109 protein-coding genes and 1 other RNA gene (2 of these 110 running past the window's edge) are annotated in these 112222 nt (G+C 63.3%); 38 read left to right on the top strand and 72 right to left on the bottom strand.

What is annotated here, in order from left to right; all coding sequences use genetic code 11:
- A protein-coding gene (locus FAZ11_RS09650; RefSeq protein WP_058773107.1) for an alkaline phosphatase D family protein crosses the window boundary here: on the bottom strand, positions 1-422 show its 5' portion. It extends 1153 nt beyond the left edge of the window; 422 of the gene's 1575 nt are visible here — the first part of the coding sequence; the start codon lies at positions 420-422; the stop codon falls past the left edge of the window.
- Positions 423-628: 206 nt separating this feature from the next.
- Between FAZ11_RS09650 and FAZ11_RS09655 the strand changes: the two genes are divergently transcribed.
- Both FAZ11_RS09655 and FAZ11_RS09660 read left to right on the top strand, forming a co-directional pair.
- Positions 629-1897: a 3-phosphoshikimate 1-carboxyvinyltransferase gene (locus tag FAZ11_RS09655; RefSeq protein ID WP_058773108.1), complete on the top strand. Its 1269-nt coding sequence runs from the start codon at positions 629-631 to the stop codon at positions 1895-1897.
- Positions 1898-1935: 38 nt separating this feature from the next.
- Positions 1936-5007 (top strand): PAS domain S-box protein, encoded by a 3072-nt coding sequence (locus tag FAZ11_RS09660; protein ID WP_137279203.1) that lies wholly within the window; start codon positions 1936-1938, stop codon positions 5005-5007.
- On the opposite strand, the gene FAZ11_RS09665 is transcribed toward FAZ11_RS09660, so the two are convergent.
- On the bottom strand, positions 4973-5851 hold the full coding sequence (locus FAZ11_RS09665; RefSeq protein ID WP_193557143.1) for a helix-turn-helix domain-containing protein: 879 nt from the start codon (positions 5849-5851) through the stop codon (positions 4973-4975). The two genes, FAZ11_RS09660 and FAZ11_RS09665, sit on opposite strands and share 35 nt — an antisense overlap.
- A gap of 146 nt (positions 5852-5997) precedes the next feature.
- Between FAZ11_RS09665 and pobA the strand changes: the two genes are divergently transcribed.
- Positions 5998-7182, top strand: coding sequence for a 4-hydroxybenzoate 3-monooxygenase (gene pobA, locus FAZ11_RS09670; RefSeq protein WP_058773110.1), 1185 nt, complete (start codon positions 5998-6000; stop codon positions 7180-7182).
- A 78-nt stretch (positions 7183-7260) separates the two neighbouring features.
- Positions 7261-8037 carry a TSUP family transporter gene (locus FAZ11_RS09675; protein ID WP_058768882.1) on the top strand — a complete coding sequence of 259 codons (777 nt, stop codon included), beginning with the start codon at positions 7261-7263 and terminating at the stop codon, positions 8035-8037.
- On the opposite strand, the gene nudC is transcribed toward FAZ11_RS09675, so the two are convergent.
- Both nudC and FAZ11_RS09685 read right to left on the bottom strand, forming a co-directional pair.
- Positions 8005-8832 carry an NAD(+) diphosphatase gene (gene nudC, locus FAZ11_RS09680; protein ID WP_058773111.1) on the bottom strand — a complete coding sequence of 276 codons (828 nt, stop codon included), beginning with the start codon at positions 8830-8832 and terminating at the stop codon, positions 8005-8007. The two genes, FAZ11_RS09675 and nudC, sit on opposite strands and share 33 nt — an antisense overlap.
- Positions 8829-10268 (bottom strand): FimL-related protein, encoded by a 1440-nt coding sequence (locus tag FAZ11_RS09685; RefSeq protein WP_240043568.1) that lies wholly within the window; start codon positions 10266-10268, stop codon positions 8829-8831. The genes nudC and FAZ11_RS09685 overlap by 4 nt, the downstream gene beginning before the upstream one ends.
- A 3-nt stretch (positions 10269-10271) precedes the next feature.
- Here FAZ11_RS09685 and FAZ11_RS24975 point away from each other — a divergent pair, with 3 nt between their 5' ends.
- The gene (locus FAZ11_RS24975) at positions 10272-10589 is read left to right on the top strand and encodes a hypothetical protein (protein WP_240043569.1); all 318 of its coding nucleotides are present in this window, start codon (positions 10272-10274) and stop codon (positions 10587-10589) included.
- Between the two features lie 345 nt (positions 10590-10934).
- On the opposite strand, the gene dnaQ is transcribed toward FAZ11_RS24975, so the two are convergent.
- Genes dnaQ through FAZ11_RS09700 form a run of 3 tightly spaced genes read right to left on the bottom strand, consistent with a single transcriptional unit; the run spans position 10935 to position 12936 of the window.
- Positions 10935-11669 (bottom strand): DNA polymerase III subunit epsilon, encoded by a 735-nt coding sequence (gene dnaQ, locus FAZ11_RS09690; protein WP_058773113.1) that lies wholly within the window; start codon positions 11667-11669, stop codon positions 10935-10937.
- Between the two features lie 33 nt (positions 11670-11702).
- Positions 11703-12167: a ribonuclease HI gene (gene rnhA, locus FAZ11_RS09695; protein WP_058773114.1), complete on the bottom strand. Its 465-nt coding sequence runs from the start codon at positions 12165-12167 to the stop codon at positions 11703-11705.
- Complete coding sequence (locus tag FAZ11_RS09700) at positions 12160-12936, bottom strand: methyltransferase domain-containing protein (protein WP_058761868.1); 777 nt, start codon at positions 12934-12936, stop codon at positions 12160-12162. The genes rnhA and FAZ11_RS09700 overlap by 8 nt, the downstream gene beginning before the upstream one ends.
- A 90-nt stretch (positions 12937-13026) precedes the next feature.
- Between FAZ11_RS09700 and gloB the strand changes: the two genes are divergently transcribed.
- From gloB to fabI, 3 genes are all read left to right on the top strand, one after another.
- On the top strand, positions 13027-13806 hold the full coding sequence (gene gloB / locus FAZ11_RS09705; protein ID WP_058773115.1) for a hydroxyacylglutathione hydrolase: 780 nt from the start codon (positions 13027-13029) through the stop codon (positions 13804-13806).
- Positions 13807-13951: 145 nt separating this feature from the next.
- The gene (locus FAZ11_RS09710) at positions 13952-15583 is read left to right on the top strand and encodes a lytic transglycosylase domain-containing protein (RefSeq protein ID WP_137279204.1); all 1632 of its coding nucleotides are present in this window, start codon (positions 13952-13954) and stop codon (positions 15581-15583) included.
- 195 nt (positions 15584-15778) lie between these two features.
- The gene (gene fabI / locus FAZ11_RS09715; RefSeq protein ID WP_058765313.1) at positions 15779-16579 is read left to right on the top strand and encodes an enoyl-ACP reductase FabI; all 801 of its coding nucleotides are present in this window, start codon (positions 15779-15781) and stop codon (positions 16577-16579) included.
- A 41-nt stretch (positions 16580-16620) separates the two neighbouring features.
- On the opposite strand, the gene FAZ11_RS09720 is transcribed toward fabI, so the two are convergent.
- The 12 genes from FAZ11_RS09720 to FAZ11_RS09775 form a co-directional block, all read right to left on the bottom strand.
- Positions 16621-17484: a formate/nitrite transporter family protein gene (locus FAZ11_RS09720; protein ID WP_058766948.1), complete on the bottom strand. Its 864-nt coding sequence runs from the start codon at positions 17482-17484 to the stop codon at positions 16621-16623.
- Positions 17484-17729 (bottom strand): hypothetical protein, encoded by a 246-nt coding sequence (locus FAZ11_RS09725; protein WP_058765317.1) that lies wholly within the window; start codon positions 17727-17729, stop codon positions 17484-17486. The genes FAZ11_RS09720 and FAZ11_RS09725 overlap by 1 nt, the downstream gene beginning before the upstream one ends.
- 96 nt (positions 17730-17825) lie before the next feature.
- The gene (locus FAZ11_RS09730; protein ID WP_058765319.1) at positions 17826-18209 is read right to left on the bottom strand and encodes a response regulator; all 384 of its coding nucleotides are present in this window, start codon (positions 18207-18209) and stop codon (positions 17826-17828) included.
- 107 nt (positions 18210-18316) lie between these two features.
- Entirely contained in the window at positions 18317-18529 is a 213-nt protein-coding gene (locus FAZ11_RS09735; protein ID WP_058765321.1) for a hypothetical protein, read from the bottom strand.
- 233 nt (positions 18530-18762) lie between these two features.
- The gene (locus FAZ11_RS09740; RefSeq protein ID WP_058765323.1) at positions 18763-19524 is read right to left on the bottom strand and encodes a 1,6-dihydroxycyclohexa-2,4-diene-1-carboxylate dehydrogenase; all 762 of its coding nucleotides are present in this window, start codon (positions 19522-19524) and stop codon (positions 18763-18765) included.
- Between the two features lie 9 nt (positions 19525-19533).
- Positions 19534-20556 carry a benzoate 1,2-dioxygenase electron transfer component BenC gene (benC, locus tag FAZ11_RS09745; protein ID WP_058773117.1) on the bottom strand — a complete coding sequence of 341 codons (1023 nt, stop codon included), beginning with the start codon at positions 20554-20556 and terminating at the stop codon, positions 19534-19536.
- A gap of 12 nt (positions 20557-20568) precedes the next feature.
- Positions 20569-21057: a benzoate 1,2-dioxygenase small subunit gene (benB, locus tag FAZ11_RS09750; protein ID WP_058773118.1), complete on the bottom strand. Its 489-nt coding sequence runs from the start codon at positions 21055-21057 to the stop codon at positions 20569-20571.
- Positions 21054-22430, bottom strand: a complete 1377-nt coding sequence (locus tag FAZ11_RS09755; protein ID WP_058773119.1) for an SRPBCC family protein — start codon at positions 22428-22430, stop codon at positions 21054-21056. Before FAZ11_RS09755 ends, benB begins: the two co-directional genes overlap by 4 nt.
- An 85-nt stretch (positions 22431-22515) precedes the next feature.
- Complete coding sequence (locus FAZ11_RS09760; protein ID WP_137279280.1) at positions 22516-23487, bottom strand: AraC family transcriptional regulator; 972 nt, start codon at positions 23485-23487, stop codon at positions 22516-22518.
- Between the two features lie 91 nt (positions 23488-23578).
- Positions 23579-24508 (bottom strand): catechol 1,2-dioxygenase, encoded by a 930-nt coding sequence (gene catA, locus FAZ11_RS09765; RefSeq protein ID WP_058773121.1) that lies wholly within the window; start codon positions 24506-24508, stop codon positions 23579-23581.
- A gap of 53 nt (positions 24509-24561) precedes the next feature.
- Positions 24562-24852 (bottom strand): muconolactone Delta-isomerase, encoded by a 291-nt coding sequence (gene catC, locus FAZ11_RS09770; protein WP_058765335.1) that lies wholly within the window; start codon positions 24850-24852, stop codon positions 24562-24564.
- Between the two features lie 25 nt (positions 24853-24877).
- Positions 24878-25999 (bottom strand): muconate cycloisomerase family protein, encoded by a 1122-nt coding sequence (locus tag FAZ11_RS09775; protein WP_058773122.1) that lies wholly within the window; start codon positions 25997-25999, stop codon positions 24878-24880.
- Between the two features lie 102 nt (positions 26000-26101).
- Between FAZ11_RS09775 and FAZ11_RS09780 the strand changes: the two genes are divergently transcribed.
- Positions 26102-26983, top strand: a complete 882-nt coding sequence (locus FAZ11_RS09780) for a LysR family transcriptional regulator (protein ID WP_058765339.1) — start codon at positions 26102-26104, stop codon at positions 26981-26983.
- 37 nt (positions 26984-27020) lie between these two features.
- Here the strand turns inward: FAZ11_RS09780 and FAZ11_RS09785 are convergent, their stop codons facing one another.
- The 5 genes from FAZ11_RS09785 to FAZ11_RS09805 form a co-directional block, all read right to left on the bottom strand.
- Positions 27021-28373 carry an OprD family porin gene (locus FAZ11_RS09785; protein WP_081320012.1) on the bottom strand — a complete coding sequence of 451 codons (1353 nt, stop codon included), beginning with the start codon at positions 28371-28373 and terminating at the stop codon, positions 27021-27023.
- Between the two features lie 905 nt (positions 28374-29278).
- On the bottom strand, positions 29279-30703 hold the full coding sequence (locus FAZ11_RS09790; protein WP_058773123.1) for an ABC transporter ATP-binding protein: 1425 nt from the start codon (positions 30701-30703) through the stop codon (positions 29279-29281).
- A complete protein-coding gene (locus FAZ11_RS09795; RefSeq protein ID WP_058773124.1) occupies positions 30700-31521 on the bottom strand; it encodes an ABC transporter permease in 822 nt (273 codons plus the stop codon). Before FAZ11_RS09795 ends, FAZ11_RS09790 begins: the two co-directional genes overlap by 4 nt.
- Positions 31518-32453 carry an ABC transporter permease gene (locus FAZ11_RS09800; RefSeq protein WP_058765347.1) on the bottom strand — a complete coding sequence of 312 codons (936 nt, stop codon included), beginning with the start codon at positions 32451-32453 and terminating at the stop codon, positions 31518-31520. Before FAZ11_RS09800 ends, FAZ11_RS09795 begins: the two co-directional genes overlap by 4 nt.
- The gene (locus tag FAZ11_RS09805) at positions 32450-33823 is read right to left on the bottom strand and encodes an ABC transporter substrate-binding protein (protein WP_240043570.1); all 1374 of its coding nucleotides are present in this window, start codon (positions 33821-33823) and stop codon (positions 32450-32452) included. The genes FAZ11_RS09800 and FAZ11_RS09805 overlap by 4 nt, the downstream gene beginning before the upstream one ends.
- 1050 nt (positions 33824-34873) lie before the next feature.
- Between FAZ11_RS09805 and FAZ11_RS09810 the strand changes: the two genes are divergently transcribed.
- The 4 genes from FAZ11_RS09810 to tal all read left to right on the top strand — a co-directional run bounded on the left by FAZ11_RS09810 (position 34874) and on the right by tal (position 39870).
- On the top strand, positions 34874-36421 hold the full coding sequence (locus FAZ11_RS09810; protein ID WP_058778184.1) for a GGDEF domain-containing protein: 1548 nt from the start codon (positions 34874-34876) through the stop codon (positions 36419-36421).
- A 475-nt stretch (positions 36422-36896) separates the two neighbouring features.
- A complete protein-coding gene (locus tag FAZ11_RS09815; protein WP_058765355.1) occupies positions 36897-37490 on the top strand; it encodes an NYN domain-containing protein in 594 nt (197 codons plus the stop codon).
- 395 nt (positions 37491-37885) lie between these two features.
- Positions 37886-38896 (top strand): tRNA dihydrouridine(20/20a) synthase DusA, encoded by a 1011-nt coding sequence (gene dusA / locus FAZ11_RS09820; protein WP_081320013.1) that lies wholly within the window; start codon positions 37886-37888, stop codon positions 38894-38896.
- Positions 38897-38943: 47 nt separating this feature from the next.
- Positions 38944-39870 (top strand): transaldolase, encoded by a 927-nt coding sequence (gene tal, locus FAZ11_RS09825; protein ID WP_058765365.1) that lies wholly within the window; start codon positions 38944-38946, stop codon positions 39868-39870.
- A 12-nt stretch (positions 39871-39882) separates the two neighbouring features.
- Here the strand turns inward: tal and rssC are convergent, their stop codons facing one another.
- On the bottom strand, positions 39883-40365 hold the full coding sequence (gene rssC, locus FAZ11_RS09830; RefSeq protein WP_058765367.1) for an anti-sigma factor antagonist RssC: 483 nt from the start codon (positions 40363-40365) through the stop codon (positions 39883-39885).
- Entirely contained in the window at positions 40362-41546 is a 1185-nt protein-coding gene (gene rssB, locus FAZ11_RS09835; protein WP_058765369.1) for a two-component system response regulator RssB, read from the bottom strand. The genes rssC and rssB overlap by 4 nt, the downstream gene beginning before the upstream one ends.
- 204 nt (positions 41547-41750) lie before the next feature.
- On the opposite strand from rssB, the gene FAZ11_RS09840 reads away from it, so the two are divergent.
- Complete coding sequence (locus FAZ11_RS09840; protein ID WP_058766961.1) at positions 41751-42050, top strand: PilZ domain-containing protein; 300 nt, start codon at positions 41751-41753, stop codon at positions 42048-42050.
- 58 nt (positions 42051-42108) lie between these two features.
- Here the strand turns inward: FAZ11_RS09840 and FAZ11_RS09845 are convergent, their stop codons facing one another.
- The gene (locus tag FAZ11_RS09845; RefSeq protein WP_081049689.1) at positions 42109-42810 is read right to left on the bottom strand and encodes an MlaA family lipoprotein; all 702 of its coding nucleotides are present in this window, start codon (positions 42808-42810) and stop codon (positions 42109-42111) included.
- Between the two features lie 143 nt (positions 42811-42953).
- On the opposite strand from FAZ11_RS09845, the gene FAZ11_RS09850 reads away from it, so the two are divergent.
- Positions 42954-43223 carry a DUF4404 family protein gene (locus FAZ11_RS09850; protein ID WP_058765374.1) on the top strand — a complete coding sequence of 90 codons (270 nt, stop codon included), beginning with the start codon at positions 42954-42956 and terminating at the stop codon, positions 43221-43223.
- Here FAZ11_RS09850 and queF read toward each other — a convergent pair whose 3' ends face one another.
- From queF to FAZ11_RS09865, 3 genes are read right to left on the bottom strand one after another with little or no spacing between them, the layout of a single operon-like run.
- Positions 43224-44051 (bottom strand): NADPH-dependent 7-cyano-7-deazaguanine reductase QueF, encoded by an 828-nt coding sequence (gene queF / locus FAZ11_RS09855; protein ID WP_058773128.1) that lies wholly within the window; start codon positions 44049-44051, stop codon positions 43224-43226.
- A gap of 14 nt (positions 44052-44065) precedes the next feature.
- Positions 44066-44845: an ABC transporter permease gene (locus FAZ11_RS09860; RefSeq protein WP_058765378.1), complete on the bottom strand. Its 780-nt coding sequence runs from the start codon at positions 44843-44845 to the stop codon at positions 44066-44068.
- Complete coding sequence (locus FAZ11_RS09865; protein ID WP_058765381.1) at positions 44842-45774, bottom strand: ABC transporter ATP-binding protein; 933 nt, start codon at positions 45772-45774, stop codon at positions 44842-44844. The genes FAZ11_RS09860 and FAZ11_RS09865 overlap by 4 nt, the downstream gene beginning before the upstream one ends.
- Positions 45775-45914: 140 nt before the next feature.
- Between FAZ11_RS09865 and FAZ11_RS09870 the strand changes: the two genes are divergently transcribed.
- Positions 45915-46325, top strand: a complete 411-nt coding sequence (locus tag FAZ11_RS09870) for a PA2817 family protein (protein ID WP_058765383.1) — start codon at positions 45915-45917, stop codon at positions 46323-46325.
- Between the two features lie 58 nt (positions 46326-46383).
- Here FAZ11_RS09870 and nfuA read toward each other — a convergent pair whose 3' ends face one another.
- From nfuA to FAZ11_RS09885, 3 genes are all read right to left on the bottom strand, one after another.
- Positions 46384-46968: a Fe-S biogenesis protein NfuA gene (nfuA, locus tag FAZ11_RS09875; RefSeq protein ID WP_058765386.1), complete on the bottom strand. Its 585-nt coding sequence runs from the start codon at positions 46966-46968 to the stop codon at positions 46384-46386.
- 224 nt (positions 46969-47192) lie between these two features.
- On the bottom strand, positions 47193-48158 hold the full coding sequence (locus FAZ11_RS09880) for a sensor domain-containing diguanylate cyclase (RefSeq protein ID WP_058765388.1): 966 nt from the start codon (positions 48156-48158) through the stop codon (positions 47193-47195).
- Between the two features lie 2 nt (positions 48159-48160).
- Positions 48161-49162: a response regulator gene (locus FAZ11_RS09885; RefSeq protein WP_099049407.1), complete on the bottom strand. Its 1002-nt coding sequence runs from the start codon at positions 49160-49162 to the stop codon at positions 48161-48163.
- 218 nt (positions 49163-49380) lie between these two features.
- On the opposite strand from FAZ11_RS09885, the gene metH reads away from it, so the two are divergent.
- On the top strand, positions 49381-53097 hold the full coding sequence (gene metH, locus FAZ11_RS09890; protein ID WP_193557149.1) for a methionine synthase: 3717 nt from the start codon (positions 49381-49383) through the stop codon (positions 53095-53097).
- A gap of 565 nt (positions 53098-53662) precedes the next feature.
- Positions 53663-54790: a PQQ-dependent sugar dehydrogenase gene (locus tag FAZ11_RS09895; protein WP_058773131.1), complete on the top strand. Its 1128-nt coding sequence runs from the start codon at positions 53663-53665 to the stop codon at positions 54788-54790.
- A gap of 35 nt (positions 54791-54825) precedes the next feature.
- Here FAZ11_RS09895 and FAZ11_RS09900 read toward each other — a convergent pair whose 3' ends face one another.
- Complete coding sequence (locus tag FAZ11_RS09900; protein ID WP_058765397.1) at positions 54826-55128, bottom strand: DUF1883 domain-containing protein; 303 nt, start codon at positions 55126-55128, stop codon at positions 54826-54828.
- Positions 55129-55214: 86 nt separating this feature from the next.
- On the opposite strand from FAZ11_RS09900, the gene FAZ11_RS09905 reads away from it, so the two are divergent.
- The 10 genes from FAZ11_RS09905 to FAZ11_RS09950 all read left to right on the top strand — a co-directional run bounded on the left by FAZ11_RS09905 (position 55215) and on the right by FAZ11_RS09950 (position 64660).
- Positions 55215-56243, top strand: coding sequence for an RNA methyltransferase (locus FAZ11_RS09905; protein WP_058784540.1), 1029 nt, complete (start codon positions 55215-55217; stop codon positions 56241-56243).
- Positions 56244-56344: 101 nt separating this feature from the next.
- On the top strand, positions 56345-56749 hold the full coding sequence (locus FAZ11_RS09910; RefSeq protein WP_058765400.1) for a hypothetical protein: 405 nt from the start codon (positions 56345-56347) through the stop codon (positions 56747-56749).
- A gap of 51 nt (positions 56750-56800) precedes the next feature.
- Positions 56801-57823 carry a YncE family protein gene (locus FAZ11_RS09915; RefSeq protein WP_058782775.1) on the top strand — a complete coding sequence of 341 codons (1023 nt, stop codon included), beginning with the start codon at positions 56801-56803 and terminating at the stop codon, positions 57821-57823.
- Between the two features lie 157 nt (positions 57824-57980).
- The gene (gene efeU, locus FAZ11_RS09920) at positions 57981-58838 is read left to right on the top strand and encodes an iron uptake transporter permease EfeU (protein ID WP_137279205.1); all 858 of its coding nucleotides are present in this window, start codon (positions 57981-57983) and stop codon (positions 58836-58838) included.
- Positions 58835-60037, top strand: coding sequence for an iron uptake system protein EfeO (efeO, locus tag FAZ11_RS09925; protein ID WP_058782812.1), 1203 nt, complete (start codon positions 58835-58837; stop codon positions 60035-60037). The genes efeU and efeO (FAZ11_RS09925) overlap by 4 nt, the downstream gene beginning before the upstream one ends.
- Positions 60034-61326, top strand: coding sequence for an iron uptake transporter deferrochelatase/peroxidase subunit (gene efeB, locus FAZ11_RS09930; RefSeq protein ID WP_058778175.1), 1293 nt, complete (start codon positions 60034-60036; stop codon positions 61324-61326). The genes efeO (FAZ11_RS09925) and efeB overlap by 4 nt, the downstream gene beginning before the upstream one ends.
- A 21-nt stretch (positions 61327-61347) precedes the next feature.
- A complete protein-coding gene (gene efeO, locus FAZ11_RS09935; RefSeq protein WP_058765461.1) occupies positions 61348-62163 on the top strand; it encodes an iron uptake system protein EfeO in 816 nt (271 codons plus the stop codon).
- Positions 62164-62224: 61 nt separating this feature from the next.
- A non-coding RNA gene (locus FAZ11_RS09940) (sX9 sRNA) lies at positions 62225-62316 on the top strand.
- A gap of 201 nt (positions 62317-62517) precedes the next feature.
- Positions 62518-64176: a nitrite/sulfite reductase gene (locus FAZ11_RS09945; RefSeq protein WP_058765459.1), complete on the top strand. Its 1659-nt coding sequence runs from the start codon at positions 62518-62520 to the stop codon at positions 64174-64176.
- On the top strand, positions 64160-64660 hold the full coding sequence (locus FAZ11_RS09950) for a DUF934 domain-containing protein (protein WP_058768470.1): 501 nt from the start codon (positions 64160-64162) through the stop codon (positions 64658-64660). The genes FAZ11_RS09945 and FAZ11_RS09950 overlap by 17 nt, the downstream gene beginning before the upstream one ends.
- Positions 64661-64722: 62 nt before the next feature.
- Here the strand turns inward: FAZ11_RS09950 and FAZ11_RS09955 are convergent, their stop codons facing one another.
- Together FAZ11_RS09955 and sohB are read right to left on the bottom strand one after the other, a co-directional pair.
- On the bottom strand, positions 64723-65715 hold the full coding sequence (locus FAZ11_RS09955) for a YhdH/YhfP family quinone oxidoreductase (RefSeq protein WP_058765119.1): 993 nt from the start codon (positions 65713-65715) through the stop codon (positions 64723-64725).
- 52 nt (positions 65716-65767) lie between these two features.
- Positions 65768-66793, bottom strand: a complete 1026-nt coding sequence (sohB, locus tag FAZ11_RS09960; protein WP_058765121.1) for a protease SohB — start codon at positions 66791-66793, stop codon at positions 65768-65770.
- Positions 66794-67043: 250 nt separating this feature from the next.
- Between sohB and FAZ11_RS09965 the strand changes: the two genes are divergently transcribed.
- Positions 67044-67355 (top strand): SCP2 sterol-binding domain-containing protein, encoded by a 312-nt coding sequence (locus FAZ11_RS09965; protein WP_058765123.1) that lies wholly within the window; start codon positions 67044-67046, stop codon positions 67353-67355.
- 385 nt (positions 67356-67740) lie between these two features.
- Here FAZ11_RS09965 and FAZ11_RS09970 read toward each other — a convergent pair whose 3' ends face one another.
- From FAZ11_RS09970 to FAZ11_RS10000, 7 genes are all read right to left on the bottom strand, one after another.
- Positions 67741-69222, bottom strand: coding sequence for an efflux transporter outer membrane subunit (locus tag FAZ11_RS09970; protein WP_137279206.1), 1482 nt, complete (start codon positions 69220-69222; stop codon positions 67741-67743).
- The gene (locus FAZ11_RS09975) at positions 69219-72329 is read right to left on the bottom strand and encodes an efflux RND transporter permease subunit (protein ID WP_137279207.1); all 3111 of its coding nucleotides are present in this window, start codon (positions 72327-72329) and stop codon (positions 69219-69221) included. Before FAZ11_RS09975 ends, FAZ11_RS09970 begins: the two co-directional genes overlap by 4 nt.
- Before the next feature lies 1 nt (position 72330).
- A complete protein-coding gene (locus FAZ11_RS09980) occupies positions 72331-75462 on the bottom strand; it encodes a multidrug efflux RND transporter permease subunit (RefSeq protein WP_058789533.1) in 3132 nt (1043 codons plus the stop codon).
- Between the two features lie 9 nt (positions 75463-75471).
- The gene (locus FAZ11_RS09985; RefSeq protein WP_058782795.1) at positions 75472-76707 is read right to left on the bottom strand and encodes an MdtA/MuxA family multidrug efflux RND transporter periplasmic adaptor subunit; all 1236 of its coding nucleotides are present in this window, start codon (positions 76705-76707) and stop codon (positions 75472-75474) included.
- A 286-nt stretch (positions 76708-76993) separates the two neighbouring features.
- Positions 76994-77494: a thiol peroxidase gene (gene tpx, locus FAZ11_RS09990; RefSeq protein WP_058778167.1), complete on the bottom strand. Its 501-nt coding sequence runs from the start codon at positions 77492-77494 to the stop codon at positions 76994-76996.
- Positions 77495-77574: 80 nt separating this feature from the next.
- Positions 77575-81264: a translocation/assembly module TamB domain-containing protein gene (locus FAZ11_RS09995; RefSeq protein WP_058789531.1), complete on the bottom strand. Its 3690-nt coding sequence runs from the start codon at positions 81262-81264 to the stop codon at positions 77575-77577.
- Complete coding sequence (locus tag FAZ11_RS10000) at positions 81261-82937, bottom strand: autotransporter assembly complex protein TamA (protein WP_058784288.1); 1677 nt, start codon at positions 82935-82937, stop codon at positions 81261-81263. Before FAZ11_RS10000 ends, FAZ11_RS09995 begins: the two co-directional genes overlap by 4 nt.
- A 178-nt stretch (positions 82938-83115) precedes the next feature.
- Here FAZ11_RS10000 and xthA point away from each other — a divergent pair, with 178 nt between their 5' ends.
- The 3 genes from xthA to FAZ11_RS10015 all read left to right on the top strand — a co-directional run bounded on the left by xthA (position 83116) and on the right by FAZ11_RS10015 (position 86493).
- On the top strand, positions 83116-83928 hold the full coding sequence (gene xthA, locus FAZ11_RS10005) for an exodeoxyribonuclease III (RefSeq protein ID WP_058784289.1): 813 nt from the start codon (positions 83116-83118) through the stop codon (positions 83926-83928).
- 70 nt (positions 83929-83998) lie between these two features.
- A complete protein-coding gene (locus FAZ11_RS10010; protein WP_081322081.1) occupies positions 83999-85351 on the top strand; it encodes a substrate-binding domain-containing protein in 1353 nt (450 codons plus the stop codon).
- Positions 85352-85740: 389 nt separating this feature from the next.
- Positions 85741-86493 (top strand): class I SAM-dependent methyltransferase, encoded by a 753-nt coding sequence (locus FAZ11_RS10015; protein WP_058771935.1) that lies wholly within the window; start codon positions 85741-85743, stop codon positions 86491-86493.
- Here the strand turns inward: FAZ11_RS10015 and FAZ11_RS10020 are convergent.
- Positions 86486-86971, bottom strand: coding sequence for a DUF192 domain-containing protein (locus FAZ11_RS10020; RefSeq protein ID WP_058771936.1), 486 nt, complete (start codon positions 86969-86971; stop codon positions 86486-86488). The genes FAZ11_RS10015 and FAZ11_RS10020 overlap by 8 nt on opposite strands.
- 64 nt (positions 86972-87035) lie before the next feature.
- Between FAZ11_RS10020 and FAZ11_RS10025 the strand changes: the two genes are divergently transcribed.
- Both FAZ11_RS10025 and FAZ11_RS10030 read left to right on the top strand, forming a co-directional pair.
- Entirely contained in the window at positions 87036-88244 is a 1209-nt protein-coding gene (locus tag FAZ11_RS10025) for an MFS transporter (protein WP_058765141.1), read from the top strand.
- Entirely contained in the window at positions 88241-89452 is a 1212-nt protein-coding gene (locus tag FAZ11_RS10030; protein WP_058771937.1) for an MFS transporter, read from the top strand. The genes FAZ11_RS10025 and FAZ11_RS10030 overlap by 4 nt, the downstream gene beginning before the upstream one ends.
- Here FAZ11_RS10030 and cfaB read toward each other — a convergent pair.
- The 4 genes from cfaB to FAZ11_RS10050 form a co-directional block, all read right to left on the bottom strand.
- Positions 89443-90627 carry a C17 cyclopropane fatty acid synthase CfaB gene (cfaB, locus tag FAZ11_RS10035; RefSeq protein ID WP_058771938.1) on the bottom strand — a complete coding sequence of 395 codons (1185 nt, stop codon included), beginning with the start codon at positions 90625-90627 and terminating at the stop codon, positions 89443-89445. The genes FAZ11_RS10030 and cfaB overlap by 10 nt on opposite strands.
- 194 nt (positions 90628-90821) lie before the next feature.
- Entirely contained in the window at positions 90822-91016 is a 195-nt protein-coding gene (locus FAZ11_RS10040; protein WP_058765148.1) for a hypothetical protein, read from the bottom strand.
- 120 nt (positions 91017-91136) lie between these two features.
- Complete coding sequence (locus FAZ11_RS10045; RefSeq protein ID WP_058771939.1) at positions 91137-91505, bottom strand: hypothetical protein; 369 nt, start codon at positions 91503-91505, stop codon at positions 91137-91139.
- A 186-nt stretch (positions 91506-91691) separates the two neighbouring features.
- Complete coding sequence (locus tag FAZ11_RS10050) at positions 91692-91979, bottom strand: hypothetical protein (RefSeq protein WP_058771940.1); 288 nt, start codon at positions 91977-91979, stop codon at positions 91692-91694.
- 228 nt (positions 91980-92207) lie between these two features.
- Here FAZ11_RS10050 and FAZ11_RS10055 point away from each other — a divergent pair, with 228 nt between their 5' ends.
- Together FAZ11_RS10055 and FAZ11_RS10060 are read left to right on the top strand one after the other, a co-directional pair.
- Positions 92208-92624 (top strand): response regulator, encoded by a 417-nt coding sequence (locus tag FAZ11_RS10055; protein WP_058771941.1) that lies wholly within the window; start codon positions 92208-92210, stop codon positions 92622-92624.
- 614 nt (positions 92625-93238) lie between these two features.
- Positions 93239-93772 carry a hypothetical protein gene (locus FAZ11_RS10060; protein ID WP_137279208.1) on the top strand — a complete coding sequence of 178 codons (534 nt, stop codon included), beginning with the start codon at positions 93239-93241 and terminating at the stop codon, positions 93770-93772.
- On the opposite strand, the gene FAZ11_RS24980 is transcribed toward FAZ11_RS10060, so the two are convergent.
- From FAZ11_RS24980 to FAZ11_RS10120, 12 genes are all read right to left on the bottom strand, one after another.
- Complete coding sequence (locus tag FAZ11_RS24980; RefSeq protein WP_137279209.1) at positions 93735-94001, bottom strand: hypothetical protein; 267 nt, start codon at positions 93999-94001, stop codon at positions 93735-93737. The two genes, FAZ11_RS10060 and FAZ11_RS24980, sit on opposite strands and share 38 nt — an antisense overlap.
- Positions 93998-94408, bottom strand: a complete 411-nt coding sequence (locus FAZ11_RS10070; protein ID WP_420849643.1) for a hypothetical protein — start codon at positions 94406-94408, stop codon at positions 93998-94000. The genes FAZ11_RS24980 and FAZ11_RS10070 overlap by 4 nt, the downstream gene beginning before the upstream one ends.
- Complete coding sequence (locus FAZ11_RS10075; RefSeq protein WP_137279211.1) at positions 94408-95709, bottom strand: SGNH/GDSL hydrolase family protein; 1302 nt, start codon at positions 95707-95709, stop codon at positions 94408-94410. The genes FAZ11_RS10070 and FAZ11_RS10075 overlap by 1 nt, the downstream gene beginning before the upstream one ends.
- Positions 95710-95748: 39 nt before the next feature.
- On the bottom strand, positions 95749-96240 hold the full coding sequence (locus tag FAZ11_RS10080; protein ID WP_137279212.1) for a lysozyme: 492 nt from the start codon (positions 96238-96240) through the stop codon (positions 95749-95751).
- Between the two features lie 72 nt (positions 96241-96312).
- A complete protein-coding gene (locus tag FAZ11_RS10085; protein WP_137279213.1) occupies positions 96313-96789 on the bottom strand; it encodes a DUF1353 domain-containing protein in 477 nt (158 codons plus the stop codon).
- Positions 96786-97340 (bottom strand): DUF4376 domain-containing protein, encoded by a 555-nt coding sequence (locus FAZ11_RS10090; RefSeq protein WP_137279214.1) that lies wholly within the window; start codon positions 97338-97340, stop codon positions 96786-96788. The genes FAZ11_RS10085 and FAZ11_RS10090 overlap by 4 nt, the downstream gene beginning before the upstream one ends.
- On the bottom strand, positions 97337-98170 hold the full coding sequence (locus FAZ11_RS10095) for a hypothetical protein (protein WP_137279215.1): 834 nt from the start codon (positions 98168-98170) through the stop codon (positions 97337-97339). Before FAZ11_RS10095 ends, FAZ11_RS10090 begins: the two co-directional genes overlap by 4 nt.
- A 47-nt stretch (positions 98171-98217) precedes the next feature.
- Entirely contained in the window at positions 98218-99162 is a 945-nt protein-coding gene (locus FAZ11_RS10100) for a hypothetical protein (RefSeq protein WP_137279216.1), read from the bottom strand.
- Positions 99159-104321, bottom strand: coding sequence for a phage tail length tape measure family protein (locus FAZ11_RS10105; RefSeq protein ID WP_158295277.1), 5163 nt, complete (start codon positions 104319-104321; stop codon positions 99159-99161). Before FAZ11_RS10105 ends, FAZ11_RS10100 begins: the two co-directional genes overlap by 4 nt.
- 50 nt (positions 104322-104371) lie before the next feature.
- Positions 104372-104821 carry a hypothetical protein gene (locus tag FAZ11_RS10110; RefSeq protein WP_137279218.1) on the bottom strand — a complete coding sequence of 150 codons (450 nt, stop codon included), beginning with the start codon at positions 104819-104821 and terminating at the stop codon, positions 104372-104374.
- 93 nt (positions 104822-104914) lie between these two features.
- On the bottom strand, positions 104915-105862 hold the full coding sequence (locus FAZ11_RS24845; protein WP_240043571.1) for an antA/AntB antirepressor family protein: 948 nt from the start codon (positions 105860-105862) through the stop codon (positions 104915-104917).
- A 44-nt stretch (positions 105863-105906) separates the two neighbouring features.
- Entirely contained in the window at positions 105907-106062 is a 156-nt protein-coding gene (locus tag FAZ11_RS10120; RefSeq protein ID WP_137279219.1) for an Arc family DNA-binding protein, read from the bottom strand.
- 89 nt (positions 106063-106151) lie between these two features.
- On the opposite strand from FAZ11_RS10120, the gene FAZ11_RS10125 reads away from it, so the two are divergent.
- Together FAZ11_RS10125 and FAZ11_RS10130 are read left to right on the top strand one after the other, a co-directional pair.
- A complete protein-coding gene (locus FAZ11_RS10125; RefSeq protein WP_137279220.1) occupies positions 106152-106418 on the top strand; it encodes an Arc family DNA-binding protein in 267 nt (88 codons plus the stop codon).
- Between the two features lie 10 nt (positions 106419-106428).
- On the top strand, positions 106429-106713 hold the full coding sequence (locus FAZ11_RS10130; RefSeq protein WP_137279221.1) for a helix-turn-helix domain-containing protein: 285 nt from the start codon (positions 106429-106431) through the stop codon (positions 106711-106713).
- Here the strand turns inward: FAZ11_RS10130 and FAZ11_RS10135 are convergent.
- The 12 genes from FAZ11_RS10135 to FAZ11_RS10190 all read right to left on the bottom strand — a co-directional run.
- Positions 106710-107033, bottom strand: a complete 324-nt coding sequence (locus tag FAZ11_RS10135) for a DUF1799 domain-containing protein (protein ID WP_338052961.1) — start codon at positions 107031-107033, stop codon at positions 106710-106712. The two genes, FAZ11_RS10130 and FAZ11_RS10135, sit on opposite strands and share 4 nt — an antisense overlap.
- The gene (locus FAZ11_RS10140) at positions 107030-107413 is read right to left on the bottom strand and encodes a phage tail assembly chaperone (RefSeq protein WP_137279223.1); all 384 of its coding nucleotides are present in this window, start codon (positions 107411-107413) and stop codon (positions 107030-107032) included. The genes FAZ11_RS10135 and FAZ11_RS10140 overlap by 4 nt, the downstream gene beginning before the upstream one ends.
- A 41-nt stretch (positions 107414-107454) precedes the next feature.
- The gene (locus FAZ11_RS10145; RefSeq protein WP_137279224.1) at positions 107455-108108 is read right to left on the bottom strand and encodes a phage tail protein; all 654 of its coding nucleotides are present in this window, start codon (positions 108106-108108) and stop codon (positions 107455-107457) included.
- Between the two features lie 82 nt (positions 108109-108190).
- Entirely contained in the window at positions 108191-108649 is a 459-nt protein-coding gene (locus tag FAZ11_RS10150) for a phage tail tube protein (protein ID WP_137279225.1), read from the bottom strand.
- Positions 108650-108656: 7 nt separating this feature from the next.
- Complete coding sequence (locus tag FAZ11_RS10155) at positions 108657-109070, bottom strand: phage tail terminator-like protein (RefSeq protein WP_137279226.1); 414 nt, start codon at positions 109068-109070, stop codon at positions 108657-108659.
- Complete coding sequence (locus FAZ11_RS10160; RefSeq protein WP_193557144.1) at positions 109067-109492, bottom strand: HK97 gp10 family phage protein; 426 nt, start codon at positions 109490-109492, stop codon at positions 109067-109069. The genes FAZ11_RS10155 and FAZ11_RS10160 overlap by 4 nt, the downstream gene beginning before the upstream one ends.
- A gap of 21 nt (positions 109493-109513) precedes the next feature.
- Positions 109514-109903 carry a hypothetical protein gene (locus FAZ11_RS10165; RefSeq protein WP_137279228.1) on the bottom strand — a complete coding sequence of 130 codons (390 nt, stop codon included), beginning with the start codon at positions 109901-109903 and terminating at the stop codon, positions 109514-109516.
- A complete protein-coding gene (locus FAZ11_RS10170) occupies positions 109900-110160 on the bottom strand; it encodes a hypothetical protein (protein ID WP_137279229.1) in 261 nt (86 codons plus the stop codon). The genes FAZ11_RS10165 and FAZ11_RS10170 overlap by 4 nt, the downstream gene beginning before the upstream one ends.
- Before the next feature lie 2 nt (positions 110161-110162).
- On the bottom strand, positions 110163-111149 hold the full coding sequence (locus tag FAZ11_RS10175; RefSeq protein WP_137279230.1) for a structural protein: 987 nt from the start codon (positions 111147-111149) through the stop codon (positions 110163-110165).
- Positions 111146-111670 (bottom strand): DnaT-like ssDNA-binding protein, encoded by a 525-nt coding sequence (locus FAZ11_RS10180; RefSeq protein WP_137279231.1) that lies wholly within the window; start codon positions 111668-111670, stop codon positions 111146-111148. The genes FAZ11_RS10175 and FAZ11_RS10180 overlap by 4 nt, the downstream gene beginning before the upstream one ends.
- Positions 111671-111712: 42 nt before the next feature.
- Complete coding sequence (locus FAZ11_RS10185; protein ID WP_137279232.1) at positions 111713-112117, bottom strand: hypothetical protein; 405 nt, start codon at positions 112115-112117, stop codon at positions 111713-111715.
- Between the two features lie 10 nt (positions 112118-112127).
- Positions 112128-112222, bottom strand: partial view of a DUF2184 domain-containing protein gene (locus FAZ11_RS10190; protein WP_137279233.1) — the 3' portion only. It continues 835 nt past the right edge of the window; only the last 95 of its 930 coding nucleotides appear in the window; its start codon lies beyond the right edge, outside the window — the gene reads right to left on this strand; it ends in the stop codon at positions 112128-112130.

Below are 112222 nucleotides of genomic sequence, written 5' to 3' on the forward strand. Positions count from 1 at the left end.
ACGAATCTGATGTCGCCACGCTGCGTCGGTGCCGAGCGCAGGTGCCCGGCGACCGGCTCACTGAGCGCGCCGGTATCCACGTCCTCGAAGCGGACCCGGTAGAAGATGTGCTGATCGGCGGGCAGCCCGGCGAGATCGAGACGGGCCGTATAGTCCTGCGCCGCCGTGGTTACCGGCCCCAGCACCTTGCGCGGCGAGCGGAAACTCGCCTGGGTATCCCACTCCACCAGCAGGCGTGCCGGACGATCCGTCCGGCTCCAGATCAGGGCCCGATCCTGGGTCACATCCCCGGCCTGGACGCCGTCGGTCACGACAGGCCGGCCGGAGGGCGCCGCCCAGGTACGGGAGCCCAGGGCCGGTAACAACAGCGTCGCGCCCAGGCCTTGCAGGACACGGCGGCGATCAGGACGAATCAGGGACATGGCAAGCTCCTCAGGTAGAAAACAGCTAGCACTACCCCGACCTGATGACTCGTTCGTGACAGCAGAGGGTGGACGACGATCCGATCACAACTATAGGGGTGGTATTACCCAACAAGCCGCCTGGGCCTGAGCCGCGTGAAATGGCATCATGGCGCCCTTGTTGCGATCCGCCGCCATGGCCTGTCGCGAAGTTGCTTGGAGCCCTCATGTCTGCCAGACCCTACATCACCGTTACCCCCCCCAACGCTGCGCTGAAGGGGCGGATCGCCCCGCCCGGCTCCAAGTCCATCACCAACCGCGCCCTGCTCCTGGCAGCCCTGGCGAAGGGCACGAGTCGGCTGACCGGCGCACTGAAGAGCGATGACACCCGCCATATGTCCGAGGCCCTGCGGCTGATGGGGGTCACCATCGAGGAACCGGATGCCACCACCTTCGTGGTGACCAGCTCCGGTCGCCTGCAGCAGCCCTCCCAACCGCTGTTCCTCGGCAACGCTGGCACCGCGGTGCGCTTCCTCACCGCGGCGGTGGCGACCGTCGATGGCGCCGTCACCCTGACCGGCGACGCCTATATGCAGAAGCGCCCCATCGCCCCCCTGCTCGACACCCTGAACGCCAATGGCATCCAGGTCGCAGCCCCGACGGGCTGCCCGCCGGTGACGGTACAGGGGCAGGGGCGCCTCACCGCCCGGCGTTTCGAGGTCGATGCCGGGCTGTCCAGCCAGTACGTCTCGGCATTGTTGATGCTGGCCGCCCTGGGCAGCGAGCCCGTGGACGTCGCCTTGCGCGGTAGCGAGATCGGCGCTCGTGGCTATGTCGATCTGACCGTGGCCGCCATGCGCGCCTTCGGTGCCGAGGTGGAGCAACTCGATGCCGCGACCTGGCGGGTCGCCCCGACCGGCTACGTCGCCCGCGACTATTTCATCGAGCCGGATGCCTCGGCCGCCACCTACCTCTGGGCCGCTCAGGCACTGACCGGCGGCGCCATCGACCTGGGGGTCGCCGACGATGGCTTCACCCAGCCCGATGCCAAGGCCCGCGAATACATCGCCGCCTTCCCGCAACTGCCGGCCGTGATCGATGGCTCCCAGATGCAGGACGCCATTCCCACGCTGGCCGTGGTGGCGGCCTTCAACGAAACGCCGGTGCGTTTCGTGGGGCTGGCCAACCTGCGCGTGAAAGAGTGCGACCGGGTAGCCGCGCTGCACGATGGTCTGAATGCCATCCGCCCCGGCCTGGCCAGCGTGGAAGGTGACGACCTGCTGGTGGCGGCCGATCCGGCCTTGGCGGGCAGCCAGGTCGACGCAGTAATCGAAACCCACGCCGATCACCGCATCGCCATGTGCTTCGCCCTGGCCGGACTCAAAATCGCGGGCATCCGCATTCTCGATCCGGAATGTGTCGGCAAGACCTATCCTGAGTACTGGAATGCCCTGCGCAGTTTGAATGTCCAACTGCACGAGGGTGTCGAGGCCTAACCGCCACTTGCCGCAGGCCAGTCCAAGGGAATCCCTGAATGTCGATCTCTTCGCTCGAACACCTGGCGCTTCTGCAATTGACCTCCCATGCCCTGGTCATCACCGACCGGCACGGGCGCATCGAGCGTTGGAATCGCGGAGCGGAGTTGCTGTGTGGCTGGAGCGCCGCGGACGCTGAAGGACAGCCTTTCACCGAGCTGCTGACAGCCGGCCGCGATGCGGCCTTTCTCGCAACCGCCGAGCACCAGGCACTGATCGACGAGCATGGGCAGGGAGCGGGCTGGATCGGGCTTCGCAAGGGCCAGTCCCGCTGGGTGGAAGTGGCGACGACCGCCTTGAAGCAAGCCACCGAGGTGCTCGGCTTTGTCCATGTCCTGCAGGACCGGACCGAACAGCTGGTGTCCGAGGAACGGGTACGCCTCGCCCAGCAGGTCGGCCGGGTCGGTACCTTCGAACTCCTGCCGGGCGAGGCGCGCCTGCTGGTGTCGTCGGGCTTCTGCCACCTTTGGGGATTGCCGGAACGGCGCAGCTATCCTCTGGACGAATTGACCAGGCAACTGCACCCCGACGACGTGGCCAGCCTGAGAACGCTCACGGCGGAGCCCGACGACGATGCGTTGGATTATCTTGAATACCGCATCCGGCGCGCCGACACCGGCGAGGAACGCTGGCTCGGACGCCGCGGCCAACTGATGTCCAGCCAGGGCGCGGGGCGCTACCTGGGGGTGTGCTACGACATTACCGAACGCAAGCGCAACGAGGCGGCCATCACCGAACGGGATGTCTGGCTGCAGGAGCTGTACCACGGCATGCGCGAGGGCTTCTACATGGCCCAGGCGATCCGTGATGACGCTGGCCGGATGCAGGATTTCCGTTTTCTCGAGGTCAACCCGATCTTCGCCACGCTGACGGGCATTCCGCTGGATCAAGTACTGGGCAAGACGCTGCGCCAAGCCCTCCCGCAATTGGAAGCGGATCTGCTGCCCGCCTACGCCGACTTCATGAACTCCGACGCGGAATTCACCCAGTTCGATATCCTGCTGCATCTGCAGCATGAGCACTGGTACGAAGTACGCGCGCACAAACTGCCGGCGGATCGCTTCGCCGTGCTGTTCATCGACATCAGCGGCCATCGCCGCCAGGCGCAAGAGCTAGCCCGCAACGAGGCCCAGTTGCGCGCCATCATCAACTCCATCGACCAGATGGTGTGGGCCACGCGCCCGGATGGCCACCATTTCTACTTCAATGATCGCTGGTACGAATTCACCGGTGCCCCGGAGGGCTCCACGGAAGGCGATGGCTGGGCCAATATCTTCCATCCGGAGGACCAGGAGCGTACCTGGAAAGTCTGGCACCACAGCCTCAGTACCGGTGAGCCCTACCATATCGAGTATCGCCTGCGACATCGCTCGGGTCGGTACCGCTGGGTGCTCGGCCGCGCCCAACCCGTGCATGACGCCAAAGGACGCATCGAGCAGTGGTTCGGCACCTGCACCGATATCCAGAGCATCGTCGATGCCCGCGAAGTCCTTACCCGCTCGCGCCAGGAACTCGAACACCAGATCGAACTGCGCACCCGCGAGCGCGACCGGATGTGGCGCATCAGCCACGACCTGATGGTGATCTGCCGGGCCGATGGCGAGGTGAAGACGGTGAACAGCGCCGCCACCCGGCTGCTGGGCCGTCGCGAAACCGACCTGGCCAGTCTCCAACTGACCGAACTGCTGCATCCGGAGGACCAACGCCGGGTGTACGACACCTTACGCAGCCTGGGCACCCATCAGGGCGCGGCGAGCCTCAGGGCGCGGGTGCAGGCGCGGGATGGCAGCTATCGCATCCTCGACTGGACGGCCAGCGCCGAGGACGATCTCATCTATGCGGTCGGCCGCGACGTCACCGAACAGGAAGAACTGCAGGAGCAGTTACGCCAGGCGCAGAAGATGGAAGCGGTGGGCCAACTCACCGGTGGGATCGCCCATGACTTCAATAACCTCCTCACCGGGATCATGGGCAGCCTCGATATGCTGCAACGCCATCAGAAGGCCGGGCGACAAGAAAAATTCGAGCAATATCTGGGGAGTGCCCTCACCTCGGCCCAGCGTGCCGCCGCCCTCACCCAGCGCCTGTTGGCCTTTTCCCGCCGCCAGGCGCTGGACCTCCAGCCGGTTCAGGTCAATGCCAGCGCGCGCTCCATGGAGGACCTGCTATTGCGCAGCCTGCGTGGCGACATCGCGCTCATCCTGGATCTGGATAGCGCTCTCTGGCAGGCGCTCACGGATCCCCATCAACTGGAAAGCGCCCTGCTCAATCTGGTCATCAATGCGCGCGACGCCCTACCCCATGGCGGCCAGATCCGCATCGAGACGCACAACGTCTACCTGGCTGAAAGCGGTAACGGCCTGGATGCGGTGAGCGCCGGTGACTACGTCGCCCTGCTGGTAACCGACGATGGGATCGGGATGCCGCCAGAAGTCATGGCCCGCGCCTTCGATCCCTTCTTCACCACCAAGCCCATCGGCCAAGGTACCGGCCTGGGGCTGTCGATGATCTATGGCTATGCCAAGCAATCCAAGGGGCATGTGCGCCTGGAGTCCAAGCCCGGCAAGGGGACGACCGTCGGTCTCTACCTGCCCCGCTACCTGGGTGCCGACGTGGAGCCAACCCCGGTCGCCCCACCGGCCATTACGCCACGGGGCGGTGGCAAGATCATTCTGGTGGTCGAAGACGAGCCCGTGGTCCGGCAGATGGTGGTGGAGCTGCTCAAGGAGCTGGGCTACGCGACGCTACAAGCCGAGGATGCCCGAGGCGCCCTGCCCATCCTGGAAAGCAGCCAGCCCATCGATCTGCTGCTATCGGATGTAGGCCTACCCGGCATGAACGGGCGTCAATTGGCGGAAATCGCGCGCCAGCGCCGCACCGCACTCAAGGTGCTCTTCGCCACCGGCTATGCGGAAGGGGCGCACCTGGAAGGCTACCTGGAGCCAGGGATGACGCTGATCACCAAGCCTTTCAATCTGGACGTCCTGGCCAGCCGGGTGGCGGAAACCCTGGATGCCCTCGTTGAAAACTCCAGCCCTACCCCGGTACCGCTGTCTGACGGCGATAACTGAGCGGGCTCTGGCCGGTGCCACGACGAAAGAAGCGCGCGAAGTAGGCGGGATCGGTGAAGCCAAGGACATCGGCGATCTCCGCCACCGAGGCTTGGGTGAAACTCAAGTTGCGCCGCGCCTCCAATAGCAGTCTTTGATGGACGATCTCCAGAGCCGAGGTGCCGGCCAGCTGACGGCACACGGCATTCAAATGCACCCCCGAGATACCCAGGGCGCCGGCGTAGCGGCCGAGATTCCAATGGTCGCGATAATGCTGCTCCACCAGGGCGAGATAGCGCCCCAGATGCTGCTCGGCACGCCTTGGCAGCGCGGTCGCCACCTTTTGCGTCTGCTGCCGTACCAGCCAGACGGCCAGGCTGTCCAGCAAGGCCTCGAGCATCACCTCCCGTCCAGGCCGATGTCCCTCGTATTCGGCGACCAGTTGGCCAATCAGCCGTTCGATCCCTAACGCATCCTCACCCGCGAGTGCGAAGCGAGCCACGCTGAGAAACAAGCCCTGCCCACTGCCCTGGCAGCGCTGCTTCAAACGCTCTACCTGGGGCAACGGCAAGGTGATCACGAAGCCTTCGACGGCGGGATCAAATTCGAAGGCATGTACGCAGAGCATCGGCAGCACCACCAGTAGCGGACCGGACAGCGCGCCGTGCCAGTCCTCCAGTTGCAGACGCAACGAACCCGTTCGGACATAGAGCATTTGCACCAGATCAGCGTGCCTATGGGTGTCGATGCACCAGGCGTGCAAACGACTCCGGCTCTCGATCGTCTCGCAATGCAGCAGGTCGGGGGCAGGCCAGGCCTGCGCCTCGCCATACAGCTTGAAAATAGGTGGATAGCCGTCGTTCATCGTCAGACCTCGGGCGATAGCCGCACGAACCATCGAAAAGTACCAGAAAATGATCAATACCAGCCTGACCATCTCGCCTGGAGTCGTCCAAAAATACCGAAACCATACAAGAACGCGGCGTTCACGCCCGACAAGAGGAATTCCCCATGCGCACCCAAGTCGTGATCATCGGCGCCGGGCCGTCCGGCCTGCTCCTAGGCCAATTGCTCAGCCGCTCCGGCATCGACAACGTCATCCTCGAGCGCCAGAGCGCAGAGCATGTCCTCAGCCGCATTCGTGCCGGCGTGCTCGAACAGGGTACCGTCGACCTGCTCCGCCAGGCCGGCGTGAGCGAGCGCTTGGAACACGAAGGTCAGGTGCATCACGGCGTGGAATTCGCCATCGATGGCAAACGCGAGCGGCTGGATCTGCATGAACTGCTCGATGGACGCTGTGTCACCGTCTACGGCCAGACCGAAGTGACCCGTGACCTGATGGCCGCGCGCAAGGCCAGTGGCGGGATCACGCTGTACCACGCCAGTGCTGTCCAGCCCCACGAGATCGCAGGTGAGAGCCCCTATGTCACCTGCCAGATCGCCGGCGAGTCGGTGCGCATCGACTGCGACTACATCGCGGGTTGCGACGGCTTCCATGGGGTGTCCCGCCAGGCCATTCCAGCGGGGGTACTGACCGAGTACGAGCGCGTCTACCCCTTCGGTTGGCTGGGCCTGCTGAGCGACACGCCACCGGCCAGCGAAGAACTCATCTACGCAAGCCACGCGCGCGGCTTCGCCCTGTGCAGCATGCGCTCCGCGACCCGCAGTCGCTACTACCTGCAGGTGGATGCGGGCGATGCGGTCGAGAACTGGTCGGATGAGCGCTTCTGGGAAGAGCTCAAGGCCCGCTTGCCCGAGGAAACCGCTGCGCAGCTGGTCACCGGGCCCTCGCTGGAAAAGAGCATCGCCCCACTACGCAGCTATGTCGTGGAGCCCATGCAATACGGTCGGCTGTTCCTGGTCGGGGACGCCGCCCACATCGTGCCGCCAACGGGCGCCAAGGGGCTCAACCTGGCTCTGGGTGACGTCCGCAACCTGCATCTGCTGCTGGAGCGGGCGTACCGCACGGGCAATCCCTCCTGCCTGGAGCGCTATTCGGAGCTGTGCCTGAAGCGCATCTGGGCGGCGGTGCGATTTTCCTGGTGGATGACCACCGCGCTGCACCGTTTTCCCGACACCGATGCCTTCACCCAGCGTGTGCAAGACGCCGAGTGGCGCGCCCTCCTCGATTCCAGAGCGGGTCGCACCACCATTGCGGAAAACTACGTCGGCCTGCCCTTTCCGGCCCTGGATTGAACCTACGGGGAGACAGGTGGTGACCGGGGCGCGACTGGTGCATGATGGCGCCCCCGTTTTATCTGGCCCGCCGCTCCCATGCTCGAATTCGCTCTGGACCCCACGACCCTGGTACTGCTCGCCGGGGTCGCCTTTCTCGCCGGTTACATCGATGCCATCGCCGGTGGCGGGGGGTTGCTGACGGTACCCGCACTGCTCATGGCCGGTGTTCCCCCACACCTGGCCATCGGCACCAACAAGCTCAGCTCCACCTTCGGCAGCGCCACGGCGGCCTACACCTTCTATAGACGCAAGCTCTTCCAACCGCGGCAATGGCGCCATGCCCTACTCGCGACCGCCATCGGTGCCGGCGTGGGTGCCCTGGTCGCGCATCATCTGCCCGCGGACTTCCTCAACCAGCTGCTGCCCGTGGTGGTCTTCAGCTGTGCGCTGTACCTGCTGTTCGGCGGCACGCCCAAGGCGCCCCTGCTCAGCGATGCCCCCATCCCGCAACGTCGCCAATGGCCACAGGGCGTGACTCTGGGGATGTACGACGGAGTCTTCGGTCCGGGCACCGGGGCCTTCTGGACGGTCAGCAGCCTGCTGCTTTACCCGCTGGATCTGCTCAAGGCCAGCGGTGTCGCCCGCACCATGAATTTCGTCAGCAACGGCGTCGCCCTGGCGATGTTCATCGCGCTCGGCCAGGTCCTCTGGGTACTGGGTCTCACCATGGGCCTGTCGCTGACCCTTGGCGCCTATCTAGGCGCCCGCAGCGCCATCGCCGGCGGAGCCAAGTTCATCCGCCCGGTGTTCATCTGCGTCGTGCTGGCGCTGACGATCAAGCTAATCTGGCAGCACTGGTTTGGCGCCGCCTAAGCGTTCGGCGCGATAGAGGTCGATCAGGTAGCGGGAGATGGAAAAAGCGGGTGGCAGCGTCGGCAGATCCCGCAACTCGAACCAGCGAGCATCCTCGATCTCATCGGGCTGGCAGCGAATCTCACCCGCCACGTAATCGACGTGATAACCCAGCATCAAGGAATGCGGATACGGCCAGTTCTGGCTACCCTGGTAGCGCAGGTTGGTCACCGAGACCCCCACCTCTTCCATGATTTCGCGGTGCACACAGGCCTCGGCCGACTCCCCCGGTTCGACGAAGCCCGCCAGGGTGCTGTAGACGCCTGGGGCGAAACGGGGCGAGCGGGCCAGCAAGACCTCATCGCCCCGGGTGATCAGCGCGATCATGCTGGGTGACAGCCGTGGATACTGGGTAAGCTGGCAGTTCGGGCATTGCAATCCACGCTGGCCAGCGAGGGCGAAGGTACGGGTTCCACACTGACCGCAGAAGCGATGTTGCCGCGCCCAGGTACCGATCTGGTTGGCGTAGCCCAACAGCTTGAACAGCGCATGGGGCGATTGCAGCATCAGCGGCCGCAAGGGCTGCCAACTACAGCCTTCGAGGTCTTTCTGGCTATCGAGCTCGATCAGGGTGACGGCCTGTCCCTGCCACTGGCCGAGTCCATGCAGATCCCCCTCGAGCCCCTGGAGGCGCGGATCGTCACCGGTGAAGAGCACCTCCGCACCACAGGTAAGAAAGGCCTGGCCACTGTGGACGACCAGCCAACCGGGCGACGTTGGCAGCGCCTGGAACCAGCCCGGCTGCCATGGCGTCATGCGGCAGCCGACGTCCAGCCCAGGGCGCGAATGCTCTGCGCCGCGATATCGAGAATTTCCGGCGTACCGCCATGGCCCTCGGTACCGCCGCTCTCGACGAAGAACTCGATGCTACTCAGGGCATCCGCCAAGACTTCAAGGGTAGCCGGCTCGCACACCTGACCATCGTCGATCAAGCACCGCTGGATATAGCCGGTGCAGGCCCGCACCAGCTCGGCGGCGCGGGGATTACCCAAGAAGAACAAGGCTCCCCGTACGGTATCGAGCAAAGCAGGGACCGTGGTGAGATGAAGGGTATCGCCACGCGAATCGAGGAAGGCGCCAATGGCGCGCTTGGCGTCGGTGAGCCCTTTGTAGGCCTCCTTGTGCAACAGCGCCTGGGCTTCACCCAACTGGTAATTGGCCACGCTGAGCTGGACGTCCTTGGCGTCGAGGGAGGTGTCGAGCAAGTTGCCCTGCCCCTCGGGTTGACCGAGCAGGCTTTCCACGAGCAGCAAGGCATCCGCCAGAGGTGCCAAATCCTCGAGCATCAGCGTCTTGTCTTTCCATTCGGAGATACTCGGTAGGCACTGCTGCAGCACCCGGCCAGCGTTGTCCTGGCCCACCATCTCCAAGGTCTTGCCCAGCAGGCCGACCTGGACATACAGCCGCGAGAAATTATCGGAGACCGCGGAGTGACCTTGCTCGCCGCCGTGGCTCACCTCGGCCTCGATGAGGTCGATCAGATCCTTGACCGTTTCCAGTTCTTCGCGGATGGCGGCGGAGAGCGAATGCATGACCGCATGCCCGGGACCGGCGAGACGCTTCTTGCCGGCCTCCAGCTGTGCATCGGTGAAGCCCAGGCGCTCGATGCCATAGGCGTTCATCACCTGCTGCGGATGGGCCGCGTCGACACCGGCGAGCGCCAGTAGATAGAGGAGTTCCTTGAGCGTACTACGCGCCGGCTCATGCAACTCGTTACCCAGCATCTGGCGCAGTTCGCGATCGACGCGGGCGAACAGTTGCTTACGCTCCCGAGTGGGGGTCAAACGGCCCTGGGCGAAGCCCTCGGCGGTCGCCGCAGCGACCCAGGGCAGGTAGCCGCCGACATGGTCGTGCAACAAGGCAGCCGAACGTTCCAGTGCCCGCGCCATGAGCTTCAGGCTAGCCAGACTATTGACGTCGCGCAAAAAGCCGAGCAGGCCAATCTGATACATCTGACGCATTCTGCGTGCCTGAGCGGATCGTTCACGGGCAGCCAAGCGCGTGGGCTCGGTGATCTGCGGCCGCTGATCCAGACGCACACTGAAGAAATAACTTTCCGGCAACTCCGGCTCGCCACCTGCCATGCGCAGGGCATTGATGGCGGGCAGCAGCAATTCAGGCATCTCATCCTGCCCGCTGCGGAGTTGTTCGAGATAGCGGCGCAGCATATGCAGGCCGCGACAAATCGACATGAGATGCTCGTCGTGTTCGGGACCAGCACCTGCGGGGATATCATTGGCAATCTGCAGGGTTTCATGCGCGAGCAGCTGGGCCCCTGTCAGCTCGATGAGTGTCAGGGCACCACGAATCTGGCCGATACTTTCTACGGCGCGCTGCAACAGGCTGCTGCAATGCCGCTCGACGATGAATCGCTCAAGATAGGACTCAGCTTCTTCAATGGTCGCGAACAGCTGTTCGCGGACCAAGCTCAAAGCTCTCGCTCCAGTCACCATGGTGCCTTACGCCTCCTGCGCCAATACAACTTCGCAAACGCCACCCTAGACGGGGGATAAGGCTTGCTATTCCCAATGAATCTTAGGTACCGCGTCATCCTAACGGGGCTACACTAAAAATCCGGTAATGCCTGGCGCTTAGCGTGCCGGACAATCACCGCAACCTACCACAGCCAACCGCTCCGCCTTGCATCCACCACAACGAAGCGACAACTCCAATTCGTCGTATGAATATTTGGGACTACAAAAAGTTCCGGAGAAATTCAAATTCGGCGATTCATTCAGGTCCAAATGACCAGTCTGCATCGTTCTAGTTGAACAATAGCTGAAAATTGTGAGGTCTTTCGGTTTATTCGGACGAGCGCGAATTTGCCAGTGCCGAATCAGCCACTGGCCCCAGGCAGCTTATTCGGCACCAATGCCCGCCAGCCAGAGCGGAACCTTGCCGCAGCTCTTCTCGATGGCGGCCATACGCGCGGTATGAGCCTCGATATCCGCAGCAGAGGCACTAATCACCCGGGTGCGTGGACGATCGGCCGGCAGCCGCTTGATCGGCATGACATAGTTGCCATCACCATTGCCTTCCTGGCCATGGGCCGCTAGGGAAAGGCTGGTCTGGCCACCAGTCATGGCCAGATAGACGTCCGCGAGGATCTCGGCGTCGAGCAGTGCGCCGTGCAGCTCGCGGTTGGAGTTGTCTACCCCATAACGCTTGCACAGGGCGTCCAGGCTATTGCGTTGCCCGGGATGGCGCCCACGGGCCATGACCAGGGTATCGAGTACCGAGCAGTGCTGGGTGATGTCGGCGCGCTCGGGATGGACGCCCAGGCGCGCGAATTCGCTGTTGATGAAGCCCACGTCGAAGGGCGCGTTGTGGATGACGAGCTCGGCGCCTTCGATGAACTCGAAGAAACTGTCGGCGATCTCGGCGAAGCGCGGCTTGTCGGCGACGAACTCATCGGTGATGCCGTGTACCGCGATGGCGCCTTCGTCGATCTCTCGATCCGGATTGAGATAGACGTGGAAATGACGCCCGGTCAGTCGGCGCCCGATCACCTCGACCCCACCGATCTCGATGACCCGGTGGCCGTCGGTTACCGGCATGCCGGTGGTTTCGGTATCCAGAACTACGTATCTCATCGCTACCTCTTGGCCTGTCTCGCTCGGCCGGTGTTAGGCCTTGGCGGCCTGTTTGACTTGTCTTACCTCATCCACGCCACGGTTGGCCAACTGGTCGGCCCGCTCGTTTTCGGGATGACCGGTATGCCCTCTTACCCAGCGCCATTCCACGTCGTGCCGCTGTACCTGGGCATCGAGTGCCTGCCACAGCTCGGCGTTCTTCACCGGCTGCTTGGCGGCGGTCTGCCAACCACGCTTCTTCCAGTTCGCCAGCCACTGGGTGATTCCCTTCATCACGTACTCGGAGTCGGTGGTCAGCCGGATACGACAGGGACGCTTGAGCGCCGCCAGCGACTGAATGGCCGCCATCAGTTCCATGCGGTTGTTGGTGGTGTTGGCTTCGCCGCCCCAGAGCTCACGCTCCGCACCGCGGTACTTCAGCAGGGCGCCCCAGCCGCCGGGACCCGGATTGCCCTTGCAGGCGCCGTCGGTAAAGACCTCGACGATGTCGTCACTCATTGGATTCACTCGATTCGCGCCGGGCGATCTTGGCCACCGGCATGGGCACCAGCTTGCCGCGCGGTTCCTTGCGGACCTGGGGCACCGGGCGCAACCCGAACATCAGCTTGCGTGCCGACAGCAGGTAGAAGCCGGCACCTGCGGCCTGCTCGCTGCTGGGATCGATGTCCCCCTGCTCCATCCAGGCCAGGCGCTGCTGCCACTTGTGGGATGAAAGCGGCGGACGATAACACCCGAAGCGCCGTTTCTCCAGCGCGAAGCCCAGCAGCGACAGCCAGTCCGCGACCCGGCTGGCCCCGAAGCAGCGGGCCTTGCGCAAGGCGTCGCGGGCCAGATAGTGCCGCACGCCCCACAGGCTCCAGGGATTGATGCCCACCACCACCAGGTGGCCACCGGGCCTCACGCTCAGCGCCGCTTCGCGCAGCAGACGATGGGGCGACAGGGAAAAATCCAGGCCATGCTGCAACAAAACGACATCCGCGGCGTGCTCACCCAACGGCCAGGCGCCTTCCTCGCAGATGATGTCGACATCGCCCAGCGGTGGCCCGATCCGCACCGTATGCCGGAGCTGACCGCAGTTGGCCAGAGATTCCGGATGCGGCCCGTAGTGGACGAGGTAGCTGCCGAAATGCCGCTTGAGCTCTTCGTCGATCAGCACCCGCTCCTGTTCGAGCAACAGCTGCCCCAGCGGGCCGGACATCCACTCCCGCGCCGAACTCATGAGCTTGAGCCAGCGCGGATCGACCTGGGCCGAAAATTCGTCGTGCATCGTCTGGTCCTCTCCTGAAGAAGCCTGAACTGTTGCCGTACCACCTGCTGCTACCCTAGAGACTCGCAGTCCGACCAGAGAGCTCACCCCATGTTCGATATCGTTCCTCTACCCGCTTTCAACGATAACTATATCTGGCTCATCAAGGACGCCGGGACGAGACGGGCGGTCGTCGTCGACCCGGGCGATGCCGCACCGGTACTGACCTGGCTCGACAGCCACCCCGACTGGCGGCTGACCGACATCCTCATCACCCATCATCATCACGATCACACCGGCGGTATTGCCTCGCTCAAGCAGCGTACCGGCGCCCGGGTCGCAGCGCCTGCCGACGAAGCTATCGCCGACGTCGACCTGCCGCTGGCGGATGCGGACCGTCTCGAGGTGTTGGATGCCACCTTCGAGGTCATCCGGGTACCCGGCCATACCGCCGGCCATATCGCCTACTACCTGCCTGGCGAACGACCTCTCCTGTTCAGTGGCGATACGCTGTTCTCGGCCGGTTGCGGCCGGCTGTTCGAAGGTACGCCTACGCAGATGCTGGAATCCCTGCGTCGGTTGTCCAGCCTGCCGGATGCCACCGAAATCTATTGCGGCCACGAGTACACCCAGAGCAATCTGCGCTTCGCCCGCGTGGTCGAGCCGCAAAGCGCGGCGGTGCAAGACGCGCAGGAGCAAACGCGACGCCTGCGTGAAGCCAACCGCCCCACCCTACCCACCACCCTGGGGCGTGAACGTGACATCAACCCCTTCTTGCGTACCGCCGAACCCGAGGTTAGACAGCAGTTGCAGCAACAACGCGGAGTGGCAGCGGATGCGCCGGAGGATACCTTCTTCGCCGCCCTGCGCGCCTGGAAGGACACGTTCTGACACGCATTGAAAACACCCGGCAAGGACGCCGCAGAGCCTTGTTTTACGTCGTCGTACAGGTCACAGGCTAACGGGTTGTTCCTTGACCCTCCGGGAGACGGTTCCTAGAATCGCCCATCCTCCAAATCCCGGAATGCCCAAACCAATGCCGCCAGCGACGCCGAAAACCCGCGAAATAGACGTGCTGGCTACGTCCTTCAAAGTCTCCGCGCTGTGTCTTGCCGTCTTTCTCGCCGGCTGTCAGAGCAACAGTCAGCCGACCGATAATGGCTATCAAGCCGATCTGGAGATGACGCCGCACAAGATGCAGCGTCCGCCGGAATGGCTGCGGAAGGCCCCTGCGGTGGCGGCCACCAGTGGCGATATCTGGGACCGGGTTCGGGATGGCTACCAGCTACAGGACCAGGGCGAAAACGGGACCAATCCGCGCATCGATCGACAACGTCTCTGGTACGCCAGTCACGAGGCCGCCCTTTCCCAGTCCTGCAGCCGTGGTGCCCCCTATCTGCACTACATCGTGGAGCGGCTGGAAGAGCGCAAGATGCCCCTAGAACTGGCCCTGCTGCCGGTCGTGGAAAGCTCCTTCAACCCCAACGCCCTCTCCCGCAGTGCCGCCGCCGGTCTCTGGCAATTCATTCCGACCACCGGCAAATACTTCAATCTGCGTCAGACCCGCTTCTATGACGGTCGCCGCGACATCACCGCCTCGACCAATGCTGCGCTGGACTACCTGAGCAAGCTGCACGACATGTTCGGCGGTGACTGGCTGCTCGCCCTGGCCGCCTACAATGCCGGCGAAGGCACCGTCAGCCGCGCCATCGAGCGCAACCAGTCGCTGGGCCTGCCGACCGATTACTGGAATCTCTCCTCGCTGCCGCAAGAAACCCAGGATTACGTACCCAAGCTGCTGGCGGTCTCGCAGATCGTGCGCAATCCGGGCGCCTATGGCCTCGCCCTGGAATCCATTCCGGACGAGCCCTATTTCGAAGTGGTGGACATCAAGCAGCACCTGGACCTGAACCGCGTTGCGGAGCTGGCCGACCTGGACGCCAAGGAACTCTACCGGCTGAATCCGGCGTACACCCAAGGGGTGACCATGGACGGTCCCAAGCATCTGCTGGTGCCGGCAGAGAAAGCCAAGCGTCTCGCTGCGGCTCTGCCCTCCATCGCCTCCGATGCGGTCGTTCAGTGGCAGGAATACCGCGTTCGCCGTGGCGACACCCTGCGCAGCATCGCCAAACGTAACCACGTGAGCGTCGAGCAACTCACCGCACTCAACAAACTCAGCAGCCATACCCGTTTGTCCGCCGGACGGGAGCTGATGCTTCCGCGGCGCGAGACCGGCAATACCACGACGCCATTGGAGACCATCGCCGTCGCCGAGGAACCGGTGGTACGTACCTACAAGGTCCGCACCGGCGACAGCCTCTGGTCCATCGCCCGTGCCAACGACGTGGAACTGGCCGATCTCAAGCGCTGGAACGATCTGGGCAAGCGTGGCCTGAAGGTAGGCGAGACCCTGAAGCTACACGATACGGGCAGTGCGACGACCACCGCGACAGCGGCTTTGCCCGCCGCCTACACGGTCAAGGTCAAGAGCGCCAAAGCCACCAAGAACGCCAAGGGCGCGCCAACCTATTATCGGGTCAAGGCCGGCGATTCGCTGTACCAGATCGCCAAGCGCTACAACATCGGACTGCAGGCTCTGCAGGACTGGAATCCGCGGGTCGCCTCCGCGCTGACGCCCGGCCAGACCCTGACGCTCTTCCTCAACTGAGCCGCGACCGCTCACCGCAGCGATCATCCAGCGCTTTTGTCGAAGGTATCGACCTGCTACCTTACCGCCCCACCCGTGCCCGCCCCCACCAGGGATCGGGACAAGATCTCGCTCTGCCCTGCGCGGAGCCCTGCCCAACCCGACCGTCGGCCCTGCGGCTGAGGCGTCGGACTTAACACAGAAGAGGAAAACACCATGGGATTTCTCGCCGGTAAGCGCGTTCTCATCGTCGGCGTCGCCAGTAAGCTGTCCATCGCCTCCGGCATCGCCGCCGCCATGCACCGCGAGGGCGCGGAACTGGCCTTCACCTACCAGAACGAGAAGCTCAAGGGTCGCGTAGAAGAGTTCGCCGCCGGCTGGGGCTCCAATCCCGAGCTGTGCTTCCCCTGCGACGTTGCCGACGACGCCCAGATCGAAGCCGTCTTCGCCGAACTGGCGAAGAAGTGGGACGGCCTGGACTGCATCGTCCACTCGGTCGGCTTCGCTCCCGGCGATCAACTGGACGGTGATTTCACCAGCGTGACCACCCGCGACGGCTTCAAGATCGCCCACGACATCAGCGCCTACAGCTTCGTCGCCCTGGCCAAGGCTGGTCGCGAGATGATGCGCGGCCGCAACGGCAGCCTGCTGACACTGTCCTATCTGGGCGCCGAGCGCACCATGCCCAACTACAACGTCATGGGTATGGCCAAGGCCAGTCTCGAAGCCGGCGTGCGTTACCTGGCCGGTAGCCTCGGCCCGGAAGGCACTCGCGTAAATGCCGTGTCCGCCGGTCCCATCCGCACCCTGGCGGCGTCGGGTATCAAGAGCTTCCGCAAGATGCTGGCCGCCAACGAGCGTCAGACGCCCCTGCGCCGCAACGTGACCATTGACGAAGTCGGTAACGCTGGTGCCTTCCTGTGTTCCGATCTGGCCTCGGGCATCAGTGGCGAGATCCTCTACGTCGACGGCGGCTTCAACACCACCGCGATGGGCCAGCTCAACGACGACGAGTGATGGCAGACAGAAGGGCCGGCAAATGCCGGCCCTTCTGCTTTTCAGTTCTCGCTACGCACCTGAGCATGACTGATCAGCGCGAAGATCAGACTACCTCCGACGATATTGCCCGCCAGCGTCGGCCCAGCGAAGGTCAGCCAGAACTCTCCCCAGGTCGCCTCCCCGGCGAACACCAGATAGGCCACCTCCAGGCTGCCCACGACGATATGGGTGAAGTCGCCCAACGCCATGAGATAGGTGATCAGCACGATGATCCAGATCTTGGCGCTTTCCGCTGCCGGCAGCATCCAGACCATGGTGGCGATCATCCAGCCGGACACTATGCCCTTGGCGAACATACCGGTGGCGTCGTTCTCCATGACCTTGGTACCGATCGCGAGAAATTTCGCATCGGCCTTGGCATCGAACAGCGGCAGATGCAGGATCACGTAGGCGACCAGGATGGTACCCAGCAGATTGCCGATGAGCACCACGCCCCACAGTCGCCCAAGTCGGCCGAAATTATGCAGCGTGGGTTCGCTCATCACCGGCAGGACAGCCGTCAGAGTGTTCTCGGTAAACAACTGCTGGCGCGCCAGGATCACCCCGAGAAACCCGGCTGAATAGCCAAAGCTGGCGATGATCTTGCTGTAACCGCCTTCGGGCAGGTTGGCATTGAGCAAACCCATGGCCATCAGCGAAAGCCCCATGGTCAGCCCTGCTGCCAGCGCTGACCAGAACAACGCGGCGATGGTGCGTTCCAGCTCGTGATCACCCTGGGAACGAATGATCTCGTGCAGAACCACGGCACGTGGCAGTTGGCTCTCGTCGACGTTTTGTTCTTCCTCGCGCGTCAGTTCTGGATCGTCCGGACCGGACTCTTGACGCTGTCGTGGCTCTTCGGCCTTTCCCTGGTCTCGACTCATCAGACGGCCTGCTCATCCCAAAGGAGTTCATCATCGTCACCGATTTCCGTGACTCGGTTGAGTGCGGCGTCGGCAGCTTCTTCCGCTTCGGATGCCAGATCGAAATGACGCTCGGTGGCCACCTTGTGGAAGGTTGGCTGGGCATCGTCCCGCCGTGCCTTGACGGCGATGACCGCCTCGAATCCCTGTTCGGCGGGAACCGCGGATGAGATCGCTTCGTGATGAGTGAAATGCTTGATGGCCATGGATGCCGATGTCTCCCGAACCTGGGGCGACCGGAGTGATCGCGCCTGTTCTAATAGACTGTCTCGGCGAAAAAACGATCTGTGCAACGAAGCGGATCAGCTACCGAGTAGTTTCTGAACCTGTAGATGTAGGCGTTCTAGAGAGAAAGGCTTGGTCAGCAGGGGGACCTTGCCCAGCAGCGCGGAGCCGGTGTCTATGATCTCGGCAGGATAGCCACTGATGAACAGCACCTTGAGATCGGGACGCAGCTTGAGTGCCGGCTCGGCGATCATGACACCGGAAACGCCGTCGGGCAGCCGAAAATCAGTGATGAGCAGGTCGAGGCGAGGCCTACCCGCGAGAATGCGAAAGGCTTCCAGGGAAGAGGGTGCCTGGAGAACGGTGTAGCCCAGTTCAGAGAGATAGTCCGCCAGAATCATCAGTATCTGCGGCTCATCCTCGACGACCAGCACTACCTTGTTCGTTTCCACGCTCACCATCAAACCCCTGTACGCACACATTCGGCTCCCTTGGACCCAGGGGAGCCGTAAAGTTCCAACTTATAGCAGCGGTTACAGGCCGTTGGTGGTGCCAACGGCCTGTGCCATTACTGCTGTTTCTTCTGGCCTTGCTCATTGATGGTGGTCTTGCCAGCACCGGTCGCGGCGCCTGCGCCTTCGCCAGTCTTCTGGCCGGCCGGGGTACCCATGCCAGCGCTATTGGCCTTCGGCGGGTTACCTGCGCTGTCGGCGGCGAAGGCAGCGCCACTGACGGCGATCAGACCAGCAAACATCAGAGCAGCGGTTTTCTTTGCGTTCATGGTGAGACTCCGGGTTGATTGACCACTGTTTAGGCAGGCCAAGCGCCGATTCGTTCTCTCACCTTGTATCTGCGGGCTGTAACCGAATGCGAACCGCCGCAAGCCTGTAACGTTAACATGAAAAGACCGCTCCAGAGCGGTTGGTGAACAGCGGATAGCGGCACCCGCCGTTCTCTTGCTCGTCAGGCTTTGTCCGGCAAGAGACGGCAGGCATCGCCTCACTCGCGATGGGATCACCCCTGATCCCCGCCACCGACCGGCAGGACGGTGCCGGTAATGTAGGAGGCTTCGTCCGAGGCCAGGAAGAGAATGGCGCCCACCTGCTCGTCGAGGGTGCCGTAGCGCTTCATCAGGCTGCTGTCGCAGGTCTGGTCGACGATCTGCTGATACCACTGGCGGTCCTGCGCCGATTCCACCTGAGCGTTACGCGGGATACGCCGCGGCGGCGCCTGGGTGCCGCCGGGGGCCGTGGCGTTGACCCGAATGCCACGACCAGCGGTTTCGAAGGCCAGGCAGGCGGTCAGGGCGTTCACGCCGCCTTTGGCGGCCCCATAGGGCACCCGGTTGATGCCGCGGGTGGCGATGGACGACACATTGACGATGGCGCCCTGCCCTTGCGCCAACATGTACGGCAGCACCGCATGGCAGCACCAAAGCGTGGGAAACAGCGAGCGCCGGATTTCCGCTTCGATCTCGTCGACCCGATAGTGCTCGAAGGGCTTGGCCCAGATCGTGCCCCCAACATTGTTGATCAGGATGTCGAGCCTGCCCTGCCAGGCGTGCGCCTGGCGCAAGGCACTCTGGCAGTCGGCGGCCTCTTCGAGGTCGGCCGTCAGCGTCAGGCTGAGATCGCCCTGCAGCTCATGAACCAGCGCCGAGCGATCGATGGCCACCAGCAGCGCCCCTTCCGCGCGCAGCCGCTCGGCCACTGCCCGCCCGATGCCTTGCGCAGCCCCCGTCACCACCGCCACCTTGTTGGAAAATCGGCCGTTCATGGGTCCTCCTCAGGCAGCATCGCCAGTAGCCACGACCGTGGCCGTGAATTTCTCGTAGTGGAAGCTGGCCGGCTCGACACCTTGCTCGCCCAGGTACTGGCGGACCGCATCCACCATGGGTGGCGGTCCGCAAAGGTAGATGTCGACGTCGCCACCGTTCAGCGCCTCCGTAGGGAGATGCTGGGTGACATAGCCCTGGCGCGGGTGCTGGGTCCGGGGATCCGCGACACAGGTCAGGACGCTCAGGCCCGGCAATAGGCGTTTATAGGCTTCCAACGCCTCGACCAGCACCAGATCCTCGTCACGGGTCACGCCGTACAGCAGTTGGATCGGCTGTTGGCAGCCCTGCTCGGCCAGTACCGCCAGCATCGACAGAAAGGGCGCAAGCCCGGTGCCGCCAGCCAGGAACAGCAGCGGTCGGCAGACTTCGCGGAGAAAGAAGCTACCCAGCGGGCCACTGAGACGCAGTGAATCCCCCAGGCGCGCCCGGGCGAGCCAGCCGCTCATGAGTCCGCCCGGCACCTGTTTGATGAGGAAGCTGGCGGCGGCCTCACCGGGACGGCTGCTGAAGGAATAGGCCCGCGTCTGGCCGCTGCCGGGTACCTCCAGATTCATGTACTGCCCCGGCAGAAAGTCCGGTGCGCGATCCAGGGTCAGGCTGAGAACGACGGCGGCGTCGCCAAGATGTTCGAGTCCGGCGACGGTGGCCTGGTAGGTGGCTACGCCTGTCTTGCAGCGGGCCGCGGGTACGGGTACCCGCAGGACACAATCCGAGCTCACCGTCATCTGGCAGGTCAGCACCTGCCCGGCGGCGGCTTCGCTGGGGCTCAGGGCGTCTTCGAGGTAGTCCTCGCCCAGGGCGTAGTCGCCCTTTTCGCAGTGGCATTTGCAGGTGCCACAGACCCCATCGGAGCAGTCCATCGGCAGGTTGATGCGCTGGCGGTAGGCGGCATCGAGCACCGTCTCGCCGGGGTTGCAATCGATGAAGCGGGTGACGCCGTCTTCGAACGTCAACGCCAGGGTATAGCTCATGGCGGCGCTCTCCTAGCAGTGATAGATGTCGATGACCTGGTGGATGTAGTCGTTCTTCAGCACCACCTTCTTGCGGGTGATCAGCGGCTGCTCGCCGCGCAGGTCGAGCCCGTAGAAGGAGGTACCGAAGAAGACGTCGGTAGTGCGATAGCGGTGGCTCAAGGTCTGCCAGTTGAAGCGCAGCTCGGCCGTCTCGGCATCCGCGGCCAGGACTTCCAGATTGGCGATGAAGTGGGCCGTGCGTGGCTCCGGGGTACTGGCGCTGGAGCGCTCGGTCTTGATGCGGAAGATGCGATCTTCCAGACCCTCGCGATTGGGGTAGTAGATCAACGAGATGTGCGCCTGGGGATCCTCCACGAGTTGGTCGTGGTCGTCCCAGGCGGGCATCCAGAATTGCACCTGGGGGCTGTAGCAGGCGAGCCAGGCGTCCCACTGGCGATCATCCAGCAGCCGGGCTTCACGGTAGACGAACTCGAGGAGCTGACTAGGGGCGATGTTCATGCGGCGTTCTCCCCGTCGGTGGCGACCAGCGTGGCGCGTTCCCGCTCGATGGCTTGGCCGAGGGCCTGGGCCCAGTAGGCATGCTGGCGCACGAACAGGCCTTCGTCCTCGGTGCGGGGGCCGGATAGCAGCGGCGCCATGCCCAGCGCCCGGGCATTGTCGTCGGCACCCGCTTGCCAGTGCAGCGCCCCGCGGGACAGGTCGTTCCACAGCTCGGTATTGCCTTGGTAGCCACTCTGGCAGGCGCGGAATTCCTCCAGGTCGTCCGGCGTCCCCATCCCGCTGACGTTGAAAAAATCCTCGTACTGGCGGATGCGCAGGGCGCGGTCGGCGGCGCTCTCGCCCTTGGGCGCGAAGCAGTAGATGGTCACCTCGGTCTTGTCGACCGCCAGGGGCCGTACCACGCGGATCTGGGTGGAGAACTGATCCATCAGGTAGACGTTGGGATACAGGCAGAGATTGCGCGTCTGGCCGACGATGAGCTCGGCCCGTTCGGCGCCGAGTCGCTCCCGGAGCGCTTCCCGATGACCGTATACCGGTCGCACCTCGGGATTGAGCAACTGGGTCCAGAGCAGGATGTGGCCGTGCTCGAAGCCGTAGACGCCGCCGACGCTCTTGGACCAGCCGTTGGCGTCCACGGTACGGGTACCTTCCGCCGCGTAGTTGCGCCGCTGCATGGTGGCGGAGTAGTTCCAGTGCACGGAGCTGACGTGGTAGCCGTCCGCACCATTCTCCATCTGCAGCTTCCAATTGCCGTCATAGGTGTAGGTGGAATTGCCACGCAGCACCTCCAGACCCTCGGGTGCCTGGTCGACGATCTGGTCGATGATGACGCGGGTCTCGCCAAGATAGTCGGACAGCTCGGGGACCGCGGCACTGAGCGAGCCGAACAGGAAGCCGCGATAGGTCTCGAAGCGGGCCAGGCGGGTCAGGTCGTGGGAGCCGTCGCAGTCGAACTGCTCCGGGTAGGCACCGTGCTTGCCGTCCTTCACCTTGAGCAACTTGCCGCCATTGCTGAAGGTCCAGCCATGGAAGGGACAGGTGAAGGAACTCTTGTTGCCCTGCTTGCGGCGGCAGAGCATGGCACCACGGTGGGCGCAGGCGTTGACCAGGCCGTGCAGATCGCCCTGCTTGTCGCGGGTGATCATCACTGGCTGGCGACCGATCCAGGTGGTGAAGTAGTCGTTGATGGCGGGAATCTGGCTCTCGTGCGCCAGGTAGACCCAGCCGCCTTCGAAGAGGTGCTTGAGCTCCAATTCGAACAGGGCGGGATCGGTGAAGACGCTGCGGCGGCAGCGGAAGACGCCACGGGCAGGGTCGTCTTCGACGGCATCGGCAACCTGCCGAGCGAGGCGGTCGAACATGCTGATCATGGGGATGGCCCTCGGTTGTTGTTGTATCAGGCCAACCCAGGGTAGGAGCGGCGGCGCCTGGCCAATAGCCGCTCCTTGCGAATCGCTATCCGCCCTGTGCGCCCTCCTCGCGCCCACGCTTCCAGGTGGCCGAAGGCAATTCGCCGAATCTCTTGCGATAGACTTCGGCGAAGCGCCCCAGGTGGACGAAGCCGAGATCCAGAGCGACGGCGGTGACACTGGTGGCGCGTGGCTCCAGCAGGCGTTGGCGGACTTGGTCCAGCTTGCACTGCCGGATGTAGTCCCCCGGGGCGACGCCGACGTGACGCTCGAACAGGCTGTAGAGGGTGCGGCGGCTGACATTGGCCACCTGCATCAGGCGCTCGACGCTGATATCTTCACCAAGGTGCTGGTCGATGAAGGCCTGCAACCGGTCGAAGCGTTGGCTGACGGCGGCGAGCGGGATGGACGCCGACCAGGTGCTGTTCTCCACCAGCGCCAGCAGCTTGCTGGCCACCAGCCGCTCGTACAGCGCCGAAGTACCCGGCGTGGCCGCCTCCTCCGCCTCCCGGCAGAGCAACTCCAGCAGCGCCAGGAAGGTGCCCGCCACGCCATCGCCGCCGGCCTGGGGCTCGAAGCGAACGCCCGTGGCGGGTAGTGGGCAGCCCTGGGTCAGGCAGGCGGTCTCCAGCACCCGTACCGGCAGGGTGAGGATGAACTTCTCGCAGTCTTCCGAGTAGGTGAGGTCGACCGGTTCGTCGGGATTGATCAGCAGCATCTGCCCCGGCGCATAGACCCGCTCCCGCCCTGCCGCGCGCGCCCGGCAGCGGCCCTGCAGCAGCACCTGCAGGTGAAAGACGCTTTCCAGCGCCGGGCTGGTGACCTGCACCTGGCCGCCGTAGCTCAGCCGACAGAGATCGAGGCTGGAGAATGTTCGGTGCAGGACGCTCGCCCGCGGGCGGCCCCGCACCGGCAGGCGGATGCGGTGCTGGCCCACGTGCTCGTTGACGTAGGCGGAGACGGTAGCCGCATCGGCCTGGGCGAACACCAGGCTGCGCTCGCTGAGCAAGGTCATGATCGGCAATCCTCTTGTTGTTCTATTTGGACGAGGCGAACGGTAAAGCCCGGGACGCAGGACGCCCCGGGCTTGCGGTGGATCAGGCGAGCCTTCAGGCCTCCAGAGCGCGGACCCGCTCGCGGCGCTCTTCAGCGGCCGGCTCATCGGCGGACTGGAGTTCGAAGTCGAACTCGATCTCGGCGAAGCGCCCGGCCACGCCCAGCGCCTTGGCCCGGACCGGGTCTTCGCTGAAGGTGATCTCGGCGATCAGCTCGTCACGGGTGGCATAGGCGAAGTCGTCGTGCAGGTACTGGTCGCCGGCCAGGTTGATCTGGGTGGTCAGGTGCCGATGCCGGGGTGCGGAGATGAAGAAGTGCACGTGGGCCGGGCGTTGACCGTGGCGACCCAGTTGGTCCAGCAGTTGCTGGGTAGGGCCATCCGGCGGGCAGCCGTAGCCGGAGGGCACGATGCTCTGGAAGCGATAGCACCCTTCGCTGTCGGTGACGATCCGGCGGCGCAGGTTGAATTCGGACTGGCTCGGGTCGAAGTAGGAATAGGTGCCGCCGGTGTTGGCATGCCAGACATCGACGATGGCGCCCGCCAGCGGTTGGCCGTTCACGTCGCGCACCACGCCCTGCATGAACAGCGGCGTGCCGGCATCGCTGCCGTCGTCCAGGCGCGCACTGCCCTGGCACAGAGGCGCGCCGGCCACGTAGAGCGGGCCTTCGATGGTGCGCGGAGTCCCCCCGACCAGGCCACGCGCGGCGTCCTCGGCATCCAGGCGCAGGTCCAGGTAGTGCTCCAGGCCCAGGCCGGCGACCACCAGCCCCGCTTCTTGGCGAGCGCCCAGCACATTGAGGTAATGCACGGCGGCCCAGAACTCCTCGGTGGTGATGTCCAGGTCGTCGATGATCTTGATGGTGTCGGTCAACACCCGGTGCACGATGGCCTTCATGCGCGGATTGCCGCCGGCTTGCTCGAAGCCACTCACGGTTTCGAAGAATTTCTGCACGTCGGCGGTCTGGGCGATGCGTACGGTCATGATGGTGGTCCTCGTCTTGTTCTTGTCAGGCAGTCAGGCGAACTACAGCGTGATCAGCGATCGTCGGCGTGGATCGACGACGGATGTCGGCACAGGGCGGAGACCTCGATCTCCATGTAGGGATACAGCGGCAACTGCATCAGGGTGTCGTGCAGCGCCTGGGCATCGGGCACGTCGAAGATGCTCACGTTGGCGTAGAGCCCGGCGATACGCCAGAGGTGACGCCAGGTGCCCTCGCGTTGCAGGCGCTGGGCCAACTCCTTCTCATCGGCCTTGAGCCGGGCGGCCTGGTCGGCGGGCATGTCGGTGGGCAGCTTCACGGTCATACGAACATGGAACAGCATGGTAGAGACTCCTGGTGAAAAGGGGTCAACGGCGGGCGAAGCGCGCCAGACGCTCTTCGTCGAGCTGGACGCCGAGCCCGGGCGTGGTCGGGAGCAGCAATTGGAAGTCGCGATACTGCGGCGGCTCGATAAGGATGTCTTCGGTCAGCAGCAAGGGCCCGAACAGCTCCGTGTGCCACTCCAGGCGATCCAGGGTGGCGAAGGCATGGGCGCTGGCCAGCGTACCGATGCTGCCTTCGAGCATGGTGCCGCCGTAGAGGCCGATACCGGCGGCTTCGGCGATGGCCGCCGCGCGTAGCACGGCCTTGGGGCCACCGGTCTTGGCGATCTTCAAGGCGAAGATGGGGGCGACACCCACATGGGCCAGGGCGAAGGCGTCCGGGACCGACTCGATGGCTTCGTCAGCCATCAGCGGAATGGGGCTATGGGCGTTGAGCCGCGCCATGCCCAGCCGATCATGGCGCGGCAACGGCTGCTCGATCAGCTCGACGCCCACCTCTGCCAACTCACGCACTGCCTTGATCGCTACCGCCTCGCTCCAGGCCTGGTTGACGTCGACTCGCACGGATGCGCGGTCGCCGAGGGCGCGTTTGATCGCCCCGACGTGGGCAACATCCTGCGCCGGGGCGCGGCTACCGATCTTGAGTTTGAAGTGACGGTGGCGACGCAGATCGAGCATGCGCTCGGCCTCGTCGATATCCTTGCCAGTATCGCCACTGGCCAGGGTCCAAGCGCATTCCACGCCATCGCGCACGCGGCCGCCGAGCAATTCGGCTACCGGCAGGCCCAGGCGCTTGCCCTGGGCATCGAGGATGGCGGTTTCGACAGCGCTACGGGCGAAGGTATTGCCGCGCACGCTGCGGTCGATACGCTGCATGGCGGCGTTGAGGTTGGTGGCGTCCTGGCCCACCAGCAAGGGCGCGATCCAGGTATCGAGATTGGTCTTGATGCTCTCCGGGCTCTCGCCGGCATAGCTCAGACCGCCGATGGTGGTCGCCTCGCCCAGGCCGACGATACCGTCGCTGCAATGCAGCTTCAGGATCACCAGGGTCTGACCGTGCATGGTGTGCATGGCGAGCTTGTGTGGGCGGATGGTCGGCAGGTCGACGATCAAGGTCTCCAGCCGTTCGAAGGTAGGACGGGCCATGGGCTCTGTACCGATGCGCGTTGTTGTTTGAGCCGAGATTGACGCGCGGAGAGGCCTGGCGTCCAATATGGATTAGGTCTGGCTCCATACCCTGGAGGTATTGTGGAACTGCGGCAACTGCGCTACTTCTGTGTGCTGGCAAAGACGCTCAACTTCACCCGCGCCGCGGAGCTGCTGCACATCGCCCAGCCACCGCTGAGCCGGCAGATCCAGCAGATGGAAGACGAACTCGGCGTGGTGCTGATCGAGCGGGGGCGTCCGTTGAAACTGACCGAGGCGGGCCGCTTCTTCAACGAACAGGCGGCACAACTGCTCGAACAATTCGAGCGCAGCTGTGCCGATACCCGCCGCATGAGCGAGGCCAGCAAGAGATTCCTCAGCATCGGCTTCGCGCCCTCTACGCTCTACGGTCAACTACCCGACCTGATCCGCCGTCTGCGCAGCCATGGCGACATAGAGCTCAACCTCGCGGAGTTGATCACCCTGCAGCAGGTTGAGGCGCTCAAACGTGGACGGATCGATATCGGTTTCGGGCGCATCCTCATCGAGGATGCCGCCATCGTCCAGGTCGTGCTGCGCGAAGACCCTCTGGTGGCGGTACTGCCTGAGGGACATCCACTGCTGGCGACACCGGTTAGCCTGGCTCAGTTGGCTCAGGAACCCTTTATCCTCTATCCGGGCTCGCCGCGGCCCAGCTACGCGGACCATATACTCAAGCTATTCGCCAACCAGGGCCTGACCATCCATGTGGCTCAGACACCTAACGAACTGCAGACGGCCATCGGCCTGGTAGCGGCCGGCGTTGGGGTGACCTTGGTACCGGCGTCGGTACAGCGCCTGCACCGGGACGACATCGGCTACACGCCCCTGCTGGATTCCCGGGCCACCTCACCCATCGTCGTCAGCTACCGCGCCGGCGATCGTTCCGCCATGTTGCTGGAGGTGTTGGCGGAGCTGGAAGAGTTGGCGCCCAAGGTCGTGTGAAAACCCGGCGACCGCTAGGAGCCGCCGGGTCTGCGACTTAAAGCAGCCGCAACGGATAGTCCACGATCAGCCGCAACTGGTCGATCGAGCCGCCAGTGGAAAGCGATCCGCGGTGCCAAGCCTGCCGCACCCGGATCGATAGGCCTTTGGCAGCGCCCGATTGCAGAACGTAGCGACCCTCGAGGTCGAGTTCATGCTCCCGGTCGTCTGCGCCATAGACCCCGCGATAGGCGCTGCTGGCCGGAAGACCAGTGCCATCGATATCGGTACCCTTGATGTAGCGGGTCATCAAGCTGAGACCGGGCACGCCGAGCGTCTTGAAGTTGAGGTCATAGCGCGCCTGCCAGGAGCGTTCGCCGGGTGCATTGAAGTCAGAGATCATCACGGCGTTAGCCAGGAGAATCCCGGCACCGAGACGGTCGTTGTCACCCATGCCAACGTAGTCGAACGGCGTATCTCCATCGATCCGCTGCCAGCCCAGGGTAAACGTCTGGGGGCCCTGAGTGTAGGCAGCGGCCAGGCTATAGGAGGTGTTGTCGATGGGGCCAGCCTTGGCCGCCCCCGTATCCAGCGTGCGATAGAGATTCGCGTCGAAAGTCAGCGCTTGGGTGCTGGACAGCGCCTTCACCAGATTCAGGTTGCCGTAGTACTGATTCCAGATGTCATCCAACTGCGCCGCATAGAGCGATAGGCTAACGCCCTTGACCGGGCTGTACTTGCCGCCAGCGAAATCTATGCGGTCGGCGCGCCGCTTCGCGTACCCGGCCCAGAGATCACCGTCCCTGTTGGTACTGACCTGATCGGTGGAAGAGGTGAAATGCCCTGCTTCCATGAACAGATCGGTCACGTCGGTACTCAGCACACTCCAACCGGTGGCCGTCTGAGGAAACAGGCGGCTGGTACTGATGGCGAAGACCGGCGACGAGGGCGCCTGCTGACCATAGCGAACCACCGTCTTGCCTAGGCGTGCCTTAACCACTGCACCGGCACGGGAGTATTCGTCCGCCGGCTCATTGCCGGCATGGACAGGCAGATTACCCGTCCCACGACGTCCCGGACCACCGTCTAGCTTGATCCCGAGATAACCGAAGGCATCGACCCCAAACCCTACGGTGCCCTGGGTGAATCCCGACTGATAATCCATCAGGAAGCCCTGGGTCCAATCCACCTGATTCAATCGGCGGTTGCCACGGTCACTGTTAAAGTAATAGTTACGCGCCGTCAGCGTGAGTTTGCTGTCGTCGACGAAGCCTTCGGCGAGAGCCGATCCGCTGACCGACAGTAGCGTACAGCCTCCTACCACTCCCAGCGCCAAGGAGCCGAAAAATCGGCTGAGACCGGGTCGATGGGTATCAGGTAGTGTTCCATTCGGATAGTGCAAGCGCTCCATAGAATCCTCTGTTCGTTATTGGCAATTACGGTTGGCAACGGCGCGCAGCCAGGAGCACGCCGGAAAGAGAAACCGTCCCGGCGGGTCTTGTCATACGCGTTAAAGAGGGCCCGCACTCGTTGGCGCAGGCCCGGATATCAGGTCAGAGCGCTGGCGCGTCGACTGCTGGAAAAGAAAAGACCGAGGCTGAAGGCCTTGAAGTCTTCCTTCACGTTTAATACGACTGTCCTGTAGTCCCGCACAGTAAGACTTTCTCTATCGTTCAGCTTTTCACCCGAAACTCGCCGGGCCAAAACTGCTGTAGCCGTGATGCTCAGGACGAGGGATGCAAAAATCAGTCGTCGCATAAATTTGCCTTTATGGATTCCGCTTGCGTATAGCCGTCACGTCGCAATCAAGAAGAAACAATAAGTATCAAATCGGATGCAGCATCCTGCTGTTAGCCCTTGTCTAGTGTCAAGTCGCGAAAAAAATATTAAGCCCAAAATACAGACGAAAAATCTTAGTCACTTAAAAGCCATCAGTTGCCGCAGATCGCGATGCCAAGCGCGGATGAACACCCGAGCCAAACAAAGCAGACATATTATGAGCTTAGCTTGGACGGGCTCGCGGCAGCCCCTGATCTCCACGACACCTGCACCTCAACTTGCGGCGATTTGTTATCAGCCGCTATTTGAGGCCACAACCAGCTTGGCAGCTATGATCTCTGTACTCAGGCAGCCTTGGAATTTATGGAATCCCTAATTAGCCATACAACAAAATCCACGATCAGCACTTAAGCAAGACTAATAAATAGTTATCAATCACCACCAATAATCTGAATTTAAGTATTACCACTAATTAACCTGACATAAGACCAAAGCAAACTAGTATCAAAGTATTACCAAGCAATCGCCCTTGGCACGCTAGATCAGATTCCGCCTGTGCAGCGCCGGAGTTGCCAAATGAATACGGCGGTCGGCGACTGCCTCGACCAAGGCTTCGTCATGACTCACCAGCAGGACGGCAGTGCGCCCCTCCTCGGCCGTCTCGACGAGCAGCTCGATCATCTCCTGCTGAGTGATGAGATCCAGCCGCGAACTGGGCTCGTCGGCGAAGATCAGCGCGGGCTCCAGCAGCAACACGCGCAGCAGGGAAAAGCGCTGCAGCTCGCCGCCAGAGATAGCGCCCGGCAAACGATCCAGTAGGCGTTCGGCGAGTCGCAGGCGCTGCATCAATCGCGAGATGCGGGTCGCGTCCAGACGGTGCAGCTGGACCAGGTCGGTCAGCAGCTGACGAATCGTCGCCGAGGGAGCGAAGGCGGCTACCGGATCTTGATGCAGCTTCTGAAAGGCGAAGCGACTCAGACCTGGTTTGCGCCTCAAAGTACCCGCGCTGGCTGTGGCCAGTCCCAGGATGACATCTCCGAGAGTCGATTTGCCGCAACCGGACGGCCCGGTTATGCCCAGGATCTCGCCCGGCCTAACCTCGAAGGACAGCGCCTCGAAGAGTTGCCGGCCGCCGCGCTGGACCGCCAGGTTTTCGACCGCCACAACCGGATCACCTCCCTCGGTGCGGCGCTCTCGACGCGGCCAATGAGCCGGCTCGGCCGCCAGCAACTGACGGGTGTAGGTATGCCGTGGTTGACCGAGCACCCGCTCGGCGCTGCCGGACTCGATCACCCGCCCCTTGAGCATGATCATCACCTCACCGCCCAGCCGACGCGCGACTTCCAGATCGTGGGTGATGATGAGCAGGCTGCCGCCTTCAGCCAGCATGGTCTTCAGGAGTGCGATGACCTCGTCGATCCGCTCACGATCCAGGCCCTTGGTGGGCTCATCGGCGATCAACACCGGCGCACCGCCGGCATGGGTGGCGGCGAACGCCAGCCGCTGCGCCATGCCGCCCGACAGCTGGAATGGATACTTGCGCTCGGCACCTGCCAGCCCCAGGCGCGCCAGCGCCGCCATGGCCTTTTCACAGGCTTGGGTGCCCGAAAGGCCGCCTACATGGGTATAGGTCTCCGTCACCTGGGCCACTGCCCTCATGGTGGGATCCAGGCTCAGCCAGGGTTCCTGCGGTAGCACGGCAAGCCCCCTGCCCCACTGCCGGCGTCTCCCAACCTGGCGGCCCTCTTCTGCGAAACCATCCGGCAAGCGAATCTGACCATGGGCCTGCAGGCCGGCCGGCAGGTTGCCCACTACCCCCTGGGCAAACAGGCTCTTGCCCGAGCCGGTCTCCCCGATGATCGATAACACCTGGCCTGGCGCCAGGCTGATGGACAACGGCTCCACCAGTTGCGCCTGCCCGCTACGGATTTCCAGGGCGGTGGTCATGAGCGATGACGTCATGGCTTGCGGCCTCCAGTGATAAGCATCAGCGACAACACGGTCAGAAAGATCGCGATGATCGGCAAGGCGATGACGAAGGGCGCCTCGGCGTAATAGGGCAGCAGCTCGGTGATCATTAGCCCCAACTCAGCGGTGGGCGGCCGCACCCCGATGCTCACGAAGCCAAGGGCAGCGATGGCCATGATGGTCGAGGCGGCACCGAAGGCGGCGATGGTCAACAGCACTGGAGCCAGTTGCGGCCAGAGATGCCGTCGCGCGATGTAGACGGGGCCGAAGCCCAGCAGTTGGCTGGCCGCTACCGCCGGCGATGCCAGCACCGTGCGGGAAAGCGCGCGGGTCATGCGGAAATACTCCACCCATAGCACCAGGGCGACGGCGCTGTAGAGCGCGATGAAAGAGCCCGGGAATACCGCGACGATCAGCAGCACCAGGAGCAGGCCCGGCAGCGCCAGGAACAGCTCGGCCACTCCGCCCAGCAGCTTGTCGACCGCGCCGCCCTTCCAGGCGGCCAGGATACCCAGCAGCACACCGGGAATGGCCGCGGTGCAGACGCTGATGAAGGCCAGCCCCAGGGAAAAGCGGATGGCGACCGCTAGCCGCGCCAGCATGTCGCGCCCCAGGTGGTCGGTGCCCAGGGGATAGACATCGCTGGGCGCCGCTAGGATCGCCAGGTAGTCCTGCCGGGCGATGTCACCCGACCACAACAAGGGCGTGAGCACGGCGAAGGCGACCAGCGCCGTCAGCAATCCCAGGCCCAGCCAGCGGGCAGAAGAACGTGCAGGTGGCGCCGCGAAGACGCCGGTACTGTCCAGGCTCATGCGTTTCTCCCGCGCGGATCGATCAGGTGATTGGCGAGGTCGACGCAGGTGTTGAGGATCACGAACAGCAGCCCCATGGCCAGGGCCGTGCCCTGCACCATGGGTACGTCGCGCTGGACGATGGCATGGACCAGTCCATGACCGATCCCCGGCCAGGCGAAGAGCGTCTCCACCACCACCACGCCCTCGATGAGATACACCAGCTGTACACCCAGATAGGTCACCACGGGGACGCCAATGTTGCGCAGGCCATGGCGCAGGAAGACGCTGGCACCCCGCAGCCCCTTCAACTTGCCGAAGGCGTAATAGGCCGAGGCGGCCACCTCGACGGTGGCATCCCGCGCTACCCGCGACGACACCGCCGCCAGGCCCAGCGCCAGGGTCAGGGTCGGTAGCACGCTGTGCCAGAAGGTGCCGTGCCCAGCCGCCGGGAAGAGCCTCCAGGAGACGGCGAACAGCAGCACGAAGATCACCCCCAGCACGAACTGCGGCAAGGCGCGCACGGCAGTGGTCAGCACCAGCAAGGTTCGGTCCAGTAGACTGCCTGGACGCAGACCGGCCAGCACGCCCAGCGGCGGACCGAGCAGCAGCGACACGCACACGGCACCGATCGCCAGCCGGATGGAGCTGCCCAGTTCATGGGCAACGACCGCCATGACGGGTTTACCGGAGACCAGTGAATGGCCGAGGTCCAGCGTCAGCAGGTCGCCGATCCAAGCGAGGAAGCGCCACAGCAAAGGTTGATCGAGATTCAGCTCCGCGCGCACGGCTTCGGCAGCGGCCGTATCTACCATATCGTAGCCATAGCGCCCGGCGGCGATGCGGTAAGCGGCATCGCCAGGCAGCAGGCTCATGAAGAGAAACGTGAGGGCACCGACCAGCAGCGCCACCAAGATCGCCTGCAGCAGACGGAAGCCCAACAGCCGCGTCATTCGACCCACCGCATCTTGCTTAGCCCGAAGGTCCGCTCGAAGGGATCGATGGCCGCGCCGTCGACGGCGTTCGAAACGGCGATGGTCTGTCGATACCAGGCCACCGGGATCACCGGTAGGTCATTCTGCACCTGGGCCATGGCGACGTGGCGCTGGCGCTGCTGCTCGACCGGATCGTCGGTGCTGAGCAAGGCATTCAGCGCCTGGTCGAAAGCAGGATTCTTCCAACCCAGCGGTCCCCACTCCCCACCGCCGCTACCAAAATCGGTGAGCAGGGTAACCAGCGGATCGGGCGCCAGAGCGAAGTTACGGCCATAGAGCGCAAGCTGGAGCGACCCATCGTTATGCGCCGCCGGAATAGCGCTGGAATTCTGTACCGCCACCTCTACATCGATCCCAACCTCCTTTAGCTGGGCCTGTAGCGCCGTGGCGATCAGCGGTAGTTCGGGACGATCGGAATAGGTCAGCAGCTTGAGCTTGAGCGGCTTGCCATCCTTTTGCAGGATGCCATCGGCTTGCGGCACCCAGCCTTGTCCGGCCAGCAACGTGCGCGCGGCAGCTGGATCATAGGCGAGCGGTGCCAGCTCGGGGTGGTGCCAGGCGGGCACGTTCTTGGCGAACAGCTGGGTTGCACCGGTACCGGGCGCCCGCAGTACGGCGGCCGCAATTCCTTCACGCTGGATGGCCAGGCTGAGCGCCTGGCGTACCTCCACCGGAGCGGTGGCGCCTGTGCCGGAATTGGGAGTCAGCAGTACCACCCGGGGAACCGGCGCGATCAATACCTTGAGATTGCTCGAGCGCGTGAGCCTGGCGATGCTCGGCGGATCGAGCTGGAACACCAGCTCGGCATCCCCGCTTTCCGCCATCAGGGTGCGTGTTTCACCCCGCCCTGCCGCTAGATAGGTGGTCTTGACGATCTCAGGCTTGGCCCCCCAATACCCGTCGAATCGCTCGGCGGCGAGACGCTGGGGTGGCTCCAGCAGGGTCACCCGGTAAGGGCCCGTGCCAATGATCTGCTGCACCTTGCCTTCGGCGTCAAAGGATCTGGGTGCCAGGATATTGGTGGACGAATGAGCCAGTAGTGCCAGTAACGGCTTGAAGGGCTTGGCAAGCTGGATCACCACCTCGTTGCCTTCCGCGGTGATCGATTCCATACCCGCCTGCTTCAACACCCCCGGCTTACTCCGTGCCGCGTCGAGCACGCGGGCAACGCCCGCGGCGGTCAGCTCACTACCGTCATGGAATCTCACCCCCTGGCGGATGGCCAGGCGCCAGGTCTTGCCATCCGCCGATACGACCCAGCGCTCCGCCAGACCCGGTACCGGATTGCCTTGGGCGTCGCTATCCAACAGCGTCTCAGCAATCTGCATGCGCTGGAAGACGAAGCCTGAGATGGATGGGTCCAGACCTCCGATCTCGAAGGGGCCGACAACATCGAAAACCCGCTCTTGGGCCGAAGATAAGGAGGGAACCAGAGCGATAAGGGTCGCCAATGCAGAGGCTGCTATGGCAGTGCGAAAAGGGCGAGATGAAGACATGACAATCCTTATGAAGACGAGCACCAAGGCCGACCCTGAGACCTCCTCAGAGGTCTGGTCGCGAAGACCGCACGTTATATCATAACGATTTCAGGCAAGGGCTAGACCTAGCCCTGTTGGTAACATCTTGAAATACCTCGGGAATATCGGGCTCGACAGCCAGCAGACCATTGTTGACCTGTGTAGCTGCCTGGAAAGATATTGGCGATGACCCCAGGAGAAAACCAACGCCCATTGCGGCGAAGTCGTTTCGAGGCCAGGTCTGATCTGGTCGAATGCTGCGCGGCACGAGAGGACCAAATAGATCCACAGCCGCTGCAACGCAATTTCACAGCGACCTCTAAAAGTTCAGCAGTTATCGAAAACTGTTGAAACCGCATGTCCAAAACCCAACAAAACCTTACTAGTCCATTCCTTGGATGGGATCCATTGAAAACCCTCTAAAAGCAAATGATTATTTCCATCATTTCACTCCTGCAGTCGAATAATTTGTGACGAATGTCACAAATGTTTATTTGCTATTCACCTGCAGATGAAGAGGATAGGCTCTCCCGCCATATCAAGGCTTACCCGTGAATGGATGCACTGTATAAACCTCCAGAATCATGAAGTTTTTCGCTGGTTCCGCTGCTAATGGTTTAACCCGTCAAGCATGATCGAGCAGGCCAACTGCGACCAATATCCAGAGAAAATCGTTATTTAAGCGGGAAGTGGAAATCGCCAGAATAAAGCCTCAACCTGTCGATAAGATACTTTTGAATGGGCTAGATTTCGGTGTCAGGCCGATGTCATGACAGACATGTCGCTCAGCCCCTGCAGTTGTTCCCAGAATGGTCCTTACGCGACTTGACACCTAAACTTCTGACCCGAGACACCCGATTCATGCCCGACTTTTACGACCGGAATGCGGCCAACGAACCCCGGATACCTACGCAAACTTTGGTTTCCGCCATGATGGTATTCGCCACGACACTTCTGGTTCTCATCTATATGTGCGATCAGATAAAAGAAAGATCCAACCTCGTGACCATCACGAACTTTCGCATGCTGGCAGATGAGCGAATGAGCAGGGTAAAAAACCGATTGCAATCCGAGGCGCGCAGAATCGAAGGTGCAAAGCGTTTCATAGAAAACTCCGACATCACTACTCAAGCAGAATTCAAAGGCTTCATCACACCATTTCTTTATCCAGGCGGCGCCTATCTCTTCGTTCGCGACCTAAATGAGCATGACTATAAAACGGCAGGCTTGACCAAGAATGGCCTGAACGATCCCGGCTTCGATTACCGTCACTACTTGAGCGACAAGCTCGGCGAGACGCCGCGACAAGATGGCGACCCGCGCCTGACCATTCTTTACTCGGCCTCGCAACAGCCAGACATGCGCCCCGGGGTAAGCCTAGACGCCCTTGACCCGGCACTTCCTTACTTCTTCGAAAAAGCAAAGAACGCCTCCCAACCCGTTGTATCCGCTCCCATCAAGCTGAATAACGGGAAATTTGGATTTTTTTTCATAACAGCCATTGGCTGTAAAAACGCAATCTGCCCAAAGGACACGGCGTTCGTAGCAGCCATGGTACCCATAGCAGAATTGATGGAAGCAGACCTTCCCGCGTCGAGCACTGGGCAGATGGCGATCAATCTATATTTTACTGACCCTAATAATAAATATGTTTCCATCTACACTAACGATGTACAGGCAACGCAACAGGTCGACTTCACTCAATCCAGGAACCTACTGCCTGATGACACCCGCTACGGAATGACAATTTCCGCATCGGATAACTTCGTTCTCGCCCAAGGGGAAGATTTCAAAATCTCCTACCTCATTGCGCTTAGCATCATCGTGAGCAGCTTGCTGGCGATGATGTTCTTCGTACTGGCCAACCAGAACCGAAAAACAGCCTACCTGGTTCTGAAAAGGACCCATGAAATGGATCTGATGACCCGTACAGATTCCTTGACTGGCGCCTATAACAGACGTCATTTCATCGAGGAAATGCGCCACCACACAGAGTCGATTCGCCCCATATTCATCAAGCATGGCCTTATCGCCCTGGATATCGACAAATTCAAATCGATCAACGACGGCTTTGGTCACAACAAAGGCGACGAAGTACTGTCCGAACTGGTCCGCATCGTTTCAAAGAACCTGAGGAAAAAAGATGTCTTTTGTCGCAATGGGGGTGAAGAATTTTTCATTATCTGCCCTGATACGAATGTGGCCGGCTGCTTTATCGTGGCGGAAAAATTGCGCCAATGCGTCGAAAGTCACGCCTTCCCCATAGAGCGGCAGGTGACCGTCAGCTTCGGAATAACGGAGTTTTCCTATGGAGAATCCATTACCACCATCACCGAGAGAGCGGATCGGGCACTCTACCGGGCAAAGGTAGCCGGCAGAAACCGTATCGAGATAGAGGGAGAGGTTTAGCTCGCATTCCTTTCACTTCCCTGGGGTCTGTCAGAAAGGTTGCCCAGCGTAGGCACTTTTACTATCGATCAGAGTGCAGCGGTTGACGTACTACTTCACCGATTACCCCTACCACTTCTGAGCAGTTTCGACGCCCGCGGTGACGGCCAGTAAAAACTGCGAGCCCCCTGGCTGGCCGAAGCCAAGCAAATGGCTACCAGTAACAGCGCGACATCTGCAACGGCGAGCACTATCGAGGTAGAGACCGAGTGCTCACGTCCCCCAGGCACGCCAGCAAAGGCTATCGGCGCGCATCACTTGGCCAACCAGCCCTGACTCGCGTGCTAGTCATGGATTTCCTACTCGCCGCAGACTACAAGAAATCTGTTATCGCCATGGGAGGCACAAACGGGTAATTAGGCTCACAATTGGCACTGCGCATCCCGCGTGCGGGTGTGCGCCCATCAACAGTGAAGAGCCTGGTCCCAGTAATACGATGGCAACTAAAAATCAGACGGGTGTGGCATGGTTCGTCGACGGCGCCTATGCCTTGAGTGCTTGGAATGGCTCTGTGGTCGGCTCCAAATTCGATTATCTCAAGCTGCGTCGCTTCATCGAGCAAGACGCTGGAGAACCCGTAGGCGACGCCTACTACTTCAACTGCGATACCGATCCTCCCACTATCGCCCAGACGAATTTCAACAAGTTTCTCAGCTCGGCGCCCCCCAAGGGCGCAGGTCTTCGGGTCAAGCTCTATTGGCTACAAAGCAAAGCCCATGAGTGGCCCGCCTCTGTAGGCGGCGGCCCCATCCTGCATCCAGAGACCGGCGAGCAGTACACGACGAAAATCCAAAAGGGCGTCGATGTCGGCCTGGCCTTCAACCTGATGCGCTCCTACTCGAAACGCGGCTGGAAAAAGCTTTACCTCGTCGCCGGCGATGGAGATTTCCATGAGGTCGTCCAGTACCTGGTGGAAAACGAGGGCGTCGAGGTCACGGTAATCGGCGCCCACTTCTCGATCAGCGGGGAGATTGCGCCCTATGTCCGGGTAGTGGAATTTGCAGACATAGAGGCTGCGATAGCTCGCTAGGTACTTCGCCTCCGTACATCCGCGCGACGCCTCACGCGCGGATGCGCGAGTCTGCGCAAACAGCTTCCGTGGTTAGCTACCAACACGGAGTGTGTGTTCTGGTGTTCGATCAGGGCACGCGCTCCACAGCTGCCGCTTCCACCTGTCGCTTTTTTGAATCCAGGCCTGTGCGGTCTGCTTCCGTTCGAAGGTCTGGGATTCTTGGTAGACTATGACTCCTTCACGGCGCAGCTTGATGTGGGCGGTATACCTCACGCCCTTCCTGGTTTCCCGCCGTGTAATCGTGCCCATTTGCCGTCCAGTGCTAAAGGTTTTTCCGCAGTGCTTAAATTAGCTCTGACATCTGAAAAACCAGCAAAAACACGGCAAAACAGTGCTACAAACGAAGCCTTTGAATGCTAGCCGAAATCGCCTCAAGCCCAGCAACAACGCGCCCTGAACCCTCCCGCCGCTTTTCCGTGGCGCCGATGATGGATTGGACGGATCGCCACTGCCGCTATTTCCATCGCCTGCTCTCCCAGCATGCGCTGCTCTATACCGAGATGGTCACTACTGGTGCCCTGCTGCATGGCGATGCTCAGCGCTTTCTACGACATGACGACACCGAGCATCCGGTGGCCCTACAACTGGGTGGTAGCGTCGCGAGTGAGCTGGCGGCGGCGGCGCGCCTGGGTGAGCAGGCGGGTTACGACGAAATCAACCTCAACGTCGGCTGTCCGAGTGACCGGGTACAGAACAACCTGATCGGCGCCTGCCTGATGGCCTATCCGGAACGAGTGGCCGATGGAGTCAAGGCGATGCGCGATGCGGTGGCCATTCCGGTCACGGTCAAGCATCGGGTCGGTATCTCCGGCCGGGATAGCTACGAGGCCCTGCGCGACTTCGTAGGCCAGGTCGCCGAGGCCGGATGCCGTAGCTTTACCGTCCACGCGCGTATCGCCATTCTCGAAGGCCTCTCGCCCAAGCAGAATCGCGAGATTCCTCCACTGCGCTACGAGGTCGCCGCGCAGTTGGTAAAGGATTTTCCCGACCTGGAGTTCATTCTCAACGGCGGCCTCAAGACCCTGGATACCTGCCGTGAGCAGCTGCAGGTGTTCGATGGTGTGATGCTGGGTCGCGAGGCGTACCAGAATCCCTATCTCTTGGCCGAGGTGGACGCAGCGCTGTATGGGTCGGAAAGTCCGCGGATCACCCGTCATGCTGTCATGCTAAGCCTGCGACCCTATGTGGAAGCCCATCTGCAGCAGGGTGGCGCTATCCATCACATCACTCGGCATATTCTGGGTCTCGCGCAGGGCTTTCCCGGCGCCCGGCGCTTTCGTCAATTGCTATCCACCGACCTGCATCGCAGCCCCGATCCGCTGCGCCTGTACGATGAGGCCACTGAACTTCTCAAAGGCCACTGAGTCACGTCTCCACGATGTCCATTCGCTAACCGAAGGAAAGACCTGCCATGAGCAAGCTGGAACAACTCAAGCAATACACCACGGTCGTCGCCGATACCGGCGACCTGGACGCCATTGCCCGCCTCAAGCCCTACGACGCCACGACCAACCCCTCGCTCCTGCTCAAGGCCGCTGCCCTGCCCCGCTACGAAGAGCACTTGCAAGCCGCCTTCAGCGGCGCCGGTGGCGACATCGGCCTGGCCTGTGATCGCTTCGCCGTGGCCGTGGGTGGTGAGATCCTCAAGTTGATCCCCGGTCGCATTTCCACCGAGGTGGATGCACGCCTGTCGTTCGACACCAGCGCCACCCTGGATCGCGCCCATCGCCTGATCGAACTCTACGAAAAGGCCGGCATCGGCAAGGATCGCGTGCTGATCAAGATCGCCTCCACCTGGGAAGGCATCCGCGCCGCGGAGCAGTTGGAGAAGGAAGGCATCCAGACCAACCTGACCCTGCTGTTCTCCTTCGCCCAGGCCGCTGCCTGCGCCGATGCCGGCGTGTTCCTGATCTCGCCCTTCGTCGGTCGCATCTACGACTGGTACAAGAAGGCCGAGGGCCGCGACTACGAAGGTGCCGAGGATCCGGGTGTGAAGTCCGTGACCCGCATCTATCGCTACTACAAGGCCAACGGTTACGAGACCGTGGTGATGGGCGCCAGCTTCCGCAATCTGAACCAAATCGAGCAGTTGGCCGGCTGTGATCGCCTGACCATCAGCCCCGAATTGCTGCAGCAGCTGTCGGACGCCCAGGGCGACCTGCCGCGCGTGCTGACCGCCGACTCCACCGGTGGCGAGCCCAAGCAGCAGCTGAACGAAGCTGCCTTCCGCTGGGCGCACAACGAAGACGCCATGGCCACCGAAAAACTGGCCGAAGGCATCCGCCAGTTCGCGCGCGATCAGGAAAAGCTGGAAGTGCTGCTGCCCGGCAAGCGCTAAGCGATGACGAGGTCAGTGCCTTTCCAGGGCACTGACCAGATCGCGAAAAGCATTGCGGTTGGATTCATTGAGGCCCATCAACACCCGGTGGGCTTCAAGCACGCGACTGCGCACCTCGGCTTCCGATTGATCCTGCGGCGGCAGGTCGGTCAAGCATTCCGGGCACGGCAGTACCGTCTCGACGATATTGAACACCTGATCGAACCCCATGGAGTCCAGTAGCCGCAGGATGTCCGGGTTGTTCGTCGTCAGCATGGGCAGCAAACCGATGCGCTGCCGCGAGAGGATCGAAAGCTTCGCCAGCAGCCCCAGGGTGGTGCTGTCGATGCTTTGCGTATCGGTCAGGTCGATGACGATGGACGAGAAGTTCAACGACGAGAAGATGTGTTCGATGGTCGCATCCAGCGCCGAGCAAAGAGTCAGACGGACCTCGCCCGTGAATTTCAGGACAAAGGTGCCATCCTGCTCGGCAAATTGGATTTTTCCGGTGCTCATGCCAGGTTCCTGCTCAACACCAGCAAAGCGATGTCGTCGGGCATCTCGGAAACGGATACCAGGTCCAGGGCTTCACTCAGGCCTGCCAGTGTACCGCCCGCACGGCGGACATGATCGGGCAGGCTGCTTTCTTTCTCTTTCAAATTGTCTCCCGGCAGCAGGTCGAAGATGCCATCCGAAAAGAGGGTAAGGCTGAAACGCTCGGGCAAGGCCATCTGGTAGTCATTGTAGGTAGCCTCTTGGAACAGGCCTACCGGCAACCCCTTGCCTTCCAGGAAACGGGTTTCTCCCGGCGTGTGCAGTACCGGCAACGGCAAATGTCCACCGATGCTATAGGCCAGGGTACCCGTGGTTTCGTCGATGACGCCACCCAGCATGGTCACGTGCTTGCCCAGTTTGCAATCCAGTAGACCTCGGTTGATATGGCCGAGCACATCCGATGGCTTGAATTCCGGCAGGGTGCCGTTGCGCTTGGACTCATAGAGCAGGCGCGTGGTCATGAATTTGAGCAGTACGGTCACGAAGGCCGACGAGGCGCCGTGGCCGGACACGTCCGCCAGATAGAAGGCTACCCGATGCTCGTCGATCCGGAAGTAGTCGACGAAGTCACCAGATAGGTACAACGACGGAATGATCTCGTGAGCGAAGCTCAGGCCCTCGGTTTCCCAGGGCGTCACCGGCAGCATGTTCATCTGTACCTGGCGGCCGGCGTTCTGATCTTCCTCGAGCAGACTCAGGCTGGCCTGTAGCTCGCGATTGGCGTTCTCCAGCTTGACCCGGTAACGATCGTTCTCCAGACGTAGCCTGGCTCGATCCAGGGCACGATTCACCGAGTGCTCGAGCACCATCAGATCTTCGAGCGGCTTGATCAGGTAGTCGGCCGCGCCGAGGCGCAAGGCTTCGACGACGTCACTCATGACACCGGCGCCGGACAACACCAGCACCGGCGTATCGATCGAGAGCTCGCTGATACGACGTAGCAGCATCAGACCGTCCACCTGCGGCATACGCAGGTCGCAGATGATGAGGTCAGGCTGTTCGCGCTCGAAAATTTCCAGGCCCTGCTGACCATTGCTGGCCTGCAGGACAGTGAAGCCACTGTCTTCGAGATAGTCGGCGAGGCTTAAGCGAACCACCTCGTCATCGTCAATGATCAAGAGCGTGGCAGGCGAATTAGACATAGAGGATCCAGGCATGCACCCGAACGGCTAACCGGCGGAGATTATCCGACACGGGCCACGGTGATTACGACACGGCGGAGACACTACTCCCATCCATCGGGGCGTTCAAGCTTGCCAAATGGACGGATTTTCTTTACAGGGTGCCTTTTGGGAGTTTATACCTCAAGCAAACCTTCATCCATCCTCCCCAGCAGTAGGATTGCCATGAGTAGCATTGACCGCTCTTACAGTGAAAAACGCGACTTCATTCGCATGGCCGTTGACTCCAAGGCCCTGCTCAAGGTCGGCGACCAGACGTTCGAAGCCCGTTGTGTCGATCTGTCCAGCACAGGCTTCCAGATCGAGGCCAGCACTGCGCTGAAGGTCGGCGACAAGGTGACCGTACTCATTCCCTCCAGTCATGCCGAACTCCAGGGGCTGGAAGCCGAAGCTGAAGTCCTGCGTGTCCAGGCCACGGACTCCGGCCAGCAATTGCTGGGGCTTTCCGTGCTGGAAATGCGCTAGCCTCTTCCCCCTGCACATGAAAAGGGCAGCCTTGGCTGCCCTTTTTCTATTCCAGGCGTTAGAAGTCGTCGACTACCTGACCATCCTCTACCTTGAATTCGCGAGTCTGCAAGTAGGCATTGCGAATGAAGATGTATTTGTCACCAGTGATCAGTCGCTCGGCCTGCAGCAGGCTGGCGCGGGTGTCCACCGTATTCAAGGCAAAGGCGCTGTTGCGTACAGCAACGTCATCCACGTAGGGATAGGCGGTGGTGTAGCTGTCGGGAATCCGCCCGATACCATCGCGCACGGTGCTGGGACCGAAGAATGGCAGTACCAGATAAGGGCCGCTGGAAGCACCCCATTTGCCGAGGGTCTGGCCGAAGTCTTCATCGTTACGCTGCAGACCGGCCTTGGTAGCCACGTCCACCAGACCGAGACCGCCCAGGGTGGTATTCATCAACAGACGCGCCGTATCGACTCCCGCGTGCTCGACCTTACCCTGTAGCAGGTCGTTGGCCAGGTTGCGCACGTCACCGATGTTGTTGAAGAAGTTGCTCACCCCCGTCTGCACGAAGCCCGGCGTGAAGCGCTGGTAACCCTGGGCTACCGGCTTGAGGGCATAGGTATCCAGGGTATCGTTGAACGCGAAGACCTTGCGGTTGAAGCCTTCCCAGGGATCGGGATTTTCAGCCTCGGCCGCCGTGGCCTGACCGGCAAACGCCAGGGCTGTCGCCAAGACCGCTCCCCAAACCCTGGAACCCCGTCGCTCGACCGTCATCGCTACTCTCCTCGTAACACATGGACGCCTTGAAGGCGCCGATTATAGTCATAGCTTTGCCACTTTTGGCTTAGGACCTGGCTTGACCTCTCGATCTTTGACCCACCGTTGCGGTCAAAGAATCCGAACACAGGAGAAACGCCATGACTACGTCTCATCTGCAGGAACAACTCGATCAACTCCGCCAGCAGCTGGACCAGGATCCGCCCGCCTCGCCGGAAGATCGGGAAGACCTGGAATTGTTGATTCGCGACATCGAATTCCAACTGGCCAACGAAGACGCCACCCACACCCGCGATGGCAGCCTGGTGGACGGCGTCAACCTGGCGGTTGAACGCTTCGAAGCCAGCCACCCCACCATGGCGGGTACGCTCAGATCCATCATGAACAGCCTGAGCAGCATGGGTATCTGATCACTGCCGCACGTAACGCTCGGCCACGGGCTGGACAGCCTCGCTGCTGCGATAGGGATTGATGTCCAGCCCACCGCGCCGTACATAGCGAGCAAATACCGTCAGCTTTGCTGGTTTCAGCAGTCGCCACAGATCCAGATAAATGCGTTCGACGCACTGCTCGTGGAAATCGGCGTGCTGGCGAAAGGCGACGACGTAGCGCAGCAGGCTTTCCGGCTCCAGTGCCAGCCCCTCCTGATAGTCCACCACCAGGGTGCCCCAGTCGGGCTGCCCCGTGACCGGGCAATTGGATTTCAATAGATGACTGTAGAGTCGCTGGCTGTCCCGCGCCTCGCCCACGCTCAGTAGCTCTGGCTGCGGATGAGCATACCCCTTTATCGGGACATCCAGCTCATCGATGCAGCGTCCCGCGGGACGCTGGATACCGCGTGCCGCCCACTCGTCCAGGGACCAGAGGAGCACAGTAACCGGAGCCCCGGCGACATGACTGAGATCTTTCTCCAGGGCAGCCTGCAACTCCTTGACCGAGGCGAATACCGACTGGTTGAGTGAGTTGAGGTACAGCTTGAAGGACTTGGATTCGACGATATTCGGCGAGGCGGCCGGAATAGCGAATTCGGCGATGGCGACCACCGGCTTGCCGGACGGCAGCAGCCAGGACAGCTCATAGCACGTCCAGACATCCACACCGTGGAATGGCAGGTTCGCGCCATCCACTCCCAGCTCCGTCCATTTCAGCGCCCGTGGGATCGGATAGAGCAAGCCAGGCGTGTACTGGCTGACATATTCGGTGCTTTTGCCCAAGGGCGATTGTTCTACGCTGTGCATGACTCTTTCGACACTCAATGACGCATGCCACGCCCGCTGACGAGCAGGCGGATGCTGACCAGATAAAGCACGACCACGGCGAACAGCATGAAGGCGATCGCTACCCCGATACGGATATCGGACACGCCCAGGATGCCGTAGCGGAAGGCATTCACCATGTGCAGGATGGGATTGATCAGCGACACCTTCTGCCAGAACGGCGGCAGCAGGTCGATGGAGTAGAAGACTCCGCCCAGGTAGGTCAAGGGGGTCAACACGAAGGTCGGCACGATGGAGATGTCATCGAAATTGCGCGCATAAACGGCATTGATGAACCCGCCCAGGGCGAAGATCGTGGCGGTCAGGATGATCACCAGCAGCATGATGCCGAGGTGATGAACCTGCATATGGGTGAAGAACAGCGACAGCAGGCTGACGATGACCGCCACGGCGAGTCCGCGCAGGATGCCGCCCATGGCATAGCCGATCAGGATGATGTGCGGCGATACCGGAGCCACCAGCAGCTCTTCGACGGAGCGCTGAAATTTGCTGCTGAAGAAGCTGGAGACCACGTTACTGTAGGCGTTGGTGATCACCGACATCATGATCAGGCCCGGCACGATGTACTGCATGTAGGTGAAGCCCGCCATGCCACCGATGCGATCACCGATGAGATTTCCGAAGATCACGAAGTACAGGACCATGGTGATCGCCGGAGGCAGCAGTGTCTGGGCCCAGATGCGGGTGAAGCGGCGTACTTCGCGGTGGACGATGGTACGCAGGGCCACCAGGTTGGCTTGGAATTCGGTACTCATCGGGCGACCTTGGCTAGATTCTTTTCCACCAGGGAGACGAACAGCTCCTCCAGGCGATTGGCTTTGTTTCTCAGGCTCTGCACCTGGATGCCAGCGGCGTCCAGCTGACGGAACAGGGCATTGACCCCGCTGGCCTTGTCGATTTGCACCTCGAAGGAGTGATCGCCCAGCAATCGCGTCGGATAGCCTTCCAGTTGCGGCGCTGTGGTCAGCGGCTGAACGACGTCGACGATGAAGGTCTCGACATTGAGCTTCTGCAGCAGCTTGCGCATGCTGGTGTGCTCGACCAGCTCGCCATGATCGATGATGGCGATGTTGCGGCAGAGCTGTTCGGCTTCTTCGAGATAATGAGTGGTAAGGATGATGCTGGTCCCCTGCCGATTCAGCTCGGTGAGGAAATTCCACATGGAGCGACGCAGCTCGATATCCACCCCAGCGGTGGGCTCGTCGAGGATCAGCAGCCGCGGCTTGTGGATCAGCGCACGGGCGATCATCAGGCGCCGCTTCATACCGCCGGAGAGCATGCGCGAGGGGGTATCGCGCTTGTCCCACAGGCCGAGCTGGGTCAGGTATTCCTCGGCGCGCTCGCCGGCGATACGCGCGGGAATGCCGTAGTAGCCGGCCTGGGTCACCAGGATGTCGAAGGCTTTCTCGAACTGGTTGAAGTTGAATTCCTGAGGCACCACGCCGAGGCAGCGCTTGAGACCGGCAGGATCCTTGTCCAGGTCATTGCCGAACACCGAAACCTCGCCGCCTGATTTGTTGACCAGGGTCGAGAGGATGCCAATGGTGGTCGACTTGCCCGCCCCGTTCGGACCGAGCAACGCGAAGAAGTCACCTTCGACCACATCGAGGTCGATGCCCTTGAGGGCGGTGAAGCCATTGTTATAGGTCTTGGTCAGACCGCGAATGGAGAGAGCTAGACTCATGTGCCTCCCGGCAAGAACTGATTCGCAAAGAAAAGTGCTACTTCCTATAACCCCGGCAACGGGCAAAGGTTCGATCCTAGTCGAACCAGACAATGCAGGACAGTGCCTCTATACTGCGCAGCCGCTTTCAGGAGAGACCCATGGCCAATTCCTATCTCGCCCACCACATCGCCCTCCTCGCCCAGTTGCGTGCAGTCCTGGCCGATGTCGGCGCAGCCGAGCAGGTGCCCTCGGAAAATCACGCGCTGTTCCTCGAACGCTTCGATGAACTGGTCGCCGGCCTGCCCCGGGCGCCGGAAGAGTATGGCTATCTCGGCCAGGATCTGCTGAGCCAGATCTTCAGCCGCTACCCGCAGATCGCCCACCGGGTGCCGCGCGACCTGCTGTGGTTCTTCGGTGGCGACTGCCTGCACTTCATGCCGGACGAAGAGCTGGCGCTCTATCAGCAACTGGACGAGCGCCGCCATGAGGCGGAATCTCGCGGCGAAGCCTTCGATTGGGAGCAGGAAAAGCGCTTGCTGGCCCTACCGGGCGATGCGTCACTGCATTGAAACGGCTGACGGCTATCGACTTGGCCGATAGCCGTCCGCTACCACGCGAGCGACTGGATCAGTAGTAGGCATTCTCGCGGTTGGTATGGTCGGTCACGTCACGCACGGCGGTGAGTTCGGGAATCCGCTCGAGCAGGGTACGTTCCACGCCATCCTTGAGGGTCAGATCGACCTGACCGCAGCCTTGGCAACCACCGCCGAAACGCAGCACGGCCACGTTGTCGTCGACGATATCCACCAGGCTGACCATGCCGCCGTGGCTGGCGAGCCCCGGATTGATCTCGGTCTGCAGGTAGTAGTCGACGCGCTCGTTGAGCGGGCTGTCTTCATTGACCATCGGCACCTTAGCGTTGGGCGCCTTGATGGTCAGCTGACCGCCCATGCGGTCGGTGGCGTAGTCCACCAGGGCGTCTTCGAGGAAGGGCTGGCTGATGGCATCAATATAGGCCGTGAAAGCCTTCAGGCCGATGGGTTGGTCATCGGGCTTCTCTTCACCGGGCTTGCAATAGGCGATGCAGGTCTCGGCGTATTGGGTGCCGGGCTGGGTGATGAAGATACGGATACCGATCCCAGGGGTATTCTGCTTTTCCAACAGGTCGGCCAGGTAATCCTGAGCCGCGTCGGTAATGGTGATGGCGCTCATGGTCACTCCTCAACAGGTGTGACAAGTTTACGCCACCCTACCCCTCGACGAAAGCCCTAGTGAAACAGTCGGATAATCGACTCTAAGCCTGTTCACAGGCTCGCGAGCTAGAGCCAAACAAGGCGAGAAGACTTGAGGAAGCGGAGTTTACGAGGGGTAAATGAGCATTCCGAAAGTCTTTTCAACGCCGTTTGGCCGACGCGCAGCAGCCTTTGAACAGGCTTTCAGTCCAGGCTGTGTACGAAGCTTGTCACCCGATTGCGCCCGGCGTGCTTGGATTCGTACAGCGCCTTGTCGGCCTGTTGAATCATCTGCTCGTGGTTGCTCAAAGGGACGGAAAGATCGGTGATACCCACACTGATAGTGAAGGCGATAGGCGTACCTAGCACGTCCAGGCGCATGGCCTCGACCGATTCGCGCAACCGTTCGGCAAGCAACCGTGCGCCCTCGACAGCGGTGTCCAGCAGCACTACGCCGAATTCCTCACCGCCATAGCGACCGGCGATGTCTGCAGTGCGTACGTGGGTCTTGATCACGCCAGCCAGGGCCTTGATCGCCTGGTCACCCACGGCATGGCCGTAGGTGTCGTTGATACGTTTGAAGTGATCAATGTCGAGCATCATCAATGCCAGGCGGCCGCCGTAGCGCTGGTGCCGGGCGAACTCCTCGGTGAGTCGCTCTTCCCAGTAACCGCGATTGGCGAGGCCAGTGAGGCGATCGGTGCGCGACAGCTCTTGCAGCTTATCGTTGGAAAGCTCCAGCTGCCGCTTGTTGATGGCGACGTCGGTGACGTCATAGATCACCACACAGATGTGGGCGATGGCGCCGGTGGAATCGCGCAGCGGCAGCAAGGTCACGTTCTGGTACATGAAGGCTTCCACGCCAGTGATGGGCTGGTAGCTCTTGAAGTGAACGAGGTAAGGGCGTTGCTCCCAGATGGAAAAGGCCCGGGTACCCAGCAGGACCACACTCTCGGCCTTGGCGCGGAACCAGGCCTCATCGATTTCCGCGAACACCGCGAACAGCGATTGCTGGCTGACCTCATTGAGAATCCGCCCGGAGTGGTTCTCCATGAAGCTGTTCCATACCTCGATCCGGTAGTCGAGATCCAGCACCACGACACCGACATCGATGTTCTGGACGATATCCAGCAGCCAGTGGAGTTCATTGATATCGATCTGTGCGGCCATGCTCAACTCATCAGGTAGCCGATCTTGCGGGTGATGCGCTTCACCGAATCCTCGGTGAACAGCAGCAGCAGATCGAAGTGGACGTTATGGCCTTCCAGGCTGTAGCTGAGCTCGACCGCCAGGGTCTTCTTCCAACGGGTCTTGTTGACGACGATGAGTTCGTCGATGGACGCGTGGTGGCCGAGGATGGTGGGGTGACCCTGGGAGAAGCGAATGTCGAACTGCTCGGCGATCCCGGCGAGGCAGGCACCGATGATGATGCTCGATAGATCCAGCAGCATCTCGATGTCGCCCGATTCACCGGATTCGCGCCAGCGCACCAGCCGCGCCATGTCATCGAATTCGGAATCATGGAAGATCAACAGCGCCTCGCCGGCGATACCCTCGCCAATGTAGCCCTGGCACACCGCACTGAGGCGACTCTCGCGCTGGGCATCGAGCAGCGTCATGTGCAGTTCGCTGACCTCCAGGATATTGACGTTGGGAATGGGCAGTTGCACGAAGACGTCCAGCGCCTTGGCCAATAGCGCCCCGGCCCGCCCCATGGAGACGTTGACGACTTCCCGAAAGGCATCGCGAAAGCTGACCTGTAAATCCGGTCGTTCGACAGGTTGTGCCGGAGCCACGACAGTGGGGCTGTAGATGCCATGACGTTCGAGCACCGCCACGAGCTCGGCGGGATCGGCCGGCTTACGAATGAAATCCAGGGCACCCAGTTCACGCACCCGCGCCACTGCCTGCTCCTGAACGTCACCCGAGACGACGATCACCTTGACCGCCAGGCCTTCGCTACGGATGGCCGCCAGGGTGCCGTAGCCATCCAGGACCGGCATGGTCAGGTCCAGCAGCATCACCTGCCCCAGGCCTTGCCGCAGAGCCGTAAGGGCCTCTTCGCCATTGGTGGCCTGAGTGATGGACACGCCCCAGCCCTCCGGCAGGGAGCGAACCAGCTGCTTGCGCGCCATGTTCGAATCGTCGCATATCACCAGAGGAATCACGGCCACCTTCCATGACGCAGTTTTGACGCACAGTAAACATCGCTAATTGCACAGTAAAGCAGGACTTGCAAGGCTTGCACGCCGGATCTCACCGCTCTTCGACATGAACGGTAAGCCGGCCTTTCATGAGGGTAGCTCATCATCAGCCTTCATCAATGACGGGGTCGCTGGTGCCTTTTGCTATGCTGCCGCTCTTTGCCCAGCGCAACTCTTCATCTTGTGGAATGCCCATGACCGATCGCAGTTCTCGCCTCTCCGCTCTTCGCCATGCCCTCGCGCAGCGCATCCTCATCCTCGACGGCGGCATGGGCACCATGATCCAGAGCTATCGACTGGAGGAAGCGGACTACCGTGGCGAGCGCTTCGCCGATTGGCCGAGTGACGTCAAGGGCAACAACGACCTGCTGCTGCTGACCCAGCCACAGATCATCGCCGAGATCGAAAAGGCCTATCTGGATGCCGGCGCGGACATTCTCGAGACCAACACCTTCAACGCCACCCGGGTGTCCCAGGCCGACTACGGCATGGAAGAAATCACCTATGAGCTGAATCTGGCCGGTGCCCGGGTCGCTCGCGAAGTAGCCGACGCCAAGACCCGGGAAACGCCGGATCGCCCGCGCTTCGTCGCGGGGGTGCTCGGCCCCACCAGCCGGACCTGCTCCATTTCCCCGGACGTCAACAATCCCGGCTATCGCAATGTCACCTTCGATGAGTTGGTGGACAACTACACCGAGGCCACCCGCGGCCTCATCGACGGCGGCGCCGACCTCATCCTGATCGAGACCATTTTCGACACCCTCAACGCCAAGGCTGCGATCTTCGCCGTGCAGGGTGTGTTCGAGGACATGGGCGTCGAACTGCCGATCATGATCTCCGGCACCATTACCGACGCCTCCGGCCGTACACTGTCCGGCCAGACCACCGAAGCCTTCTGGAACTCGGTGCGGCACGCCAAGCCGATCTCCGTGGGCCTCAACTGCGCCCTGGGCGCCAAGGAATTGCGGCCCTACGTCGAGGAGCTGGCGACCAAGGCGGACACCTTCGTTTCCGCCCACCCGAACGCCGGCCTACCCAACGCCTTTGGCGAATACGACGAAACCCCGGCGCAGATGGCCGCGGTGGTCGAGGAATTCGCGGCCAGTGGTCTGCTGAACATCGTCGGCGGCTGCTGCGGCACTACCCCGGCGCATATCCAGGCCATCGCCGAGGCGGTCGCCAAGCACGCACCGCGCCTATTGCCCGAGATTCCCAAGGCCTGCCGGCTCTCCGGCCTGGAACCCTTCACCATCAGCCGCGAGTCGCTGTTCGTCAACGTCGGCGAGCGCACCAACATCACAGGGTCAGCCAAGTTCGCCCGGCTGATCCGCGAAGAGAACTATGCCGAGGCCCTGGAAGTGGCCCAGCAGCAGGTGGAAGCCGGTGCCCAGGTCATCGACATCAACATGGACGAGGGCATGCTGGACTCGAAGGCGGCCATGGTGACCTTCCTCAACCTGATCGCCTCCGAACCGGACATCTCCCGAGTGCCGATCATGATCGACTCCTCCAAGTGGGAGGTGATCGAAGCGGGCCTCAAGTGCATCCAGGGCAAGGGCATCGTCAACTCCATTTCCATGAAGGAAGGCGTCGAGGCCTTCATTCATCACGCCAAGCTGTGCAAGAGATATGGCGCGGCGGTGGTGGTCATGGCCTTCGACGAAGACGGCCAGGCCGACACCGAGGCGCGCAAGAACGAGATCTGCGCCCGCTCCTACGACATCCTGGTCAACCAGGTCGGCTTTCCGCCGGAAGACATTATCTTCGACCCCAACATCTTCGCGGTGGCGACCGGGATCGAGGAGCACAACAACTACGCGGTCGACTTCATCAACGCCTGCGCCTTCATCCGCGACAACCTGCCCCACGCCCTCACCTCCGGTGGCGTGTCCAACGTCTCCTTCTCCTTCCGCGGCAACAATCCGGTACGCGAGGCCATCCACTCGGTCTTCCTCTACCACGCCATCCAGAACGGCCTGACCATGGGTATCGTCAACGCCGGCCAGCTGGAGATCTACGACGAGATCCCCGCCGCGCTGCGCGAGAAGGTCGAGGACGTGGTGCTCAACCGCACCCCCGAGGGCACCGACGCCTTGCTGGCCATCGCTGACGACTACAAGGGCGGCGGCGCGGTCAAGGAAGCCGAGACCGAGGAATGGCGCGGCCTGCCGGTGGACAAGCGGCTGGAGCACGCCCTGGTCAAGGGCATCACCACCTATATCGTCGAGGACACCGAGGAATGCCGCCAGCAATGCGCGCGCCCCATCGAGGTCATCGAAGGCCCGCTGATGAGTGGCATGAACGTGGTCGGCGACCTGTTCGGCTCGGGCAAGATGTTCCTGCCCCAGGTGGTCAAGTCCGCCCGGGTGATGAAGCAGGCGGTGGCCCACCTGATCCCCTTCATCGAGGCGGAAAAAGGCGACAAGCCCGAAGCCAAGGGCAAGATCCTCATGGCCACGGTCAAGGGCGATGTCCATGACATCGGCAAGAACATCGTCGGCGTGGTGCTGGGTTGCAACGGCTACGACATCGTCGACCTGGGCGTGATGGTCCCGGCGGAGAAAATCCTGCAGACCGCCATCGCCGAGAAGTGCGACATCATCGGTCTCTCGGGCCTGATCACCCCCTCGCTGGACGAGATGGTCCATGTCGCCAAGGAGATGCAGCGCCAGGGCTTCGCCCTGCCGCTGATGATCGGCGGCGCCACCACCTCCAAGGCGCACACCGCGGTCAAGATCGAGCCGCAGTACAAGAACGATGCCGTGGTCTACGTCACCGACGCCTCCCGCGCCGTAGGCGTGGCAACCCAGTTGCTGTCCAAGGAACTCAAGGCCGGCTTCGTCGAGCGCACCCGCGCCGACTACGTAGAGGTCCGCGAGCGCACCGCCAATCGCAGCGCGCGCACCGAGCGCCTGTCCTATGAAAAGGCCGTGGCGAACAAGCCGGCCTTCAACTGGCTGGGCTACCAGGCGACCAAGCCGAGCTTCACCGGTACCCGGGTGCTGGAGGACATCGACCTGGCGGTGCTGGCCGAGTACATCGACTGGACGCCCTTCTTCATCTCCTGGGATCTGGCCGGCAAGTACCCGCGCATCCTCACCGACGAGGTGGTGGGCGAAGCGGCCACCGCGCTGTTCCACGATGCCCAGGCCATGCTGAAAAAGCTGATCGATGAGAAGCTGATCAAGGCGCGTGCCGTGTTCGGCTTCTGGCCGGCCAACCAGGTGCGCGACGACGACCTGGAAGTCTATGGCGAGGACGGCCAACCGCTGGCCACCCTGCACCACCTGCGCCAGCAGACCATCAAGCCCGAAGGCAAGCCCAACCTGTCGCTGGCCGACTTCGTCGCACCCAAGGAAACCGGCGTCACTGACTATGTGGGCGGCTTCATCGTCACCGCCGGCATCGGCGCCGAGGAACTGGCCAAGGACTACGAACGCAAGGGCGACGACTACAACTCCATCATGGTCAAGGCCCTGGCCGACCGCCTTGCCGAGGCCTGCGCCGAGTGGCTGCACGAGCGGGTGCGCAAGGAGCATTGGGGCTATGCCGCCGACGAGACGCTGGACAACGAGGCGCTGATCCGCGAGCAATACAAGGGCATCCGCCCTGCCCCCGGCTACCCGGCCTGCCCCGACCACACCGAGAAGGCCACCCTCTTCAAGCTGCTCGACCCGGAGGCACGCTTCAACGAAGCCGGCCGCAGCGGCGTCTTCCTCACCGAACACTACGCCATGTTCCCGGCCGCCGCCGTCAGCGGCTGGTACTTTGCCCATCCCGAGGCCCAGTACTTCGCCGTGGGCAAGATCGACAAGGACCAGGTGGAGCGTTACACCGAGCGAAAAGGCCAGGAGCTGGCGGTGACGGAGCGGTGGTTGGCGCCGAATTTGGGCTACGACAACTGACTCAGAGGGTCGATCAACCAAGGCCTTCGCTATGGCCTTGGTTGATCCTGTAGCGATATCCGGTTATCCCGGATCAGAGATCTCGCCATGTCTGACATTGCGTACTTCATTCTCGCTACAGTCTTTTCTGTTGCCGTAAGCTATGTCTTCTATCGCGAACATCGTCGCGGACAACGCAGCAATCAGGACATTATCAATCGGGCATATGAAGCGACACTCGCATGGCACGCGATTGATAAAGCCCAGGTTCTTATGGACCAGACAACCCTTGGGTCCAGGTTGAGTAGCAAAAAGCCTTTCGAGGTATATCGGATCCTGTCCTTACCTCCAAGTCAGTGGTACCTCTATACGCACATGGAGGATTCGGATCCCGTATTGATGGCCATATCCGAAGCGCGAGCCAGGGCAGCCATCAATAGATCTAGACTCACGAAGTAGGCCATTCGGGTCAGATCTGACGCCTTCAATCTTATTCGCTAGACGCCTCAGGTAACAAAAACGCAGCCCTTTTCGCGGGCGTCCCTACTAGGGTGTAGGGACTTCCATCGACGAGGATCGCGCGCCCATGAGAGGCCTTACCCTAGCCGCCGGCAGTCTTCTGCTCGGTCTCGCCACCCTGAATGCCACGGCAGCGCCCCAGGCGCTGAGCCAGGAGCAGTGGCCCTTCACCGCCACACCCCGAGCGACTCTTGATGCCCCTTGGGCCATCGCCTTCCTGCCCGATGGCACGGCGCTGGTCACCGAGAAAGGTGGCGCGCTCAAACATCTGAATGTGCAGACCGGCAAGGCGCAGGACATCAGCGGCGTGCCTAAGGTGGTCCATGCCGGCCAGGGTGGCTTGGGCGATGTCATCCTGCATCCGCAATACGCCAGCAATCATCTGATCTACCTGAGCTATGCCGAAGCCGGCGAAGGCGGTACTCAGGGCGCTGCGGTTGCGCGAGCCAAGCTGAGCTTGAAACAGGACGGCAGCGGCTCGCTCAGCGAGCTCAAGGTGATCTGGCGGCAGACACCCAAGGTCACAGGCAACGGGCACTATGGCCATCGGATGAGATTCGGGCCGGACGGCAAGCTGTGGATCACCTCGGGTGAGCGACAGAAATTCACTCCGGCCCAGGACATGAGCGGCAACCTGGGCAAACTCATCCGCCTCAACGACGATGGCAGCATTCCGCAAGACAACCCCTTCGCCAAGCAAGGCGGTGTCGCGGCCCAGGTCTGGTCGCTGGGTCATCGCAATCCTTTGGGCATCGCCTTCGACGCCCAGGGCCGGCTGTGGGAACAGGAGATGGGCCCCCAGGGCGGGGACGAGTTGAATCTGATCCAGCGTGGGGGCAACTACGGCTATCCCGAGGTTTCCAACGGCGATCATTACGGTGGCAAGCCGATCCCGGATCATGACACCCGTCCGGAATTCATCCCGCCGAAGATCACCTGGACGCCGGTGATCTCGCCCGCCGGACTGATGATCTACGAGGGGAATCGCTTCCCCGCCTGGAAGGGCAACGCCTTCATCGGTGGCCTGTCGTCCAAGTCACTGGTGCGGATCGAGCTCAAGGGCGAAGAGGCCCGCGAGGTAGAGCGCTATGCCATGGGCACCCGCATCCGCGACGTCGAGGAAGGCCCAAACGGCAGTCTATGGGTACTGGAAGACGGTGCGAACGCTCGGCTGCTGGAATTGCAGCCGAAATGACGGCCAGGGTCACCCGTCTGTGGGTGACCGCTGCCTCAGCGCAGCTCGGAAGGCGAGCGGCGGACGATCTTGATGGAATGCTTGATATCGGGCTTGCGGGTCACGCTGATCGGCCGTTTGGTGACGGTGTCCAGGGTGATGTTCCAGAAGCCAGTGCTGGGTACGGTGATGCGCGCCGGGAAGCGGTCGAAGGCGCCGCCGTGGTAGGTATGGCGGCCGCCGTTCTTGAAGCTGCGGAAATTGGCATCGTTCATCAGGCGGATGTTGCACACCCCCGAACTCTGGATGACGACCAGATCGCCCTCGTTGAGATGCTCGCGCTGGTGGATGAACTTCATGACGGGTCCTCGTCTTGCAAAGGACTAGGATAGCATCCCTGCCCTGTCCTATTATCGCCGCCCGCCCACGACCTGCCCTTTTGCCCATGCGTATCGCCGATGTCGTCCAGTTGCTCGCCGCTGCCGGCGCCAAGCCCAAGCACAGCGCCCGGATCCTGCGCGCCTGGTGCCAGGGACTGCCGCTGGACACCGGCACCCGCCGCCAGCAGGCAGAGAACTTCCTGCCCCTGGACGTCCGCAAGGCCATCCCGGCGCTGACCGAGCAGCTGGAGGGGCTGGCCCGGGTCACCTCGGAGCATCCGGGCGCCGACGGTTCGGCGCGGATGCTGGTGACCCTCGCGGACGGTCAGGCGGTGGAAAGCGTCCTGCTGCCCCGCGATGGCCTCTGTGTGTCCTCCCAGGTCGGCTGCGCCGTGGGCTGCGTCTTCTGCATGACCGGCAAGAGTGGCCTGCTGCGCCAGGTGGGCAGCGCCGAGATCGTCGCCCAGGTGGCCCTGGCTCGCCGTATCAGGCCGGTGAAGAAGGTGGTCTTCATGGGTATGGGCGAGCCGGCCCACAACCTGGACAACGTGCTGGAGGCCATCGATCTGCTGGGCACTGCCGGTGGCATCGGCCATCGCAACCTGGTGTTTTCCACCGTCGGCGATCCCCGGGTGTTCGAGCGTCTGCCCCAGCAGGAGGTAAGGCCGGCCCTGGCGCTGTCGCTGCACAGCACCAATGCCGAACGTCGTGCCCGGCTGCTACCCAAGGCGCCACATTACGAGCCCGCCGAGTTGATCGAACAGGGCGAGACCTATGCCCGGCTGATCGGCTATCCCATCCAGTACCAGTGGACCCTGCTCGCCGGCATCAACGACAGCCAGGAGGAAATGGACGAGTTGCTGTGGCTGCTGAAGGGCAAGTACGGGGTGCTCAATCTCATTCCCTACAACAGCCTGGAAGTGGACGACTATCAACGCCCCGATGGCGAACGCATCGTCCAGATCGTGCGCTACCTGCATAGCCGCGGTGTGCTCACCAAGGTACGCAATTCGGCCGGCCAGGACGTCGACGGCGGCTGTGGTCAGCTGCGGGCACGAGCCGAGGTGATAAGACCCCGGCGAGTCACCGCCTGACCAGTCGTCCCGCCGAGGACTCCGCCCATCCGTTTCGGCGGAACACCGGCCTGTTCGGTCTTTCTGAGTGCTTCTGCACCACTCCGAGGGAAGCACTTCACATGCAGGACCGCATTAATCGCCACGACCCTTTCATCGCCGGCCTGAAGGAACGACTCCCCGAAGAGCTGCGCGAGTCCTTCACCGAGGAACAGCTGGAAGCGCTCAAACTGGCCTTCGGCACCCGCAGCTGGGGCAAGCACAGCATCGATCTGCGTGGCACCCTCAAGTTCTGGCATCGCCGCTACTATTTCGTCGTGCTGGCCGGTCGCAACTACCGTCAACTCTCGCGCCTGGAGCAGGAGCTGTCGCTGCTCGGCAAGGCCGCCATGCTGGCGGTGATCCTGCTGGCCTGCGGCCTGGTGGGACTGGTGCTGCTCTATCTGCTCAAGTCCGCGCTCGGCATCGATATCCTGCCCGACTATCACGTGGGACTTTGGGACTGGTTCAAGGGTCTGTTCGAGTAGCACGGATTCGCTTGACCCTGGCAGGGAGGCTTGCCCATCGGGAGACCTCCTATGCCCCATCTGAATCGCCGCCAGACCCTTGGCCTGCTAGCCGCCGGTGCCGCCCTGCCGTTGCTGGGTGGTTATCCACCCAGGGTGCTAGCGGCCGGCGCGGAGTACCTCGCCCTGGTGGAGAAGGAAGCCCCCGGCGTGGGTTTCTATCGTCTGGCTGACGGCAAGCGCGTCGGCACGCTCGACTTGCCCGAGCAACCCCATGAAATCGTCGCCGATCGCCAGGGCCGCTATGCCTATGTCGGCCAGTATGGCGTCAAGAGCTGGCAGGCGCCGGGCGCGGGCGGTCATCAGGTCAGCGTGATAGATCTCGTCGAGCGTCGCCTGGTGAGGTCCATCGATCTTTCGCCCTATCACCGGTTGCACGGTATGCGTCTGGATGACCAGGGGCGGCTCTATGTGCTCAGCGAGACCGATTCGCTGCTCATCCGCTTCGATGACCCGGCCACCGCCACGGTGCCGAGCCAGATCGTCCCGGTCGGTGGCACCCGCAGCCATTACTTCGTGTTGACCCGCGACGGGCGCCGAGCCTATGTCGCCGATACCCTGAGCGGCCTGGTGATCCTGGTCGATCCGCACAACGCCGCCGTGTTGCCGGTGAAGAAGCGGCTCGGCCAGGCACCGGAAGGCTGCTGCCTGAGTCCGGACGAGCGGACCTTCTATGTATTGGATAGATTCGCCGGGGTGCTCCATGCCTGGGATGCCCGTGACCTAACCCCGCTGCGCCAAGTGAAGCTGCGCGGCGAGGCCGTGCGGGTAGTCGCCCTGCCGGATGGACGGCTGCTGGTCTCCAACCTGGCCGACAAGAGCCTGTCGCTGCTGCGACCGGATACCCTGGCCGAGGTCGGCTATCTGCCGATGGGCAGCGCCGTACCGGGGCTGAACCTGGCCCCAGACGGCGAGCGCCTGTTCGCCGCGCTGGAAGGCGATCAGTTGGCCGTCGTCGACCTGCGTGCCTGGCGGGAGGTCCAGCGCTTCGCCACGGGCAAGTCGCCCGATACCGCAGTGGTTTTCCGCGCCTGAGCCGAATCCCCACGATCCCCGTGCCAGCCCGCTTTAGGGACCGAGCGGGCTGATGTCGTACGAGAATCATCCTCATTTAACAATTCGAATCATTGTGATACAAATCACCGATCCGAAAGCCTGCCTGAGCTTTCCCTTTCCGTCGGTAATCGAATCCATGCTCGTCCCTTTCCTGATCATGCTCCGCGAGGGCATCGAAGCGGCGCTCATCGTCGGCATCATCGCCAGCTATCTACAACGCACCGGCCGGGGGCACTGGATGCCCGCCGTCTGGATCGGCGTGATGCTGGCGGCGGCCCTGTCACTCTTCGTCGGCGCGGGCCTGCAACTGGCCAGTGCCGAATTTCCGCAACGCCAGCAGGAATTGTTCGAAGCGGTCGTCGGCTTGGCTGCGACCGCCATCCTCACCTCCATGGTGTTCTGGATGCGCAAGGCAGCGCGGTCGATCAAGACCGAATTGCACGAATCCCTGGAAGCCGCCCTCTCCACCTCGCGCAACCAGGTCTATGCGCTGATCGGCATGGTGTTCCTGGCGGTCGCCCGTGAAGGCCTGGAAACCGTGTTCTTCCTGCTGGCCATCTTTCAGCAAAGCGAAGGCCCAGGCGCGCCCCTGGGGGCACTGCTGGGTCTGGCAATCGCCATCGCGGTCGGTTACGGCCTGTATACCGGCGGGGTACGCCTGAATCTCGGCAAGTTCTTCCGCTTCACCGGGCTGTTCATTCTCTTCGTGGCGGCCGGCCTGTTCACCAACTCAATCAAGGCGCTGCATGAGGCCGGGCTGTGGAATTCGCTGCAGCAGGTGGTGTTCGACTGGAGCCACGTGCTACCGGCCGACGGCCCGGTGGGCACCGTGCTGGCCGGCATGTTCGGCTATCAGGACACCCCGACCGTGAGCACCCTCGGCGCCTATCTGCTGTTCCTGGCTGTCACCCTGCCACTGTTCTTCCGCACGCCAACGCCACCCCGGCGCCCCGCCCCCGCCAACCCCACCGCCTCGATGGAGCGCCAGTCGTGACCGCTACCCCCAACGCCACCCCGCCGAAGCGGACCTCGCCGGCGCTGCGCCTGGCCGTAGTGGCCTCCGCCGGCCTGCTGATCGTGGCGGCGGCCGCCTTCTACTATGCCTCGCGCTCGGCTGGCCAGCGGCATGCCACGGCCGGGACGGACGTGGTCACGGTCGACATCCTGGCCAATCGCTGCGAGCCGAACGCCCTCGAGGTGCCTGCCGGCCCGGCGCGCTTCCGTATCGTCAATCGCTCGGACCGAGCGGTGGAATGGGAGATTCTCGACGGCGTGCTGGTGGTCGAGGAGCGCGAAAACATCGCCCCCGGCCTGAGCCAGGTCATCAACGCCACCCTGGCGCCGGGCGACTACGCCATCACCTGCGGCCTGCTGAGCAATCCGCGCGGGACGCTGAAGGTGCTGCCCACCGCCGCCTCGGAGGCGGCCAGCAAGGCCAAGCCGACGCTGACCCAGTTCATCGGGCCGCTGTCGGAATACCGGGTCTATCTCAACCAGCAGAGTCGCCTGCTGCTGCAAGGCATCACCTCGCTGCAACAGGCGCTGGCGGCAGGAGACCTGCAGCAGGCGCGGGAGGCCTATGCCGCTGCCCGCCTGCCGTACCAGCGCCTGGCGGCGACCGCACAGCGCTTCGCCGAGCTGGACAATCGCCTCAATGCCCGCGCCGACTACTACGAGCAGCGCGAGCGCGACCCCGCCTTCGGGGGCTTCCATCGCATCGAGCAAGGCCTCTTCGTGGCCAACAGCACCGCGGGGCTGGAGCCAGTAGCCGCCCGCCTGCAGCAGGACGCCACGGCGTTGCGCGACGCCCTGCTCGGCCAGTCGCTGCCGCCGGAGCAACTCAGCGGCAACGCGGCCAGACTGCTGCACAACCTCGCCAGCACGCGGATCTCCGGTGAGGAAGAGCGCTACAGCCAGCTCGTCCTGCCCGGTTTCGCGGCCAATCTCGAAGGTACCCGCAAGGTCATCGACCTGTTGCGCCCCTTGCTGAGCAAAGGCCACCAAGACCTGCAACAGCAACTCGACACCCGGGCCCAGGCCTTCGCCGACGCCCTGGGCGATCAACAGCGACCCTACGCCAGCCTGTCCGCATCCGACCGCGACCGCATCGCCAAGGCGGCCCAGGCCCTGGCCGACTCCCTCGACCAGGTGGCTCCAACCCTCGGTCTCACCGCAACCAAGACCTCGCCATGAAGAAGTCCTCTACCGACCAACCCAATATCGAACGCCGCCGACTACTGGGCGGCCTGGGCGCCACCGGCCTGGCCCTGGCCGGTGCCGGCCTCTGCCCGATGCATGCCCAGGCGGACAGCACCGCCGAGGTGACCCGTGCACCCGGCAGTTCCAACATCCACCAGCACCAGGAATTCCTTGGTCGGCACCAGAGCGGCATCGTCACTCCGCGTCCGGCGGCCGGTATGGTGGTGGCCTTCGACGTCCTGGCCGACGACCGCGAGGATCTCGAGCGACTGCTGCGTACCCTCGACGAACGCATCCGCTTCCTCATGCAGGGCGGCCCCGTACCGGAGGTCGATCCCAAGCTGCCCCCGCTGGACTCGGGCATCCTCGGCCCGGTGGTGACGCCCGACAACCTCACCATCACCGTTTCCGTGGGCGAGTCCCTGTTCGATGACCGCTTCGGCTTGGCGGCGGTGAAGCCAAAGCACTTGCAGCGCATGACCGGCTTTCCCAATGACGCCCTCGAAGCGGATTGCTGCCACGGCGATCTCTGCCTGCAGTTCTGCGCCAACACGCCCGATACCAACATCCACGCCCTGCGCGACATCGTGAAGAACCTGCCCGATCTGCTGGCGATCCGCTGGAAGCAGGAAGGCAGCGTCCCGGTGCAGGACACCCCGCCCGGGCAGCCCGCGGAAAGCGCCCGTAACTTCCTCGGCTTCCGCGACGGCTCGGCCAACCCGGACTCCACCAACCAGCAGGCGATGGATCGCATCGTCTGGGTCCAGCCCGATAGCGGCGAGCCCGCCTGGGCCAGTCAGGGGACCTACCAGGCGGTCCGCATCATCCGCAACTTCGTCGAGCGCTGGGACCGTACGCCCTTGCAGGAGCAGGAAAGCATCTTCGGCCGGCGCAAAGCCAGCGGTTCGCCCATGGCCGGCGGCCACGAAACCGACGTGCCGGACTACGCCAGCGATCCCAAGGGCAAGGTCACGCCCCTGGACGCCCACATCCGCCTGGCCAATCCGCGCACCCCGGACAGCCAGCGCAACCTGATCCTGCGGCGCCCCTTCAACTACTCCAACGGCGTGCGCAAGAACGGCCAGCTCGACATGGGGCTGCTGTTCATCGCCTACCAGGCCGATCTGGAGCAGGGCTTCATCGCCGTGCAGAAGCGCCTCGATGGCGAACCGCTGGAGGAATACATCAAGCCCATCGGCGGCGGTTACTTCTTCGCCCTGCCAGGCATCACCGATCCCAAGGATTTCCTCGGCAGCAGCCTCTTGGCCGCCGCGCAGTCTTGAACCCTCAACAGGAGAAGTCGAATGAAACGCATGTCCCTCGCCGTTGCCCTCGGTCTGGCGTTCGCCGCACCGGTATTCGCCGCCAACTCGCCGCTGGATCTGGTGGGCCCGATCTCCGACTATAAGATCTACGTGACCGACAATCTGGCACAGCTGACCCAGGACACCCAGAAATTCACCGAGGCGGTGAAGAAGGGCGACCTGGCCACCGCGCGCAAGCTCTACCCCACCACCCGCGTCCATTACGAGGCGATCGAGCCCATCGCCGAACTCTTCAGCGACCTGGACGCCTCAATCGACTCCCGTGAGGACGACCACGAGCACGGCGTCAAGTCGGATGATTTCACCGGCTTCCACCGCCTGGAATACGGCCTGTTCGAGAAGAACAGCACCGAAGGCCTGACCCCGCTGGCCGACAAGCTCATGGCCGACGTCAAGGACCTGCAGCAGCGCGTCGACGGCCTGACCTTCCCGCCGGAGAAGGTCGTAGGCGGTGCCGCCGCGCTCATGGAAGAGGTAGCCGCGACCAAGGTCTCGGGTGAGGAAGACCGTTACAGCCATACCGATCTCTACGACTTCCAGGCCAACGTCGACGGCGCCAAGAAGATCTTCGACCTGTTCCGCGCGCAGATCGCCAAGCAGGACCAGGCCTTCGTCACCAAGGTCGACAAGAACTTCGCCCACGTCGACAAGATCCTGGCCAAGTACAAGACCAAGGACGGCGGCTTCGAGACCTACGACAAGGTCAGTGAGCGCGACCGCAAGGCCCTGGTCGGCCCGGTCAATACCCTGGCCGAGGATCTGTCCACCCTGCGCGGCAAGCTGGGTCTGAATTAACCGCGGCTGGTAAAACTACTGCGCGTCCGCCAGGCGGGCGCGTGCAGTGCTCGGAATCCTCATGTACCGCCCGTACACTCGTGCGCGAGCCCGGTCCAGTTCCTGCGCGCCGCGCGCACCCGCCTGACAACCGCTCGCTACGTTTTATCAGTCGCGGCTTGTGGAAGGCGGCATCCGGCGCCGCCCTTCCCCACCGCTTATCGCCGGAATAGATTTATATATAAAGAAACATCGCTTTTAAGCATATAGCCCTGCTGCTATCGTTCACGGCCTAGAAAAGTCCCTAGTGCCCCTTCGGGAGCCGAAGACTTCGATCACGCGCAGCCGTGCGCGCCGCCTGACAGCAGGATGACCATGTACGTTTACGATCAGTACGATCAGCGGATCGTCGAAGAACGTGTCGCTCAGTTTCGCGACCAGACCCGCCGCTTCCTGGCCGGAGAACTCGGTGGCGAAGAATACCGCCCCCTGCGCCTGCAGAACGGCCTCTACATCCAGCGCTATGCGCCCATGCTGCGCGTGGCAGTGCCCTACGGCCTGCTGAACACCACCCAGGTCCGCAAGCTGGCACAGATCGCCCGCGACTACGACAAGGGCTACGCCCACATCAGTACTCGCCAGAACTTCCAGTTCAACTGGCCGGAGCTGGAAGACGTACCCGAGATCCTTGCCGAACTGGCCACCGTGCAGATGCACGCCATCCAGACCAGCGGCAACTGCATCCGCAACACCACCACCGACCAGTTCGCCGGCGTGGCCCATGACGAACTCGTCGATCCGCGCCCCTGGTGCGAGATCATCCGTCAGTGGTCCACCTTCCACCCGGAATTCGCTTTCCTGCCGCGCAAGTTCAAGATCGCCGTCAACGGGGCCGCCCTGGACCGCGCGGCCATCGAGGTGCACGACATCGGCCTGGAAGCGGTACGCAACGACGCCGGCGAACTGGGCTTCCGCGTGCTGGTCGGCGGCGGTCAGGGCCGTACGCCCCACACCGGCGAATTCATCCGTGAATTCCTGCCCTGGCAGCACCTGCTCAGCTACCTGGAAGCCACCCTGCGGGTCTACAACCGCTACGGCCGCCGCGACAACAAGTTCAAGGCCCGGATCAAGATCCTGGTCAAGGCCCTGGGCGCCGACGTCTTCGCTGAAAAGGTCGAGGCCGAGTGGGCTCACCTCAAGGACGGCCCCATCACCCTGACCGAAGCCGAAGTGGCGCGGGTTTCCGCCTTCTTCGTCGATCCGGCCTATGCCGAGCTGCAGGACCAGGACGAAGCCCTCGCCCGTCTGGACGCCGAGCACCCCGGTTTCGCCCGCTGGCGCCAGCGCAACACCTTCCGCCACAAGCGTCCGGGCTACGTCGCCGTGACCCTGTCGCTCAAGCCCACCGGCGTCGCCCCGGGCGATGTCACCGACCGCCAGCTCGACGCCATGGCCGACCTCGCCGATCGCTACAGCTTCGGCGAGCTGCGCACCTCGCACCAGCAGAACGTCATCTTCGCCGACGTCCGTCAGGACCAGTTGCTCGAACTCTGGCACGAATTGCGCGAGCACGGCTTCGCCACGCCCAACATCGGCCTCTTGACCGACATGATCTGCTGCCCGGGTGGCGACTTCTGCTCCCTGGCCAATGCCAAGTCGATCCCCATCGCCGAATCCATCCAGCGTCGTTTCGACGACCTGGACTACCTGTTCGACATCGGCGAGCTGGACCTGAACATCTCCGGCTGCATGAATGCCTGCGGTCACCACCACGTCGGCCACATCGGCATCCTCGGCGTGGACAAGAAGGGCGAGGAGTTCTACCAGGTGTCCTTGGGCGGCGATGCCGGTCGTGACGCCACCCTGGCCAAGATCCTCGGCCCCTCCTTCGCCCAGGACCAGATGCCCGAGGTGATCGGCAAGCTCATCGATGTCTATGTCGAGCAACGCACCGAAGACGAGCGCTTCATCGACACCTACCGCCGTATCGGTATCGACCCCTTCAAGGAGCGCGTCTATGCAAAGAATCATTAAGGGCGACCAACTGGTCACCGACAACTGGCACCTGCTGCCCAAGGACGTCGCGCTGGAAGACGTCCCCAACAGCGACGACGTCATCATCCCGGCTGCTCTCTGGCTGGAACACGGCCACGCCCTCACCTGCCGTGACGGTCGCCTGGGCATCTGGCTGGACAGCGACGAAGAGCCGGAGAGCATCGCTGCCGACCTTGAGCACTTCGCCCTGATCGCCATCAACTTCCCGGCCTTCGTCGATGGGCGCGGCTATTCCTATGCCCGCCTGCTGCGTGAGCGCTTCGGCTGGACAGGCGAGCTGCGGGCCATCGGTGATGTCCTGCAGGATCAGTTGTTCTTCCTCAAGCGCTGCGGCTTCGACGCCTTTGTCGTGCGTGCCGATCGCGATCCGGAAGCGGCCCTGCAGGGTCTGCGCGACTTCAGCGAGACCTACCAGGCCGCGGTCGACGAGCCCCAGCCGCTGTTCCGCCGTCGCCAGGCCTGAGCGGGCTCACGCCACGCAAAAGAAAACCCGCTGCGGCGGGTTTTCTTTTGCCAGCGGATTGCTCAGGCGAGATTGACCACCACACGGCCAACCATCTTGCCCGCCAAGATCTGGCTGATGGTATCCGGCAGCTCCTGCAAGCCGATCTCCCGGGTCAGGCTGTCCAGGTCGTCCAGCTTCCACTGCACCGAGAGCTTGTCCCAGAGCGCGGCCTTGGCCATCAGCGGCAATTCCACGGAATCGACGCCCAGCAGGTTCACCCCGCGCAGGATGAAGGGAAAGACCCCGGCTTCGAACTTGGTGCCGGCGGTCATGCCGCAGCAGGCCACGCTGCCGCCGTATTCCAGCGACTTGATGACGTTGAAGAGGATGTCGCCCCCGACGGTATCCACCGCGCCCGCCCACTGCTGATCCAGCAGCGGCTTGCCGACGCCATCGGCCAGGGTTGCCCGGTCGAGGATCTGCCGAGCACCCAGGCGGTGCAACCATTCGGCGCGCTCCAGCTTGGCGGTGGACGCCGCCACCTGATAACCGAGTCGTGCCAGCAGCTTGACCGCAAGACTGCCCACCCCGCCGCTGGCGCCGGTGACCAGCACCATGCCCGCTTCGGGGGTCAGCCCCATCTGCTCCAGCTTTTCGACGCACAGCGCCGCGGTCAGGCCTGCGGTGCCCAACACCATGGCTTCGCGCAGGCCGAGGTTGTCCGGCCGACGGATGACCCAGGCAGCCGGAACGCGGATGTACTGGGCGAAGCCACCAGCGGTGTTCATGCCCAGGTCATAGCCAGTGACGATGACCTCGTCACCGACGGCGAATTCGGCGGCACTGGAGGCTTCCACCACCCCCGCCGCGTCGATCCCCGGGGTATGGGGATAGCGGCGCGTCACGCCACGATTGCCAATGGCCGACAAGGCATCCTTGTAGTTGAGCGACGAATAGCGGACCCGGATCAGCACCTCGCCGTCGGGCAGGTCGGCCAACGCCCGGGTCACCACTTCCTGCTTGAATGCACCATGGGCCCCTTCGGTCACCCAGAGTGCCTGGAAATCACTCATCGCAGATCCTCCCTTGAAGTCTTGTTATGGGGTTGGGCATGCCTTATGGACCTCAGCGCCAGCGAGTCGACTCGGACAGCCTCTCCCACCAGGTGCTCGCCAGCCGGTCGATGCCAAGGCTGGCGGCCATGCCCAGGCGCTCGGGCAACGACTTCTTCTCGACGAAGCGTACGGCGAAGACCTCCACCACCTGGGCGCGCTCGGCCAGGTATTCGTCACTGGTGCGTAGCTCGTCTACCAGTTGCTTGCCCAGCGCGGCCTGGCCCAGCCAGACCTCGCCGGTCGCCACTTCATCGATGTTCAATTGCGGACGATAGTGGGCGACGAAGTTCTTGAACAACTCATGAGTGGTATCCAGATCGTTCTGGAATTTTTCCTTGCCCTTCTCGTCGTTCTCGCCGAATACCGTGACGGTGCGCTTGTATTCACCGGCGGTGAACACCTCGAAGTCGACGTCATGCTTCTTGAGCAGGCGATGGACATTGGGCAACTGGGCCACCACGCCGATGGAGCCGAGGATGGCGAAGGGCGCGCTGAGGATACGGTCACCGATACAGGCCATCATGTAGCCACCGCTGGCAGCGACCTTGTCGACGCAGATGGTCAACGGCACCCCGGCCTGACGGATACGGGCGAGCTGTGAGGCGGCCAGACCGTAGCTGTGTACCAGGCCACCGCCGCTTTCCAGCCGCACCACCACCTCGTCCTTGGGCGTGGCCAGGGTCAGCACCGCGGTGATCTCGTTGCGCAGGTGCTCGTTGGCCGTGGCCTTGATGTCGCCGTGGAAATCCAGCACATAGACCCGGGACTTGCCGGACTCACTCTTGCGCTTGTTCTTTTCGGCCTTGGTTTCGCGTTTGCGCAGGGCCTTGAAGGCCTCCTTGCCCAGCACGCTCTGCTGCAGTCGCAGACGGAGGTCGCGATAGAAGTCGTTGAGTTTCTGGACCTGGAGTTGCCCACCCGAGCCGCGACGATTACGCCCACGGATGGCAGCGGCGAACAACAGCACGGCGAGGATGGCCACCACCAAGGTGACGGTTTTGGCCAGGAAACTGGCATAGTCGGCAAGAAACTCCACGGACTCTCCTAGGATGGCGGCACGGTGCCCCGCCCAGCATACCGAGTCGCCTGGCCGATAGAAACTCGGCGGCCAGCCGATGGCGCATTGGTCGGGATAATCCGTCCGGTTTCAGCAAGGCCTGCGTTTTCAAACAAGCGTATGAAGATTCATTGACAGCTTTCTTGCCGCCCCCTACCCTCGGTTTCAGTGACCCTGCCGGGCCCGCTGGGGTTCGGCCTCAATCGACAAGACCACAAGGACCTCCGCCATGAGCGCAGCCGATGCCATCGCCACCCTGAAGAGCAAGTTCGATCCCTCCGCCGCGGCCGGTCTGGATCTCACCTATCAGTTCGACGTCGAGGGCGGTGACAACTACTACGTGGTCATCAAGGATGGCACCTGCGACGTCCAGCAGGGCGACGCCGCCGATCCGGATTGCACCCTGATCATGGACCAGGCCACCCTGGCCGGTATCGTCAGCGGCGAGACCGACGGCATGCAGGCCTTCATGTCCGGCAAGCTGCGCGTGGAAGGCAACATGATGCTGAGCATGAAGCTGGGCGAACTCTTCCCCAACTGAGTCGCCAGCCAGATGAAAAAGCCGGGCAAAAGCCCGGCTTTTTCACGCCTGTCGTCAGAGCCGCCGCGGTGGCGCGGGTGGCGTAACGTTGCCATCCCAACCGCCGCCTAGGGCCGCGATCAGCTGGACGCTGGTGTTCAGACGACTGGCCAGTGAAGTAGCGTGGAAAACGGCGCAGCCTCTTTCATCGGGAACTTAGTGGTAAAGAGCCCCCCTCACCCCAGCCCTCTCCCGAAGGGAGAAGGAGCTATCCGAGCCGGCGTTCTGCTTCATTAGCCCCCGACAAGCTCGCGATAAACTGTCGAGCGTCCACCCGTAGGAGCGGTCGCTACGGCGCACCGGCATGGCCGCGATTAGGAACCTGCCCGACTCCTCCTGTCCGGGTTCAAGGACGGCGAAGCGCTGCGGCGGGGGCAAGATCGCCATCCCAGCCACCACCGAGCGCTGCGATGAGCTGGACGCTGGCGCTCAGGCGACTGCCCAACAAGGTCAGGTTGGTGCGTTCGTTGCTCAGGGCAGTGGTCTGCAGGGTGACCACGTCCAGATAGCCGATCAGCCCCGCCTGGTACTGATTCTGAGCCAGTTGCAAGGCGCGACGGGCGGCATCCAGCGCTTCCTGGCGGACGCCGGCTTCGTCCTCATAGGTGCGCAGTTGCACCAGGTAGTCTTCCACCTCGCGGAAACCATCGAGCACGGTCTGGCGGTAGCCGGCGACGCTGGCGTCGTAGCTGGCTTCAGCGGATTCCACCTGGGCACGGCGCAAGCCACCGTCGAACAGCGACAGGGCGAAGGACGGCCCGATCGACCAGAAGCGATTCGGCGTACTGATCAGCCTGCCCCACTGGCTGGCGCTGTAACCGCCGTTGGCGCTCAGGGTCAGGTCGGGATAGTAGGCGGCTTCGGCGACGCCGATGGCGGCGTTGGCGGCCATGATCTGGCGCTCGGCCTGGGCGATGTCGGGGCGGCGCTCCAACAAGGCCGAGGGTACGGCGCCGGGCAGGCTCGGCAGCCTCGGAATGGCGTTGACCGCCGCCAGCTGGAAGTTGGCGGGCACCTCGCCAACCAGCACGGCGATGGCGTTCTCCAACTGAGCGCGCTGATACCTCAGGTCGATGGCGTCGGCCTGGGTGCTCTTGAGCTGGGTGGTGGCCTGGGCCACATCGGCCGGGGTGACGATGCCGGCGCGATATTGATTCTGGGTCAGGCGTAGCGAGCGCTCGTAAGCGGCCACGGTCGCATCGAGCAGCCGCTGCTGGGCATCCAGCACCCGCAATTGCAGGTAGTTGGTGGCCAACTGGCTCTGCAGGCTCAGGCGGGTGGCCGCTAGCTCGGCGGCACTAGCCTGGGCGGTGGCGCGGTCCGACTCCAGCTGTCGGCGTACGCGGCCCCAGAGGTCCAACTCCCAGCTCACCCCCAGACTGGCGTCATAGGAGTTGTTGATGGTGCTCACGCCGCCGCTGCTGACGGTACTGCTGGTGCCGCTGGAGTTGCGGATGACGGTGCTGCTGCCCGAGCCGCCGCCGCGCCCGGAGCGGGTGGCACCCAGGCTGCTCGTCAGGGTGGGAAACAAAGAGGCGCGCGCTTGGCGCACCAGGGCCAGGGACTGTCGATAGCTGGCCTCGGCCTGGGCCAGGCTCTGGTTGCGCTGGTTCAGTTGGACCATCAATCGGTCCAGAGTCGGGTCGTCGTAGCGCCGCCACCAGTCGCCGCGTAGCTCCAGGTCCTTGGGCGCAGCGGCCTGCCAGCCCTCGGCGTGGCGATAGGCGACGGGCACTGGGGTGGTCGGCCGCTGGTAGTCCGGGCCCAGGGTGCAACCGGCAAGCAGCAGGGCCAGGGTCAGCGCCGACAGGCGCAGTGATGGATTCATAGCGGCGTATCCAGGGCAGCGTCGGTACGGATGCCGCGCCAGCGATTGACGCGGCGGCGCAGGCGTTCGAAATAGAGGTAGACCACTGGCGTGGTGTAGAGGGTGAGGATCTGGCTCAGCACCAGGCCGCCGACGATCACCAGACCCAGCGGCTGGCGCATCTCGGCGCCCTCGGTATCGCCGATCAGTAGCGGCACGGCGCCGAGGATGGCGGCCATGGTGGTCATCAGGATGGGTCTCAGGCGCAGCAGGCAGGCCTGGCGGATGCCCTCCTCGGGCGACAGGCCCTGCTGACGCTCCAGTTGCAGGGCCAGGTCCACCATCATGATGGCGTTCTTCTTCACCACGCCGATCAGCAGGAACAGCCCGAGCATGGAGATCAGGCTGAATTGGCCGCCGGTGAGCTGGATGGCCAGCAAGGCCCCTACCCCGGCCGATGGCAACGTCGACAGGATGGTCAGCGGGTGCACGTAGCTTTCGTAGAGTACACCGAGCACGATATAGACCAGCACCAGGGCGCCGAGGATCATCAGCGGTTGCCCGGAAACCGTGCTGGCGAAGATATTGGCGGAGCCACCTAGCCGGCCTTGGACATCGCTCGGCAGGCCGATGGCGGCCACCGCGCGCTGCACGGCGCGGGTGGCCTGCTCCAGGCTGACATCGGGCGCCAGGTCGAAGTTGATGCTTTCCGAAGCGAATTGGCCGTCGTGGGTGACGCGGTCCTCGGCGAGGCTGTTGGTGTAGTGGGCGAAGGCCGCCAGCGGCACCTGGGCGCCGCTGCTGGTGATGACCCGCACCTGTTCGAGCACGGTCGGGTCCTGGGCGTAACGCGGATTGATCTCCATCACCACCTTGTACTGGTTGAGCGGCTCGTAAATGGTCGAGATCTGCCGCTGGGCGAAGGAGTTGTTGAGCACCGCGGCGACGGTTTCCATGTTCACGCCCAGCCGTTTGGCCATTTCCCGGTCGATTTGCAGGGTGATCTGCTGGGTGCTGCCCTCGCGGCCGTCCACCGCGGTCAGCTCCGGCAGCGCCTTGAGCGCCGCCAATACCTTGGGCTGCCAGGTTTCCAGCAGGTCGACGTCGCCGGACAACAGGTTGTACTCATAGGACGAGGTACTCTGCTGGCGGCCACCGAACCTCAGGTCCTGGTCGGCCATGAGGAACAGCCGGGCACCGGGCACCTGGGGGGCATTGGCGCGGATGCGTTCGATGACCTTCTGGGCATCCAGCTTGCGCTCGGCGATGGGCTTCAAGCGGATCAGCATCACCGCATTGTTGACCCCGCTGCCGGAACCGGAACTGCCGACGAATCCGGAGGCGCTGGCTACCGCCGGATCGGCGAGCAGCGCCTTGCGCAGGATCTCGATCTTGGGCTGCATCACCTGGAATGACAGGGCGTTGTCGCCGCGGATGAAACCGATCAACTGGCCGGTGTCCTGCTGCGGCATGAAGGTCTTGGGCACTACCACATAGAGCACCACGTTGAGCACTATGGTTGCGATCAGACTCAGCAGGGTCAGCCGCCGATGGCGCAGGGCCCAGCCGAGGGTACGATCGTAGCCGGCTACCAGGCGGCGATGGGTACGTTCGCTGAGGCGCTGCAACCGGCTTTCGCTACCGGGATCGTGGGGACGCAGCCAGCGGGCGCAGAGCATCGGCGTGAGGGTCAGGGACACCACTAGGGAGACCAGGATGGCCGCCGCCAGGGTGAGGGAGAATTCGCGGAACAGCTTCTCGACGATGCCGCCGATGAACAGGATGGCGACGAAGACGGCGACCAGGGAGACGTTCATCGACAGCAGGGTGAAGCCCACTTCGCGGGTGCCCTGGTAGGCGGCCTTGAGCGGCGCCATGCCGTTATCGATGTGGCGGGCGATGTTCTCCAGCACCACGATGGCGTCGTCCACCACCAGCCCCGCTGCCAGGATCAGCGCCATCAGCGACAGGGTATTGAGCGAGAAGCCGAGGATGTACATCACGGCGAAGGTGCCCACCAATGAGATGGGTACCGCCAAGGCCGGAATCACCGCGCTGCGCAGCCGACCGAGGAACAGCCAAACCACGCCAATCACCAGGAACACGGCGATGATCAGCGTCAGCTCGGCCTCGTGCAGCGTCGCCTTGATCACACCGGATCTGTCCATGGCCACTTCCAGGCGGGCACTGGCCGGCACTATGGCTTCCAGCGCCGGCAGGCGCGCCTTGAGCGCGGCGATGGTCTCGATGATGTTGGCGTTGGCCTGGCGATTGACCACCAGCAACACGGCGCTCTGGTCGTTGAAGAAGCCGGCGTTGTAGCGGTCCTCCACCGCGTCGCTGACCTTGGCGACATCGCGCAGGCGCAGGGTCGCACCATCCTGGTAGCGGATGATCAGCGGCGCATAGTCGGCCGCCTTGAACAGCTGATCGTTGGCCTGGATCTGCCAGTTGTGCTCGGCGTTGGCCACCGCGCCCTTGGGCCGGCGCTGGTTGGCGTTGTTGATCGCGGTGCGGACGTCGTCCAGCGCCAGGCCGTAGTGCTCCAGCTGACGCGGCTCCAGCTCGATGCGTACGGCCGGCAGCGAACTGCCGCCGATCTGCACCTCGCCCACCCCGTTGACCTGGGACAGGCTCTGCGCCAGCACCGTGGAGGCCAGGTCATAGAGCTCGCCTTTGCTCAGGGTCTTGGAGGTCAGCGAGAACACCATGATGGGTGCCTGCGACGGATTGACCTTGCGATAGCGCGGCATCTGGCGCATGCCGCTGGGCAAGAGGTTGCGCGAGGCATTGATGGCCGCCTGGACTTCCCGGGCGGCGGTGTTGACGTCCTTGTCCAGGTCGAACTGGATGATGATCTGCGTCGAGCCCTGGCCACTGCGGCTGGTCATGGAGCTGATGCCGGCGATGGTACCCAGGGAACGCTCCAGCGGTGTGGCGACGCTCGAAGCCATGACCTGCGGACTGGCGCCGGAAAGGCTGGCGGACACGGTGATGGTCGGAAAATCCATCTGCGGCAGGGGCGCCACCGGCAGCAAGCGGAAGGCGATGGCGCCCAGCAGCAGCAGGGCCAGGCTCAGCAGCAGGGTCGCCACCGGCCGGGCGATGAAGGGCGCCGAAAGATTCACCTCAGGCCGCCCTGCGCCGACCCAGGCGCTCGCCGAGACTATCGAAGGCCAGGTAGATCACCGGAGTGGTGAACAGCGTCAGCACCTGGCTCACCAGCAGGCCGCCGACCATCACCAGGCCCAGCGGCTGGCGTAGCTCGGCGCCCGCCCCCGTGGCCAGCATAAGCGGCACGGCGCCGAACAGCGCCGCCAGGGTAGTCATCAGGATCGGCCGGAATCTCAGCAAAGCGGCCTGATAGATGGCCTCCTCGGGCTTCAGCCCCTGGTGCCGTTCGGCGTCCAGGGCGAAGTCGATCATCATGATGGCGTTCTTCTTGACGATGCCGATGAGCAGGATGATGCCGATCACCGCGATCAGGCTCAGGTCGTCACCGGTGAGCAACAGCGCCAGCAGCGCGCCGATGGCCGCCGAGGGCAGCGTCGAGAGGATCGTCAGCGGATGGATGAAACTCTCGTAGAGCACGCCGAGCACGATGTACATCACCACCACCGCGGCCAGGATCAGCAGCAAGGTGCTGGATAGCGACGCTTGGAAGGCCGCCGCCGCGCCTTGGTAGCGGGTGTTGATGCCGATCGGCAGGCCGATCTCCTGCTTGGCCGCGTCGATGGCGGCCACCGCAGCCCCCAGGGAGACACCGCTCGCCAGGTTGAAGGACAGCGTCACAGCCGGGAATTGGCTCAGGTGATTGATCACCAGCCGCGTCGGCCGCTGCTCCATCTTCACCAGGCTGGAGAGGCGCACCGGGGCGCGGGCGGTGTCGGTGGTGGTCTGCGTGGTGCTGGCCGTGCCGGTACCGCTGTTACCGCTGGCGGTGGTGCCGCTGCCGGCTCTGACCCATACCTGATTCAGGGCGTCCGGCCCCAGGCTGTCGGCGGCGGCGCTGGCCAGCACCACCCGATACTGGTTGGCCTGGGTGTAGATGGTCGAGATCTGCCGTTGGCCGAGGGCGTCGTAGAGGGCGTCGGTGATGGCCGACACCTGCACGCCGAGGCGCGCGGCGGCGTCGCGGTCGATGGTCAGGTACAGCTGCAGGCCCTTGTTCTGCAGGTCGCTGGTGACGTCGGTCAGCTCCGGGCGCTGCTGCAGGGCCTGGGTCAGGCGCGGCACCCAGGTGTCGAGCAGATTGGCATCGGGCGAATCCAGGCTGAGCTGGTATTGGGTACGGCTGACGCGGTCCTCGACGCTGAGATCCTGCACCGGCTGCATGTAGAGGGTGATGCCCACCACCTTGGCGACCGCGGGGCGCAAGCGGTCGATCACTTCCTGGGCGGTGACGTCGCGCTCGCTCTGCGGCTTGAGGTTGATCTGCATGCGCCCGCTGTTGAGGGTGACGTTGTCGCCGTCGACGCCGATGTAGGACGACAGACTGGCCACCGCCGGGTCCTGCAGCACCACCTCGGCCAGCGCCTGCTGCCGCTCGCTCATGGCGCGGAAGGAGATGGACTGGGCCGCCTCGGTGATGCCCTGGATGGAGCCGGTATCCTGCGGCGGGAAGAAGCCCTTGGGCACCAGCAGGTAGAGCACCGCGGTGAGGACGAAGGTCGCCACCGCCAGCAACAGCATCAAGACTCTATTGGCCAGCGACCAGCGCAGCGCCCGACCATAGCCAGCGATCAAGCGTTCGAGCCAGACCAGCCGGTGTTCGGCGGCCTGCTCCTGCTTGAGCAGCCGCGCGCACATCATCGGGGTGAGCGTCAGCGAAATCACCAGGGAGATGAGGATGGCCACCGCCAGGGTGATGGCGAATTCGCGGAACAGGCGGCCCACCACGTCCTGCATGAACAGCAGCGGGATGAGCACGGCGATCAGCGAAATGGTGAGGGACACCAGGGTGAAGCCGATCTGCCGGGCGCCCTTGAGCGCGGCCTCCCGCGGCGTGGCGCCCTCCTCCAGATGCCGCGAGATGTTTTCCAGCATGACGATGGCATCGTCGACGACGAAACCGGTGGCGATGGTCAGCGCCATCAGCGACAGGTTGTTCAGCGAGAAACCCGCCAGGTACATGGCGCCGAAGGTGCCGATCAACGACAGCGGCACCGTGACCGAGGGGATCAAGGTGGCGCTGAAGCGCCGCAGGAAGACGAAGGTGACCATGACCACCAAGCCGACCGCCAGCAACATCTCGTGCTGGACGTCGGTGACCGCCGCGCGGATGGTCTCGGTGCGGTCGCTGAGCACGGCGATGTCGAGACCTGCCGGCAGGCTTTCCTTGAGGCTGGGCAGCAGTGCCTGGATGCGATCGACGGTCTGGATGACGTTGGCACCGGGCTGGCGCTGCACGTTGACCAGGATGGCGCCGCTGCGATTGGCCCAGGCGGCCAGCCGATCGTTTTCCGCGCCCTGGGCGATGGTGGCGACGTCGCCCAGGCGTAGCGCACCGTTGTCGGCGTAGTTGAGGATCAGCGCGCCATAGGCCTTGGGATCGCGGATCTGGTCGTTGGCGTCCAGGGTGGCCACCCGCGTGGGGCCATCGAAGCTGCCCTTGGGCTGGTTGGTGTTCTCGCTGGTGACCAGGCTGCGCACGTCGGCCAGGGTCAGGTTGTGGGCGGCCAGCTTGTCCGGATCGACCTGGATGCGCACCGCCGGACGTTGGCCACCGGCCAGGCTGACCATGCCCACCCCGCTCACCTGGGCCAGCTTCTGCGCCATGCGGGTATCGACGAGGTCGTAGAGGGTGGGCAGCGGCAAGGTCTTGGAGGTGATCGCCAGGGTGACGATGGGCGTATCGGCCGGATTGACCTTGTTGTACACCGGCGGCGCCGGCAGGTCGTTGGGCAAGAGGTTGTTGGCCGCGTTGATCGCCGCCTGTACCTCTTGCTCGGCGACCGACAGGTCCAGCTCCAGGTTGAATCTGAGGGTGATGACCGAGGCGCCACCGGAGCTGGTGGAGGCCATCTGCGACAGCCCCGGCATCTGGCCGAACTGGCGCTCCAGCGGCGCGGTCACGGCGCTGGTCAGCACGTCAGGACTGGCCCCCGGATAGAGGGTCAGCACCCGGATGGTGGGATAGTCCACCTGCGGCAGCGCGGCGACAGGCAGTAGACGGTAGGCCAGCAGGCCAGCGATGAGCAGCGCCACCATCAGCAGGGTGGTGGCGACCGGGCGCAGGATGAAGGGGCGCGAGATATCCATCGCGGCCGATCAGCCCTGGGTCTTGCCGGGCTTGCGTACCGCCGGCTTGGCCGGTTCGCTGGGCGGCGCCGAGGCACCGCTGACGATCTCCACCTCGTTGCCCTCGCGCAGCCGGTCGGTGCCTTCGGTCACCACCCGATCACCCGCGGCGAGGCCTTCAGTGACCACCGTGTTGCTGCCATCATCCGGACCGAGCTTGAGCGCCCGGACCTGGATCTTGTTATCGGGCCCCACCACGTAGGCGAAGGTGCCGTTGGAGCCGAACTGGATGGCCGCCGACGGCACCACCAGCGCCTGGTCCAGCACCTGCTCGCGGACGCGGACGGTGACGAACTGGTTGGGGAACAGGGCTTCGTCGCCATTGGCGAAGCGCGCCCGGAATTTGAGAGTGCCGGTAGTCGTGTCGATCTGGTTGTCGAAGCTCTGCAGGGTGCCCTCGGCGACCTTCTGGGTGCCGCCGCGATCCCAGGCTTCGACGGGCAACGTCTGGCCGCTGCGCGCCCGCTTGAGCAATTCGCTGAGCTGGTTTTCCGGCAGGGTGAAGACCACCGAGATCGGCTGGGTCTGGGTGATGACGGCGACCACGGTGCTGTCATTGGCGGACAGCAGGTTGCCGCCGTCCAGTTGGCGCAGGCCGACCCGACCGGCGATGGGCGCCTTGATCTGGGTGAAGGCCAGGTTCAGCTTGGCGTCGGCCACCGCGGCCTGGCTGTTCTTGAGGGTGCCGCGATACTGGTTGACCAGGGCTTCCTGGGTGTCCAGCGTCTGCTTGGCGATGCTGTCTTCGCGGAACAGCCCCTGGTAGCGCTTGAGATCCAGCTCGGCATTGCGCAGCTGGGCCTGGTTCTGTTGCAGGGTGCCTTCGGCCTGTTGCAGGGCCACCTCGTAGGGCCGCGGGTCGATGGTCGCCAGCAGTTCACCGGCCTTGACCTTCTGGCCTTCCTCGAAGGCGACGCGCAGCAACTCACCGGCCACCCGGGTACGGACATTCACCGTGTTGAGCGCCGTGACCGTACCGATGGACTTGCGCACGATGGGAAAGCTGCGCTGCTCCACTGCCACCACCCGTACCGGGATCGGTCCGGTCATGCCGAACGGCCCGCGAGCGCCCTTCCCGGCCGCCGCTGCACTTTTTTGCGCGTGCTGGTGATACCAGTACCAGCCACCGCCGGCCACCAAGAGAACGATGACGACCAGCCAGGTCAGTCGGCGACGCGAAGCAGTGCGGGGAGAAGAGTCTGACATCGAAGGATACGTACACGCGGGGGAAGGCGGAAAGGTAAGCAGCAGGGACCCGGATAGAACCAGCCCCTTTACCGCCATTTTACTCAAGGCGAAACGGGCAGACACCAGGGTGCCTGCCCGTTTCGCCGTTGGGGTGTTGCAGAAATTAACTGCTCAAGTTGACGATTTCACTCCACGGCGGGCTACCCAAAAGATCATTGCCACGCCTGGTGGTAAGCAAGCATTCGCCCACTCTTGCGCTAACGTCCCCCCTGCCTACCCCGTACCGGCGACAGGCGTCGAACGATCAACCCAGAACCTTCAGGGCAGCCGCGTAGTTGGGCTCCTCACCGATCTCGGGGACCAGCTCGCTGTGCAGCACCTTGTCCTGCTCGTCCAGCACCACTACGGCGCGAGCCGCCAGGCCTTTCAGCGGACCGCTGGCCAGGGCCACACCGTAGTCTTGCAGGAATTCGGCACCGCGCAGGGTGGAGAGGTTCACCACTTTGTCGAGGCCTTCGGCACCGCAGAAACGCTTCTGGGCGAACGGCAGGTCGGCCGAGATGCACAGCACGACGGTATTTTCCAGCTTGTCGACTTCTGCATTGAACTTGCGGATCGAGGTGGCGCAGGTCGGGGTGTCCACGCTGGGGAAGATGTTGAGCACCTTGCGCTTGCCGGCGAGGCTGGCCAGGGTGATGTCCTGCAGATCGCCATTGACCAGGCTGAAGGCCGGCGCCTGCTGACCGGGTTGCGGCAGGGTGCCTTGGACGTCGACCGGGGTGCCGCGCAAACTGACGGTTGTCATGAACTGCTCCTTTTGTCATGAGACGGGAGATGGAGTAAACACGTTTTCCGCGACCGATCAAAGCCTTGCGCGTCCTGCATTCAAAAATCGCGGCGATAGAAGAAATCCAGGGAGTTGGCCAGACCGGTGGCGATTTCCAGATAGAGCCGGCGCGTGAGCTGATAGCGCAGCGACACGGTGGTGGCCGAATCGAAGACACCGACCCCATAACGCACGGAGAGCCGGTCGGTGAGATTGCCCGACGCGACGACGCTGGTCTTGTCGCCTGACCCCGCCGTATCCAGCTGGAAGTTCTGGATGCCCAAACGCTGCGCCAGCTCTCCCGCCGTCCCGGAGCTTCCCGCCAGGCCCAGGGCCAGAGCGGCTTGACCGAGGACGTTGTTATCGGCGTTGCCACTGGACAACGGCCGCCCCAGTACCAGATAGGACAATGCCTGCTCCTGGCTCATGCTCGGCTCGGAGAACACCTCGATGCGCGGCTGCTGGACGAAGCCCGACAGTCGTAGACCCGCGGTGACGTTCTGGTCTTGCAGCACCCGTACCGCCTCGACGTCGATATAGGGCTGACTGATTGGCCCCTGGAAGAACAGCCGCGCCCGCCGCAGGCTCAGGCGTTGGCCATAGGCGTTATAGCGGCCATTGCGCAGATTCAGCTCGCCGCGGGTATCGAGGTTGTCGCCGATGTGCACCTTGCCGACGATCTCGGCGGAGAGGCCGAAGGCTTCGAAGGTGAGCTTGTCGGAGCCCACCAGCACGTCCACGTCCATGGCGATCTGCAACGGCTGCTGCCGGGCGGGGGCTTCCTGGCCCACGATGACGGCATCGTCGGACACCTTCACCGTGGACGGTGGCAACTGCTGGATCTGGATATGCCCGCGCGGCACTCGCACCTCGCCGGTCAGGGCGAGGCGGCCATCCTGCATCAGGATCTTGAGATTGGGCGCTACCTCGAGCTGCGCATAGGGCTCGACATCCACCGGCAACTTGTCACCGGTCACCGCAACGTTGACGTCCAGGCCCTGGGCCCAGCCGACGCTACCCTGGATCTGGCCACGTCCTTGGCTGCCGCTGCGCCAACCGCCGTCGAGGATGGCGGTATCGCCCTGGATGCGTGCGGTGAGGTTGAGATCCTGCAGGCGGGTGGGCACGCTGCCACCGCCGATGTCGCCGCCACTGAGCTGGAGCTGCCCATTGACCCGTGGCTCCAGCAGCGTGCCACCCAGCTCGCCCGAGCCATTGATCTTGCCGGCGAAGTGTTCGATGCCCTCGATGAAGGCCTTGCCCACCGCCAGGTTGAGGCCCTGCAGTTGGAAGCTGCCGGCCAGCGCTCGACGTGAATCGCGGGGATCCAGCTGGGCCTGGACGTTCAGCTGTCCCAGGTCGGTGCTGTTCAACTGCACCTGGGTGTCTATTCGCTGGGGCTGCAGGGCACTGTTCACGTCGAGAGTGGTATAGGTGAAGGTCTGCCATTGCCCGGCGGCGTCGCGCAGCTTGAGGCTACCCGGTCCCGCCTGCAGACGAACCTCACCCGTGGGCCCGGCGGCGGGCAAACGCAGGTCCACATCGCCATCCAGGGTGCCCTGCCAGGCCAGGTCCGGCGGCAACAGCGGTTGCAGACTGGCTAAGGGGAAGGCGCGTAAATGCCAGGCCAGGCGAGTGTCGGGCAGCAGTTGCTGATCATCGCCACAGAGGCTCGCCGCGCCCGAGCGCCAGCAGTGGCGACCCAGCTCCAACCGCCCATTGGCGAAGCGCTCGATGCGCGCCGGGTTTTGCAGCGTCCAGTTCTGCCCGCCCGCGGAGACCGCGCCGCGGGCGAGCTGGCCTTTCCAGTCGCCGTTGGTGGCCAGGGTACCGCTGGCGTCCAACGCCAGCGTCAGTTGTGGCCCCTTGAGGGTGAGGTCGGCCTGCTGCTGGCGGCGGTCGCCTTGGCCCGACAGCCGCAGCACGCCCAGGTCATGGCCGGCCGCCTGAAGGCCCTGGGCGGTCAGCTCCAGCTTGCCGCGCTGGCGGTCATCGAGATCGGCGACCAGGTCGAGCGCAGCGATACGGTTGTCGGTGTAGGCGATTTGCCGGCCATTCAGCCGGAGCTGACCCGCGGGCGCCGCCAGGGTACCGCCCAGGTCGAGCCGGCCCTGCGCGCTGCCAGCGAGATCGGGCCAAAGCTGGCCGAGCCGACGCAGGTCCAGCTGCAGCTGTCCTTGCAGGCGCTGATCGAGAGCCCCCTGCCCCTGAATCCGGTTGTCACCCAGGCGCAGATCCAGTCGCGGCAGCTGCCACTGTTCGCCAGCACCCTTGGCCTGAAGCGCCAGGACAGCCGGCTGGTTGCGCAGGCGCCCCTTGAGGTCCAGCTCGGCCTCCGCTTGCAGGCGGCCATCCTTGAAGGCACCGGTGCTACGCAAGGGACCGGCCAGGCTGCCGGGCAGTTGGGCGACCCAGAAGGCCGGGTCGAGCCGGCTCACGTCCAGCGCGACCTGCCAACTGACGCCCTCGGCAAAGCCCAGATTGACCTTGCCCTGGGCGCGGCCCTGGCCGGCCTGGAGATCGAGGGACGGCAGGTTGAGCTGGGTGGTATCGCCGCTGAAGGGGCTGGCCAGGGTGAAGGCACCGGCCGGGCCGGTGGCGGCCGCCTGGAAGTTGCCGAGGTAGGCGCCATCGCGATAGCTCACCTCAGCCTGCAGCCGCTGCAGGCTCACCGGCGGCTCCGCCATTGGGTACAGCCGCCGCCAGGGGAAGTCGCGCCAGTCCAGGGTGGCATCGGCGGCAAAGCCCTGCTGCCAATCAAGCTTCCCGGCTAGTACCACGCGCTGCTCGGGCTTGGCCTGCAAACGCAGCGCGGCGATCTGCGCACCCTTGGCGTCGACCCGGCCATCCAGGTCGAGGGCTACCAGACCGCCCTCACCCGGCAATTGCGCCTGGCCGACCAGGGCGTAGCCGGCGACAAGATCGCCACGGGCGGTGAGCTTGAGGTCATTCAGCCGCAAGGTCTCAGGCAGACTGGGCGCCGCCTTGAAGCCATTCGCGACCAGTTGCAGATCGGCCGGCACATGCTCGACCAGCGGCTCGAGGGTACCGGTCAGTCGTCCCGGCAGATAGCCGCTGCTGTCGGCGGCCAGATGCAGGGTCTTTTGCAGCTCGCCGTCGATCTCTAGTGCCAGCGACCAGGGCGCCTGGTCGGGCGCCGGCAAGCCAAGGGTGCCACTGAGTTGCAGTGGCCAGTCGCCACTGGGCTGCAGGTGCCCCTGGGTGTCCAGCGTCAGACCGTAGGCCGCGCCAGCTAGGCGCTCGATGGCGATGCCGTCGGCCTGCCAGCGGGCCTGCAATTGCAGATCACGGGCCTGTTCGGCACCGTTATAGAGGATCTGCCCTACACGCACCTCACCCAGTTGTACCCGGAGTGGCAGGCCCAGGGTCGGCAAGCGGATCGGGCCGCTGTTCTCTGGCGCCGACGTGGGGCTGGGCGCCTGCTCGATGGCGACCCGCGACGCCACCAGGGTATCGATGCACAGCTGCAGGCCGAGCAGGCAACGTGGACGCCAGGCGAAGTCGGGATCATCGACCGTCACCCGGGTAGTGCCACCCTCCCACACCAATTGCCGGGCTTGCCAGTGCCCGCCCAGGCGGCCCTGGAAGTCGGTCAGGGTCAGGCCAGGCACCAGACCGAGCATGGCGCGCCCTAGGCTGGCGTTACTCAAGACGAGCACCAGCAGCAGAATCAGGGCGCCGATAAGGGTCGCCAGCACACCGAGGATGACACCGCCTACCGACTTCACAGCTCAGGTCCTATGGAAAAGTGCAGGCGAATGCCACCGGGTTCGTCGAGGGCATGGGCCAGATCCAGGCGGATGGGCCCCACTGGCGAGACCCAACGCACGCCCACGCCGACGCTGGTCTTGAGCTCGTAGTTATTGAGATCGTTGAAGGCGCTGCCCTGGTCGATGAAGGTCGCCAGGCGCCACTTGTCCATCAGCGGGTACTGATACTCGACGCTGCCGGCGACCAGGTAGCGGCCACCCACGTAGTCACCCTCATCGTTCTCCGGCGACAGCGTCTGGTATTCGTAGCCGCGGACGCTCTGGTCGCCACCGGCGAAGAAGCGCAACGAGGGGGGGATCTTGTTGTAGCCGTTGGTGAAGTTGCCGCCCACCTGCAACCGTGCCAGGAAGCGATGCCCGTCCCCCACGGTGATCAGGCCGCGGGCCAGGGCCGTGGTATGGAGCATGTTGGCATCCGACAGCATGCCCTCCTTGGCGGCGGAAACACCGAATTGCAGCCGATAGCCGCGATGGGGATCGATGCGGTTGTCGCTGCGCAACAGGGAGAAATCCACGCCGGGCATCACCAGGTTGGAGGTGCCCTCGTCGTTACCCAGGCGGTAATTTTCGTTACGCCACTTGAGCGAGAGCACTCGCTCCCAGCCATTGGAGAACTTGCGGTGCCACTCGGGGCCCACGACCAGCAATTGACTGAGGGAATCGTCGTTGGCGATCTGCTCGTACTGGTAGCCACCGGCCAGGCGGAACTTGTCGTTGATCGGGTCCTGGCCCGGAATGTCATACCAGGTAGAGATACTCTGCCGCGGCGCCGATAACTCGGCCTCGGCGCCCAGGCTATGGCCTTGCGGGTTGAGCCAGTGGTTTTCCCAGGTGAATCTGAGGCGCGGCCCGACATCCGTGGAGTAGCCCGGACCGAAGCCGAAGGTACGCGGCTTGCGGGTACGCAGGGTCACCGTCACCGGGACCACGGCCGCGCCCTCGGTCTTGGGATAGGTATCGATCCGGGCGCCATCGAAGAAACCGCTGGCGAGCAGGTTGCTCTGGAAATCGGCGATCAGCTCGGAGTCATAGGGCGTGCCCTCGCTGAAGGGCACCATGCGTTGCAACAGATCGGGATCGAAGGGCGCATCGCCCTCGAAGGAGACCTTGCCCAGCGTGAAGCGCGGACCGCTGTCGAACACCAGGTCGATGTCGGCGAAGCCGGTGGCGGGATCGATGCGTAGTTGGTGCTGGGTGAAGGTGCCACGGAAGAAGCCGTAACGTTGCGCCTGGTTCTGGATCAGGCTCTTGGCGTCTTCGTAGAGCCCCTGGTTCAGCGGCTGGCCGGGCTTGAGGCCGGCAGGTATCGGTTGCTGGAAGGCGGTAAGCCGACGTGCCGGGCCTTCGATGCGAATGATGACGTTGCGCAGTTTCACCGGCTCGCCCTGGTGAACCTTTATCACCAACCGTGGCGTTTCACCCGGATCGACGTGGGTCTCGATCTGGGCGTGGTAGAAGCCCAGCGCCTCAGCCGCCTGCTGTGCCTGACGCTCTGCCACCGGGCGCAACCGCTGCAATGCGGCCGCATCGCGGCCCTCGACGGAGCCGATATAGTTCTGGATGTTCTCCTGCAGCGGAGCGTTGGCTGGATCGACCTGTACCCTGACTTCGGCCGGTGCCGCCCAGGCCATCCCGTGCAGACAACACACTCCAATCAAGGCGCGGCGTAGAGCGTTCGGACTATTCATACAGGGATGCTAACGGGCGTTGCGCTCTCAGACAAACGGATGGCCCAAGGGTTCGCTCCGCTGCCGTTTCGCCACGAATTCACCAAATAGGCTAGGATCATCCTTTTTCAGAGCAGCCTCCATGAAAGTAATCTGCTTCAATATCAACGGCTTGCGAGCAAGACCTCACCAGCTTTCTGCCATCATCGAGCGCTACGACCCGGACGTGATCGGGCTCCAGGAAACCAAGGTCTCGGACGATCAGTTTCCCCAGGCGGAAATCGAGGCGCTGGGCTACCACGTGCACTACCACGGCCAGAAGGGTCACTATGGCGTGGCCCTGCTGTCGCGCCTGGCACCGCTGGAGTTGCACAAAGGCTTCCCCGATGACGGCGAAGAGTCCCAGAAAAGATTCATCTATGGCGTCTTCGCTGACCGTCAGGGCCAGCCGCTGGTTGTCATGAATGGCTATTTTCCCCAGGGCGAGAACATCGCGCACCCCACGAAATTTCCTGGAAAGAGGAAGTTCTATGCGGATCTTCAGAAATTACTTGAGGAGCGTTTTTCCGCCGACACCCCTTTGCTGCTCATGGGTGACTTCAATATCTCCGCCCAGGATCACGACATCGGCATCGGTGCCGCCAATGCCAAGCGTTGGCTGAGAACCGGCGCCTGCAGCTTCCAGCCGGAAGAACGTGAATGGATGCAGCGACTCCTCGACTGGGGCCTGATCGACAGCTATCGCCACCTGCATCCGGACGTGGACGACCGCTTCAGCTGGTTCCCCTATCGCAGCCGGGGCTTCGAAGACGAGCCCAAGCGGGGGCTACGCATCGACACCATCCTGGCCTCGCGGGCACTACGGGAGCGCATCCTGTCCGCCGGCGTGGACTACGATATCCGCGGCATGGAGAAGCCCTCCGACCATGCGCCGATATGGCTCGAATTGACCTGAGGAGCTGTAACCTTCACGTCATCGACCCCCCCTAAGGTGGCGGCCTCGTCGTAGGTTCGAGGCCCGACCCATGAATTGCTCCGCCCCGGTAATCCGCCGTGTTTTGCTACGGCGAGCGGTGCTCACGCTGCTGCCCCTCATTGCGCCCGCGCTGTTCGCTGCCGAGCCGGGAACCACCCTTTTGCGCCTGCAGGGCTCCAATACGGTGAATGCCGATCTGGGACCACGGCTGGTAGCAGGACTGCTGGCCGAAAGAGGCTACGGCAATCAGCGCCTGGAGCCCACCGGCGTGCTGGATGAATGGCGGCTGATGGCCCGCGCCCCGGACGGTAGCACGGTGGCGGTGCAGATCGCCGCTCACGGCACCGGGACCGGCTTTGCCGCCTTGGCCAACCGGACGACAGATGTGGCGGCCGCTTCGCGCCCCATCAACGACAATGAAGCAACCACGCTCGCCACGCTGGGCGATCTACGCAGCAGGGACGCCGAATATGTGATTGGCCTGGATGGCCTGGCGATCATCGTGCATCCCGGCAATCCACTGCGCGAGCTCGATCTACAACAGTTGGCGCAGATTTTCGCGGGCGACGTCAGCGATTGGCAGCAACTGGGCGGTAAGCCCGGGCCTATCCATCTCTACGCCCGGGACGATCGCTCAGGCACCTATGACACCTTTCGCGAGCTGGTGCTCACCCCGGCGGGTAAGCGGCTGAACCAGAACGCCAAGCGCTACGAATCCAACGAAGAACTGGCGCAGCGGGTAATGGGTGATCCCGCCGGCATCGGCTTCACCAGCCTGGCGGCCGCTGCCAAGTTGCCGACGCTCGCCCTGCGTGATGGCGAAGGCCAGGCCATCGCCCCTAGCGAGGCGAGTGTCGCGACCGAAGACTATCCTCTGGCACGGCGGCTGTTCCTCTATGCCCCTCCCGGCCAAGGCTCCGACTGGGTCAAGGGACTGCTGGAGTTCAGCCAGACCGCCGCTGGGCAGGCGGCGGTGCAACAAAGCGGCTTCGTCGCCCAGCGCATAGCGCCGCTCAGGATCACCGCCACGGCCGGCATGCCGCCCGCCTATGCCGAACTGGCCCGGCGCGCCCAGCGCCTCACCGTCAACTTCCGCTTCACCGCCGGCAGTGCCCGACTGGACAACAAGGCGCTGCGCGACGTGGAGCGCCTGGCCGCCTTCATGCGCCAACCCGAGAACGCCAATCGACGGCTGCTGGTAGTCGGCTTCAACGACGCCACCGAAGACCCCGCCCGGGCCGAGCTACTGGGGCGACTGCGCGCAACGGCAGTGGCCACTGCCCTGAGGCACCAGAACGCCTTTCCCAGCGAGGTGATTTCCCTGGGCGACCTGCTACCCGTCGCCGGCCTCTCGCAGAACGGTCGTGTGAAGAATCGCCGGGTCGAGGCCTGGATCGACTAGCAAGGCGCTGGCAATAGCCCTACCAGCCAGCGCCTCACTAGCGCTCCACCACTGGCCGTCCCCGTGATCCCATTCTCGCGGATCACCGCCGCGCGCGTCCTTGCCAGCCCTGCTTCCAGCGAACGCCAGCGGAGCAATGGGTTCCCAAGGTGGCAACCAGGCTCTGCACGGTGCTTTTCTCCTTCTTAAGACAGCTTTAAGGCGGTGGCTGGCCCTGCCATGACACACTCCAGCCGCTAAGCTGAAACTCAGCAGCCTACCTGCGGGCGCCCTCTGTGATGACCAGGGAAAATGCCAAGCTGACCAGCAACCAATACTTAAAGTAGTTTCTCAAGATAATCGATAATTCACATTATAAAATCACCATAACCCATTGAAAGGATTGCCATATGAAAGCCGAAGAGCGTTTCAGCGATCGCGTCGATGCCTATGAAAAAGGCCGCCCTGCCTATCCCGCTGCCGTCGCTCGCCGCCTGACCGAGCGCCTCGATGCAGATGGCGTGGTAGCGGATGTCGGCGCCGGTACGGGCCTGCTGACGCGGGATTTTCTTGCCGCCGGGTATACCGTACATGCCATCGAGCCCAACGGGCCGATGCGTGAGGCGATGGAAGCGACCTTAGCTGATCGGGCCGGCTTCCATGCCTGGAACGGCACGGCGGAAGACACCGGCTTGGGTGAGCGCAGCGTTGACCTGATCGTGGCAGGCCAGGCCTTTCATTGGTTCGACCGCGACAGAGCGCGGCAGGAATTCGCCAGGATCCTGCGTCCAGGCGGCGAGGTGGCGCTGATCTGGAACTATCGGCTCTCCGACAGCACGCCCTTCATGGCCGCCTACGAGGAGCTGCTGCTGCGCCACGGTACCGATTACCGCCAGGTGGAGCACCGCAACCTGCGACCGGCCGAACTGGCGCGCTTCTTTGGCGTCCAGGGTTGCCAGCTATGGGTCGTCCCCAACGGCCAACGGCTGGATCGCGCCGGCCTCCAGGCACGCGTGGAGTCGACCTCCTACCTGCCCGCCCCCGGCAGTGACGGACACCAGGCGCTCAACGCCGAACTGGACAGGCTGTTCGAGGCTCATGCCGCAGACGGCGAGGTACGTTTCGACTATGACACCCTGGTATACAGTGGCCCCCTCACCTGAGCGTCGGACTGACCGCATCAAGACCCTGGACGGTCATGCCCGCGGAGAGCCCGCGCTGGGTAAACCAGCCGGCTGCCGTTTCCAGGGCAAAACGCGCGGGCTGCCGGGAACAGTGATGGGTATCGGTCAAAGGTTGCATCTCGGTGACGTTGAGGATTTCGCCCTTGGCGGAGATGAAGGCCGCCGCCAGGGGGCTGGGGGTGTCTCTCATCCACAGGCAGCGCGTATCGTCCCCCGGAAAGACGAACAACATGCCTTCATCCGCACCCAGAGGCGCACGGCCCATGAGCCCGGTCGCGCGTTGCGCGGGCGTGGCGGCGACCTCCACCCGGAGCGGATGACCGCCCAGGTGCAGTTCCAGGCGCTCGGCGGACCAGACCGGCGCGCACACCAGAGCGGCCAGCCCCGCGATCAATCCGCTGCCGCGAGCCCTGCGCCCCCGTACCGCAATCCCGACGTCACGGAGAAAAAACGTCATAGCACGTGACCTTTGCCCAGCGAAAGCAATCTACTCCACATTGTCAGACAACCTCCCGAAGCCGATGTCCATCGCTAGCCCACCACCCGCACCCTCACCCGCCCAGGCCACGCGCATCACCCTGGGCACGGTGCTGTTCACCTTCATCGCCTACCTTACCATCGGCATCCCGCTGGCCGTGCTGCCGGGCTACGTGCATGGTGAACTGGGTTTCAACTCCATCATCGCCGGGCTGGTGATCAGCAGTCAGTACCTCGCCACCCTGCTCTCGCGCTCCCACGCCGGTCGCATCATCGACACCGTGGGCGCCAAGCAGTCGGTGCTCTACGGCATGCTCGGTTGCGGCATCAGTGGCGCGCTGATGCTGGCCTCGGTACTGCTGCAAGGCTGGCCCTGGCTGAGCCTCGCCGCCCTCTTGCTCGGCCGGCTGGTGCTCGGCTGCGCGGAAAGCCTCTCGGGGACCGGTGCGATCTCCTGGGCCATTGGCCGCGTCGGCCCCAGCAATACCGCCAAGGTGATTTCCTGGAACGGGGTCGCCAGCTACGGTGCCCTGGCCATCGGCGCACCCCTGGGCGTGGTACTGGTGGACCTGCTCGGGCTATGGATCATGGGGGCGAGCATCATGGCGCTGGCGGTGCTCGGCTATCGCATCGCCAAGCCCCGCCCGCCCATCGTTCCGGTACGCGGCGAACGCCTCCCCTTCAGCACGGTGCTCGGCCGGGTGCTGCCCTTCGGCCTGGGGCTGGCGCTGGGTGGGATCGGCTTCGGCACCCTGGCAACCTTCATTACCCTTTACTACGCCAGCCAAGGCTGGAGCGGTGCGGCCCTGTGCCTGTCGGTCTTCGGCTGCTTCTTCATTGGCGTGCGCCTGGTCTGCGCCAACGCCATCAACCGCCACGGCGGCTTCCGCGTGGCCATTGTCAGCCTGGCAGTCGAGGCCGTGGGCCTGGCAACGCTCTGGCTCGCCCCCAGCATGACCACCGCCCTGGTCGGCGCAGCCCTTACCGGTATCGGCTTCTCGCTGGTGTTCCCGGCATTGGCGGTGGAAGCGGTACAGCGGGTTCCGGCGTCCAACCGGGGCGCGGCGCTGGGCGGCTATTCGGTCTTCATCGACCTGTCGCTGGCGGTGACCGGCCCGCTGATCGGCGCGGTGGCCACCCACTTCGGCTATGCCGCCAGCTTCCTCTGCGCCGCGTTCGCTGCGGTCGCCGGGCTGCTGCTCAGCATCAACCTACTGCGCCGGTACGACGATTCCTCGCGAGAACAGCCATGACCACGACCGCTCCACCGGCAAACCCGTTCGCCATCACGCTGCGCATCATCTCCATCGTCGTCTTCAGCTTTCTCCTGTTTCTCGCCATCGGCCTGCCGCTGGCGATCCTGCCCGGCTACGTGCACGACGACCTCGGCTATGGCGCCGTGATCGCCGGCTTCGCCATCAGCATCCAGTACCTCGCCACCCTCTTCACCCGGCCGCTGGCGGGCAAGCTGGCCGACAGCATCGGCGCCAAGCGCGGGGTAATCTACGGCCTGTTCGGCTGCGTGGCCTGCGGGGTGCTGACCTTGCTGGCCACCTCGCTGCAAAACCTTCCCGGACTCAGCCTGGGCTTGCTGATCGTCGGCCGGGTGATCCTCGGCATGGCCCAGGCCATGATAGGTACCGGCTGCCTGAGTTGGGGCATGGGCAGCGTCGGTATGCAGCACGTGAGCAAGGTGATTTCCTGGAACGGTATCGCCGCCTATGGCGCGCTGGCCATCGGCGCTCCGCTTGGCGTCGCCATGGTGGCGGGACTGGGACTCTGGAGCCTCGGCGTGGCCATCGCCCTGCTCGGCGCCCTGGGTCTGGCGCTGGCCTGGAACAAGGAGCCGGCTCCGGTCATCCCCGGAGAACGGCTGCCTTTCCACAAGGTGTTCTGGCGCATCAGCCCCTTCGGCCTGTGCCTGTTTCTCAGCTCCATCGGCTTTGGCGCCATCGCCACCTTCGTGACCCTGTATTACGCCAGCAATGGTTGGCCCGAAGCGGCCTTCTGCCTGACGGCCTTCGGCGCTGCCTTCATCTGCGCCCGCCTGCTGTTCGCCGGCGCCATCAACAAGATCGGCGGCTTCCGCGTGGCCCTCGCCTGCTTCACGGTGGAGGCCCTGGGCCTGCTGCTGCTGTGGCTTGCGGTCACCCCGGAAATGGCCCTGATCGGTGCAGCCATGGCCGGTTTCGGGCTGTCGCTGGTCTACCCGGCGCTGGGCGTCGAGGCCATCGTCAAGGTACCGCCGACCAATCGCAGTGCCGCCCTCGGTGCCTATTCCCTCTGTCTGGACCTGGCGCTCGGTCTCACCGGACCGGTAGCGGGAGCCATCGCCACCGGTTTCGGCTTCAGCGCCATCTTCCTGTTCGCCGGCCTGATGGCGTTGGCTGGACTGGCACTGAGCGCCCTGCTCTATCGCCAGGCGCTCAGCGAGGCTGCCGTGGCCAAGTCTCAGGCGTAGAGGTCGGCTCGCGACCAGGGCAATTCGGTCCGGCCGTCATCATGGGGCTTGTCGGCCAGGATCTGGTGGATATTGACCCAGTTGTTACGGAAGGCGTAGGCGCAGCCGGGCAGGTACAGTCGCCAGATACGCAGGGCCTCCGCGGGTACCAGGCGCGCCGCCTCTGCGAGGTTCGCTTCCAATGCCGCGCTCCAGAAGTCCAGGGTACGGGCATAGTGTAGGCGCAGGCTTTCGACATCGACCACCTCCAGTCCCGCTTCGCTCATCTCGGCGACGGCCCGTGACAGGTGGGGCAATTCGCCGTTGGGGAAGACGTAGCGGTCGATGAAGTCCCCGCCACCATGGCCGACCGCGCGCTCGTCGGCATGCAGCGCGGTGATGCCGTGGTTGAGCACCAGTCCACCCGGACGCACGGCGGCGAACAGCTTGCGGAAATACAGCGGCAGATTGGCATGGCCGACGTGCTCGAACATGCCAACGCTGACCACCTTGTCGTAGCGGCCATCCTCGGGCAGGTCGCGATAGTCCAGCAGCTCCAGCGTCACGCGGTCAGTCAGGCCTTCGGCCGCCACCCGCGCCCGCCCCAGTTCGAGCTGTTCGCGTGACAGGGTGATGCCGTGCACCTGGACGCCATGCTCCCGGGCGGCATGGCGCGCCAACCCGCCCCACCCGCACCCCACATCCAGCAAGCGCTCGCCGGGTTGCAGCCTTAGCTTGCGGCAAAGCAGCTCCAGCTTGTCGCGCTGGGCGGTGGCGAGGTCCTCGGTCCCGGTCTTGAAGTAGGCGCAGGAATACACCAGTTCAGGATCCAGCCAGAGGCGATAGAAGTCATTGGACAAATCGTAGTGATAGGAGATGGCCGAGGCATCAGTGGCCTTGTCATGGGCTTGATGAACACCGTCCGCTGTCTGGTTGAGTCCCACCAGCGCCTGGCTAAGCTGATCGCCGATCTCGATGACTTCCTGGATGTCTCCTTCCAGATCGATGCGGGACTCCACGAAGGCCTGACCCAGGGTGTCCAGATTGAGCTGGCGTGGATCGGCCAGCAATCCCAGATCCTTGACCACCAGCGTCACCCGCGGCGAGTCACCCAGGTCGATCTCCGGCCCCTGGCCGATGCGAATGCGCAGGGGAAGACGCAACTGTTTTAGCTCGGCAGGTAGCGCTGGATACATGGTGTGCTCCTAAAGGATTGGGATGGGACCTCTGGCAACCGTTGCAATGAAATGGGTTGGCCACTACGAGACCAACTGCTCAGCACCCTAACGCGAAAAAACATCCTGTTACATATAGAAATGCGGACGCAGCTTTACCTGAATCGCAAGGATGATCGGGGAACCAAGAAAAATCTTACCTGCAGACCGTTAGCCTACAGCGGGCCTGGATCCGGGATGGGTGCCGGTGGCTTAGGCGGCTCGGTCAGATTCTCGACGACCTCGTCGGGAATCTCGGTATCGATCTCCTCATCGGCCATGTCGGAATCATTGAGAGGCGCCTGGTCGCCGCCCAGCCACCAGGTTGGCAGCGCACCGAAGGAATCAATGGAGGAATGAGAAGAGATCATGCTGCAGCTCCTGTCGGGAAGTCCTCCGCATTAGTGGGCGGTCAGCAACAGATGTTTCATCGAAACGCTCAAAATTCATCGTTTCGGGAGCCTCTGCCCCTGCCCTTGCCCCAGGCTCTATCAGCCGAGGTTCCTATCCTGCTCCAACGCACCGGCTGTGGTTTCCGTGCCATCTGGCCTTTCCTCACGGCGGTCGAGCACCTGCTTGCGGTTACGCAATTGCAAACCCAGGGCTCGATCACCCTGGGTCAATTCGGCCGCCTGCGCCTGGCTCTCGAAATCCTGGAGAATGAGCTCCCAGCGCGCACAAATTGCCCGCTCGGCCAGCACGTCGTGCCTTTTGCGGTAGATCAAGGCGGCACGCGCGAACACGAACGGATCCGCGCACCGACGCTGCCCTTGGGGCTGGCCAAAATACTCACGCTCGCGCTGTCGACAGTTGTCCAGCAGCACCTGCAAGTTGCCGATACCGCTCAAGAAGAAAGACATCTTGGATCCTCGGATGACCGACAGCGGGATAGACGACGGCTACCCCCGGACATCAGCTGGTGACGTTCCCGTGGTCTCGGCTGAAGAGCCTTTCCATCGTTATGTCGAGGGTTCCCGACAGCACTCTCCAGCAGCCTGGATGATCCGGCACGGCGCCGGCAGGAACCGGCGCACGGCGCCTTCGTATCAGCGATTCAGCGGATCGCCAGCACCTGCCTGGTCATCGACTTCGCCCGGGTCGCCTTCTTCGTCGGCATCCGCCGCCCCACCCTCATCAAGGGTGTCAGGATCTGGCGGTTCGACAGGATCGGGCTCGGTGGCCGCTGCCGCCATCTGCTGGGCTTCCAACTTGCGCGACTCGTTGGCGAGATGAAGGCTATTGATGGAGCTCTGCAATACGGACAGCGGAGCGGTAGCGCGGCGCGTCACGCCTAGCGACCCCATCCGGGCCCAGGTACGCATTTCGATGATCATGGTGCCACCTCTCAAGGAGACCAGGATGGCCTCAGGAATGGGAGGCCGGCCCGAACCCTATGTTCACTGGCCACTATCACCGTCAGTCCGATAAAAGCCTGGTCGACCCGCCAGCTTCACGCCCCCGTGCGGCCTTGCCGGCGCGACCAGGCGATACCCTGAACAAACCAGGACAGCTGGCCAGTAGCGACTAGACTGAAGAGATAGCCACCCGTGGAGCTCATGCCAATGGTCCCTCCGACCCGATCCGCTATCGTCGAGGAACGACTTGCCGTCGTCTCCGAAGACGAGCTGCTGCTGCAGGCGCTGGTCCGTGAGGTCCTCACGCAGGAAGGCTTTCGCGTGGAAACCTTCGGCACCGCCGATGCCGCCCTGATCTTTCTGGAACACCATTGGCAGCGCGTGCAGGTGGTGATCTCGAACGTCCGGATGCCCGGCGTCATCGATGGCATCCAGCTGACCAAGATCATCACCGAACGCTGGCCGGGCCTTCCCGTGGTGCTTATGTCCGGCTACGCCGGCCTCGACCGCGACCTGCCACCCGGAGTGCCCTTCCTGCACAAGCCCTGGACCCTGGATCAGCTGACGGAAGCGGTGTGGAAGGTGGTACCGCGCTTTCCGCCGCAGGGGCCTAAGGCTGACTAGTACCGGTCTCTGCGAGAGGTCATCCGTTCCGGTCTGGTTAGCCGACCGCTCAGCCGGTACATCCAAGAATTTCATGGCAACGTGGCCCGCGCCCAGCTGAGGGATGCCTGCTAGCAAACGCTCGCCCATACAACTGCCGGCCCGCCTATGCCACAATATGCCCAATGCCGGGCGGATAGCCCGCTCTCATCGCAGGCCAGCTAGGCCGCAGCGCGCAAGGTTCTGACCCGCTCTCGCGTGCTGGATGTTTTCAACCTCGACCGGAACGAAATCGCGACGTTGCGCAAGGCTCCCAGCCGGCCCGGCGGTTTCTGAGCCATTGTCAAACCCTTGATAGGTAACCCCCTTGATCTCCACCGCTAACATCACCATGCAGTATAAGTGGCGTTAGCTTGCGTTCCTAAAGCCCTGGTTTTGCTGGGTTTCTAGGCTTTCCAGGATCGCTTCCGGACCCCTCAAAACGCCCCCGAACGCAACGAGTGGTATCAGAATTGGTATCGCTCGCTGCCCCTCTCCCGGCGTTCTGCCGAACCGACAACCCCTCCTTTCGTCACCACCTGCTCGACATCCAAATCGACGGAATTACTGTATGCCTGAACAGTAAGGACGCGACCATGTTTCTCGACCCAGACAACCCCACCGTCACCGCCCTGCAGGATTACCTCGCCGATGAGCGCGACCGGCTCAACTTCCCGGATATGTGGCATCGGTTCTGCACCTCGGCCGCCATTGCCCTGCTGGAGCGCAGGACCATCAGCCATCCTGATTGCGTCGAGTTCTGCGAGTTGGCTGACGCCGGTCTGGACGATGCAATCGAAGCGCGCACGACCTGGCCCAGGGGATGGGACATCCATCTGAACTACACGCTGACCAATCCAGAGACCGGCGAGACCTGGGCCACCTGCTCCGGCAGCAGCTTCGTCAGGCCCGAGATGGGTCTTTACCCCGTCGGCCATTTCACCCGCCGTGAAGAGGGTCGGATCTACCTCGTCGACATGTTCCAGCGCCAGGTGCTCGGCGTGTTCGTGACGCCGACCGCTGCTGAGATCGATGGCCGGATCTACGAGATGGTGCTCAAGGGGCGCTGGAACGGGCAGAAGGTTGTGCCGCTCACTGACATGCCTGAACAGCCGCCTGCAGCTCGGTGATATAGCCTTTTGCCTGACGGCGCTCAGCCAGCAGGGCCCGGACCTTCACCTCCAGGCTGTCCTCCCTCCGCAGTCCATCCGCCGCCCAGGCCGGTACCGCCGGCGCCTTCACGCGGCACGGCACCGGTACTGGCACCTCTACGCGCACCACGCGCGGCTCTGGCTCGGCAATGGGCTGGCCAGCGCACCCCGCCAGCGCGACTACCATTCCCACAATGACCCACCTCATAGGCCCAGCTCCTTGTCGATGATGGCCGCTGCGGCCGCCGCTGGGTCGCCCCCAGTGCGCTCCTGCTGCAGGCGGTTGGCTGCCTGGTAATCGCTGGCGGCGGCCTTCGCGGCCTGCTGCTGGATCGGCTCGGCCTCCTTGGCGCGCTTCTCGGAGGCCTTCCGGAGATCGGCCAGCGCCTGGTTTTGCTCGCCGACCTGGCCTTCCAGGGTGCTGGCCGTGGTCCGGCACGACGCCAAGGTGCTGGCCGAGGCCTTCGCCCCTTCCTGCAACTCAGCGACCACCGGCCGGTAGTGGCGGGAGGTGAGCCAGTAGGCCACCCCGCCGCCGACCACAGCGCCCAGGCCGAGCAGAACGACAACGGCGACAGCGATCACTGCCGCCCTGTACTGCTCAAGCGCGAACATCACGCCACCCGATCCAGAAGGCGCTGCAAGAGCACCTTGGGCGGGACCTTGAGCAGGTCGTGGCCAACATCGTTGGGGTGGACGTTATCGCCCGTGGCGCCATCCTTGATCTGGTCTTGGCCGCTAGCGTCACGGCTGCCGGTGAACGCCGCGGCGTAGCCGGTGAGCGGCAGAACACCCGACAGGCTGGGCAAGAACGTGGCGTTGAAGTCGCGCCGGACCTGGTCGTTGGCGCCGACGCCGCGGTATGCCGTGTTGCAGGGCAGCGCTTCCGGCAGTACCACCAGGGGACGCAGCCCCTTGGTCTGAAGCGTTGCCAGCGTCCGGGCAATGTTACCCTTCGTCCGCTGCTGGGCTGCCTTGGTCATCCCGCCAGCGGCGACGTCGTTGACCGACCACGGGGCGTAGAACAGGACCGTGGGGCGTACCCGGTCAGCATGATCATCGAGCATCCGGCTGAACACCTCGGTGCCCTGGGCGTGCAAGCCGGCGTTGAAGTACTCGACCGGCCGAGATGGCGTGCTGACCTCGTAGCATGCGCGCTGAAGGGCGCCGTAGTCCCGCACGTTGCCGCCCAGGCCCTCGGAAATACTGTCGCCCAGGATCATCACTTGGTGGCCCCGGGTCTGGCTGATGTACTGGATGGCCGGAACCACCGCTTTGGTATCGCCGCCGCTCGAGTAGACGTTGTTCTGGGTGAATGCGCTCTTGGTGGTGACGCCCTGCACCTCTTGATTCGAGCAGCAGTAGATGCGCGGGCCGTTGCTCCGCCAGTAGTAGAGATCGTTGTAGGGCGTGGTGATCTTGGAACCGGCTGGGTATTCGATCCGCACCAGGATGATCGGGCGTCCGCCGATGACATCGGTACGGGCCAGGCTCTGCGCATAAACCACGTCGGACCAGGGCAGGCTATAGCGCTCGGGCTGAGTCGACGCCGGCAGGTCCACTGTAGCGGCCCCACCGAAGGTCACATCGAACCATTCGCCGTTGTCGGGCGTGATCTGGACCAGGTAGTTCGCAGCGGGCGCCGCCGAGCACAGGCCCACACTGACCTTCACGCCGGTTACCGCGGCGGTATGGATGTTGGGGATGCCGATGCGGAAGCCGAGGAAAGGCGCCTCCAGCTCGATCTGCATGTTGAAGGTAATCGCGTTGGCGGCGTCCTGGGTCTTCATCCGGCCGAAGAGGTGCTTCGTGAGGACGTTGGTACCGGTGGTCATCAAGCCGCTGAGGAGGTCCCGGTCTTCCATCTGGTCATACAGGGGGTCGAAGATTCGCTGAAGGCGTCGGGGATAGGGCATGGCACGGTTCCTTGTTGGTGGGGTACTGCGGGTGGTTGGTCAGGCGGTGGCGCGCTTGGCTTGGTCGCCAGCGGCGATTGCGACGGCAGAGGTTGCGCCCAAGAAAAGGGACCGCTCGGCGGTGCGGCGGCGAGTCAGGCCATACATCACCACCCCATCGTTCTTGTTCCAGCGCAGGAACTGGTCGGCGGCTCCGCTCTTGTCGCCGCCCTTGTAGAGGCGCATGAGGGTGGAGTTGCGGAGCGCTGTGGCGCCCAGGTTGTAGGCGAACGAGACCAGAGCATCGAACTCGGCCTGGGTGGCGGCTGGCGCCATCTTCTCGACCAGGTACTCAGTGGCCTGCAAGTCACGCAGGAACGCGGCATCGGCCTGGGCCTGGGTCCAAACCAAGCCGCGCTTGACGTCTGGCCCAGTGTGGCCCCAGCCAATGGTCCAGGGGTGACCGTCCTTACTGCCTGGGTCTGGATAAGCGACTAGCCGGCAGCTCTCGTAGTGGTGCATGAGGGCGATGCCCTCAGGTGACGTGCGCATGGTTTTCTCCAGGCGAAAAAAAGCCCGCTCAATGGCGGGCTGGTGAACTGCCGAGGATTTCTCGGTAGTTGGTCAGGCGGTACCGTAATGCCCCGCCCCACCGATCCGGACGCCGGACCAGAACAGCCAGGCGCGCCAAGCGGCCACGCCGTCGCCTGCGTGAAGGGCCCGGTAGAGAACAGCGTCGGCTTCAGCACGCGACAGCAGGCCAGTCGAATACAACCAGTCGTGCAGAATCGCCGCGCGCATGCCGTAGCCAACCACCAGGCCGTAGAGCACCAGCGCGGCGAGGGCCACCAGCAAGGACAGACTCAAGACCCAGGGCGTCGCTGACAGCAGCAAGGCGGCCAGCACGGCGACGATGGCAGACCATCGGCAGATTTCGCGCAGCACCCTCACCGAAGCCAGGTCGCTCTCGAAGTCCACCGGTACCGCCAGCAGGCCATGCAATGGGTCGTTGAACACCAGGGGCTCCAGCAGGCGGAAGCGGTAGCGCTCGATCTGGCGCAACGCGACCCCATTGTCGAACTTGCCGACGGCGGGCGTCATTTCGAGGACTTCGCTTGAGTGCGCACGGTGGCATCCATGGGCGGCCAATACTTGTCGTTAGTGAAGTCGATGGGGATCGGGCTCTTCGCCTTCAGTGCCAGTCCGGCAGCTACTAGCATCGTCTTGCGACGAACCGCTGAGCGCGTGAACTCCAAGCAGGTCTGGGCATCCATGGGAACCAGCGTCCCATCAGCAGCGCTCCAGGCGAAGTCGAAGTCAGGCGTTGCCCAGCGAAGGTCGCCAGGTTGAGCACCGTCAATGGTAATCGCCGCAAGGGAGTCGGACATCTTCCCCAAAATATCGTCGACCTGACTTTGATTACCGCTCTGGTACGTCTTGCCGGCATACACGAATCCCAAAGCCGCTCGGCGATCACGCTCTTGGTCAACTTCGATTGGTTGAATAATGGGATCTGACCAATGATCACCCAGCCAGCGCTGTTCATATCGGTCAGGTGGACCGGTGACCTCTACAGCGTCTGCTGGTTGATCACCTACGTAGAAGTTCCCCAAATAAACCCCATTGGTATCTGCATAGTGCTTCGTGATCATCCCATTGCCCTCAGAACAATGTTGAAATAAGGTCCAGCGAGGAAAGGATTACCATTATCCTTATTTATAACAATGGGTCCGCCACCAACTCCAAACCTAATTGCTAACTCACTATTGGTGAAAGTTATAGACCCTCCACAACTTCCCGAATTTCCATTAGCGTTCAGATAGTTATGGCCAATTGGCCACTCGACGCGCTCACCAACTGCGTAGCCTCCAAATGCGCTTTTGCAAACTAGGTACGCGCTGACCACTTTCGGTATGAGGCCAAGACCATGAGCAACCGAGAAAGTACCGCCCGCAGCAATACTTTGCTGAGGGCTCTCGTAATATTTGGAGATCGGTGTGGTAGGAAAAGGCTGTGCGGCGTACCCGTCACCGGCCTGGTTAATAGCTAAGGCATATCCCGAAGTGGCAGATGTTGGGCGAGGAACGGAAACTCGAAACTCAACTCCATTACCTGCCGAATTCACACTCAGCATGTAGTCCGCCTTTCCTGAAATCGCAGGAATGCCCGCCGCCGCTTGCGCAGCCGCTGCCGCTGCCTGAGATGAGTCTCGATAATCCTTAGACTGGTTGGCGTAGGTCTGTGAGTTGTTCGCCTGGGTAGAAGCGGCGGTTACCTGGTTTTTTGCAAGCTGTACCTGTGCAGCCGCATCAGAGACCGACTGCGCAGCCGCCGTCGCGCTGTCAGCGGCGGCCTTCTTCGACGCTGCCGCAGCGTCGATCTGCTGGCCCATCCAGGTGATGGCATTGTTCATCTCGGTGGTGAACGGCCCCAGTGCTGCGGCCCACTTGTCAGCGACCACCGGATAGGTATCGCGCGCCATGCGCCGCTGGGGTGCCTCGGGCAAAGCGGTAATAGAGGGGTTCGCCATCAGATGAGCGCTCCTACTTCAAGGGTGCATTCGGAATACTTGCCGTTGGGGCAGACCACATTGAGGTCGCCGAACCGGCCGTAGATGAGGGTCCACTCGCGCTTCAGGTCGCCAATGAAGACGGCGGGCCGCGTGAGGTATTGGGTGAGCAGGCGCCGGAAGCTGGTGACCTGGGCGTCAGGGATCGAGATGGGGAACGTGACGTTGTAGCTGTAGCCCCGTTCGGTCACGTAGTCGTTCCCGAAGGTGTCCTTGTCCTTCGTGCTGAAGTCTGTGATCCCGAAGCCGGCCCCCATGAGCGCGGTGCCCAGGGTGACAACCTGGCCGGCCACCGCCATGGAGCAGGTAGCGGTGCCGCCGGCGCCCGCCTCCACCAGGATGTGGATCCGAGCAGTGCCGTAGGCCGGAAGGTCGGTCAGGGCAAAGGCATCCACGCGCTCAACGGAGGTGAACAGCCACTCCCACATGTCGCCTGCCACCGAATCGACCAGGCTGACCACCTTCGGCCCGTAGACCACCCCGTCCACGGGGTCGGTCATCGTGATTGTCGCCTGGTACCCCGACAGGCCGAACAGCGCCAGGGCGTTCACCACCGAACCCGGCGTGATGTCGACCTCGATGCTGGTCGGGTTCGACGTCAGGGTGCCCAGCAGCGTGACTTGCCGCTGTACCTTCGCTGTGCCTTGGGTGACGATCTGCCCAGCACTCTTGTCGAACATCCTCCACCTGTTCGTAGCCCCGGTATCCAGCCACTTCGGCGCGGAGACGTCATCAGCAGCAGGATCCAGGGCGTTGCTGTCGACCAGCGACTCGAACACATGGTGATTGCGGATCACCTGTTCGCCCTTCTTGTAGGTCCCCGCCGTCCAGGCCGGAGCATCCGTCTCCGGCACGCTGGAGTAGAGGTTCGCCGGCGTAATGCCTACCGGCTTGATCATCATCATGCTGGGGCTCCTTCAGCAGCAGCCTGGTTGCGCAGGACCTGGGTGTTCACCGCGGCCTTGCGGGTGTTGTCGGCGATCCAGAACAGGCGATCGTTCCCGGCGTCGGTTTTGTTCAGGATCTGCTGCAGCAGCGCGATGACACGACTCAGGTCGGCCTCGGAGAGCATCCCTGCGGTCTGGCGGGCGTTGTAGACGTAGCCAGGCTGGGCGAAATCAATGATTTCGGGGCCCTGCTCGCCCACCAGCGCCTTGCCGCCCATGTACTGGCCGCCGCTGGCAAACGCCGGGATCGAGCCATTCGCCATAGCTGCAGCGCGAATGGCTGCGGCGACATCCGTGACGTTCCCGGCGGCCACTTGCTGCTGCCAGTACGCGAGGCCCGCAGCGTCCGGCACTCGGCCGAGGATGGCCTGATACGCGGTGTTGATAGATTCGCCGTTCGCGGCACCCGCCTGGCTGATCGCATTGCCGAGATTGTTGCTGTTCACCGCACCGCTGCTGAGCTGCTGCTTCCAGTAGTCAGCCCCCGCCTGGTCAGGCGCCCGGCCGAGCGCTGCCTTGTAGGCGGCGTCGATCATGCTATCGGCGTTCATAGCCCCGGTACCGCCAGGGCGAGCGACGCCCACCGCTTCGCCGAACTGCTTCAAGGCCTCGGCGAGGGACAGCAACGTGTTGTTCACGCCGTTGATGCCGTCGAGCTGCGCCTGGGCAAGATCGAGCTGCGATTGGATGCCCTTGACCTGGAAGTCGTAGGACTTCTTGGCCAGATCCAGCTGGTCCTGGAGGGTCTTGACGCTCTTCTCGGCGTTGGTCAGCTGGTCGCCCGCGGTGATCGACAGCTCATTGATCAGCGCCGTGGAGCGACCCTGGTCACGTGCGAACGACAGCCAGTCCCCGTAGCGGCCAGCGCTGTTCCCGGCGACGGTGGAGACCGCCTGGTCCAGCCCCTGGAAGTTCGCGAGGCTGCCGCCGGCGCGAGCGATCGCCGCAGCCGACTCCAGGGTGGCCGTGGCCTGCCCGTAGAGCACGGAGGTCGCAGCGTCGCTCTGGCCCTGGAGCGTGCGGAGCGCCGAGGTCAGGCTGTTCGTCATTGATGTCAGCGATGAAACCGCCGACTGCGATGACGAGAGGCTTGCGTTCAGCGCCGCGGTACGCGCCGCGTAGGATTCAGCGAGGGCGTCCTGCTCGCGCTTCGCTGCCCGCTGGAGTGTGGCCATAGCGCCGTTCAGCATCGCGGCCTGCGCCTCGGCCAGGGCCTGGGCTGCCTGCTGCGAACGCGCTTCGAGCACGTCGTAGTAGGCGTCGGCCTGGGCTTGAAGCCCGAGCAGTGTGGCGATCTGTGCCTGGCCGGACTCGGTGGTCTTGTCCATCGACTTGACCAGGTCCCGGAATCCTTCCCGGGTCGCCGGCAGGGTGATGTTGACCAGACCGAACTGGCGCACCGCCTCGGCCAGGGTGTCGTTCGCCTTCTCCGTGTCGCTGAAAAAGTTCTGGTAGTACCCAGCCGCGTTCTGCTGCAAGGCCGAGAGACCGCCCGCCGCCGCCGACATCGATTCCGCCAGCTTCCCGCCGGCGACGCTGGTGTCGAACATCCCGATGTTCAGGTACCGGAACGCATCGTTGACGCTGTACAGGTTGTTGACGAAGGTCCGGAGCGACTCGAAGTTGTAGCCGCCCAGGCCGGCGCTGGTGGCGTCGTTGATGGCCATCGTCATCGAGTCGGCGATGCCGGCGAACCAGGTGGTGATCTCCTTCTGGATTTCCTCGTCGGTCTTGCCTTTCGTGCTGATCTGGGTACGGCCGATGGTCAGGCCACTCAGCACGCCGTCGTTGAGCGACACGCCCAGACGCCGGTAAAGCTCCTCGACCGAGTCCTCGGTGGTGTCATAGGTCTGCTGCAACAGCGCGGCCTGCTGATCCGGCAGATCGCCGAGCTCGGTGCGCTTCTTGTTGCTGGAGAACAGGCCACCCTTTTTCTTCTGGAACGCGAAGCTGTTGGCCTGGAGATCGCCACTATCGACGCCCAGGGCGATGCCGGTGTCCTTGGTCACCCATGCGCCGCCGAACAGCTTGGAGCCGAAGGCAGCGCCCAGGGCGGCACCGATCAGGGTGCCGATGCCGGGGATGATTGAGCCGATGGCGGCACCCATGGCGGTACCGGACAGCGCGGCCGCGGCAGCAGCGCCGGCCATGGTGCCGAGCGTAGCCCCGCCCCACCCGCCCACGCCGCCGGCGACAGCGCCTTTCCAGCCGGCGTTCTGGTAGCCCATGACGGCGCCGGTAAGGCCGCCGCCGATAGCGCCCAGGCCGGTAGCGGCGCCGCCCCAGGTCGTTGCACCAGCACTGGCACCTTGTGCCGCCGTCCAGTTGCTGAACTGAGCACCGGTATAGCCGGCCTGGCTTGCGCCGATGCTCGCGGTGTTCGCCGTGGCGCTGCCGAACATGCTGCCCAGCGACGAGGCGCCATAGTCATAGACGCCCTGGAGGCCGCCCGACTGGAAGGCGTTGTACAGGTCGGCGCCGGTGCCGGTCAGGAACTTGTAGGCGGACTGGCCGTAGCTGAGCAGGTTGCCAGCGTTGGTGCCGCCGGTAGAGCCGGTTCCCGATCCAGAGCCGGTGATGTTGCTCAGTATCGCGGGCAGGCCGCCGCCGGAGTTGCCACCCCCCGCCCCGGCTATCAGCTGGCGCAGCTCGATGCGAGCGAAGTCCGCCGCGATAGAGCGAACGAGGTCGCCGAGAGATATCTTGCTGCGGGTGATGAACTGCAGCAGGTAGTCTTCGATGCCCTTTAGGCCATCGGTGAAGGCATCCCGAGTCTGGCCAGCGACATCACGAGCGTTGCTGAGGTAGTCCTGCCAGGCGCCGTTGGCACCGCGCACCCAGTCAGCCTGGGCCACCTGGACCTTTTGGTAGTTCTGGACTGCCGTCTCTTGCAGCTGCTGTTGCTGCCGCTGGAGCTTGATCAGGCGCTCTTCGTAGGCGGCCTGGTCGAGCCCCTTCGCCTTCTGGTCGTCCAGGTCGCTGAGCTTCTTGGCGTAATCGGCTGCCAGCCTGGTCATCTCTCCGTAGAGCGCTGCCTGCTCGCGACCCATGCCCACCGCCGCAGCGGCTTGGTCGCCTTGCAGGCGGAGGGCGTCGACCTGGGCATCCAGCGCCCTGGTGTAGCTATCGGTCGACTGCTGCAGGCCGTTGAGGCGGCCCTGCTCCTTGGTGGCCAGCACCTCTCGCTTGGTGTTGATGTCCTCCAGCGCCTTGGTCTGCGCGGCCTGGGTGTCGCTCAGCTTCTGCTCCAGCGAGATCCGCTGCTGGGCGGAGAGATTGCCGCGACCCTGCAGCGCCTCGATGGACGCGATCTGGTCATCGTAGGCGGCCTTGACCTTGTCCTTTTCCTGGTCCAGCAGGGCTGCGCGCTGGGTGTAGGCATCGCGCTGGGAAACTAGCCCGGCCTGGGCGGCGGCCTCGATCTTGCGGTCGGCGTTTTCGTACTCGCCCACCACCAGCTTGAGCTGGTTCTGGAGGGCGTTGATGGAGGTGGTGTCGAGGGCGGGGGCGGCGATCTTTTTGGGCTTTACAGCAGCGTCGTCGATCAGCTTCTGGCGGACAGAGTTGTACTGCTTTTCGATGGCGGCACGGTCAATGCCCTCCTGGGCCAGCAGTCGGCCACGGCGCTGATCCAGCTCGGCCAGATCGGTCTTGAGCTTCGCCTCCTTACTCAGCGACTGGTTGTAGGCGGTCTGCAGGGCGGTCAGGTCGGCGGATGCCTGCTTGCTGTTGTCAGCCTGCATTCGCTGCCGCCAAGCCCTCTCAGTGCTGTCCTGTTCGGACTGCAGTAGGGATGTAAATTCGGAGCGTATTGATGCCTCGCCCCCAGCCATGAGCATCATGTCCGGGTTGTCGCCGATGGACAGCGGCGCTGCCTTTGCCATCTGCACCTGCTTCAGGCGCTCTTGGAGCTTGGCGAACTTCTGGTCGAAGGTTTCCTCGCGGCCGATGTCGAGGAAGGCATCCCAGGCGCCCTTGGCCGCACCCGCGACGCTATTCCACGCGGTTTCGACGTAGCCCAGGTTCGCCTTGATGAAGTCGGCACGCTCCTTCAGCGCGTCGGCATAGGACTGCTCGGCCAGGCTCGCCGCTGACTGCTGGTCGCCCTGCTGGGCGAGCGCCTGGATCTGCTGAAACGTCGCCGCCGACAGATAGCCCATCTGCTCGGTGAGCTGGCGGGAGGCGGCAACCGGATCTTTCGCCAGCCTGGCGAAGTCGCCGACGATACTGTCGATCGATGTGCCAGTCTGCTTCGAATACGAGACCGCCGCGACCGCCAGCTGCTCAAGATTGCCGCTGGCGAGGCTGCCCGTGGCAGCTAGCTTGGCCAGCACTTCGGCGGCCTGCCCGGTGGTGCCTACAGTGGCGCCGACGTTCTTCGCCATCTGGGCGAGCTGGGACGTGGTCACGCCAGCAGCATTCCCGGTACCCACGATTGCCAGGCGGTAGGCGTCGGCTTCCTTAGAGCCCTGGTAGTAAGCAAGCCCGAGCACACCAACGGCAGCTGCGGCCGCTGTAACTGGATTTACCATTCCTGCGATATATCCGCCGAATGCCCGTAATGCAGGCGCGGCGCCGCCAAAGGAATCTTTGATTTGCGCGCCTTGCTGCAAAAATACAGTCAGGGGCGATTGTCCGGCCTGCAGACTTACAACGATGTCCGACATTTGCGCCGGAAGCATTCGCATAGCCGCCGCAGTTTGCTTGGCTGTATTTCCAGTGCGGGTCAACTGCTGATCGAAGTTGCCTAGACCGGTGCGCGCGGTTTCAATCTTGGAGTTATAAAGATCGAAACTTTCTTTATCCAGAAGGCCAGCCGTTTTAAAGGCGCGAAGTTTCTTCTGCTGCGCGTCGAGCTTGTCGAGCGCTCCAGTGACCGGGTCAATCGCGCCCAGCAGCTTGCCAAGCTCTTCCCTCTGCTGGCGAATAGCCTCCGAGGCGCCTTTCGACGAGTCGCCGACCTTCTTGCTAGCAGCGCCCCAGGACGTCCCAACCTGGCCGGCAACCTGTTGCGCCTTGCTTCCAGCAGCTACCAGGCGCTCCAGATCGTCAGCGGTCTGCTCGACCCCATCCGACGCGACCCGAACTCCCAACTGAGCAATCGACGGTCCGCTCATACTTTTCTCCGGGCATAAAAAAACCCGCCGAAGCGGGTTCATTTTATATTTCAGTTACATCGCGGTGATTTTAAAAATTCATTTACGCTAGGCAGTTGAGACACATCCACATCGTAATCAAGTTGTCTATTGCCATTAGCCAACACTTGGATTCTAACTCTCTTCGAAGTAAGAAGCTGTTCTAAAAACTTGGGATCCATAATAACGACAGCCCCTATCTTTCGCTCTACATCTGTCGTATCGATAGTTGGCGATGCCTTACCATCATCAAATCGATAACGATAAGAAGTTGGCCAAGACAGGTCTCCTATAGCAAAACTGTCAAAAGTATATTGAACGCCCCTATTTTTGATATATACCGCCGTACATGTTTTCTTGTCGGTCATCGAGTCCGACGACAGATGCACACTCCAACCATCAATCGTATCTATATTTTGACCGATGCCTGCAAAGGCACTAGCCGAAATCAACAAACCAAGAGCTGCAGCTACTATTTTCAAGACATCGACCTCCCTGGATAAAGTGTGGACTCTATCCCACGGGGGCGGAAAAGGAAAAGGCGCCCGGAGGCGCCCTACCCTTGCCAGGCTAGCTCAGTCGAGCAGTGGGCGACTGTCAGGCACTGGGAAGAACGGAGCGTGCTGCATGTGCTCGTTGAGGCGGTAGGTCGCGTCCTCGATGATCCTGCTGAGCAGGTACATCAGCTCCTTGCGCGCCCGCCACTCGATTTCCAGGCCTTCCGTGTTGGCGCCCTGGGCCTTCAGCTTCCGTATGGCATCCCAGATAGGCGACTTGAATTCGCTTGGCGCCAGTACCTTCAGCCCCAGGAACAGGCCATTGTGACCGTTCACCCTCTGCGGCCCAGCAGTGAGCGCCGGGTTGTTCTGCCAGATCCAGGCGGCCGGGTAATCGAAGTCGTTGGCAGCCTCCTGGCGGGGGAGCCACTGGCCTTCCCAAACGTATGCCGCTACGAAACACCGGGCAGCATCCAGCTGACTCGCTGGGATGTCATGGATCGAGCTTACGCTGAATGCCTTACGCAGCTGGCTCCACATGTGGTTTTGGGCGCCGGCCTGCAGCGATTTGGGCAGATGAGCCACTTTCCCTTTCGCAACCGCTCCCAGCATATGGAAGCCATCGGTGCCGATGGTCTGCGCTGCGATTGTTGCCGCTTGGTGGGGCACTACAGCTTGGAGTCTTTTCTCGCACTCAATGAAGTATCGACGCGCCAGGCGCCCCTTCTCGTTGCGCTCGACCATGGCCAGCTCTTTGCCCATATCCAAACTGATGTGGTACTCGCGGCCTCTGCGACCGCCAGAGCTTTCGGCCAAAAATGACCGAAAGTCCTGCCCCTCCTGGAAACCGTACTCCTCAATACGGCGCGATATCCATTTCCTGAACTCCGTATCGATATCCAGAAATCGGTGAAGCGTGCGGGCGTCAACAAGGGGCTGGTCGTCCAATTCAGACCGGAACACCGGGATGACAACGTCAATAGCCGTGCTATGATTTTCCACGTGAATGACCTCGAAATTGTTCACACCCTGAAGCCCTGGCGTCTGGTACACGTCGGGGTTTCGTCTTTTCAGCGTTCTGATTTTTCATCTCGCTTCTTCGCCTCTACGATCAGCCCGAGAATCACCGCCTGCATGCTGTGGTAGTTTTCCTTCGCCTTCTCTTCGAGCCAGGCTTTCAGGTCAGACGGGAGGCGAAGCTTGAATTGCGCGTCATTGCGTGACATTGGTTTCTCCTTAATGGACCTACTAGGTTCAATTAGTAGAACCTAGTAGGTCCGTTGTCGTCAACACCTATTTGGTCCATCATCCAAGCATGACCATTCAAACCGACCCCCAGTACAAGCTTCGGCTTCCTGCCGAGCTGAAGAACTCGATTGAGTTCGCTGCTATCCAAAATCACCGTTCCATGAACGCAGAGATCGTGGCGCGCCTGACAGAAAGCTTCACCGAGAAGCCCACAGAGCCGAAATCGCTGTTCCAACTGATTGAGGCCGTGTTTAAGGAAGCCGAGAAGAAAGGCTTGCCGGTGAAGGTCATCATCGGCGAAGAAGATGATGAGGAAGACGAGCAGGACGACTAGGACCGCCGCCATGCCCAAGCCAGCCCCGACACTGCATCCCTGGGACGTCGCCGACCACCTCCAGACCGAGGAGGATATCGCCCTCTTCATTGAGGCAGCCCAGCAAGACGCGGCGGGCGATGCTGCCTACATGGCGAAGGCGATGGAGGAAGTCGAGCGGGCGCGGAGACTGAACGAAGCCCGGACCTCGCCGGATACCGACAACCCTGAGTGGACCGAGCGGATGGTCAGCGAATCCGTCCGCTTGGATGACCTTCCCCCGTCCCTGCAAGAGAAGCTACGGAAGAAGCCCTAGCTCTCCCGATTCTCCGCCATCGTCTTCAAGGCCTGCTTCTCCATAACCCGGATATCCCTGAACACCTCCCTCCGGCGCTTCTTCCCGCGCACCCCGACCATATCCATCACGAGCGGCACCACGCTGTAGTCGAAGCCGGTAGGACCGCCCATCCCGGTGCGCCACTGGGTCATCATTCCCTCGAACACCGCGAACGACTGCTCGTTGGCCGCCCAAATCTCGATCACATCCTCCCCGATGTCCTCAGGGAGGAAGCCCAGGCCCGCCAGCTGCTCAGTGCTCGCGGTGGTGACATAGAGCAGGTGGGCGACCTCGATCAGTTTCCCTCGCGAGCCGGCTCGTAGGCGGCCTTGAACGCGGCGATGATCGCGTCCGGCACGGCGACGTAGGTGGCAACGAGAGCGCGGAGATTCTCTTCGTTGAACTCCTCCACGAAGCCCCAGCCCGCCACGATCTTCTGCAGGTACTCGACCTGGAATTCCTTGGACTGCTCGGTAACGCTACTCACGTTCGCGCCTTCCGCGGTCATCAACTCGGCGAATCTCCGGCCCTGCTCGACCTCAGAATCGACGAGGGCGGACACCTCGTCACGGTCAAGGAACTTGAACTCGAAGTTCACCTTGACCGGCTTGTCGCCGATCTGGGGAATGTCTACGGGACGGGTAAAGGTGGGTTTCTGCTTGATGCTGATCTTGGCCATCTACTGGGCTCCGGAGGGAAAGAGGGGGTACCACACCGCCCTTAGGCGGTGTAGCGGGTGCTGCGGCTGGACAGGGAGAAGCTGATGGTGCGGGTCATCACCTGGTTGCGGCTCATGGTGGGCAGCTGCGTGATGCTGACGAAGCCCGGCAAAACGATCATGCCGCCGCTGGGGAAAATGACGAAAAGCACGGTGCCGATCTTGGCTTCACCGAAACCCTCGACCACCGCGACGTAGGCCGCGTCGGGTTCGTCCTGAACCGGAATCGAGACGCTCTGCGGGTTGCGGTTGCTGGGGAACTGGCGGTCGTCGTCTTCGCTGAGGTAGCCGACCGTTGCGAACTGCTGTTCGCCGCCGCTGGTGGTGAAGTCGGTCACCTTGGTGATCTCGGTCCGGGTCATGACCTTCACGAAGCTGCCGGTGCCGCCGCTCGGGGTGTAAATCTGGATGTTCGAGGTGTCGACCTTCTCCAGCTGGAAGGTATCGGTGGTCACACCGGACACACGGGCGACGCGGTTGTCCAGCTTGCTCCAGCCGGAGGTCAGCATGACGATGTCGCCATTGCTGAGACCGTGGGCCGTCGAGGTGACGACCGCCGGCAGTGCGTTGGAGACCGCGGTGATGGTCTTGGCCGTCGACAGAGTGTTGGCGACCTGGATGATGGAGCCGTTGGGTAGCGGAATGCGGGTTGCCATTGAGGCTGTCCTCTCTAGAAATGAAAAAGCCCGCACTAGGCGGGCTGTCTCGGGGGGTTCCTCCGGGCGGAGGGTGTTCGCCTCAGGCCGGGCGGCGCTTCGGCATGGCGGTGAGGCCGAGGGTGAAGGTCACCGCCAGCAACTCGTTGCGGATCAGGGTCGGGAAATACCCGCCCGTGGCGTAGGCCGGGAACGTGATCAGGGCGCCGGAGGGCAGCCGGATCTGCCAGGCCAGCAGGCGCTGGACGTCCCTGGCGCTCGTGATGAGGGTTGCGTGTGTGGACTCGGGGTCGTCTTGTACCTGGAGCGCCACGTCGTGCTGACTCCGACCAGTGGGGAACCGGACGTCCTCGTAGCCATCAAGGGGCTGATGTGACGACCATTTTTCCTCGCCGCCAGAAGGGTTCAGGCCGGAACCGGTCACCTTCTTCACCTCCACCCAACTGCTGTCCGTAGGCTCCGGCACCACCATGGTTTCGGGATCGATGCTGGTGGAGACGAAGACCGTCGTTCCGTTGGGTAGCGGGATGATCTTCTGCATAGCTTACCTACTTCGGGGCGCTGCCCTGGTAGGTCAGGGTGGCGGGGATGGTGTAGACGGTGTTCTCCGGGATCGTCGGGCCCTGGGCCAGCGCCTCGACCACCTGGCCGGCGAACTTGCCCTGATCCAGGAACGAATCGAGCGGCAGCACAGCATTCAGCTCGGCGATCAGGCCCTCGGGGACGCTCTGTGGCTGGCCCTTCGGCGTCACCACGCTGATCTGGTAGATGCCGCGGTACTCCAGCGCATCGGTGCCCAGGTAGCGGCAGCTGGTGCTGGAGGGAATCAAGAAGGCGCGCAGGTACGGCTGATCAGCCTGCGGCGTGAAGGACTCGACGCCATAGGCAACGCCGATGCCCTTCGCTGTAGCCCAGGCCGCAAGCTTGGTCTCGATGGCCTGGCGCGCCAGTGCATGGCTCATACGGCATTCCTCGCTGCGGCTTCCTCGACGATGCGATCAAACTCGGCCACGGTCAGCCGGACCATGCCGTTCGGCGCCATTTGGCTGTGCCCGTACTCGAGCGGGATCGCATAGATCAGGGTATTGACGATGTAGGCGATTTGGCCCGGCTCGAGCGCGTTCGCCGCGGCAATCAGCTTGGCTATCGTCGCGTCGCCTTCCTTGTCCGTGGCGATCAGGCTGCTGTTCGCTGGGGCGCCGATGGTGAACTGCCAATTCGCCTTAAACCGGCCGGTGTCCACCGGGCTTAGGTTGATCAGCGATTCGCCGATCTGGATGACAATGTCCTGGATGGTCTGCTCGATGGCGGCCATCGCGAGCTCTCGGAAATCCTCCAGCTGGGCCTCGAAATCTCCGGACTTATCGCCATAGCGCGCCGTCATGTGGTGCTGCCTGCCCATGGCCTACGCCCTCCCCTGGACCTCGTAACCGCAGTCGACGCCGGCGAAGTTCCAGGCCTCCACGTTGATCACGCGGTAGAGCGTCCCGTCGAAGCGGACGGTGTCGCCAGTGACAGGCTTCGGGAGATCACCGCCGGCCAGCTGCACGGGCGATACCAGCAGCTTCACGTCGCCCTGCTGGATCGCCGTGCCGTCGATCTCGTCCTGGGTGTAGCTGTAGCGCAGCCCCGATCCGTCGTAGGACGTGGAGCCTGTAACAGAGCCGCCGGCGACGGGGTCGTAGGCACCGCGAGTGGCCTGGTTGAGCACCAGCGCCATGCCCTTCCCTTCCGGACGCGGTGCAAGCATCCGGATGGCCATCGCCCTGCCGCGATCATGGATATCCCCGGTCATGTCCACTCACCTTTCGTGATGAACTTGTCCGCGTGGTGCACGCCGATGCGGACTTTTCCGCGCAGCGTCTTCGTGACCAATTCGTCACCCTCGACCCGAAGGCGCCCTGCCTCATCTCTGGCGTAGATGACCACCAGCCCCTCTTCTTCATCAGCGGTGACGGCGTCCCGTTGCTTTTCGTCGTCGAGATAGACGTCGACACGACCGACCAGGCCAGGGCTATAGCCAGGGTCTTGCGGATCTGCTGACACGCGCATTGCTACCTCCAGGTCACTCGATAGGAGACCGTGCACCGGCAGTTCGCCAGGTCGGCCCAGGAAGCGCCCAGCGTCTTGTCGCCGGGATAGTTCAGCCGCGCGCCGGTGGGCGACTGGAACGGCTGGTTGAAGCCCACCCGGATACCGCCCAGGGTGACGTGGGCATGGCGGACGCGCAGATCACCCTTGTTGCGCCAGATCTTCTCCACGCTCAGCGGGCGCACGGGGCCTTCCAGCAGCTGGGCGTGGAGGCGGTTGAAACCGGCGTTCAGAGCCTCGTGAGCCTGGGCCTTGGCCACCAGCAGCGCGTGGGCCTTTACCTTCCGGTCGGCGTAGGCCGTGGCGATCTTCTGGACGTCTGGGGCGGCCACCGGCTTCTGCAGCTGGATGGCGCGCTCGACGATGCCGTCCAGGCGCTTGTCCCGGTCGGCCCTGGCCAGGTACTGGCGCATGCGCTCGGCTACGCCGCTGCTGAGCTGGTCGCGGGTGCTAGCGATGGCCTGGGCCTCGGGTGCCGACAGGCCGAGCACACCGCCCTCTCGGAGCCCGGTGCGGGAGTTCAGCCGCCCCACTACGTCCAGGGCGATATGGCGCGGCGTGCGGCTGGCGGCGCGGCCTGCTGCGGTGGTCACCCGGATGGCCTCGGCCTGCTCGCGGGCAATGGTGGCGGTCAGATCGGCGGCGTTCTGGGTCAGCCACTGCTGGGCGGCCGGCGCGTGCTGGTCGAACTGGACCCGACGCCCACCTGGCATCTTGATCACCACCAGGGTGCCGCCCTTGATGTAGGTGGTCCGGATCGCCTCCAGCAGCGCGGCGAAGACACCCAGCGCCAGGGCGGCCACCAGGCCCTGGTCGTCCTGCTGCGCGATCAGGCGCTCGACCTCGACAATGGTCGCCGCGTCCACCGTGGCCCGGATCTGGTCCAGATAGGCGCGCTGCAGGGCCGGCGTCATGCCGTCCATCGCGGCCAGGATCTCGGCCTCGTTCACAACACCACCATGGCGGGCAGCTCGTAGCGGGCGACCAGCACCGGGGCGATGATTTCGTCGATCAGGGTGATGACCGGCCGGGTGGGCGCCGCACCTGGCGCGCTGGCATCCGGTACCGCGAACGTGGTCTCCAACGGCCCGAGCTTCTCGCTCTTGACCAGGCTGGTGGCCACGAAGTCGGGGCTCAGGCTGCCCGGGGTAACCAGCTCGCGCAGCGCAGCCTCGTAGGTGGCCTGTTCGACCTCGGCGGGGACCTCGGTGGCACTGATGGCCGCACCGGTGTAGTCCTGGGCGTCGGTGCGGGGCCATTCCCGGGCCTGGGTCCGACCTAGGGTCTTCTCGCCGGGGAACAGAGATGCCCAGCGGCCCGACGGGTAGCGCTTCCGGTATCGGCCGTCGATGTAGACGGACGCCCGCAGCAGCGCGGCCAGCTTGTGATCGTTGTCACCCGCCCAGCCGGTGTTGGCGCGGGCGGCGTGGTAGGCGTCGGCGCCCAGCAGGGAGCCGTAGAAGTCTGCCATGGCGTCGATCTCGAATAGGTGGGCGGCGAACCGCCCTGGGTGTTACTGCGGCTGGTCGGCAAGCAGCTTCTTCAGGTCATCCAGCGAGGCCTTCTCGTCGAACGCGACGTTCTTGGCCTTCAGCGCGTCGATAATCGCAGCGCGCTCCTGGGCTTCCTCGGCGTCGGCCAGCTGCTTGCGCAGCTTTTCCACACCAGTGTTCGGGTGGGGGTTCACGCCGAACGCCTTGAGCTTGGTCAGCAGGTCCTGCTTTTCGAGGTCCTCGGTCGAAGTGCCATCGCCTTGGCCGCCATCGACGGTCAGGACACCGATACGGACGTAGTGGGCCAGGTTCACCCGGTCCTTGATCTCGTCCCAGTTCTCGACGTCCAGGTTCTGCTTGGGACCGATGACGCCGCCGTCCGGCAGGCCGATGGGGGTGGTGCTGGTGTTGGTGATCACAGGCATGGTCGTCTCCTCAGATGCCGTCGATGTAACGCATTTGGGTGGGTTGGCGAACGTCGACACCGCCCAGGCGGAAGATGCCGGGCACTTCGAAGCGCAGCGGACCGG

Origin of the sequence: Pseudomonas rhizoryzae (assembly GCF_005250615.1) — a bacterium.
Taxonomy (GTDB): Bacteria; Pseudomonadota; Gammaproteobacteria; order Pseudomonadales; family Pseudomonadaceae; genus Chryseomonas; species Chryseomonas rhizoryzae.

Coding starts and splice junctions, on each gene's coding strand:
- FAZ11_RS09655 (WP_058773108.1), top strand. CDS start 629: ATGTCTGCCAGACCCTACATCACCGTTACCCCCCCCAACGCTGCGCTG.
- FAZ11_RS09660 (WP_137279203.1), top strand. CDS start 1,936: ATGTCGATCTCTTCGCTCGAACACCTGGCGCTTCTGCAATTGACCTCC.
- FAZ11_RS09665 (WP_193557143.1), bottom strand. CDS start 5,851: ATGAACGACGGCTATCCACCTATTTTCAAGCTGTATGGCGAGGCGCAG.
- pobA (WP_058773110.1), top strand. CDS start 5,998: ATGCGCACCCAAGTCGTGATCATCGGCGCCGGGCCGTCCGGCCTGCTC.
- FAZ11_RS09675 (WP_058768882.1), top strand. CDS start 7,261: ATGCTCGAATTCGCTCTGGACCCCACGACCCTGGTACTGCTCGCCGGG.
- nudC (WP_058773111.1), bottom strand. CDS start 8,832: ATGACGCCATGGCAGCCGGGCTGGTTCCAGGCGCTGCCAACGTCGCCC.
- FAZ11_RS09685 (WP_240043568.1), bottom strand. CDS start 10,268: ATGTCGATTTGTCGCGGCCTGCATATGCTGCGCCGCTATCTCGAACAA.
- FAZ11_RS24975 (WP_240043569.1), top strand. CDS start 10,272: ATGCTCGTCGTGTTCGGGACCAGCACCTGCGGGGATATCATTGGCAAT.
- dnaQ (WP_058773113.1), bottom strand. CDS start 11,669: ATGAGATACGTAGTTCTGGATACCGAAACCACCGGCATGCCGGTAACC.
- rnhA (WP_058773114.1), bottom strand. CDS start 12,167: ATGAGTGACGACATCGTCGAGGTCTTTACCGACGGCGCCTGCAAGGGC.
- FAZ11_RS09700 (WP_058761868.1), bottom strand. CDS start 12,936: ATGCACGACGAATTTTCGGCCCAGGTCGATCCGCGCTGGCTCAAGCTC.
- gloB (WP_058773115.1), top strand. CDS start 13,027: ATGTTCGATATCGTTCCTCTACCCGCTTTCAACGATAACTATATCTGG.
- FAZ11_RS09710 (WP_137279204.1), top strand. CDS start 13,952: ATGCCGCCAGCGACGCCGAAAACCCGCGAAATAGACGTGCTGGCTACG.
- fabI (WP_058765313.1), top strand. CDS start 15,779: ATGGGATTTCTCGCCGGTAAGCGCGTTCTCATCGTCGGCGTCGCCAGT.
- FAZ11_RS09720 (WP_058766948.1), bottom strand. CDS start 17,484: ATGAGTCGAGACCAGGGAAAGGCCGAAGAGCCACGACAGCGTCAAGAG.
- FAZ11_RS09725 (WP_058765317.1), bottom strand. CDS start 17,729: ATGGCCATCAAGCATTTCACTCATCACGAAGCGATCTCATCCGCGGTT.
- FAZ11_RS09730 (WP_058765319.1), bottom strand. CDS start 18,209: ATGGTGAGCGTGGAAACGAACAAGGTAGTGCTGGTCGTCGAGGATGAG.
- FAZ11_RS09735 (WP_058765321.1), bottom strand. CDS start 18,529: ATGAACGCAAAGAAAACCGCTGCTCTGATGTTTGCTGGTCTGATCGCC.
- FAZ11_RS09740 (WP_058765323.1), bottom strand. CDS start 19,524: ATGAACGGCCGATTTTCCAACAAGGTGGCGGTGGTGACGGGGGCTGCG.
- benC (WP_058773117.1), bottom strand. CDS start 20,556: ATGAGCTATACCCTGGCGTTGACGTTCGAAGACGGCGTCACCCGCTTC.
- benB (WP_058773118.1), bottom strand. CDS start 21,057: ATGAACATCGCCCCTAGTCAGCTCCTCGAGTTCGTCTACCGTGAAGCC.
- FAZ11_RS09755 (WP_058773119.1), bottom strand. CDS start 22,430: ATGATCAGCATGTTCGACCGCCTCGCTCGGCAGGTTGCCGATGCCGTC.
- catA (WP_058773121.1), bottom strand. CDS start 24,508: ATGACCGTACGCATCGCCCAGACCGCCGACGTGCAGAAATTCTTCGAA.
- catC (WP_058765335.1), bottom strand. CDS start 24,852: ATGCTGTTCCATGTTCGTATGACCGTGAAGCTGCCCACCGACATGCCC.
- FAZ11_RS09775 (WP_058773122.1), bottom strand. CDS start 25,999: ATGGCCCGTCCTACCTTCGAACGGCTGGAGACCTTGATCGTCGACCTG.
- FAZ11_RS09785 (WP_081320012.1), bottom strand. CDS start 28,373: ATGGAGCGCTTGCACTATCCGAATGGAACACTACCTGATACCCATCGA.
- FAZ11_RS09790 (WP_058773123.1), bottom strand. CDS start 30,703: ATGACGTCATCGCTCATGACCACCGCCCTGGAAATCCGTAGCGGGCAG.
- FAZ11_RS09795 (WP_058773124.1), bottom strand. CDS start 31,521: ATGAGCCTGGACAGTACCGGCGTCTTCGCGGCGCCACCTGCACGTTCT.
- FAZ11_RS09800 (WP_058765347.1), bottom strand. CDS start 32,453: ATGACGCGGCTGTTGGGCTTCCGTCTGCTGCAGGCGATCTTGGTGGCG.
- FAZ11_RS09805 (WP_240043570.1), bottom strand. CDS start 33,823: ATGCAGATTGCTGAGACGCTGTTGGATAGCGACGCCCAAGGCAATCCG.
- FAZ11_RS09810 (WP_058778184.1), top strand. CDS start 34,874: ATGCCCGACTTTTACGACCGGAATGCGGCCAACGAACCCCGGATACCT.
- FAZ11_RS09815 (WP_058765355.1), top strand. CDS start 36,897: ATGGCAACTAAAAATCAGACGGGTGTGGCATGGTTCGTCGACGGCGCC.
- dusA (WP_081320013.1), top strand. CDS start 37,886: ATGCTAGCCGAAATCGCCTCAAGCCCAGCAACAACGCGCCCTGAACCC.
- tal (WP_058765365.1), top strand. CDS start 38,944: ATGAGCAAGCTGGAACAACTCAAGCAATACACCACGGTCGTCGCCGAT.
- rssC (WP_058765367.1), bottom strand. CDS start 40,365: ATGAGCACCGGAAAAATCCAATTTGCCGAGCAGGATGGCACCTTTGTC.
- rssB (WP_058765369.1), bottom strand. CDS start 41,546: ATGTCTAATTCGCCTGCCACGCTCTTGATCATTGACGATGACGAGGTG.
- FAZ11_RS09840 (WP_058766961.1), top strand. CDS start 41,751: ATGAGTAGCATTGACCGCTCTTACAGTGAAAAACGCGACTTCATTCGC.
- FAZ11_RS09845 (WP_081049689.1), bottom strand. CDS start 42,810: ATGACGGTCGAGCGACGGGGTTCCAGGGTTTGGGGAGCGGTCTTGGCG.
- FAZ11_RS09850 (WP_058765374.1), top strand. CDS start 42,954: ATGACTACGTCTCATCTGCAGGAACAACTCGATCAACTCCGCCAGCAG.
- queF (WP_058773128.1), bottom strand. CDS start 44,051: ATGCACAGCGTAGAACAATCGCCCTTGGGCAAAAGCACCGAATATGTC.
- FAZ11_RS09860 (WP_058765378.1), bottom strand. CDS start 44,845: ATGAGTACCGAATTCCAAGCCAACCTGGTGGCCCTGCGTACCATCGTC.
- FAZ11_RS09865 (WP_058765381.1), bottom strand. CDS start 45,774: ATGAGTCTAGCTCTCTCCATTCGCGGTCTGACCAAGACCTATAACAAT.
- FAZ11_RS09870 (WP_058765383.1), top strand. CDS start 45,915: ATGGCCAATTCCTATCTCGCCCACCACATCGCCCTCCTCGCCCAGTTG.
- nfuA (WP_058765386.1), bottom strand. CDS start 46,968: ATGAGCGCCATCACCATTACCGACGCGGCTCAGGATTACCTGGCCGAC.
- FAZ11_RS09880 (WP_058765388.1), bottom strand. CDS start 48,158: ATGGCCGCACAGATCGATATCAATGAACTCCACTGGCTGCTGGATATC.
- metH (WP_193557149.1), top strand. CDS start 49,381: ATGCCCATGACCGATCGCAGTTCTCGCCTCTCCGCTCTTCGCCATGCC.
- FAZ11_RS09895 (WP_058773131.1), top strand. CDS start 53,663: ATGAGAGGCCTTACCCTAGCCGCCGGCAGTCTTCTGCTCGGTCTCGCC.
- FAZ11_RS09900 (WP_058765397.1), bottom strand. CDS start 55,128: ATGAAGTTCATCCACCAGCGCGAGCATCTCAACGAGGGCGATCTGGTC.
- FAZ11_RS09905 (WP_058784540.1), top strand. CDS start 55,215: ATGCGTATCGCCGATGTCGTCCAGTTGCTCGCCGCTGCCGGCGCCAAG.
- FAZ11_RS09910 (WP_058765400.1), top strand. CDS start 56,345: ATGCAGGACCGCATTAATCGCCACGACCCTTTCATCGCCGGCCTGAAG.
- FAZ11_RS09915 (WP_058782775.1), top strand. CDS start 56,801: ATGCCCCATCTGAATCGCCGCCAGACCCTTGGCCTGCTAGCCGCCGGT.
- efeU (WP_137279205.1), top strand. CDS start 57,981: ATGCTCGTCCCTTTCCTGATCATGCTCCGCGAGGGCATCGAAGCGGCG.
- efeB (WP_058778175.1), top strand. CDS start 60,034: ATGAAGAAGTCCTCTACCGACCAACCCAATATCGAACGCCGCCGACTA.
- efeO (WP_058765461.1), top strand. CDS start 61,348: ATGAAACGCATGTCCCTCGCCGTTGCCCTCGGTCTGGCGTTCGCCGCA.
- FAZ11_RS09945 (WP_058765459.1), top strand. CDS start 62,518: ATGTACGTTTACGATCAGTACGATCAGCGGATCGTCGAAGAACGTGTC.
- FAZ11_RS09950 (WP_058768470.1), top strand. CDS start 64,160: ATGCAAAGAATCATTAAGGGCGACCAACTGGTCACCGACAACTGGCAC.
- FAZ11_RS09955 (WP_058765119.1), bottom strand. CDS start 65,715: ATGAGTGATTTCCAGGCACTCTGGGTGACCGAAGGGGCCCATGGTGCA.
- FAZ11_RS09965 (WP_058765123.1), top strand. CDS start 67,044: ATGAGCGCAGCCGATGCCATCGCCACCCTGAAGAGCAAGTTCGATCCC.
- FAZ11_RS09970 (WP_137279206.1), bottom strand. CDS start 69,222: ATGAATCCATCACTGCGCCTGTCGGCGCTGACCCTGGCCCTGCTGCTT.
- FAZ11_RS09980 (WP_058789533.1), bottom strand. CDS start 75,462: ATGGATATCTCGCGCCCCTTCATCCTGCGCCCGGTCGCCACCACCCTG.
- FAZ11_RS09985 (WP_058782795.1), bottom strand. CDS start 76,707: ATGTCAGACTCTTCTCCCCGCACTGCTTCGCGTCGCCGACTGACCTGG.
- tpx (WP_058778167.1), bottom strand. CDS start 77,494: ATGACAACCGTCAGTTTGCGCGGCACCCCGGTCGACGTCCAAGGCACC.
- FAZ11_RS10000 (WP_058784288.1), bottom strand. CDS start 82,937: ATGGCCTGGGCGGCACCGGCCGAAGTCAGGGTACAGGTCGATCCAGCC.
- xthA (WP_058784289.1), top strand. CDS start 83,116: ATGAAAGTAATCTGCTTCAATATCAACGGCTTGCGAGCAAGACCTCAC.
- FAZ11_RS10010 (WP_081322081.1), top strand. CDS start 83,999: ATGAATTGCTCCGCCCCGGTAATCCGCCGTGTTTTGCTACGGCGAGCG.
- FAZ11_RS10015 (WP_058771935.1), top strand. CDS start 85,741: ATGAAAGCCGAAGAGCGTTTCAGCGATCGCGTCGATGCCTATGAAAAA.
- FAZ11_RS10020 (WP_058771936.1), bottom strand. CDS start 86,971: ATGACGTTTTTTCTCCGTGACGTCGGGATTGCGGTACGGGGGCGCAGG.
- FAZ11_RS10025 (WP_058765141.1), top strand. CDS start 87,036: ATGTCCATCGCTAGCCCACCACCCGCACCCTCACCCGCCCAGGCCACG.
- FAZ11_RS10030 (WP_058771937.1), top strand. CDS start 88,241: ATGACCACGACCGCTCCACCGGCAAACCCGTTCGCCATCACGCTGCGC.
- cfaB (WP_058771938.1), bottom strand. CDS start 90,627: ATGTATCCAGCGCTACCTGCCGAGCTAAAACAGTTGCGTCTTCCCCTG.
- FAZ11_RS10040 (WP_058765148.1), bottom strand. CDS start 91,016: ATGATCTCTTCTCATTCCTCCATTGATTCCTTCGGTGCGCTGCCAACC.
- FAZ11_RS10045 (WP_058771939.1), bottom strand. CDS start 91,505: ATGTCTTTCTTCTTGAGCGGTATCGGCAACTTGCAGGTGCTGCTGGAC.
- FAZ11_RS10050 (WP_058771940.1), bottom strand. CDS start 91,979: ATGATCATCGAAATGCGTACCTGGGCCCGGATGGGGTCGCTAGGCGTG.
- FAZ11_RS10055 (WP_058771941.1), top strand. CDS start 92,208: ATGGTCCCTCCGACCCGATCCGCTATCGTCGAGGAACGACTTGCCGTC.
- FAZ11_RS10060 (WP_137279208.1), top strand. CDS start 93,239: ATGTTTCTCGACCCAGACAACCCCACCGTCACCGCCCTGCAGGATTAC.
- FAZ11_RS24980 (WP_137279209.1), bottom strand. CDS start 94,001: ATGAGGTGGGTCATTGTGGGAATGGTAGTCGCGCTGGCGGGGTGCGCT.
- FAZ11_RS10070 (WP_420849643.1), bottom strand. CDS start 94,408: ATGTTCGCGCTTGAGCAGTACAGGGCGGCAGTGATCGCTGTCGCCGTT.
- FAZ11_RS10075 (WP_137279211.1), bottom strand. CDS start 95,709: ATGCCCTATCCCCGACGCCTTCAGCGAATCTTCGACCCCCTGTATGAC.
- FAZ11_RS10080 (WP_137279212.1), bottom strand. CDS start 96,240: ATGCGCACGTCACCTGAGGGCATCGCCCTCATGCACCACTACGAGAGC.
- FAZ11_RS10085 (WP_137279213.1), bottom strand. CDS start 96,789: ATGACGCCCGCCGTCGGCAAGTTCGACAATGGGGTCGCGTTGCGCCAG.
- FAZ11_RS10090 (WP_137279214.1), bottom strand. CDS start 97,340: ATGATCACGAAGCACTATGCAGATACCAATGGGGTTTATTTGGGGAAC.
- FAZ11_RS10095 (WP_137279215.1), bottom strand. CDS start 98,170: ATGGCGCGCGATACCTATCCGGTGGTCGCTGACAAGTGGGCCGCAGCA.
- FAZ11_RS10100 (WP_137279216.1), bottom strand. CDS start 99,162: ATGATGATGATCAAGCCGGTAGGCATTACGCCGGCGAACCTCTACTCC.
- FAZ11_RS10105 (WP_158295277.1), bottom strand. CDS start 104,321: ATGAGCGGACCGTCGATTGCTCAGTTGGGAGTTCGGGTCGCGTCGGAT.
- FAZ11_RS10120 (WP_137279219.1), bottom strand. CDS start 106,062: ATGTCACGCAATGACGCGCAATTCAAGCTTCGCCTCCCGTCTGACCTG.
- FAZ11_RS10125 (WP_137279220.1), top strand. CDS start 106,152: ATGACCATTCAAACCGACCCCCAGTACAAGCTTCGGCTTCCTGCCGAG.
- FAZ11_RS10130 (WP_137279221.1), top strand. CDS start 106,429: ATGCCCAAGCCAGCCCCGACACTGCATCCCTGGGACGTCGCCGACCAC.
- FAZ11_RS10140 (WP_137279223.1), bottom strand. CDS start 107,413: ATGGCCAAGATCAGCATCAAGCAGAAACCCACCTTTACCCGTCCCGTA.
- FAZ11_RS10145 (WP_137279224.1), bottom strand. CDS start 108,108: ATGGCAACCCGCATTCCGCTACCCAACGGCTCCATCATCCAGGTCGCC.
- FAZ11_RS10150 (WP_137279225.1), bottom strand. CDS start 108,649: ATGCAGAAGATCATCCCGCTACCCAACGGAACGACGGTCTTCGTCTCC.
- FAZ11_RS10155 (WP_137279226.1), bottom strand. CDS start 109,070: ATGAGCCATGCACTGGCGCGCCAGGCCATCGAGACCAAGCTTGCGGCC.
- FAZ11_RS10160 (WP_193557144.1), bottom strand. CDS start 109,492: ATGACGGCGCGCTATGGCGATAAGTCCGGAGATTTCGAGGCCCAGCTG.
- FAZ11_RS10165 (WP_137279228.1), bottom strand. CDS start 109,903: ATGACCGGGGATATCCATGATCGCGGCAGGGCGATGGCCATCCGGATG.
- FAZ11_RS10170 (WP_137279229.1), bottom strand. CDS start 110,160: ATGCGCGTGTCAGCAGATCCGCAAGACCCTGGCTATAGCCCTGGCCTG.
- FAZ11_RS10180 (WP_137279231.1), bottom strand. CDS start 111,670: ATGGCAGACTTCTACGGCTCCCTGCTGGGCGCCGACGCCTACCACGCC.
- FAZ11_RS10185 (WP_137279232.1), bottom strand. CDS start 112,117: ATGCCTGTGATCACCAACACCAGCACCACCCCCATCGGCCTGCCGGAC.